The sequence below is a fragment of the Proteiniphilum saccharofermentans genome, assembly GCF_900095135.1.
GTDB classification, from domain to species: domain Bacteria; phylum Bacteroidota; class Bacteroidia; order Bacteroidales; family Dysgonomonadaceae; genus Proteiniphilum; species Proteiniphilum saccharofermentans.
This window is the reverse complement of the sequence record NZ_LT605205.1, coordinates 980,413-1,095,755: the sequence shown is the minus strand read 5'-3', so window position 1 is coordinate 1,095,755 and position 115,343 is coordinate 980,413. Positions and strand designations below refer to the sequence as shown.

At 45.5% G+C, this 115,343-nt stretch carries 106 protein-coding genes and 2 pseudogenes (1 of these 108 running past the window's edge); 39 read left to right on the top strand and 69 right to left on the bottom strand.

The genetic code is table 11. The features are described 5' to 3' along the window. The 9 genes and pseudogenes from araA to PSM36_RS04390 all read left to right on the top strand — a co-directional run. Window positions 1-204, top strand: the end of a protein-coding gene (araA, locus tag PSM36_RS04430; RefSeq protein ID WP_019537837.1) for an L-arabinose isomerase. 1,299 nt of this gene lie to the left of the window's left edge; 204 of the gene's 1,503 nt are visible here — the last part of the coding sequence; the start codon falls outside the window, past its left edge; its stop codon occupies window positions 202-204. A 20-nt stretch (window positions 205-224) separates the two neighbouring features. After that, window positions 225-1,256, top strand: coding sequence for an arabinan endo-1,5-alpha-L-arabinosidase (locus tag PSM36_RS04425; protein WP_076929210.1), 1,032 nt, complete (start codon window positions 225-227; stop codon window positions 1,254-1,256). 88 nt (window positions 1,257-1,344) lie between these two features. Beyond that, window positions 1,345-3,003 carry a ribulokinase gene (locus PSM36_RS04420; RefSeq protein ID WP_076929208.1) on the top strand — a complete coding sequence of 553 codons (1,659 nt, stop codon included), beginning with the start codon at window positions 1,345-1,347 and terminating at the stop codon, window positions 3,001-3,003. Between the two features lie 40 nt (window positions 3,004-3,043). Next, on the top strand, window positions 3,044-4,789 hold the full coding sequence (locus tag PSM36_RS04415; protein ID WP_076929206.1) for a sodium:solute symporter: 1,746 nt from the start codon (window positions 3,044-3,046) through the stop codon (window positions 4,787-4,789). Window positions 4,790-4,941: 152 nt separating this feature from the next. Next, complete coding sequence (locus tag PSM36_RS04410; RefSeq protein ID WP_076929204.1) at window positions 4,942-7,542, top strand: alpha-L-arabinofuranosidase C-terminal domain-containing protein; 2,601 nt, start codon at window positions 4,942-4,944, stop codon at window positions 7,540-7,542. Between the two features lie 373 nt (window positions 7,543-7,915). Beyond that, a pseudogene (locus PSM36_RS04405) lies at window positions 7,916-8,896 on the top strand (glycoside hydrolase family 43 protein); the annotation flags it as partial. Window positions 8,897-9,060: 164 nt separating this feature from the next. Then, on the top strand, window positions 9,061-13,257 hold the full coding sequence (locus tag PSM36_RS17820) for a beta-L-arabinofuranosidase domain-containing protein (RefSeq protein WP_083710924.1): 4,197 nt from the start codon (window positions 9,061-9,063) through the stop codon (window positions 13,255-13,257). A 195-nt stretch (window positions 13,258-13,452) separates the two neighbouring features. Next, window positions 13,453-15,798 carry a beta-galactosidase gene (locus PSM36_RS04395; RefSeq protein ID WP_076929200.1) on the top strand — a complete coding sequence of 782 codons (2,346 nt, stop codon included), beginning with the start codon at window positions 13,453-13,455 and terminating at the stop codon, window positions 15,796-15,798. A 10-nt stretch (window positions 15,799-15,808) separates the two neighbouring features. Beyond that, window positions 15,809-17,770, top strand: coding sequence for an alpha-L-arabinofuranosidase C-terminal domain-containing protein (locus PSM36_RS04390; RefSeq protein WP_076929197.1), 1,962 nt, complete (start codon window positions 15,809-15,811; stop codon window positions 17,768-17,770). 118 nt (window positions 17,771-17,888) lie between these two features. On the opposite strand, the gene PSM36_RS04385 is transcribed toward PSM36_RS04390, so the two are convergent. The 4 genes from PSM36_RS04385 to PSM36_RS04370 form a co-directional block, all read right to left on the bottom strand. Beyond that, window positions 17,889-19,130 carry an NADP-dependent isocitrate dehydrogenase gene (locus PSM36_RS04385; protein ID WP_076932040.1) on the bottom strand — a complete coding sequence of 414 codons (1,242 nt, stop codon included), beginning with the start codon at window positions 19,128-19,130 and terminating at the stop codon, window positions 17,889-17,891. Between the two features lie 10 nt (window positions 19,131-19,140). Beyond that, window positions 19,141-20,496, bottom strand: a complete 1,356-nt coding sequence (locus PSM36_RS04380) for a citrate synthase (protein ID WP_076929194.1) — start codon at window positions 20,494-20,496, stop codon at window positions 19,141-19,143. Between the two features lie 228 nt (window positions 20,497-20,724). After that, window positions 20,725-21,984 (bottom strand): NADP-dependent isocitrate dehydrogenase, encoded by a 1,260-nt coding sequence (gene icd / locus PSM36_RS04375; protein ID WP_076929192.1) that lies wholly within the window; start codon window positions 21,982-21,984, stop codon window positions 20,725-20,727. A gap of 8 nt (window positions 21,985-21,992) precedes the next feature. Then, window positions 21,993-24,245: an aconitate hydratase gene (locus PSM36_RS04370; protein ID WP_076932039.1), complete on the bottom strand. Its 2,253-nt coding sequence runs from the start codon at window positions 24,243-24,245 to the stop codon at window positions 21,993-21,995. A gap of 323 nt (window positions 24,246-24,568) precedes the next feature. On the opposite strand from PSM36_RS04370, the gene PSM36_RS04365 reads away from it, so the two are divergent. The 12 genes from PSM36_RS04365 to PSM36_RS04310 all read left to right on the top strand — a co-directional run bounded on the left by PSM36_RS04365 (window position 24,569) and on the right by PSM36_RS04310 (window position 35,782). Beyond that, entirely contained in the window at window positions 24,569-24,985 is a 417-nt protein-coding gene (locus PSM36_RS04365; protein WP_076929190.1) for a SoxR reducing system RseC family protein, read from the top strand. Between the two features lie 89 nt (window positions 24,986-25,074). Next, window positions 25,075-25,938, top strand: coding sequence for a Fe-S cluster domain-containing protein (locus PSM36_RS04360; RefSeq protein ID WP_076929188.1), 864 nt, complete (start codon window positions 25,075-25,077; stop codon window positions 25,936-25,938). Window positions 25,939-25,956: 18 nt separating this feature from the next. Further along, window positions 25,957-27,294 carry an electron transport complex subunit RsxC gene (gene rsxC, locus PSM36_RS04355; protein ID WP_076929186.1) on the top strand — a complete coding sequence of 446 codons (1,338 nt, stop codon included), beginning with the start codon at window positions 25,957-25,959 and terminating at the stop codon, window positions 27,292-27,294. A gap of 13 nt (window positions 27,295-27,307) precedes the next feature. Continuing rightward, window positions 27,308-28,273, top strand: a complete 966-nt coding sequence (locus tag PSM36_RS04350) for an RnfABCDGE type electron transport complex subunit D (protein ID WP_076929185.1) — start codon at window positions 27,308-27,310, stop codon at window positions 28,271-28,273. Next, a complete protein-coding gene (locus PSM36_RS04345) occupies window positions 28,266-28,991 on the top strand; it encodes an RnfABCDGE type electron transport complex subunit G (protein WP_076929183.1) in 726 nt (241 codons plus the stop codon). Before PSM36_RS04350 ends, PSM36_RS04345 begins: the two co-directional genes overlap by 8 nt. Beyond that, window positions 28,984-29,580, top strand: a complete 597-nt coding sequence (locus tag PSM36_RS04340; protein WP_076929181.1) for an RnfABCDGE type electron transport complex subunit E — start codon at window positions 28,984-28,986, stop codon at window positions 29,578-29,580. Before PSM36_RS04345 ends, PSM36_RS04340 begins: the two co-directional genes overlap by 8 nt. Window positions 29,581-29,593: 13 nt before the next feature. Further along, window positions 29,594-30,178: an electron transport complex subunit RsxA gene (rsxA, locus tag PSM36_RS04335; RefSeq protein WP_076932038.1), complete on the top strand. Its 585-nt coding sequence runs from the start codon at window positions 29,594-29,596 to the stop codon at window positions 30,176-30,178. Between the two features lie 285 nt (window positions 30,179-30,463). Continuing rightward, window positions 30,464-31,879: a DUF6600 domain-containing protein gene (locus tag PSM36_RS04330; RefSeq protein ID WP_154670960.1), complete on the top strand. Its 1,416-nt coding sequence runs from the start codon at window positions 30,464-30,466 to the stop codon at window positions 31,877-31,879. Between the two features lie 289 nt (window positions 31,880-32,168). Further along, window positions 32,169-33,494: an IS5 family transposase gene (locus PSM36_RS04325; protein ID WP_232001436.1), complete on the top strand. Its 1,326-nt coding sequence runs from the start codon at window positions 32,169-32,171 to the stop codon at window positions 33,492-33,494. 80 nt (window positions 33,495-33,574) lie between these two features. Next, a complete protein-coding gene (locus tag PSM36_RS04320; protein ID WP_076929178.1) occupies window positions 33,575-33,991 on the top strand; it encodes a hypothetical protein in 417 nt (138 codons plus the stop codon). Window positions 33,992-34,155: 164 nt separating this feature from the next. Next, window positions 34,156-34,509: a hypothetical protein gene (locus tag PSM36_RS04315; protein ID WP_076929176.1), complete on the top strand. Its 354-nt coding sequence runs from the start codon at window positions 34,156-34,158 to the stop codon at window positions 34,507-34,509. A gap of 76 nt (window positions 34,510-34,585) precedes the next feature. Then, window positions 34,586-35,782, top strand: a complete 1,197-nt coding sequence (locus PSM36_RS04310) for an IS4 family transposase (protein ID WP_449421186.1) — start codon at window positions 34,586-34,588, stop codon at window positions 35,780-35,782. Between the two features lie 129 nt (window positions 35,783-35,911). Here PSM36_RS04310 and PSM36_RS04305 read toward each other — a convergent pair whose 3' ends face one another. Beyond that, complete coding sequence (locus PSM36_RS04305) at window positions 35,912-36,808, bottom strand: alpha/beta hydrolase (RefSeq protein ID WP_076929172.1); 897 nt, start codon at window positions 36,806-36,808, stop codon at window positions 35,912-35,914. A 142-nt stretch (window positions 36,809-36,950) separates the two neighbouring features. Here PSM36_RS04305 and rlmN point away from each other — a divergent pair, with 142 nt between their 5' ends. From rlmN to pdxA, 3 genes are all read left to right on the top strand, one after another. Beyond that, on the top strand, window positions 36,951-37,976 hold the full coding sequence (rlmN, locus tag PSM36_RS04300) for a 23S rRNA (adenine(2503)-C(2))-methyltransferase RlmN (RefSeq protein ID WP_076929169.1): 1,026 nt from the start codon (window positions 36,951-36,953) through the stop codon (window positions 37,974-37,976). A 313-nt stretch (window positions 37,977-38,289) separates the two neighbouring features. Beyond that, window positions 38,290-39,291, top strand: a complete 1,002-nt coding sequence (locus tag PSM36_RS04295; protein WP_076929167.1) for a DUF4837 family protein — start codon at window positions 38,290-38,292, stop codon at window positions 39,289-39,291. 54 nt (window positions 39,292-39,345) lie between these two features. Then, window positions 39,346-40,443 (top strand): 4-hydroxythreonine-4-phosphate dehydrogenase PdxA, encoded by a 1,098-nt coding sequence (gene pdxA, locus PSM36_RS04290; protein ID WP_076929165.1) that lies wholly within the window; start codon window positions 39,346-39,348, stop codon window positions 40,441-40,443. Between the two features lie 162 nt (window positions 40,444-40,605). Here the strand turns inward: pdxA and ilvC are convergent, their stop codons facing one another. From ilvC to PSM36_RS04245, 9 genes are all read right to left on the bottom strand, one after another. Continuing rightward, window positions 40,606-41,652: a ketol-acid reductoisomerase gene (gene ilvC / locus PSM36_RS04285; protein WP_076929162.1), complete on the bottom strand. Its 1,047-nt coding sequence runs from the start codon at window positions 41,650-41,652 to the stop codon at window positions 40,606-40,608. A 36-nt stretch (window positions 41,653-41,688) separates the two neighbouring features. After that, complete coding sequence (ilvN, locus tag PSM36_RS04280) at window positions 41,689-42,264, bottom strand: acetolactate synthase small subunit (protein ID WP_076929160.1); 576 nt, start codon at window positions 42,262-42,264, stop codon at window positions 41,689-41,691. 43 nt (window positions 42,265-42,307) lie between these two features. After that, window positions 42,308-44,032, bottom strand: coding sequence for a biosynthetic-type acetolactate synthase large subunit (ilvB, locus tag PSM36_RS04275; RefSeq protein ID WP_076929158.1), 1,725 nt, complete (start codon window positions 44,030-44,032; stop codon window positions 42,308-42,310). A 167-nt stretch (window positions 44,033-44,199) separates the two neighbouring features. Continuing rightward, on the bottom strand, window positions 44,200-46,041 hold the full coding sequence (gene ilvD, locus PSM36_RS04270) for a dihydroxy-acid dehydratase (protein WP_076932035.1): 1,842 nt from the start codon (window positions 46,039-46,041) through the stop codon (window positions 44,200-44,202). A 103-nt stretch (window positions 46,042-46,144) separates the two neighbouring features. Then, complete coding sequence (gene leuB / locus PSM36_RS04265; RefSeq protein WP_076929156.1) at window positions 46,145-47,212, bottom strand: 3-isopropylmalate dehydrogenase; 1,068 nt, start codon at window positions 47,210-47,212, stop codon at window positions 46,145-46,147. A gap of 80 nt (window positions 47,213-47,292) precedes the next feature. Beyond that, the gene (locus PSM36_RS04260) at window positions 47,293-48,852 is read right to left on the bottom strand and encodes an alpha-isopropylmalate synthase regulatory domain-containing protein (RefSeq protein WP_076929153.1); all 1,560 of its coding nucleotides are present in this window, start codon (window positions 48,850-48,852) and stop codon (window positions 47,293-47,295) included. Between the two features lie 56 nt (window positions 48,853-48,908). Further along, window positions 48,909-49,508, bottom strand: coding sequence for a 3-isopropylmalate dehydratase small subunit (gene leuD, locus PSM36_RS04255; protein WP_076929150.1), 600 nt, complete (start codon window positions 49,506-49,508; stop codon window positions 48,909-48,911). A 172-nt stretch (window positions 49,509-49,680) separates the two neighbouring features. Next, entirely contained in the window at window positions 49,681-51,063 is a 1,383-nt protein-coding gene (gene leuC / locus PSM36_RS04250; protein ID WP_076929147.1) for a 3-isopropylmalate dehydratase large subunit, read from the bottom strand. A 45-nt stretch (window positions 51,064-51,108) separates the two neighbouring features. After that, window positions 51,109-52,596: a 2-isopropylmalate synthase gene (locus tag PSM36_RS04245; RefSeq protein WP_076929143.1), complete on the bottom strand. Its 1,488-nt coding sequence runs from the start codon at window positions 52,594-52,596 to the stop codon at window positions 51,109-51,111. A gap of 668 nt (window positions 52,597-53,264) precedes the next feature. On the opposite strand from PSM36_RS04245, the gene PSM36_RS04240 reads away from it, so the two are divergent. Both PSM36_RS04240 and PSM36_RS04235 read left to right on the top strand, forming a co-directional pair. Further along, window positions 53,265-54,242, top strand: coding sequence for an aminodeoxychorismate synthase component I (locus PSM36_RS04240; RefSeq protein ID WP_232001515.1), 978 nt, complete (start codon window positions 53,265-53,267; stop codon window positions 54,240-54,242). Window positions 54,243-54,263: 21 nt separating this feature from the next. Beyond that, the gene (locus PSM36_RS04235; protein ID WP_076929139.1) at window positions 54,264-54,848 is read left to right on the top strand and encodes an aminotransferase class IV; all 585 of its coding nucleotides are present in this window, start codon (window positions 54,264-54,266) and stop codon (window positions 54,846-54,848) included. A 109-nt stretch (window positions 54,849-54,957) separates the two neighbouring features. Here PSM36_RS04235 and nqrF read toward each other — a convergent pair whose 3' ends face one another. The 10 genes from nqrF to PSM36_RS04185 all read right to left on the bottom strand — a co-directional run bounded on the left by nqrF (window position 54,958) and on the right by PSM36_RS04185 (window position 65,879). Next, window positions 54,958-56,232, bottom strand: coding sequence for an NADH:ubiquinone reductase (Na(+)-transporting) subunit F (gene nqrF / locus PSM36_RS04230; RefSeq protein WP_076929136.1), 1,275 nt, complete (start codon window positions 56,230-56,232; stop codon window positions 54,958-54,960). A 35-nt stretch (window positions 56,233-56,267) separates the two neighbouring features. Then, complete coding sequence (nqrE, locus tag PSM36_RS04225; RefSeq protein WP_076929133.1) at window positions 56,268-56,882, bottom strand: NADH:ubiquinone reductase (Na(+)-transporting) subunit E; 615 nt, start codon at window positions 56,880-56,882, stop codon at window positions 56,268-56,270. A 149-nt stretch (window positions 56,883-57,031) separates the two neighbouring features. Beyond that, on the bottom strand, window positions 57,032-57,664 hold the full coding sequence (locus PSM36_RS04220) for an NADH:ubiquinone reductase (Na(+)-transporting) subunit D (RefSeq protein ID WP_076929131.1): 633 nt from the start codon (window positions 57,662-57,664) through the stop codon (window positions 57,032-57,034). A gap of 43 nt (window positions 57,665-57,707) precedes the next feature. Then, window positions 57,708-58,421 carry an NADH:ubiquinone reductase (Na(+)-transporting) subunit C gene (gene nqrC / locus PSM36_RS04215; RefSeq protein WP_076929129.1) on the bottom strand — a complete coding sequence of 238 codons (714 nt, stop codon included), beginning with the start codon at window positions 58,419-58,421 and terminating at the stop codon, window positions 57,708-57,710. Window positions 58,422-58,431: 10 nt separating this feature from the next. Beyond that, the gene (locus PSM36_RS04210) at window positions 58,432-59,643 is read right to left on the bottom strand and encodes an NADH:ubiquinone reductase (Na(+)-transporting) subunit B (RefSeq protein ID WP_076929127.1); all 1,212 of its coding nucleotides are present in this window, start codon (window positions 59,641-59,643) and stop codon (window positions 58,432-58,434) included. A gap of 43 nt (window positions 59,644-59,686) precedes the next feature. Then, window positions 59,687-61,033, bottom strand: a complete 1,347-nt coding sequence (locus PSM36_RS04205) for a Na(+)-translocating NADH-quinone reductase subunit A (protein ID WP_076929125.1) — start codon at window positions 61,031-61,033, stop codon at window positions 59,687-59,689. A 295-nt stretch (window positions 61,034-61,328) separates the two neighbouring features. Further along, on the bottom strand, window positions 61,329-62,087 hold the full coding sequence (locus tag PSM36_RS04200; protein WP_076929123.1) for a zinc ribbon domain-containing protein: 759 nt from the start codon (window positions 62,085-62,087) through the stop codon (window positions 61,329-61,331). Between the two features lie 185 nt (window positions 62,088-62,272). After that, window positions 62,273-63,367, bottom strand: coding sequence for a Nif3-like dinuclear metal center hexameric protein (locus PSM36_RS04195; protein ID WP_076929121.1), 1,095 nt, complete (start codon window positions 63,365-63,367; stop codon window positions 62,273-62,275). Between the two features lie 74 nt (window positions 63,368-63,441). After that, the gene (locus PSM36_RS04190; RefSeq protein ID WP_394333046.1) at window positions 63,442-64,239 is read right to left on the bottom strand and encodes a DUF5040 domain-containing protein; all 798 of its coding nucleotides are present in this window, start codon (window positions 64,237-64,239) and stop codon (window positions 63,442-63,444) included. 362 nt (window positions 64,240-64,601) lie between these two features. Next, window positions 64,602-65,879 (bottom strand): NAD(P)/FAD-dependent oxidoreductase, encoded by a 1,278-nt coding sequence (locus tag PSM36_RS04185; protein ID WP_076929118.1) that lies wholly within the window; start codon window positions 65,877-65,879, stop codon window positions 64,602-64,604. 281 nt (window positions 65,880-66,160) lie between these two features. Between PSM36_RS04185 and PSM36_RS04180 the strand changes: the two genes are divergently transcribed. Beyond that, the gene (locus PSM36_RS04180) at window positions 66,161-68,821 is read left to right on the top strand and encodes a glycosyl hydrolase 2 galactose-binding domain-containing protein (RefSeq protein WP_076929116.1); all 2,661 of its coding nucleotides are present in this window, start codon (window positions 66,161-66,163) and stop codon (window positions 68,819-68,821) included. Between the two features lie 315 nt (window positions 68,822-69,136). Here the strand turns inward: PSM36_RS04180 and rplQ are convergent. The 38 genes and pseudogenes from rplQ to PSM36_RS03990 form a co-directional block, all read right to left on the bottom strand. Next, window positions 69,137-69,631, bottom strand: a pseudogene (gene rplQ / locus PSM36_RS04175) (50S ribosomal protein L17); the annotation flags it as partial. A gap of 8 nt (window positions 69,632-69,639) precedes the next feature. Then, a complete protein-coding gene (locus PSM36_RS04170) occupies window positions 69,640-70,641 on the bottom strand; it encodes a DNA-directed RNA polymerase subunit alpha (RefSeq protein WP_076929112.1) in 1,002 nt (333 codons plus the stop codon). A gap of 4 nt (window positions 70,642-70,645) precedes the next feature. Then, complete coding sequence (gene rpsD / locus PSM36_RS04165) at window positions 70,646-71,254, bottom strand: 30S ribosomal protein S4 (protein WP_076929110.1); 609 nt, start codon at window positions 71,252-71,254, stop codon at window positions 70,646-70,648. A gap of 121 nt (window positions 71,255-71,375) precedes the next feature. After that, complete coding sequence (rpsK, locus tag PSM36_RS04160; RefSeq protein WP_076929109.1) at window positions 71,376-71,765, bottom strand: 30S ribosomal protein S11; 390 nt, start codon at window positions 71,763-71,765, stop codon at window positions 71,376-71,378. Between the two features lie 12 nt (window positions 71,766-71,777). Next, window positions 71,778-72,158 carry a 30S ribosomal protein S13 gene (gene rpsM, locus PSM36_RS04155; protein ID WP_076929108.1) on the bottom strand — a complete coding sequence of 127 codons (381 nt, stop codon included), beginning with the start codon at window positions 72,156-72,158 and terminating at the stop codon, window positions 71,778-71,780. A gap of 34 nt (window positions 72,159-72,192) precedes the next feature. After that, window positions 72,193-72,309: a type B 50S ribosomal protein L36 gene (gene ykgO, locus PSM36_RS04150; protein ID WP_076929107.1), complete on the bottom strand. Its 117-nt coding sequence runs from the start codon at window positions 72,307-72,309 to the stop codon at window positions 72,193-72,195. A gap of 268 nt (window positions 72,310-72,577) precedes the next feature. Continuing rightward, window positions 72,578-72,796, bottom strand: coding sequence for a translation initiation factor IF-1 (infA, locus tag PSM36_RS04145; protein WP_019541318.1), 219 nt, complete (start codon window positions 72,794-72,796; stop codon window positions 72,578-72,580). Window positions 72,797-72,812: 16 nt separating this feature from the next. Then, the gene (gene map / locus PSM36_RS04140; RefSeq protein ID WP_076932033.1) at window positions 72,813-73,580 is read right to left on the bottom strand and encodes a type I methionyl aminopeptidase; all 768 of its coding nucleotides are present in this window, start codon (window positions 73,578-73,580) and stop codon (window positions 72,813-72,815) included. A gap of 33 nt (window positions 73,581-73,613) precedes the next feature. Continuing rightward, window positions 73,614-74,936, bottom strand: coding sequence for a preprotein translocase subunit SecY (gene secY / locus PSM36_RS04135; protein WP_076929104.1), 1,323 nt, complete (start codon window positions 74,934-74,936; stop codon window positions 73,614-73,616). Between the two features lie 4 nt (window positions 74,937-74,940). Then, a complete protein-coding gene (gene rplO / locus PSM36_RS04130; protein WP_076929102.1) occupies window positions 74,941-75,387 on the bottom strand; it encodes a 50S ribosomal protein L15 in 447 nt (148 codons plus the stop codon). A 56-nt stretch (window positions 75,388-75,443) separates the two neighbouring features. Continuing rightward, window positions 75,444-75,623, bottom strand: coding sequence for a 50S ribosomal protein L30 (gene rpmD / locus PSM36_RS04125; protein ID WP_076929100.1), 180 nt, complete (start codon window positions 75,621-75,623; stop codon window positions 75,444-75,446). Between the two features lie 12 nt (window positions 75,624-75,635). Beyond that, the gene (gene rpsE / locus PSM36_RS04120) at window positions 75,636-76,154 is read right to left on the bottom strand and encodes a 30S ribosomal protein S5 (protein WP_019541323.1); all 519 of its coding nucleotides are present in this window, start codon (window positions 76,152-76,154) and stop codon (window positions 75,636-75,638) included. A gap of 5 nt (window positions 76,155-76,159) precedes the next feature. Beyond that, the gene (gene rplR, locus PSM36_RS04115) at window positions 76,160-76,504 is read right to left on the bottom strand and encodes a 50S ribosomal protein L18 (protein WP_076929097.1); all 345 of its coding nucleotides are present in this window, start codon (window positions 76,502-76,504) and stop codon (window positions 76,160-76,162) included. A gap of 19 nt (window positions 76,505-76,523) precedes the next feature. Continuing rightward, complete coding sequence (rplF, locus tag PSM36_RS04110; protein WP_076929095.1) at window positions 76,524-77,078, bottom strand: 50S ribosomal protein L6; 555 nt, start codon at window positions 77,076-77,078, stop codon at window positions 76,524-76,526. 17 nt (window positions 77,079-77,095) lie between these two features. Then, complete coding sequence (gene rpsH, locus PSM36_RS04105) at window positions 77,096-77,491, bottom strand: 30S ribosomal protein S8 (RefSeq protein WP_026327665.1); 396 nt, start codon at window positions 77,489-77,491, stop codon at window positions 77,096-77,098. 141 nt (window positions 77,492-77,632) lie between these two features. Continuing rightward, on the bottom strand, window positions 77,633-77,902 hold the full coding sequence (rpsN, locus tag PSM36_RS04100) for a 30S ribosomal protein S14 (protein ID WP_019541327.1): 270 nt from the start codon (window positions 77,900-77,902) through the stop codon (window positions 77,633-77,635). A gap of 160 nt (window positions 77,903-78,062) precedes the next feature. Continuing rightward, on the bottom strand, window positions 78,063-78,632 hold the full coding sequence (gene rplE, locus PSM36_RS04095) for a 50S ribosomal protein L5 (RefSeq protein WP_076929092.1): 570 nt from the start codon (window positions 78,630-78,632) through the stop codon (window positions 78,063-78,065). Continuing rightward, window positions 78,629-78,949 (bottom strand): 50S ribosomal protein L24, encoded by a 321-nt coding sequence (gene rplX / locus PSM36_RS04090; protein ID WP_076929090.1) that lies wholly within the window; start codon window positions 78,947-78,949, stop codon window positions 78,629-78,631. Before rplX ends, rplE begins: the two co-directional genes overlap by 4 nt. 21 nt (window positions 78,950-78,970) lie before the next feature. Beyond that, the gene (gene rplN / locus PSM36_RS04085; protein WP_019541330.1) at window positions 78,971-79,336 is read right to left on the bottom strand and encodes a 50S ribosomal protein L14; all 366 of its coding nucleotides are present in this window, start codon (window positions 79,334-79,336) and stop codon (window positions 78,971-78,973) included. A 1-nt stretch (window position 79,337) separates the two neighbouring features. Beyond that, complete coding sequence (gene rpsQ / locus PSM36_RS04080; RefSeq protein WP_019541331.1) at window positions 79,338-79,595, bottom strand: 30S ribosomal protein S17; 258 nt, start codon at window positions 79,593-79,595, stop codon at window positions 79,338-79,340. An 8-nt stretch (window positions 79,596-79,603) separates the two neighbouring features. Next, window positions 79,604-79,807: a 50S ribosomal protein L29 gene (gene rpmC / locus PSM36_RS04075; RefSeq protein ID WP_076929088.1), complete on the bottom strand. Its 204-nt coding sequence runs from the start codon at window positions 79,805-79,807 to the stop codon at window positions 79,604-79,606. A 6-nt stretch (window positions 79,808-79,813) separates the two neighbouring features. Next, complete coding sequence (gene rplP, locus PSM36_RS04070) at window positions 79,814-80,245, bottom strand: 50S ribosomal protein L16 (protein ID WP_076929086.1); 432 nt, start codon at window positions 80,243-80,245, stop codon at window positions 79,814-79,816. An 11-nt stretch (window positions 80,246-80,256) separates the two neighbouring features. After that, window positions 80,257-81,012, bottom strand: a complete 756-nt coding sequence (gene rpsC, locus PSM36_RS04065; protein ID WP_076929084.1) for a 30S ribosomal protein S3 — start codon at window positions 81,010-81,012, stop codon at window positions 80,257-80,259. A 4-nt stretch (window positions 81,013-81,016) separates the two neighbouring features. Continuing rightward, window positions 81,017-81,430 carry a 50S ribosomal protein L22 gene (gene rplV, locus PSM36_RS04060; RefSeq protein WP_076929081.1) on the bottom strand — a complete coding sequence of 138 codons (414 nt, stop codon included), beginning with the start codon at window positions 81,428-81,430 and terminating at the stop codon, window positions 81,017-81,019. Window positions 81,431-81,468: 38 nt separating this feature from the next. Beyond that, window positions 81,469-81,738: a 30S ribosomal protein S19 gene (gene rpsS, locus PSM36_RS04055; RefSeq protein ID WP_019541336.1), complete on the bottom strand. Its 270-nt coding sequence runs from the start codon at window positions 81,736-81,738 to the stop codon at window positions 81,469-81,471. A gap of 22 nt (window positions 81,739-81,760) precedes the next feature. Next, on the bottom strand, window positions 81,761-82,588 hold the full coding sequence (rplB, locus tag PSM36_RS04050; RefSeq protein ID WP_076929079.1) for a 50S ribosomal protein L2: 828 nt from the start codon (window positions 82,586-82,588) through the stop codon (window positions 81,761-81,763). 5 nt (window positions 82,589-82,593) lie between these two features. Beyond that, a complete protein-coding gene (rplW, locus tag PSM36_RS04045) occupies window positions 82,594-82,887 on the bottom strand; it encodes a 50S ribosomal protein L23 (RefSeq protein ID WP_076929077.1) in 294 nt (97 codons plus the stop codon). A gap of 11 nt (window positions 82,888-82,898) precedes the next feature. Then, complete coding sequence (gene rplD / locus PSM36_RS04040) at window positions 82,899-83,528, bottom strand: 50S ribosomal protein L4 (protein WP_076929075.1); 630 nt, start codon at window positions 83,526-83,528, stop codon at window positions 82,899-82,901. A gap of 1 nt (window position 83,529) precedes the next feature. Then, a complete protein-coding gene (rplC, locus tag PSM36_RS04035; protein WP_019541340.1) occupies window positions 83,530-84,147 on the bottom strand; it encodes a 50S ribosomal protein L3 in 618 nt (205 codons plus the stop codon). A 121-nt stretch (window positions 84,148-84,268) separates the two neighbouring features. After that, a complete protein-coding gene (gene rpsJ, locus PSM36_RS04030) occupies window positions 84,269-84,574 on the bottom strand; it encodes a 30S ribosomal protein S10 (RefSeq protein WP_019541341.1) in 306 nt (101 codons plus the stop codon). Window positions 84,575-84,676: 102 nt separating this feature from the next. Next, the gene (fusA, locus tag PSM36_RS04025; protein ID WP_076929073.1) at window positions 84,677-86,806 is read right to left on the bottom strand and encodes an elongation factor G; all 2,130 of its coding nucleotides are present in this window, start codon (window positions 86,804-86,806) and stop codon (window positions 84,677-84,679) included. Between the two features lie 21 nt (window positions 86,807-86,827). Continuing rightward, window positions 86,828-87,304, bottom strand: coding sequence for a 30S ribosomal protein S7 (gene rpsG, locus PSM36_RS04020; RefSeq protein WP_076929070.1), 477 nt, complete (start codon window positions 87,302-87,304; stop codon window positions 86,828-86,830). A gap of 127 nt (window positions 87,305-87,431) precedes the next feature. Then, on the bottom strand, window positions 87,432-87,839 hold the full coding sequence (gene rpsL, locus PSM36_RS04015; RefSeq protein ID WP_019541344.1) for a 30S ribosomal protein S12: 408 nt from the start codon (window positions 87,837-87,839) through the stop codon (window positions 87,432-87,434). 375 nt (window positions 87,840-88,214) lie between these two features. Then, a complete protein-coding gene (locus PSM36_RS04010) occupies window positions 88,215-88,709 on the bottom strand; it encodes a DUF4252 domain-containing protein (protein WP_083710921.1) in 495 nt (164 codons plus the stop codon). 95 nt (window positions 88,710-88,804) lie between these two features. Beyond that, window positions 88,805-89,344 carry a hypothetical protein gene (locus tag PSM36_RS04005; protein ID WP_154670958.1) on the bottom strand — a complete coding sequence of 180 codons (540 nt, stop codon included), beginning with the start codon at window positions 89,342-89,344 and terminating at the stop codon, window positions 88,805-88,807. Window positions 89,345-89,351: 7 nt separating this feature from the next. Continuing rightward, entirely contained in the window at window positions 89,352-89,867 is a 516-nt protein-coding gene (locus PSM36_RS04000; RefSeq protein ID WP_076929063.1) for an RNA polymerase sigma factor, read from the bottom strand. Window positions 89,868-89,922: 55 nt separating this feature from the next. Further along, window positions 89,923-91,002 carry an NUDIX hydrolase gene (locus tag PSM36_RS03995; protein ID WP_076929060.1) on the bottom strand — a complete coding sequence of 360 codons (1,080 nt, stop codon included), beginning with the start codon at window positions 91,000-91,002 and terminating at the stop codon, window positions 89,923-89,925. A 138-nt stretch (window positions 91,003-91,140) separates the two neighbouring features. Beyond that, window positions 91,141-93,318 (bottom strand): S9 family peptidase, encoded by a 2,178-nt coding sequence (locus PSM36_RS03990; RefSeq protein ID WP_076929058.1) that lies wholly within the window; start codon window positions 93,316-93,318, stop codon window positions 91,141-91,143. A 318-nt stretch (window positions 93,319-93,636) separates the two neighbouring features. On the opposite strand from PSM36_RS03990, the gene PSM36_RS03980 reads away from it, so the two are divergent. Further along, on the top strand, window positions 93,637-95,652 hold the full coding sequence (locus PSM36_RS03980; protein ID WP_076929054.1) for an OPT family oligopeptide transporter: 2,016 nt from the start codon (window positions 93,637-93,639) through the stop codon (window positions 95,650-95,652). A 117-nt stretch (window positions 95,653-95,769) separates the two neighbouring features. After that, on the top strand, window positions 95,770-97,989 hold the full coding sequence (locus PSM36_RS03975) for a GH92 family glycosyl hydrolase (protein WP_083710920.1): 2,220 nt from the start codon (window positions 95,770-95,772) through the stop codon (window positions 97,987-97,989). Between the two features lie 66 nt (window positions 97,990-98,055). Here PSM36_RS03975 and PSM36_RS03970 read toward each other — a convergent pair whose 3' ends face one another. Further along, window positions 98,056-98,463 carry a Fur family transcriptional regulator gene (locus PSM36_RS03970; RefSeq protein ID WP_076929052.1) on the bottom strand — a complete coding sequence of 136 codons (408 nt, stop codon included), beginning with the start codon at window positions 98,461-98,463 and terminating at the stop codon, window positions 98,056-98,058. A gap of 155 nt (window positions 98,464-98,618) precedes the next feature. On the opposite strand from PSM36_RS03970, the gene PSM36_RS03965 reads away from it, so the two are divergent. The 3 genes from PSM36_RS03965 (at window position 98,619) to PSM36_RS03955 (ending at window position 102,108) form a co-directional block, all read left to right on the top strand. Next, on the top strand, window positions 98,619-100,829 hold the full coding sequence (locus tag PSM36_RS03965; protein WP_083711130.1) for a TonB-dependent receptor: 2,211 nt from the start codon (window positions 98,619-98,621) through the stop codon (window positions 100,827-100,829). 180 nt (window positions 100,830-101,009) lie between these two features. Further along, complete coding sequence (locus PSM36_RS03960) at window positions 101,010-101,495, top strand: DUF4625 domain-containing protein (RefSeq protein WP_076929050.1); 486 nt, start codon at window positions 101,010-101,012, stop codon at window positions 101,493-101,495. Window positions 101,496-101,634: 139 nt separating this feature from the next. Beyond that, window positions 101,635-102,108 carry a DUF4625 domain-containing protein gene (locus tag PSM36_RS03955; RefSeq protein WP_076929048.1) on the top strand — a complete coding sequence of 158 codons (474 nt, stop codon included), beginning with the start codon at window positions 101,635-101,637 and terminating at the stop codon, window positions 102,106-102,108. Between the two features lie 36 nt (window positions 102,109-102,144). On the opposite strand, the gene PSM36_RS03950 is transcribed toward PSM36_RS03955, so the two are convergent. The 3 genes from PSM36_RS03950 to PSM36_RS03940 form a co-directional block, all read right to left on the bottom strand. Further along, complete coding sequence (locus PSM36_RS03950) at window positions 102,145-102,444, bottom strand: chaperone modulator CbpM (protein WP_076929045.1); 300 nt, start codon at window positions 102,442-102,444, stop codon at window positions 102,145-102,147. Further along, complete coding sequence (locus tag PSM36_RS03945; protein WP_076929043.1) at window positions 102,441-103,373, bottom strand: DnaJ C-terminal domain-containing protein; 933 nt, start codon at window positions 103,371-103,373, stop codon at window positions 102,441-102,443. Before PSM36_RS03945 ends, PSM36_RS03950 begins: the two co-directional genes overlap by 4 nt. A gap of 99 nt (window positions 103,374-103,472) precedes the next feature. Beyond that, window positions 103,473-104,117, bottom strand: a complete 645-nt coding sequence (locus PSM36_RS03940; protein WP_197684917.1) for a type 1 glutamine amidotransferase domain-containing protein — start codon at window positions 104,115-104,117, stop codon at window positions 103,473-103,475. A gap of 199 nt (window positions 104,118-104,316) precedes the next feature. Between PSM36_RS03940 and PSM36_RS03935 the strand changes: the two genes are divergently transcribed. Then, on the top strand, window positions 104,317-104,874 hold the full coding sequence (locus PSM36_RS03935) for a sugar O-acetyltransferase (protein WP_076929041.1): 558 nt from the start codon (window positions 104,317-104,319) through the stop codon (window positions 104,872-104,874). Window positions 104,875-104,903: 29 nt separating this feature from the next. Here the strand turns inward: PSM36_RS03935 and PSM36_RS03930 are convergent, their stop codons facing one another. Beyond that, complete coding sequence (locus PSM36_RS03930; protein WP_076929039.1) at window positions 104,904-106,196, bottom strand: ABC transporter permease; 1,293 nt, start codon at window positions 106,194-106,196, stop codon at window positions 104,904-104,906. Between the two features lie 297 nt (window positions 106,197-106,493). Further along, window positions 106,494-108,455: a site-specific DNA-methyltransferase gene (locus PSM36_RS03925; RefSeq protein ID WP_197684916.1), complete on the bottom strand. Its 1,962-nt coding sequence runs from the start codon at window positions 108,453-108,455 to the stop codon at window positions 106,494-106,496. A gap of 106 nt (window positions 108,456-108,561) precedes the next feature. Between PSM36_RS03925 and PSM36_RS03920 the strand changes: the two genes are divergently transcribed. The 6 genes from PSM36_RS03920 to PSM36_RS03895 all read left to right on the top strand — a co-directional run bounded on the left by PSM36_RS03920 (window position 108,562) and on the right by PSM36_RS03895 (window position 114,329). Then, window positions 108,562-108,978: a DUF6146 family protein gene (locus PSM36_RS03920; RefSeq protein ID WP_044060180.1), complete on the top strand. Its 417-nt coding sequence runs from the start codon at window positions 108,562-108,564 to the stop codon at window positions 108,976-108,978. Window positions 108,979-109,025: 47 nt separating this feature from the next. Beyond that, window positions 109,026-110,978 carry a gamma-glutamyltransferase family protein gene (locus tag PSM36_RS03915; protein WP_076929037.1) on the top strand — a complete coding sequence of 651 codons (1,953 nt, stop codon included), beginning with the start codon at window positions 109,026-109,028 and terminating at the stop codon, window positions 110,976-110,978. A gap of 84 nt (window positions 110,979-111,062) precedes the next feature. Next, on the top strand, window positions 111,063-111,710 hold the full coding sequence (locus PSM36_RS03910; RefSeq protein ID WP_076929035.1) for a Vat family streptogramin A O-acetyltransferase: 648 nt from the start codon (window positions 111,063-111,065) through the stop codon (window positions 111,708-111,710). A gap of 218 nt (window positions 111,711-111,928) precedes the next feature. Beyond that, on the top strand, window positions 111,929-112,339 hold the full coding sequence (locus PSM36_RS03905) for an Rrf2 family transcriptional regulator (RefSeq protein WP_076929032.1): 411 nt from the start codon (window positions 111,929-111,931) through the stop codon (window positions 112,337-112,339). 137 nt (window positions 112,340-112,476) lie between these two features. After that, a complete protein-coding gene (locus tag PSM36_RS03900; RefSeq protein ID WP_076929706.1) occupies window positions 112,477-113,430 on the top strand; it encodes an IS1595 family transposase in 954 nt (317 codons plus the stop codon). A 50-nt stretch (window positions 113,431-113,480) separates the two neighbouring features. Then, window positions 113,481-114,329, top strand: a complete 849-nt coding sequence (locus PSM36_RS03895) for an SDR family oxidoreductase (RefSeq protein WP_076929030.1) — start codon at window positions 113,481-113,483, stop codon at window positions 114,327-114,329. A gap of 9 nt (window positions 114,330-114,338) precedes the next feature. Here the strand turns inward: PSM36_RS03895 and PSM36_RS03890 are convergent, their stop codons facing one another. Further along, window positions 114,339-115,283, bottom strand: a complete 945-nt coding sequence (locus PSM36_RS03890) for a DMT family transporter (protein ID WP_076929027.1) — start codon at window positions 115,281-115,283, stop codon at window positions 114,339-114,341. Window positions 115,284-115,343: the final 60 nt, after the last annotated feature.

Below are 115,343 nucleotides of genomic sequence, written 5' to 3'. Positions count from 1 at the left end.
GTCGGAGCCGGTGCATGGATATTGGCCGGAGGAACGCATCACACCAGTTTCTCTTTTTCAGTGACCACCGAAATGCTGGAAGATTATGCCGAAATAGCCGGTATCGAGCTGGTTACTATCGATAAAGATACAACTATCAACAACTTCAAGTTCGAACTTAAAGTCAATGAAGTTTACTATTTATTGAATAAAGCGCTGCAGTAAAAATAATTAATTTCCAATCTATGGAGAGAAATACCTTCTTTCTTCCATTTGTATTTTTCCTCTTTGTTTTTTTACCGCAGGGTAAAGCTGCAGACCAATTACCGGAAAGGATCGGAGTACATGACCCGGTAATGGCCAAACAAGACGATACCTACTACCTCTTCACTACAGGTAGGGGTATCGCTGTCTGGTCATCGACCGACATGAAAACATGGAAACGGGAGAAACCGGTATTTGCAGAAGCACCTCAGTGGGCTGTCGATGCTGTACCTACTTACCGGGGACATACCTGGGCACCGGATATCAGCTACCATAACGGATTGTATTATCTCTACTATTCGGTATCAGCCTTTGGGAAAAATACATCCTGCATGGGCGTGGTGACCAACAAGACGCTTCATCCCGATGATCCCGATTTTGAGTGGGTAGATCACGGAGCCGTTATCTGCTCTACGCCCGATGTCGATAATTGGAATGCAATCGATCCCAATCTTATTTTTGATGAAAACGGAGTTCCTTACCTGTTTTTCGGTTCGTTCTGGGATGGACTGCAGATGGTCAGGCTTACCGATGACCTCAAATCCTGCTATTCGGGTGAAGAGCCGGTTACCATTGCCTCACGCAAAAAAGAGAGACGACAGGAGAATCCGCCGGCAATCGATAACAATCCGGTGGATGCCGGAGGAAATGCGATAGAAGCTCCTTTTGTTTTCAGGAAAGACAACCACTACTATCTGTTTGCATCCATAGACTATTGTTGTAAGGGAGTGGAAAGTACCTACAAGATGATATACGGAAGGTCAGACAAGATCGATGGGCCCTATTATGACAAAGAGGGAAAAGATCTCCTTTTTGGTGGGGGGACAATCCTGATGGAAGGGGATGAAAACTGGCATGGTGTGGGACATAATGCGGTCGTCAGTTTCGACGGTGAAGATTATCTTGTATTCCATGGATACGATGCTAACGACGAAGGGCGGTCCAAACTGCGTATTTTCCGGCTCTCATGGGATCAGAGCCAGTGGCCCGGCGTAGAAGAGGCCATCTACTAAAATGGGTTGCTAAACCGGCCCCTAATTCAACACTTCAGTAGTGAATAAATCAGACAAAACAAACTAAAAATAAAAAGGATAAGAAGAGATGAGTAAATACGTCATAGGATTAGATTACGGCACGGACTCATGTCGTGCCATCATTGCCGATGCCTTGAGCGGTAAGGAAATATCTACCGCGGTGAAATATTATCCGCGTTGGAAACAGGGGAAGTATTGTGATCCCAAGACCAACCGTTACCGTCAGCATCCGCTTGATTATATAGAAGTACTGGAAGGATGCATCCGGGAAGCATTGTCAAAAGCTCCTGCGGGCATTGCCGAAAATGTGACAGGTATGGCATTCGATACTACAGGATCGACACCCGTGCTGATCGACGAAAAAGGTGTTCCTCTGGCTTTACGGCCTGAGTTCGCCGAAAACCCCAATGCGATGTTCGTTCTCTGGAAAGACCATACCTCCATAAAAGAGGCGGCCGAAGTAAACGAACTGGCAAAGAAATGGGAAATTGATTATACCGCCTATGAAGGAGGTATTTATTCCTCCGAATGGGTATGGGCCAAGATGCTGCATATTCTGCGTGAAGATGAGCAGATAAGGAAAGCGGCTTATTCATGGGCTGAACACTGTGACTGGATGCCTGCGCTGATCACCGGGAACTCCAAACCGGAAACGATGCCGAGAAGCCGTTGCGCTGCAGGACATAAAGCGATGTGGCATGCTTCGTGGGACGGACTGCCTTCCGAAGAGTTCCTGACGGCGCTGGATCCGCTGCTTGCCGGCTTCCGTTCACGTTTGTATCAAGAGACCTACCCTAGCAATGTAAAAGTGGGGTACCTGACTTCCGAGTGGGCCGAACGGCTGGGATTGACTACCAACGTGGCCGTGGCCGTGGGAGCGTTCGACTGCCACATGGGTGCTGTAGGAGCACAGATCAAGCCGGGAGATTTCGTACGTGTGATCGGTACGTCTACCTGCGATATCATGGCGGTGCCTTATGAGGAAATCGGCGACAAATTGATCCCGGGTATCTGCGGACAAGTAGACGGATCGGTGATCCCCGGAATGGTCGGGCTGGAGGCCGGACAATCGGGCTTCGGAGATATTTATGCCTGGTTCAAACAGGTATTGGAATGGCCACTCAAACAGCTCGTCACCAAATCGAATCTGCTGGATATGGAAACAAAAGAAAAACTGATTACAGAAATTACAGATGCGATCATCCCCGAACTGACTAAGGAAGCTGAAAAAGTGCCGGTGGGCGAAAGCACCCTTATCGCTACCGACTGGATGAACGGACGCCGTACACCTGATGCCAATCAACTGTTGACAGGTTCTATTTGTGGATTGACGTTGGGAAGCACCGCACCCCTGATCTTCAGGGCACTGGTAGAAGCAACTGCTTACGGTTCCAAAGCGATCGTCGATCGTTTTCTGGAAAATGGTGTCGAGATCAAAGAAGTGATCGGTATAGGCGGTATCTCTTTAAAATCTCCTTTTGTGATGCAGACATTATCCGATGTGTTGGGTATGCCGATCAAAGTGGCAAAGACCGAGCAGGCATGCGCCTTCGGAGCCGCCATGTTCGCAGCCGTTGCAGCAGGTGTATATGAGAAAGTGGAGGATGCCCAGGATGCGATGGGACAGGGATTTGCTTTCGAATACCATCCGAACGGTGAAAATCACGCCATATATATGGAGTTGTATAAGAAATACCAACAAATCGGCAAGTTCACTGAAAACTAACTGTTTCGTCAATCGAATATATACTTTTAAAAAACATCTTATGAATTGGAATTCACATGAATTTATTTGGCTGGATTGGGCAATTATCATTATTGGAATTTTAGCGGTAACATGGGCTGTATGGCGTTCTATACAGAAAGATAAACGTTCGCAACAAGGTCCTGACAGTGAAGATTACCTGTTTGGTAAAGGTGAGCCATGGTATATTATTGGTGCGGCTATCTTTGCCGCCAATATCGGTTCGGAACACCTGGTAGGCCTTGCCGGTACCGGTGCAAAGGCAGGAGTCGGTATGGCACACTGGGAAATGCAGGGATGGATGATACTCATCTTAGGGTGGCTTTTTGTACCCTTCTATCAACTGTTGAATATTAAGATGGGAAAGATCATCACAATGCCCGATTTCCTTAAATACCGCTACACACCTACAACCGGTTCGTGGCTCTCTATCATTACACTTATAGCCTATGTGCTGACAAAAGTGAGTGTCACGGCATTCACCGGTGGTATCTTTATGCAAAGCCTTCTTGGCTTGCCTTTCTGGTTCGGGGCTATCGGCCTGATCGTTTTAACAGGGATCTTTACCGTCCTGGGTGGGATGAAAGGGGTGATGACGCTGTCGGCAATTCAAACACCTATACTGATCCTCGGTTCGTTCCTTGTGTTGTTCCTCGGATTGTCGGCACTTGGAGGCGGCAATATTGCTGAAGGTTGGACTGCAATGATTGAACATGCCAAAACGCTGAACGTAGGAGAAGATGGCGTCGCATACGGTACCAACCGTATGTTCCATTTCAATACAGGCGACCCGTTATATGATGATTATCCCGGTTTTTGGGTATTTATCGGGGCATCGATCATCGGTTTTTGGTATTGGTGTACTGACCAGCACATCGTTCAACGTGTCCTTGGACAACGTAAGGGCGAACCTGCTGACGTAGTGATGAAACGTGCACGCAGAGGAACCATTGCTGCGGGTTATTTCAAATTGTTGCCTGTATTTATGTTTTTGATACCGGGGATGGTAGCCGCTGCATTGGCAGCACGTCCCGATAGCGGTTTCTCGTTAAGCGACCCTGATACCGCTTTTGGTTCCATGGTCAAGTTTGTATTGCCGGCCGGTGTAAAAGGGATTGTTACCATAGGCTTTATATCTGCGTTGGTTGCCTCTTTGGCGGCTTTCTTCAATTCTTGTGCCACGCTGTTTACAGAAGACTTTTACAAACCGATGTTCAAAAATAAAAGCGAAGCTACCTACGTTCTGGTAGGCCGCATCGCCACAGTCGTGGTTGTGATACTGGGTATTGTATGGATACCTATCATGATGAGTCTCGGCAGCCTTTACGATTATCTGCAAGGTATTCAGTCGCTCCTCGCTCCCGCAATGGTGGCTGTATTTGCGTTGGGTATATTTTCCAAGAGAATTACACCAAAAGCCGGAGAGGCAGGGATGATCGTAGGCTTTATTATCGGAATGGTACGCCTGCTGACCAATATTTTTACCAATACAGGGAAAGATGTGATGACAGGCTGGTTTTGGGAAAATACCACATGGTTCTGGCAGACCAACTGGCTTATCTTCGAGGTATGGCTGCTCGTATTTATCATGGGGATGATGGTTGTAGTATCATTTTTCACCCCGAAACCAACTGCTAAGCAAATTGAAGCGATCACTTTCACAGGCGATTACAAAGCACTTATCAGAAAAAGCTGGAATAAGTGGGATGTGATTGCTTCCCTTGGGGTAGTGGCTCTTTGTGCGTTATTTTATATTTATTTCTGGTAAAAACTCTTTTATCGACAAGCGGATATCCTATCCGGATTCCGCTTGTTTTTTCCACTTAACTTCGCATGTGAATCTGGAACCCGTTTTAGTTGTATACATTCTCAATTTACATGCGAAAGCTGAATCAAATTATTTATAAAAACCGTTCTGTAATGATAGTAATCGAGAAAAAAAGTAAAGCTTTAAAGATATTTTTTTCCCTGAGCATATTGCTATTCAATATTCTCTTTTTAAGAGCCAATGAACCCGATTCAGCATATATTTTTGCTTATGGTGATGAGAACGGAGGGGGATTGTATTTCGCATGGAGTATCGATCAGGATAACTGGCATACTATCGGCAACAAATACCCCTTTCTGAGATCTGACTACGGCAGATGGGGTTCTCAGAAAAGGATGTACGACCCGTTCCTGTTTCAGGCATCTGATGGGCAATGGCACTCCGTCTGGAGTCTGAATGATACGGATGGAGCCGTCGCTCATGCCGCCTCTTCCGATCTGGTATATTGGAAACCACAATCTTATCCGGTATTGATGCCCCATGGGAACTGCCTGAGACCTGAAATTTCCTGCGATGTGCAAAGAAAAGAATTTCATATTCTCTGGCATAGCGATAAACCCGAACAAGGACTGTTTCACAGTTTTACCGGCGATTTCAAGCATTACTCGCCCGCTGCAAGAAATGACCAATTCGAAAGTGCCAGAAGGGATGTTTCCATCGCAGGCAGGCAACAGACCGGCACGCTCCATCACGTTTCATGGGCGGTGATCGACAGACTTATCCGGGCGCAGAGGCTGTCTGCTTATAAGCAGATTTTAAATGAGGAAAGAGTAGAGATGGATCCCGGTCAGTTCAAGGAACCTGTCACTATTTCTATTTCACCGGATATCCGGAAAAAGAAATCGATCAGCGATTTATTGATCGGTATCTTTTATGAGGATATCAACTATGCTGCCGACGGAGGATTGTATGCCGAATTGGTGCAAAACCGCGGCTTCGAATATGCCTTGAGTGATAAGGAAGGCCGGGATAAGAACTGGAATAACCGTACTGCCTGGTCGGTAATCAATACCGACACTTTTTTAATCGATACGGCCTCCCCTATTCATGCCAACAATAAACATTATGCCGTTTTACAGATTGAGAAAACAGGAGTTGCACTCGTCAATGAAGGATTTAACGGTATTCCGGTGAAAGCAGGTGAAAAATATGATCTCTCCCTGTTTGCCCGTAGTCCTGAGAAAACAAGAGGCCGGATTTTAGTGCGGCTCACCGGAAAAAACGGTGAAATATACGGAGAAACTACTACACGTACAATCAGTACCGACTGGAAGAAACTGGAAGCTGTTATTACGGCAACCCGCACTGCCAACGACGCCCGTATTGAAGTGATACCGCAACAAACGGGCCGGGTAGACCTGGATATGGTCTCCCTTTTCCCACAGAAAACGTTCAAAGGACGCGAAAACGGATTAAGAGCCGACCTGGCGCAAGCGCTGGCCGACCTGAAACCCCGCTTCATGCGTTTTCCGGGCGGGTGTGTAGCTCATGGCGACGGGATCGGAAATATCTATCGCTGGGAGAACACCATCGGGCCGCTTGAAGCACGAAAACCGCAACGCAATCTTTGGGGGTATCATCAGTCGTTCGGACTGGGTTATTTTGAATATTTCCAGTTCTGTGAAGATATTGGTGCCGAACCTATCCCTGTTGTGGCGGCAGGTGTTCCCTGCCAGAACTCTGCACACCATGGATGTGTGATCGGTGGACAGCAAGGTGGTATCCCCATGGAAGAGATGGATGAATATATTCAATCCGTTTTGAATCTGATTGAATATGCCAACGGAGATGCAAAATCCGAATGGGGTAGAAAAAGAGCGGAAGCCGGCCATCCGAAGCCTTTCAACCTGAAGTATATCGGAGTCGGTAATGAAGACCTGATCTCCGATATTTTTGTGGAAAGGTTTACGATGATATATAATGCCATTAAGGCTAAGTATCCTGAAATAACGGTGATCGGAACGGCCGGTCCTTTCAGCGAAGGGTCTGATTATGTGGAAGGTTGGAATCTGGCAACCGAACTGGGGCTTGCCCTGGTCGACGAACATTATTACCAGCCGCCCGGATGGTATCTCAACAATCAGGATTATTACGACCGGTACGACCGCTCAAAAGCCAAAGTATACCTGGGTGAATACGCAGCACATGTTCCCGGACGCCATAACAATCTCGAAACGGCGCTCTGCGAAGCATTGCACCTGGTCAATATCGAACGGAACGGCGATATTGTGGAGATGACGTCTTATGCTCCATTACTGGCAAAAGAAGGATTTACGCAATGGAACCCCGATCTCATCTATTTCAACAACACGGAGGTGAAACCGACCGTCGGTTATTATGTGCAGAAATTGTTCGGACACCATTCCGGAAATGAATACATTTCCAGCAATATCGTTCGTTCGGATAACCGGGAAGATATCAGAAAACGAGTTGCGTCCTCTTTTGTAATAGATACCCAGACCAATGACCTGATCATTAAACTGGTGAATTTATTGCCTGTCCCCGTTTCTTCTTCGATTGACCTGTCGGACATAAAGATAGCCGACAGCCAGTCAGACTTAACAGTAATGAAAGGTAAACCGGACGATAAAACTGTCAGACCCGAAGAATCAAAACTGACCGTTTCCGGGCAACTCGAATATGAATTGCCGGCTTATTCTTTTTCGATTATTCGTGTAAAGACGAATATATAGATTATTCAAGTTCCGCATGTGATTTTGAACTGTATGCAACTAAAGCGGAGACCTTGAGATATTTTGTGGGAACCCATAGCTCGTGATGAGCGTAAAAAGTGAGAGCTATAATGGGTCACAAAATATCGACAGACGGTAGCTTCAGTTGCAATAGTACGACTTACAAAACATAAAAGATTATTAAACTGAGATTTTATTCTTGCAGAAAAGAGGATAAATCTTTCAATGACTAATTTATTACTCATATCTGCAAGATTTTCCTATGGTCTCCGCCCGCAATTAATTATAATTTTGTAATATGGATAAACAAAAACTAACATTACTGCTCTCTTTCGTATGTTTACTCGCAACATCGGCTTCCTGTAAATCCGGGCCAAAGGAAAAAGAGATGGCTGCCTACCTGCTTGTCTATTTCACCGATCCTACCCACAGCCTTTTTATGGCATTAAGTCCCGACGGGTACACATTTACGGATGTGAATAACGGCCAGCCGGTGATTGGAGGCGACACTATCGCTACACAAAAGGGCATTCGCGATCCGCATATCACACGCGGCCCCGATGGTGCATTTTACCTGGCAATGACCGACCTGCATATCTTCGGGCAACGTGAAGGCTATCGTACCACACAATGGGAACGTGACGGGGATATCCACGGATGGGGCAATAACCGCGGTTTTGTACTGATGAAATCGTATGACCTGATCAACTGGACGCGGAGCAGTGTATTGGTAGAGGAGCAGTTCCCGCATCTTAACGTTTCCTGCGCATGGGCGCCGCAAACCATCTACGACGAGGCGAAAGGGAAGATGATGCTTTATTTTACCATGCGGCTCGATGGTGGTAAGACAAAAATGTATTATGCTTATACCGATGATGATTTTACAAAACTCGTTTCGGAACCAAAGTTGATTTTCGAGTATCCCGACCCAGAGATCCAGGTGCTGGATGCCGATATAACACCCTTGCCTGACGGACGGTTCGTCATGACCTATGTCGCACAGGACGGACCCGCGGGAATTAAGATGGCCGTTTCGGATAAAATCAACAGTGGTTACGTGTATCAGCCGGAACAGATCGATTTTGAACCAGCCTCCTGCGAGGCTCCGAATGTATGGAAACGTATCGGCGAAGATAAATGGGTGTTGATGTATGATATATTCAGCATCAACCCGCATAATTTCGGTTTTGCCGAAACATCCGACTTTGTAAATTTTACTCACTTGGGACATTTTAATGAAGGGCAAATGAAAACGACCAACTTCAGTTCGCCCAAGCATGGGGCAGTGATCCAGGTCTCCAAAGAGGAAGCGCAAAGGCTGGCCGCCCATTGGGATTTGCAAATAGAGTTTTGATAAAAATATTAATTTAAGTTTCGCAAGTCGTATGATTGCAACTAAAGCTTCCGTCTGACGATATTTTGTGACCCATTACAGTTCTTGTTCACTCGCTTTAGTTACATACATTTCAAATTTAAATGCAAAACTTGAGATATTAACTATAACAATAGAAAAACAGGATGAATAGAAAAAAGCTCAACTGGATACTACTTTGTTTTATCTGCTTCTCTTTTGCGAATGCTCAGGTAAATCCGCAGATAGAATATTTCAGGTTACAGGATGTAAGACTTTTGGAAAGTCCTTTCAGGCAAGCAGAAGAATTAAACAAGCAATACTTGCTGGAGATGGATGCCGACCGTCTCCTTGCACCTTTTCAGAGGGAGGCTGGCCTGCCCCGAAAAGCCGATAGCTATACCAACTGGGAAAATACCGGACTCGACGGACATATCGGAGGGCATTACCTCTCGGGACTGTCATTGATGTATGCATCTACCGGAGACGAACAGGTCAAAAGCAGGTTGGATTACATGATCGCTGAACTAAAACGGTGCCAGGACGCCAACGGTAACGGATATATCGGTGGTGTACCCGGTGGAAAAGCTATATGGGAAGAAGTCGCTTCCGGAAATATCCGCGCCGGCGGTTTCGACCTGAACGGTAAATGGGTGCCGCTATACAATATCCACAAGACCTACGCCGGATTGAGGGATGCATGGCTGATCGCCGGAAATGAAGAGGCAAAGGAGATGCTGATAAAAATGACTGATTGGGCAATCAAACTTGTTTCCAACTTATCGGAAGAGCAATTACAGGATATGCTTCGCAGCGAACACGGCGGATTGAATGAAACCTTTGCCGATGTAGCAGCCATCACCGGTGATAAAAAATACCTCGAACTGGCACATAAATTCTCCCATCAATTGATATTGGACCCTTTGATTCATCATCAGGACAAACTGACCGGGATGCACGCCAATACCCAGATACCAAAGGTATTGGGGTTCAAGCGTATTGCAGACCTCGAAGGCAACGAATCGTGGGAAGAGGCAGCCCGTTTCTTCTGGGAAACGGTGGTGGAAAACCGGTCGGTATCGATCGGGGGAAACAGCGTTTCCGAACATTTCAACCCGGTGGACGATTTTTCACGGATGATCAGCAGCATAGAAGGCCCCGAGACCTGCAACACCTATAACATGTTGCGGTTGACTAAAATGTTGTATCAGACCTCGAAAGATAAGAAATATGTAGACTATTACGAACGTGCTCTTTACAATCATATCCTCTCTACCCAACATCCACATACGGGCGGTTATGTCTATTTCACGCAGATGCGTCCCGGACATTACAGAGTCTATTCGCAACCGCATACCAGTATGTGGTGCTGCGTGGGATCGGGGATGGAAAATCACTCGAAATATGGTGAGATGATCTACGCTCGTGCGGACAACGAGCTATATGTCAATCTTTTTATTCCATCCTCATTACAGTGGAAACAACAGGATACGGAGATCATTCAGGAAAATAACTTTCCCTATGAAGCCTCTACGCAGATTACCGTGAATCCCCGCAAACAGAAGCAGTTTACACTGTTATTGCGTTATCCTGAATGGGTAAATGAAGGAACTGTAAAAATTAAAGTGAACGGGAAATCATATCCCGTAGAGAATAAAAACGGATATATTCCTGTCGACAGAAAATGGAAAAAAGGCGATAAAGTGGTGATGGAGATGCCGATGACGCTGAAAGCTGAACAACTACCGGACGGATCCGGCTACTATTCGTTCCTGTATGGTCCGATAGTACTTGCTGCAAAAACCGGCACTGAAGACCTGGCAGGTTTGTTTGCCGATGACAGCAGAGGCGGGCATATCGCACACGGAAAACAAATTCCGATGAAAAATATGCCACTGTTAGTGGGAGAGCCCGATAAGTTGACCTCTTACCTCTCTCCTGTGCCCGGTAAGCCGCTGACCTTCCATCTGAGTAACCTTTACCCGGAAAAGTATGCAGAGGGTATGGAGCTGGTTCCCTTCTTCAGCCTGCATGAGTCCCGCTATATCATGTACTGGCCGCAGGCGACCGAAGAAGAAGCAGATAATATCCGGCTTGAGCAGGAAAAGCAGGAAGCCGAACGATTGAAACTGGATGCAGTAACGATAGACAGAGTAGTATGCGGGGAACAGCAACCCGAATCGGATCATTTTATCGCATCTGAGAATTCTGGAGCGGGCGTTTTTGAAGATATCCGCTGGCGTGAAGCAAACGGATGGTTCAGTTATAAACTAAAAAACAACGATCGGAAAGCCCGTCACCTCTATGTGGCATATTTCGACAAGGATCGATCCCGTAATTTTGAGATACTTGTCAATGATGTACGGGTAAAAGGTTTTTCATTAACGGGAAATAAGGGAGATGAGGTACAGAAGCTGATTATTCCCATTCCGGAGAGTATTTCCCAAAGTGAGACCCTTACGGTAAAATTCCTGGCAATGCCGGGAAGCATGACCGGAAAGATAGCAGAGGTCCGTGCACTCTCTCAATCTGTCGGAGAGCCTGAATATGTTGCCTACCTGTTTGCCTATTTTACCGGTAACAAGGTGGAAGAAGAAGCGGTGAGGTATGCCATCAGCAGCAACGGCTATAACTATTATACGCTGAACAACAACCAGCCGGTGATCGACTCGAAAAAGATCAGTTCGACCGGAGGCGTGCGTGATCCCCATATCCTGCGGGGAGAAGATGGTAAGACCTTTTATATGGTGCTGACCGATATGACTTCATCCACAGGGTGGGACTCCAATCGTGCGATGGTATTACTTAAGTCGTCCGATCTGGTCAACTGGACATCAAGCATCATCAATATCCAGCAGAAATATGAAGGACAGGGAGACCTGAAACGGGTATGGGCGCCGCAAACCATCTACGATCCGGAAGCCGGGAAATACATGGTATACTGGTCGATGAAACACGGTGACGGAACTGATATCATTTACTATGCCTATGCCAATGACGATTTCACGGACCTGGAGGGAGAACCCCGGCCGCTGTTCCTGCCTGAAAACGGAAAATCATGTATCGATGGGGATATCGTGCTGAAAGACGGACTGTTCTATATGTTCTATAAGACCGAGGGGCATGGCAATGGCATCAAGCTGGCGACTACCCGTTCACTTACCTCCGGGCAATGGACAGAATATGAAGATTACAAGCAGCAGACGCCGGAAGCGGTGGAAGGATCGAGCGTATTCAAACTGATCGGTTCCGACAAATACATATTGATGTACGACGTCTATATGAAAGGAGCTTATCAGTTCACTGAGAGTACCGACCTGATGAATTTCCGGGTGATCGACCATGAGATTTCCATGGATTTCCATCCCCGGCATGGATCCATTATTCCTATCACACAAAAAGAGCTGGATGCCCTGATCGCAAAATGGGGTAAACCTGAAAAATTCTCTGTAAATATCCCCAACCCTGTACTGAAAGGATTTTTTGCCGACCCGTATGCCCTTTATTCCAACAAAACGAACAAATACTACATCTATCCCACAAGCGATGGGTATAACGGGTGGTCAGGTACCTATTTTAAAACCTTCTCGTCGGAAAACCTTTCCGAATGGAAAGACGAAGGCATCATCCTTGATCTGAAAAAAGATGTCTCCTGGGCCGACAGGAACGCCTGGGCACCCTGCGCCATCGAAAAAAAGACGAAAGATGGATATAAGTATTATTACTATTTTACGGCAGCACAGAAAATAGGTGTAGCGGTCGCCAATGATCCCGCCGGTCCGTTTGTCGATTCCGGTAAACCACTGATCGACTTCAAACCCGAAGGTGTGAGAGGTGGACAGGAAATCGATCCTGATGTATTCTGTGATCCTGTAACAGGCAAAAATTATCTTTATTGGGGCAACGGCTATATGGCCGTGGCGGAACTGAATGACGATATGGTATCCATTAAAAGGAACACCATCAAAGTGATGACGCCCGACAATACATTCCGTGAAGCGATCCATCTCTTTTACCGCAACGGCATCTATTATTTCCTCTGGTCGGAAGATGATACCCGAAGTGAGAATTACAGGGTACGCTATGCTACCTCAAAATCTCCATTGGGGCCACTTACCATTCCTGAGAATAACCTGATCCTGTCGAAGTCCCCTGACGAAGGGATTTGGGGTACAGGTCATAATTCAACATTAAAAATAAAAGATAAGGACGAATGGTATATTGTGTATCACCGCTTTTTCCGTCCCGAAGGAATCAAGTGGGGCGATGCTGCCGGTTATCACCGTGAAGTATGTATCGACCGCATGGAATTCAACGAGGATGGGAGTATTAAACCGGTAGTGCCGACCGCAGTTGATAATTGACAATGGACAATGGAAAATTGAAAGTTGAAAGTTGAAAGTTGAAAATTAAGAAGTTGGAAAGTTAAGAAGAGAAGGAATAATGGAAAATCGATAATTGGTAATTGCTTATTGGACCTGTTGGTAATTTCCCAAATCCCAAATCTAAAACAGTCTTGGTTCTTGGTTCTTGAATCTTGGTTCTAAATATTTAAACAAATGAATAAATTTATCTCACTAATTCTCATCGGCCTCCTGGCCATATTGACAAGCAGTTGTAATAACAACGCGAAGGGAACGTTCGAAGTAGGGCAGAATACCTTCCTCCTGAATGGTGAACCTTTCGTGGTGAAAGCGGCAGAACTCCATTATCCGCGTATTCCGCGGGAATATTGGGAACACCGTATTCAAATGACCAAAGCGTTAGGAATGAATACGATTTGCCTTTATATTTTCTGGAATATCCATGAACCGGAAGAAGGACAATTCGATTTCACCGGAAATAACGACGTGGCCGCCTTCTGCCGGTTGGCCCGGAAGCACGGAATGCATGTGATCGTCCGTCCGGGACCCTATGTCTGCGCCGAATGGGAGATGGGGGGATTACCCTGGTGGTTATTGAAGAAAAGCGATATCAAGCTTCGGGACAACGATCCCTATTTTCTCGAACGCACCCGGCTGTTTATGAACGAGGTGAGCAAACAGCTCGCAGACCTGCAAATCACAAGAGGTGGTAATATCATCATGTTCCAGGTGGAAAACGAGTACGGTGCATACGGCACCAATAAGGAGTATGTAGCCAATATCCGCGATATTGTAAGAGATGCAGGATTGGATGAAGTGCCTCTTTTTCAGTGTGACTGGAACTCCAACTTCGAGAACAATGCACTCGACGACCTGTTATGGACGATCAATTTCGGTACCGGAGCAAATATAGAAGACCAGTTCCGCCGCCTGAAAGAACTGCGTCCCGAAAGTCCGCTGATGTGCAGCGAATTCTGGTCGGGCTGGTTCGACCACTGGGGTGCCAAGCACGAAACACGCAGTGCGGAAGCGCTGGTAGCGGGATTGAAGGAGATGCTGGATCAGAATATTTCGTTCAGCCTATATATGACGCACGGTGGGACAAGTTTCGGACACTGGGGTGGAGCCAATTTCCCCAATTTTTCGCCTACTACCACCTCTTACGACTATGATGCTCCCATCAACGAATATGGCAGGGCAACAGAGAAATATTACCAGGTACGCAGACTGCTGGAACAATATCTTCCCGAAGGAGAACAGTTGCCTCCCGTTCCGGATTCGATACCCACTATTTCGATCCCTGAATTTGAATTGAATGAAAATGCAGTGCTATTCGACAATCTCCCGGAACCGGTACGCAGTGAAGAGGTAAAATCGATGGAATATTTCGAGCAGGGATGGGGAAGTATACTTTACCGCACCAAACTGAAAGAATCGGCGGCACGTCAGACACTGGTGATCACGGAAGCCAATGACTGGACACAGGTATTTATAAACGGTGAACGGATAGCTGCTCTCAGCCGCCTGAAAGGAGAAGGTAGTGCCGTACTGCCACCCGTAAAGGAAGGTGATGTACTGGATATTCTTGTGGAAGCGATGGGACGTATGAATTTCGGTAAGGGGATATACGACTGGAAAGGAATTACCGAAAAGGTGGAACTTGTTACTGAGGACGGAACAACCGAACTGAAGGGCTGGGAAGTATACAATATCCCGGTAGATTATGCATTTGCAAAAAATAAAACTTATCGTGAAGAGGCCAACACTGCCGGGCATCCCGCCTATTACCGGGGCACCTTTACGCTGGATGAAACCGGCGACACCTTCCTCGATATGAGGAATTGGAGTAAAGGAATGGTCTGGGTGAACGGTTATGCTATCGGACGTTACTGGCATATCGGTCCCCAGCAAGCGTTATATGTGCCGGGATGCTGGCTGAAGAAGGGTAAGAACGAAGTGATCGTGCTGGATATGGCTTCTCCAGAGAAGCCAGCACTGAACGGATTACGTGAACCTATTCTCGATCAGCTTTCACTGCAAGGTTCTGCCTATGCGCACCGGAAAGCGGGAGAAGAGTTGAATCTCAGCGGCGAGCAGGCCTACTATACCGGATCGTTTAAACCGGGGAACGGGTGGCAGCATGTGAAATTCGGGAAACAGCAGATCCGTTATTTCTGCCTTGAATCACTCAATTCACACGAAGGAGACAATTATGCCGCCATCGCGGAACTGGAATTGCTGGGAGAAGACGGAAAACCCGTTTCACGTCAACACTGGAAAGTGGTGTATGCAGATAGTGAGGAGACCAACAGCGCCAATAATATTGCCTCCAATGTATTCGACCTGCAGGAATCGACCTTCTGGCATACCGATTATTCTACCCTTAATCCCGGCCATCCGCACCATATCGTCATCGATCTGGGTGAAGATAAAGTCATCAGCGGATTTTCATACCTGCCACGTCCCGAATCGGGAAAACCGGGTATGATTAAAGATTACAGGGTATATATAAAGAAAACACCTTTTAAATTAACTCAATAACATATTGAATATGAAGAAATATTTTTTAATCATTCTTTTATCGTGCATATACATTAGTAGTATATCCGCACAACAAACCTACGAATTGGTTGTCAATGCCAGGAAACCGGGAGCAGAAATACAGCCCACCATGTACGGGTTGTTCTTCGAGGATATCAATTTCGGAGCCGATGGTGGTTTGTACGCCGAGCTGGTCAAAAACCGCTCTTTCGAATTTCCACAATCGTTGATGGGTTGGAACAGTTTCGGCAAAGTGGAAGTACGCAACGACGGCGCTCCCTTTGAGCGCAATCCTCACTATGTACGCCTGAACAACGCAGGACACGGGCATAAGCATACCGGACTGGAAAACGAGGGTTTCCGTGGGATTGGTGTGAAGAAAGATGCCACATACCGTTTTTCGGTCTGGGCACGATCCGGTAGTGCTGCCGGACAAAAGATCAGGATCGAATTGATCGACGCCAATAACGATCCTTTTGAACGAAAAGAACTGGCAATCGATTCTAAGGAATGGAAGAAATACGAAATTGTTCTTATCTCTCCAAAAGAGGAGCCAAAAGCTTCACTGCGTATATTCCTTACATCGGAAGGGCCGGTGGATCTGGAACATATTTCCCTTTTTCCCACCGATACATGGAAAGGCAGGGAGAATGGTTTGCGCAAGGATCTGGTGGAAGCGCTCAATGAACTCAATCCCGGTTTGTTTCGTTTCCCTGGTGGATGTATTGTGGAGGGAACCGACCTGGAAACGCGCTACGACTGGAAAAAATCTGTCGGACCGGTGGAAAACCGTCCGTTGAACGAAAACCGCTGGCACTACACGTTTGCCCACCGGTTATTCCCGGATTATTTCCAGACCTACGGAATGGGATTTTATGAACTGTTCCTGCTTTCCGAAGATATGGGTGCTGAACCGCTGCCCGTAGTGAACGTGGGATTATCCTGCCAGTACCAGAACGAAGGGGAACATTGCCATGTACCGGTAGGAGAACTGCAGGATTATATCCAGGATGCGTTAGACCTTATTGAGTTTGCCAATGGTTCTACTTCGACTACCTGGGGTAAAGTCAGGGCGGAAATGGGACATCCCGAACCGTTTAACCTGAAGTTTATCGGTATCGGTAATGAACAATGGGGACCTGAATACCCTGCCCGACTGGAAAAATTTATCGAAGCTATCCGTGCACAATATCCCGAAATAAAGATCATCGGAAGCTCCGGGCCACAAGCCGAAGGTGAGGATTTCGATTATCTGTGGCCGGAGATGAAACGGTTGAAAGTAGACCTGGTGGATGAACATTATTACCGTTCGCCGGAATGGTTTCTGAAACAAGCCGCACGTTACGATTCCTATGACCGTAAAGGGCCAAAAGTATTCGCGGGTGAGTATGCCTGCCATCCTCAGAACAGAAAGAACAATTTTGAATCGGCATTGTGCGAATCTGCATTTATGACGGGACTGGAACGGAATGCCGACATTGTCCACATGGCGACTTATGCCCCTCTGCTGGCACATGTGGATGCATGGCAGTGGCGTCCCGACCTGATCTGGTTCGATAACCTGCGTTGTGTGCGTACGCCCAATTATTATGTACAGAAGCTATACGCACACCATGCGGGTACCAATGTATTACCGCTTACATGGAATAAGAAAGCCCTTACAGGACAAGACGGATTGTATGCCTCTGCCGTGATCGATACCAATAAGAAAGAAATCATCGTGAAGTTAAGCAACGTATCGGAAGAAAACAAAGAGATACGGATCAGCTTAGAGGGTTTAAGCCGGAAAATGAAGATACAACCGGAAGCACAGGCGATCCTGTTGAAGGGGGAAGCGGACAAAGAAAATACGCTGGACAATCCTGATGCCATTGTACCTGTCGACTCTTCCGTTTCTGTCAACGGAACGGTATTGCAAACGACAGCAGAAGCCGGTTCATTCAATGTGTATAGGATTGCCTATACAGACTAGACTAACAGGTGTATGAAAAACTGCAGGGGCGACCGTTTTGATCGCTCCTGCTTTTTATCTTATTATATAATCATCAAATCGATAAATTATCACATCAAGAAACACCCTTTCCACTTTTTCACCTTTCCACCTTTTCACCTTCCCACTTCTTTTCCAGATTCCGCTTCAACGCCTGCAGGAACTCCTGCGTAGTGAGATATGTATCACGTGATGCATCGTTCCCGTAGACGAGGAGTGCCAGGTCTTTGGTCATCTCCCCACCTTCCACAGTCTCGATACATACCTGTTCCAGTTTTTCGCAGAAATCGATAAGCGGTTGATTGCCGTCGAGCCGTCCCCGGTGCGCTAATCCACGTGTCCAGGCAAAAATAGAAGCAATAGGATTGGTACTGGTCTCCTTACCCTGCTGATGCTGGCGATAGTGCCGCGTCACCGTACCATGTGCCGCTTCGGCTTCCACCGTTTTACCGTCGGGTGTCACCAATACGGAGGACATCATCCCCAGCGAACCGAAACCCTGCGCTACCGTATCGGATTGCACATCTCCGTCGTAGTTCTTACATGCCCATACAAATCCCCCGCTCCACTTCATGGCCGCAGCCACCATATCATCGATCAACCGATGTTCATAAGTGATACCGGCCTTCTCAAATTCGGCTTTGAATTCATTCTCATACACCTCCTGAAAAATATCCTTAAATCTACCATCATAGGCTTTCAGGATAGTATTCTTGGTAGACATGTAGAGCGGATATTTTTTGGTCAGCGCCATCTGGAAGGACGAACGGGCAAATCCGTAGATAGACTCGTCGGTATTGTACATCGCCATAGCTACCCCGTCACCCTTGAAATCATACACTTCCCAGCTTTGTGTTTCACCCTCTTCGTTGGTGAACGTAAGGCGGAGCGTGCCTTTCCCCCTGATAACCTTATCCGTGGCACGGTACTGGTCACCAAAGGCATGACGGCCTATGATGATCGGCTCAGTCCATCCCTGTACATAACGGGGGATATTGCTACAGATGATCGGCTCGCGGAATACAGTTCCTCCCACAATATTACGGATGGTCCCGTTGGGCGATTTCCACATCTGCTTCAGTCCGAATTCCTTCACACGCGCCTCGTCGGGCGTGATGGTGGCGCACTTGATGCCTACATTGTATTTTTTGATGGCCTCGGCAGCCTCTACCGTCACCTGGTCATCCGTAGCATCGCGATGCTGTATGCCGAGGTCGAAATATTTAATCTCCAGATCGAGATAGGGTAAGATCAGTTGTTCTTTGATAAATGACCAGATGATACGGGTCATCTCATCGCCGTCCAACTCAACAATTGGATTATTTACTTTTATTTTTTGCATGGAATGGGGGTTATCGTTCATTCATCGGGATAAAGGATTGTCTCTCACGCACGTTTTTGTATGCCGGACGGATCAGGCGTTTGCTGGTGAAATTCATCTCCTCGATCCGGTGAGCCGACCAACCCACGATACGTGCCATGGCAAAAAGCGGCGTAAACACCTCCGGGGGTAATCCGAGAGCATCGTACACAAATCCCGAATAGAAGTCCACGTTGATACATGTCCGGGCCTTGGCCGTACTCTTCTTGAAGCCAAGAAATACCTCTACGGCACGTTCTTCTATCAACTCCATAAAGGCGAACTCCTCTTCACGCCCTTTTTCCTTAGCCAGATCACGCGCCATCTCTTTCAATAGTATAGCACGCGGGTCACTGATCGTATAGACGGCATGGCCGATACCATAGATAAGACCGGTACGGTCGTATGCCTCTTTATTCAATATTTTTGTCAGATAGTCGTCTATCTGTGACTGGCTTGTCCAGTCATTTACATTTTGCTTCATGTCTTCCAGCATGCCCTGCACCTTGATGTTGGCTCCTCCATGGAGCGGCCCTTTCAATGAACCAATCCCTGCGGCAATGGCAGAATAGGTATCCGTTTCGGTCGAGCTGGTGACACGTACCGAGAAAGTGGAGTTATTTCCTCCCCCATGTTCCGCATGAAGTAGCAGCGCCAGGTCAAGAATTTTCACATCAAGTTCCGTATAACTGTCACGCCCCTTCATCATATACAAGAAGTTCTCAGCTACCGAACGGTCTTCATAAGGATGACGGATATGCAGGGAACGTCCCATTTGGTCATGCCGAAGCACCTGGTATGCATAGGCGATAATGGTAGGGAATTTGGCAATCAGGTTAATTGACTGGTTGATAAGATTTTCAGGAGAGATATCATCCGGATTTTCATCATAGGTATAAAGTTCCAGCACGCTCCTGGCCAGGATATTCATAATATTCCCACCTTTCAAAGCCATAATATTCATCGTCGCCCTGTGATTCAATGGCATCGTCCGGGCAATCAGGTGTTCTACAGCTTTGAGTTCTTCACTGTTGGGCAGTCGACCCGAAAGAAGCAAAAAAGTGGTTTCCTCAAATCCCAAACGATTTTCCTGTTGTATCCCTTTCACCAACTCTTCCACATCCATTCCCCGATAAAAAAGCTTACCGGGAACAGGGCTCAAGGTGCCGTCAGGCTGACGTTCATAACCCACTACATCTCCTACACGTGTAAGTCCGGCGAGTACTCCTGAGTGATCTTCATTGCGAAGGCCGCGCTTCACACCCATCTTAGTAAAAAGGTCTTTGTCGATATTGCTTGTGAAGGCAACGGAGTCCGACAATGTTTTTCTCAATTGTTCATTATCCATAGTGACATATTTTGTTTAATTATATTGCTTACGTTCAATTACATTTCACTATTTGAGCATATACTCTTTAATTTCTAATTCTCGCTATTGCATAATCTAAACAAGTTTAGTCTCTACTCATTTAGCTCACCTAGCTTTAGGAAATAGTTTTCAAAGGATGATAAAGCTGAAGCGCTCCTGTCTTTTTAACACTCTTTTGACCGGCTTTGTTTACAAGAGTAAACATTTTTATAAATTTTCAATCACTTTGCGGGAGAATTCAGAAGTTGACAAAGGTTTTCCGTTTTCCATAAACCGCGCCAGGTCAGAGGTTCCGTAACCATTTTCAAAAAGAGTCTCCAAAGCGGAAGTAATCAGATCGCCCGCCTCCTGCCATCCCATATATTCCAGCATCATTACTGCCGACAACAACATGGAACAGGGATTTGCCTTGTCTTTCCCTACAATATCAGGTGCGGTGCCATGTGTCGCCTCAAAAATAGCATGCCCTGTATGGTAGTTGATATTGGCGCCCGGGGCAATGCCGATACCACCCACCATGGCCGCCAACTGATCGGAAATATAATCTCCGTTCAGGTTAAGCGTCGCAATCACCGAATACTCTTCAGGTTTGAGAAGGGTATTCTGTAAAAAAGCATCAGCTATTACATCCTTGATAAAGACCTTTCCGGATTCAATGGCATGATTATAAACTTCCACCGCCTTCTCCAAACCCTGTTCTGCTTTTATTTTATTGAAAATATGCTCTGTAAAGGTCTGATCGGGAAATTCACGTTCGGCAAGGGCATAACCCCATTTCTTAAAGCCACCTTCGGTAAATTTCATGATATTCCCTTTGTGCACCAGGGTCACTGAAGGTAACCGGTGTTTCAGCGCATACTCGATGGCAGCCCTCACTAACCGTTCCGTCCCCTCCACAGAGACCGGTTTTACTCCCAACGAAGTAGTTTCAGGAAAACGGATCTTTCCTACTCCCATTTCTTCCTGCAGGAATTTCAATACCTTTTCCAGTTCCGGTGTACCGGCAGCCCATTCGATCCCGGCATAAATATCTTCCGTATTTTCACGGAAAATAGTAACATGTACCTTCTCCGGATGCAACAACGGTGTGGACACCCCTTTAAACCATCGCACGGGCCGGAGGCATACATAAAGATCCAACTCCTGACGTAGTGCCACATTGAGGGAGCGTATCCCCTCACCTACCGGTGTAGTGAGCGGACCCTTTATCCCTACCAGGCAACTACGGAATGCATCCATGGTTTCATCCGGCAGCCAGCTTCCCACTTTATTGAAAGCTTTTTCGCCGGCCAGGACTTCCTTCCATTCAATTTTTCGCTTTCCCTGGAATACCTTGTCGACAGCATTGTCAACAATCCTCTGCACATGGAGTGAAATCTCTTTTCCTATCCCATCCCCTTCAATAAAGGGGATGACCGGATGATCCGGTACGATAAGTTGACCGTTTTGACGCGTTATATATTGCATATTTTCATTTATTTCATAGCATTCAGTGCACTCCCTGCCTTAAACCACTCAATTTGCTGTTCATTATAGGTATGGGCCACCTCAAAACTCTCTTTCGTTCCATCGGCATGAAGCAATTCCACGGTCAGGTTTTTACCGGGAGTAAACTCTTTTAATCCTTTCACGCTGATCTTGTCCCTCTCCCGAACCCTATCATAGTCTTCTTTATTAACAAAAGTAAGCGCCAACATGCCCTGTTTCTTCAGGTTGGTCTCATGAATACGGGCAAACGATTTGACCAGTATCACCTTCACATTGAGATGGCGCGGTTCCATGGCAGCATGCTCACGACTAGAGCCTTCCCCGTAGTTCTCTTCCGCCACAACTACAGAACCGACTCCTTCGGATTTGAATTTCCGGGCTAACGCCGGTACAGGGGAATATTCCATGGTTCCGGGGTCAAGTACCGAGTTGGTACTATCATTAAAAGCGTTCACCGCTCCAATCAGCATATTATCCGAGATATTATCGAGGTGTCCACGGAAACGGAGCCATGGTCCGGCCATGGAAATATGATCGGTAGTGCATTTTCCTTTTACTTTGATAAGCAACGGTAATCCGATATAGTCCCCACCGTTCCATGCAGGAAAAGGTTCCAGTTTTTGCAAGCGGTTCGAATTGGGATCAATCGAGACCTGCACGCTGCTTCCATCTTCCGATGGTGCCAGGTATCCCGCATCTTTCACATCATATCCTGCGGGCGGCATTTCAAAACCGGTCGGTTCGGCCAGTTTCACCCACTCCCCCCTTTCATTCTGAAGGGTGTCGGTCAGCGGATTGAAACAGAGGTCTCCGGCAATGGTCAATGCAGCCACTAATTCGGGAGACGTTACAAATGCATGGGTATTGGGATTACCGTCGTTCCGTTTCGCGAAATTACGGTTAAACGAAGTTACGATAGAATTGGGACGGTCTTTTACCTCATCTTCTCGTTTCCACTGTCCGATACAGGGACCGCAGGCGTTGGCAATAATGGTGGCACCTGCTTCTTCAAACACCTCTAAAACGCCATCGCGCTCAGCAGTGTAACGAACCAGTTCCGAGCCGGGATTGATCAGGAACTGTGCTCTGACAGGCACACTTTCATCACGCGCCTGCTTGACTATCGAAACCGCACGGGTGAGGTCTTCATACGATGAGTTGGTACATGAACCTATCAATCCTACTTCCATTTTCTGCGGATAGTTATTCTCTTTCACTGCCTTGCCGAATTCAGAAATGGTATATGCCGCATCAGGCGTAAATGGCCCATTGATATGGGGCTCGAGCGTTGAAAGGTTTATTTCGATCAATTGGTCATAATATTTTACAGGGTCGGCAACTACCTCCGGATCCGGTTGAAGGTGTTCCATGATCCTACGGGCTTCGTCGGCCACCTCTTTCCTTCCGGTACTTTCAAGATAGGCTGCCGATTTTTCGTCGAACGGGAAGATAGAAGTGGTCGCTCCCACTTCGGCACCCATATTACAAATAGTCCCCTTTCCCGTGGCGGAGAGCGATGCTGCTCCTTCGCCGAAATATTCGATAATGGCATTGGTTCCTCCTTTCACGGTGAGAATGCCTGCTACTTTCAATATCACATCTTTCGGTGCGGTCCAACCCGATAACTTCCCTGTCAGTTTCACACCGATCAGTTTCGGCATTTTCAACTCCCACGGCAAGCCAGCCATCACATCCACTGCATCGGCACCGCCTACGCCAATGGCTATCATGCCCAACCCGCCTGCATTAGGGGTATGCGAGTCGGTACCCACCATCATTCCACCCGGGAAAGCATAGTTTTCGAGTACCACCTGGTGGATAATCCCTGCACCGGGTTTCCAGAAGCCAATTCCGTATTTGTTGGAGACATCGCGAAGGAACTCATATACCTCCTTGTTAGTCATATTGGCTGTCTCCAAGTCGGTTTCAGCATTCTTATATGCCTGTATCAAATGGTCACAGTGTACAGTGGAAGGAACCGCTACATTGGTACGTCCGGAATTCATCAACTGAAGCAGTGCCATCTGTGCGGTAGCATCCTGCATAGCCACACGGTCAGGGGCAAAATCCACATAATCACCGGCACGCTGATAATTTTTTACCGGAACACCGGGCCAGAGATGGGAAAAAAGGATTTTTTCAGTTAAAGTCAAAGGCCGTTGTAAAATATCTTTTGCCTGTTTGATCTTCTCAGGAAGATGTTCGTAGACCTTTCGGATCATGTCAATGTCAAAAACCATAAAGATAGAGTAATTAAATACATTATTTTTAAAATTCAATAAAAGCAAGATTAGCTATTTTGCACCGCTATTCAACTTTTTAACAAATACCCTTCTCTAAATGTTCGGCTAATTTAGAGAAACTTATCGCGGCTACCTCATAAATAAAATCTATATTTAAAACGGAGGTATCAGAATGAAAAATTGAATATCGAATACTTTGGTCGTTTAATAACATATAAGTCATGAGTAAGTTCAAAAAAACTTTTACTTATCTCGAAAATAATCTTAACTTTGTCCTCTAATTTGGATGTAAGGGATAAGGATCATTTTACCATTGTTTCATGATCGAACACGAAGGAATTATTGAGAAAATCAACGACAATCAAGTGACCGTACGTATCCTGCAACAATCGGCCTGCAGTGCGTGTCATGCCAAGGGTGTATGCATGGCCGCCGACTCGAAAGAGAAGCTGGTTGAAGTAGTCGACTTTTCCGGCCGGTTTCGTGAAAACGAACGGGTCATTATCGAGGGAAAAGAGTCAATGGGATACAAGGCTGTTTTCTGGGCATTTGTTCTTCCGCTGGTTATACTCATCTTAACGCTTATCCTCACCCTATCATTATGGAACTTTAGTGAAACAGAAGCAGCGATTAGCGCCATGACCGCTCTTATTCCCTATTACCTGATCCTTTATTTTCTGAGAAAAAAAATGGCAAATTCGTTTCAATTCAACATAAAGAAAATGAATAGTGAATAGTGAAAAATTAGATTGTTCATGTGAGACACCGGATATCTTAATTAAACTTTTCACTTTTAATTTTTAATTCTTAGTTTTTAGTTTAAAATATGAGTGTATTACTTACTGCTGTAGTAACTTTGGGTGTAATCGGCGCCGGTAGTGCCGCCATATTATACCTGATAGGGCAAAAATTCAAGGTAGAAGAAGATCCTCGCATACAGGAGGTTCAGGATGCCCTACCCGCTGCCAATTGTGGAGGTTGCGGATTTCCCGGATGTGCATCATTCGCATCTGCCTGTGTAAAAGCCGAAACCCTGGACGGCCTCAACTGTCCCGTAGGAGGCCAACCCACTATGGACAAAGTAGCCCAGATCCTAGGGCAAACCGCCCCGGTGGCTGTAAAAAAGATAGCCGTGGTACGTTGTAGCGGTAGTTGCGACCAACGTCCACGCACCAACCTCTACGATGGAGTCTCTAACTGTACTATTGCCGCAGCACTTTACGGTGGCGACACCGGATGTTCTTTCGGCTGTCTGGGCCTGGGAGACTGCGAGGAGTCATGTACATTCGATGCCATACACATCAATCCGGAGACCATGCTCCCCGAAGTGGTGGAAGACAAATGTACCGCCTGTGGTGCTTGCGTAAAAGCCTGTCCGAAAGATATCATCGAACTACGTAAACAGGGGCCTAAATCAAGAAGGATCTATGTCAGCTGCGTGAATGAGGAAAAAGGAGGTGTAGCCCGCAAGTCGTGCGAAGTAGCATGCATCGGGTGTAGCAAATGCCAACAGGTTTGTCCTTTCGAGGCTATCACCATTACAAACAACCTGGCTTATATCATTGACGATAAATGCCGGCTCTGCCGCAAGTGCGTACCGGTTTGTCCAACCAATTCCATCCTGGAGTTGAATTTCCCGCCAAGGAAAGACAAATCACCCAAAGAAGAAGCAGCTACAGTTGACGCATAAGATTTAAGTATATTATATATGTTAAAAACTTTCAGAATTGGCGGTATTCACCCGAAAGAGCAGAAAGTCTCTGCCGGAAACGCAATACAACCCATTGCTATTCCCAATCAGGTGATTATTCCGCTGGGCCAGCACATCGGCGCTCCCTGCCAACCTGTGGTAAAAAAAGGCGATACCGTGAAGGTGGGGACTCTTATCGGCAAGATTGTAGGGTTCGTTTCAGCCAATATCCACTCATCCGTATCGGGTACCGTGTTAAAACTCGACAAAGCGATCGATGCAAGCGGGTACAGGCGCGATGCCATATTCATCAAAGTAGAAGGTGATGAGTGGGAAGAATCGATCGACCGCTCATCGGACCTGAAAAAAGAGTGCAACCTCTCATCCAGGGAGATCCTCGACAAGATTGCCGCTGCCGGCATTGTCGGTATGGGTGGCGCAACCTTTCCCACTCACGTAAAGTTAACCCCTCCACCGGGATCGAAACCCGAAATACTGATCATCAACGGAGTGGAGTGCGAACCATGGCTCACCTCCGACCATCGTGTGATGATGGAGAAAACGGAAGAGATCATGGTGGGGATCACTATCGTGATGAAAGCATTGAACGTGGACAAGGCCATCATAGGTATTGAAAACAATAAGAAAGACGCTATCGAAAAATTCGGGAAATGTGCAGAGGCATATCCCGGTATCAGTGTGGAAGCGCTGAAGGTACAGTATCCGCAGGGAGGTGAAAAGCAACTGATCGACGCACTGATCGGACGACAGGTTCCAAGCGGTGCCCTACCTATTTCAGTGGGTGCGGTAGTACAAAACGTAGGAACTGTTTTGGCTATCTATGAGGCGGTACAGAAAAACAAGCCTTTGATTGAACGGGTGGTAACCGTCACCGGAAAAGATATAAAACAACCATGCAATATCCTCTCACGTGTGGGTATCCCGGTAGCTAACCTGATCAATGCAGCCGGCGGATTACCGGAAACCACCGGCAAGATCGTCAGTGGCGGTCCTATGATGGGGAAAGCACTGGCGAGCACAGATGTGCCGGTAACCAAGGGAACTTCGGGTATATTGGTCATTCCTACACTGGAGGCCAAGCGGAAGGCGATGAAGGATTGTATCCGTTGTGCCAAATGTGTGAGTGTATGCCCCATGGGATTAAACCCTACCCTGCTGATGAACCTGACAGAGTTCGAGGTATGGGACGGAGCGGAGAAACACCGTATCACCGATTGCATTGAATGCGGCTCGTGCAGTTACACCTGTCCCGCAGACCGCCCGCTGCTTGATTATATCAGGTTGGGTAAAGGCAGAGTAAACACAATCATCAGGAATAGAAAAACTAACGCTTAGAGTAACTTTAGATATGGAGAACAAACTGGTTGTTTCCCCTTCACCTCATATACACAGCGGGGACACGATTGAAAAAAACATGTACGGGGTGCTTATCGCACTTGTTCCGGCGTTCCTGGTCGCTTTGTACGTCTTCCGGCTCGATGCACTGATCATTACCGCTTTGGCGGTACTGTTTTGCGTGGGATTTGAATATCTCATCGTAAAGTATATTATGAAAAAAACGCCCACCGTGCTCGATGGCTCGGCTATCATCACAGGTGTGCTGCTGGCATTCAACGTACCATCTAATCTGCCAATATGGATACTGGCATTGGGATGCCTGTTCGCCATCGGCGTGGTTAAGCTCTCTTTTGGTGGACTGGGTAATAATATCTTTAACCCCGCCATCGCGGGACGTATATTCCTGTTGATTTCGTTCCCGGCACAGATGACCGTCTGGCCGGCACCCGATATTGCCGGTACAGTCGATGCCGTCACTTCGGCGACCGTATTGGGCAATCTAAAGTCGAATCCGGAACTGCTACCATCTTTACAAACGATGTTTTTTGGTACCGAAGCCGGCTCCATCGGTGAGATGAGTGCCCTGGCACTGCTTCTCGGCTTAGGCTGGTTGCTCTGGAAGAAGGTCATCACATGGCATATCCCGGTCTCTATTATGGCTACAGTAGCCATTTTTACCGGGATAATCTATATTTTTAATCCCATCCCGCTCTACAACCCCCTGATCCACCTCTTTTCGGGAGGATTGATGCTGGGTGCGGTCTTCATGGCGACCGACTATGTAACGTCGCCGATGACCAGAAAAGGAATGCTTATTTACGGTGCCGGCATCGGCTTTATCACCGTCGCCATACGACTTTGGGGGGCCTATCCGGAAGGGGTTTCATTCGCAATCCTGCTGATGAATGCCTTTACACCGCTGATCAACAATTACACAATGCCAAAACGATTCGGGGAGGTAGTGAAACATGGCTAAATTAGAATCAACATTTAAAAATATGTTCCTGTCGCTGTCGCTGATATGTCTTACGGTGGCCGTACTACTGGCACAGGTGAACAAAATGACGGCAAAACCGATCGCAGACGCCAAAGCGATGAAATTGCAGAACGCCATCAGCGAAGTAGTCCCTGAATTCGATAACGACCCGACCGCAGAAGCATTTGTGATGCCGGCCGGGCAAGGTGACTCGCTGCTGGTTTATCCCGCAAAGAAAGGGGACGAGATCGTAGGATACGCACTGAACAGTTTTTCCAACAATGGGTTCAGCGGAAACATACAAATCATGGTAGGTTTCGATATGGAACACAGGATCGTGAATTACTCTGTACTGCAACATGCCGAGACACCGGGACTGGGTTCGAAGATGTCAGAGTGGTTCAGGGATGCAGCCAAACCGTCGCAGTCGATCATCGGACGAGACCTGTCAAAAGGAGCCCTGGCCGTCTCGAATGACGGAGGAGATGTGGATGCCATTACCGCATCGACCATCACCTCGAGGGCATTTCTCGAAGCGATCAACAGAGCTTACGCCGCCTACTCGGGAAATATGGATGCGACAAGCGGAGCTACCCAATCCGAAAGCGACACTACCGGAACCACCCAATCAGGCAGCGTAACAAACGGTTCCGGGGAAACAAATGACAATGATGAACAGGATATAACATCACAGGAGGGAGGAAACGACAATGAATGACAACCTGAAAGTGCTGATCAACGGCATTATTAAAGAAAACCCCATTTTCGTGTTGCTGCTGGGGATGTGCCCTACCCTGGCAACCACCAGTTCCGCCATCAACGGGATGAGTATGGGACTGGCGACCATGTTCGTGCTGGTCTGTTCCAACGCAGCAATCTCAATGCTGAAAAACGTGATCCCCGATATGGTACGTATCCCTGCCTATATCGTAGTGATCGCCACTTTCGTAACGATCATTGAGATGTTGATGAATGCCTATGTACCGGCATTGGCCGATAGTTTGGGAATATTTATCCCGCTGATTGTGGTGAACTGTATCGTACTGGGACGTGCAGAGTCGTTTGCTTCAAAGAACGGTGTACTCCCTTCTGTCTTCGATGGTATTGGTATCGGCCTGGGATTTACTTTCGCACTCACCCTGTTGGGTGCTGTACGTGAATTACTGGGTACCGGAAAAATTTTCTCACTGAATATCTATCCCGAGCAGTTCGGATCATTGATATTTGTATTGGCTCCAGGAGCTTTCATCGTGTTAGGATTCCTGATCGCCATTTTTAATAAGCTTCAAAAGAAAGAATCCAACTAATCCCTGAATGATTATGGAAATTATAGGAATCATTATTGTTGCCATATTTGTCAACAACGTCGTACTGGCCCAGTTCCTGGGTATCTGCCCGTTTCTGGGTGTATCAAAGAAAGTGGATACTGCCATCGGTATGGGATTGGCTGTCACCTTTGTAATGACCATTGCTACCATCGTCACATTTCTTCTTCAAAAGGGGATTCTCGAAGCATTCGGACTGGAATACCTGCAGACCATTACCTTTATCCTGGTAATCGCAGCATTGGTGCAGATGGTGGAGATTATCCTTAAAAAAATATCTCCCTCTCTTTACCAGGCGTTGGGCGTATTTCTGCCGCTTATCACTACTAACTGTGCCATCCTGGGGGTTGCCATCCTAGTTACACAGAAAAATTACAATCTGTTGGAGTCGGTTATTTACGCAATTGCCACATCCATTGGCTTCGCACTGGCATTGATCATTTTTTCCGGAATTCGTGAACAACTGGCACTCACAAAAGTACCCAAGGCAATGAAAGGGATTCCCCTCGCACTGATTACCGCCGGTATCATGGCCATGGCGTTTATGGGATTCTCCGGCATCGACCAGGTATTTAAGTAGTGAAAGTGAAAAGTGAAGAGTGAAGAGTGAAGAGTAAAAAATGGGGAAGGTAGTGAAAATTCACTGAATCATGAATTATAAATCGACGTAGTCAATTAACAATCGGTGTAAGCCAAATTGTGAAATTGTGGAATGAAACAATGTTCGGTGAAGCCAAAACGACTCCCGTTAAATCTTGAATATTGAATTTTGAATTTTGAATCTTGAATTGTTAAACCATTCCGTAAAAAGGATGTCATACTGCTAAAGAAAGAAATGAAGTTACACCCTTTAATAACTACGGATATGAAAGCTTTAAGACATCCCCTCATCCTCGCGGTAATCGCACTGGCAGTATGGTCATGCGGAACCTCTCAGAATTATGTCTATTCACAGGGATACGACGAGTATTATTACGAAGAGGGATATTATGATGACGGCTATCAAGGAGGTGGTATATCGTTCAACGTATTCTACAACGAATTGAGACCCCACGGTCGATGGATCAACGACCGTAACTACGGCCGCATCTGGATACCCAATGTAGGAAGGGACTTTCATCCGTATGCTACCAACGGCTACTGGGTGATGACCGATTACGGAAATACTTGGGTATCGAGTTTCTCATGGGGATGGGCTCCTTTCCATTACGGGCGATGGTATTATGACGATTTCTACGGTTGGGCATGGGTTCCCGGCTACGAATGGGCACCTGCCTGGGTGACATGGAGAAGCGGCGGCGGTTATTACGGATGGGCGCCAATGGGTCCCGGAATCAATATCCATATCCATGTGAATGCACCCAACAATTACTGGACTTTCCTACCCTCCCGGTACATGTATAATCGCAGTATGCACAGGTATTATAACAGGTACAGCCCTACTATCTACAACAGGACTACTATCATCAACAATACTTACATATATAACGATAACCGCTACTACAGCGGGCCAAGCGCCAGGGACTACGAACGTGAAACAGGTAGAAAAGCCACGGTACGCCGACTTGAAAGCAACAACAACCGTTCCGGCAGGGCAACAAGAGTTAGTGGTAATTCGGTAAGTGTGTATCGCCCCGATGCAAACAGCGGCAGAACCACAAACACGAGATCTTCTGTAAGTGGCAGGAGTACTGACAGAAATACTACCACTGGCAGCGGAACCGTCAGAAGCAGCAACAGCAATACAAGGGTCACCGAAGGAACAACTTCACGGAGCGGAACATCCACGAATCGTAGCTCTACAGTAAGGTCATCGGAGAGTTCTACAAGAAACAGCTCACCCAACACCCGGAGCAGCACTGTTACACCGGAACGTTCCACCAGAAGCAATAGCGGTACAACGGTCAGATCGCAAAATCCATCCGGCAGCAATGACAGAAGTACCACTGTTAGATCTCAGGAGAATTCTTCCGGCAGGAACAACAGCAGTTCGGTAACCAATACGCGAAGCAACTCATCCAACAGTCGGAATACCACAGTTACACCGCAAAGTTCCACCAGAAGTAATAGCAATACTACTGTAAGGTCAGAAAATTCTTCGGGTAATAGAAACGCTACTACGACACGCTCGAATTCAAGTTCCACAGGGAGCAACAACCAAAGTTCTACGGTAAGATCCAGCTCCAGTTCGTCAAGTAGAAACAGCAGTGCTACAAGCACTTCATCAACAAGGAGCAGCAGTGAAAGCAACAGATCCGGCAGATCTTCCGGACGGAGGTGAGATGCAGAAAATAGTAGCAAACCTATCTTAAAGAATAATATAACAGAATAAAAAAATTTATTGGATCCTTTTTCAACTAAAAAATCCCGATTATTTTAAATAAATAATTGGGATTTTTATATCCTTTGAAACCAAATTTGATAATTATTACTTCTGTTGGAACAATCTGTTTTTATTTAGTCGATCCTTAAAATAGGCATAATTATCTGATGAGCAGCAAAATAACGTTAGTATTTCTTGTGTGTTTTTGCCGTTTTTTGTATCTTTACGGTATGAAACCCTGCAAATTATGATAGGAAAATTACCGGAAAAAGGACAGCGCGATTTATTCCGTCCTATGCTGAAAGACTTTATCGACAGCAAGCACGAACTTGTTTTGCTTGCAGACAAAATAGATTGGGAATACTTCGAAAACGAGTTTTCCCCGCTGTATTCAGAAAAAGGGGCTCCAAGCGTTCCCATTCGTCTGATGGTGGGTTGTTTGATGCTGAAGCATCTGTACAATCTCGGCGATGAACGTATACCCGAGTTTTGGGTTCGAGACGTTTACTTCCAGTATTTTTGTGGCGGAGAATTTTTCGAACACAAGTTTCCTTTCGATCCGAGTGATTTTGTTCACTTCCGTAATCGTGTGGGAAAAGAAGGCATAGGCAAAATATTCGCCTACAGCGTGCATCTTCACGGAAAAGAAGTACCCAGGCAATCCAAGTTTGTTCTTTCGGACACCACAGTCCAGGAAAACAACACCACTTTTCCCACCGATGCCAAATTGTGTAAAAAGGTTATCGACAAATGCAATAAAATAGCCGAAGAATCGGGTATTAAGCAGCGTCAGCGTTATACACGGGAGAGCAAGCAGTTGGTTCGCGACACTTACAACGGCAAGCATCCCAAGCGGGCAAAAAAAGCCGGAAAAGCAAAGCGACGGTTGAAAACCATAGCAGGGGCCTTGTTGCGAGAACTTGAACGCAAAATGAGCGATGAGCAAAAAGCGCTTTACCGGAAAGAGCTGTCGCTTTACAAGCGTGTTATCAATCAACAGAAAGATGACAAAGACAAGATTTACAGCCTTCACAAGCCTTTTACACGCTGTATCCCCAAGGGCAAAACGCACAAACAATATGAGTTCGGCAATAAGGTCGGACTGATAACTACGGGAAAAAGAGGTCGAAAAGTTATCACGGCGATAAAAGCTTTTTTGGATACGCCTTATGACGGAGACACCATCGATCCTTTATTGGAACAAATGCAGCAGAACAAGCTGAAACTACCCCAAGAGCTGGCATACGATCGTGGCGGGAAAGGCAGAAAGCAGATTAAGGGAGTAACCATCATTACCCCCGACAAACCCAAAGCATCGGATACGGTTTATCAAAAACGGTGCAAACGCAACAAATGTAGAGCCAGAGCAGCCATCGAACCCATTATCGGACATCTGAAAAAAGACTTTCGTATGGAACAAAACTACTTGTGGGGCGAAAAAGGCATACAAATCAATGCTTTTATGGCTGCAACGGCTTGGAACTTGAAGAAAATGATGGAAAAACTCGTAAGAGAGTTTTTGGATTTTGTTCTCAGAATATTTTTCAAGCAGAGATTACAACTTGCGACCTGATAAAAGTGATTTATTAAGGAGAGACTAAATACGTACGATACATAGGAACGGACGAAAGTTTTTCAACCATCAGCGAAATTATGTTTTATGATAAAAACGGATTGGAAGTGGAAGGAAAAGTAATAGGATCGGAAGGGAGTTATAAAGATCTTGGAAATGTAAAGGAAAAGGCATTTGACAAGGATATTTTAACTGCATTCGACGGACATACTTCCAGTGGCTCCTGGATTGGATTAGAATTTCCAGAACCCAAAGAAATAGATATGATCAGATTTATACCCAGAAATGATGGAAATTGCATTGAGATTGGACACAGATATGAGTTAGTTTTCTGGAACAATAAAGGTTGGAAATCTTTGGGAGAACAGATAGCCACGAATGACTCTTTAATTTACCATAATTGCCCGACGAACGCATTGTTCTTACTTAAAAATCATACACGAGGACAGGAAGAAAGGATATTCACGTATGAAAACGAAGAACAGGTTTGGTGGTAATTTAGATCAATCAGCCTATAGAAAGAAGTTTTCATCGGGCATATTTGCCTCGCACTTCTGGTAGCCACAGGCTACCGAGTGAGTAGAAGGACGAAAAGTGATTCCGGATTTTCGGATTTGGCATTAATGAATGTGGAGACATAAACAAAAAACAATAGTAATCCATGAAACTGACAGGACTTATCACAATAATCATAAAGTTAATTACCAGTGTAATGTTTGTACATACATGTATGTTAATATCTTGTCACGAAGTGAATGATACTAAACTGGAAAAGGTTCTCAGATTGGCCGGCAAAAATAAAACTGAATTAGAGAAGGCACTCGAACATTTTAAGAATGATCCGCAAAAACTAAAAGCAGCCGAATTTCTTATAGTGAATATGCCCGGCTCTTTTGCACAAAGTGAAGAAATCATTGATATATGCGCCCCTTTTTATTACGATTACGATTCATTAGCCCGGGAATATGGGTATAAAATGAATCACTGGTGTCCAAAGAAATTTTCTCAGACATGATTTAAATTAGTTTATATTAATGCATTACACGAATAAATATTTTCCGGGATTTGATTTTATACTTTTGCAAATAGTATTGCAAGAGATAGAAATCATGAATCAGGGAAAGACCGTATTCGCTCAGATAATGTCGCTCATACCGAGATATGAGTTTGATAAATGCGTAAAGAGATACAATGGCAACCGACATGCCATCGAGTTCAAATGCAGAGACCAGTTCATGGTGATGAGTTTTGCCCAGTTCACCGGTCAGGATAGCCTGCGCAGCATTGATGCAACGCTGGTTGCCCTGTCCTCCAAGTTGTACACTTCCGGAATCAAATATATCCAACGCTCGACTTTGGCACATATTAATGGAACCAAGGATTGGCGGATCTATCACGACTTCGGTCAGATACTGATTGCACAAGCGAGACACCTGTACCGCAAAGAGCCTTCCAGACTCGACGTGGACGGAATCGTCTATGCTTTCGACAGCAGTACTATGAAACTTTGCCTGCAACTCTGTCCATGGGCAAGGCTTCATCATGATAAAGGTGGTGTAAAAATGCATACCCTGCTGGATTTGAGAGGATCGATTCCCACATTTGTTTATCTGACGGAGGCTGCAGTCCATGACTCCAAAGCCATGAGCCTGGTGCCCGTGGAGCCTGGTAATTATTACCTCATGGACAATGGATATGTGGATTTCAAGCAGTTGTTCCTCCACTTTGATCGCCAGCGGGCTTTCTTCGTCACCAGGGCCAAGGACAACATGAAGTATGAGGTGATAGAAGAGCATCCGGTTGATAAAAGCACTGGAGTTGTTAGCGATTCCACTATCAGGCTTACGGGACTGAAAACCTCCCGATGGTATCCGGATACACTCCGTATGGTTGTGTATGAGGATTATGCCACGGGAAATGTCTATCGGTTCCTGACCAATGACTTCACACATTCTTACCTGACCATTGCTGAACTTTATAGGGAACGTTGGCAAGTGGAGTGTTTCTTCAAATGGATCAAACAACATCTGAACATCAAGGCGTTCTACGGAACCAGCCAGAATACGGTATACTCGCAGATATGGATTGCCATCTGCGATTACCTGCTGCTTGCCATTGCCAGAAAGATGTTTCATATTGATCAGGAACTTTATATTTTATCGTCAGTCGTCGGCAAAGTACTCTTTGAGAGGAAGCCTTTAGGCGAACTGTTTATTAAACCTAAACGTCCTATGAATGATTCCGATTCAAATCAACTGAACCTATGGGGTAATTTCTTTGGACAGTAGTGATTTTATTCTGCAAATATAGATACTTTGATCAGGTTTTAAACTTTTAATTTTCATCCGTCCAGCGGATAGACCGTACCTATAACAGGCAGGTTTTCCATCCTCTGCGGCGGGCAGATTCTTCGTTTTTCACTTTCCACTCTTCACTTTCCCTGTCATTCCGATATCCCGCAGCCAGGAAAGGACGCGGTGAGGCCATTCATTGACCGTGTGGCCGGTATTGCGTAATCCATAACCATGACCACCGGAGGGATACAGATGCATTGCTGCCGGCACATTTGCCTGTTTCAGTGCATAATAATAAAACAAACTGCTGTCGATATAGCTCTTGTCGTCCTGAGTCTGGATAAGGATGGTGGGAGGTGTGCCAGCATTTACTTTCAGTTCGGGAGTAATCGAGAAATTCTCTCCCGATAAATACGCCGGATAGATAAGGATACAGAAATCGGGACGAAGGTTCGCCTCATCAAAAGCATCGGTCTTCGGATAGGTACGTTCTCCATACGCCGTACTGGCCATGGCTGCGAGATGTGCTCCGGCGGAGAACCCCATCACTCCGATCCTATCCGGGTCGATATTCCATTCATTTGCATGGGAACGTGTATAAGCAATGGCACGTTGCAGATCCTGCAATGGCGCTGTATGCTTTTCCAATCCTTCACGACGCGGCACACGGTATTTCACCAATACACAGTTGACGCCGAAACTGTTGAAACGTTTACAAATCTCAGACCCTTCGAGGTTATATGCCAGGATATTGTAACCGCCCCCCGGATTCACAATGATAGTGGCACCGGTATTATTGCCGGCAGGTGCAGGATAAAAGGTGAGCGTCGGTTCACTCACATTACTGATACGGAGTACAGGGCATCCGGCGACCTTGTTGCCACCCAGGTCATCTACCTGTTTCATCTTCCGGGATTCGCCCGGTGCTCCGTCGGGAAATAACAGTACCGGATTATGTTGTGCCATAAGGGTTATCGTCATTGCTGAAAAGAAAAAAAGTGAGAATATAGTCCGTTTCATTGTCTTTTTACATGATTTTGTTTCATGGCAAAGATAAGGATTTTTCAAATCCGAAGATGAAACAGATTCATTTTATATTACTATGATAGAAGAAAAACGGTCGGTTGGTGCTATCTTTGCACTCTAATTATAATTGCAGCAAATGGATCAAAAACAATATCTTCTGGGGATGACGCTTACCGAAATTACCGAAAGCGTTACTGAACTGGGATTGCCCAAATTCACCGGCAAGCAGATTGCCGACTGGATCTATGTGAAACGGGTGAAGCGCATCGATGAGATGACCAACATTTCATTAAAAAACCGGCAACTTCTCTCGGAGAAATTCGATATAGGAAGGTCAGAACCGTTAGATATACAGACATCAGTAGACGGCACACGGAAGATGCTGTTCAGGACATACAGCGGGAAATTTATCGAGACAGTGACTATCCCCGAAGAGGACCGCCTCACCATCTGCGTCTCCTCACAGGTGGGATGCAGGATGAACTGCGACTTCTGCATGACGGGTAAACAGGGATTCCATGACAACCTCACTGCTACGGAAATACTGAACCAGGTCTACTCGGTACCCGGCTCAGAAGAGATCACCAACCTGGTATTTATGGGAATGGGTGAACCATTGGATAATTACAAAAACGTGAAGAAGGCGTCGGAACTGCTTCAGGTTGAATATGGACTGGGTTGGAGTCCCAGGCGGATCACACTCTCCACCATCGGGTTGACATCAAACCTGAAACGGTTTCTCGATGAAAGCAAATGCCATCTGGCGGTCAGCCTTCACAACCCGATCCCGGAAGAGCGGCTTGCCATTATGCCGATTGAGAAATCGGCACCTTCGGCTTCAGTGATCGATATGTTGAGGGAATACGACTGGAGCCATCAGCGCAGACTTTCGTTCGAATACATCATGTTCGACGGAGTAAACGACTCGCTGCTCTACGCGCGCGAACTGGTCAAACTGCTCGCCGGACTGGATTGCCGCATCAACCTGATCCGTTTCCATGTGATCCCGATGAGTAACCTCAAACCCTCCACCAACGAGAATATGGTCAAATTCCGCGATTTCCTTACCGCCAAAGGGTTTATCTGCACCATCCGTGCTTCGCGGGGAGAGGATATCTTCGCCGCCTGTGGCATGCTGTCGACGGCGAAGCTGGTAAAGTAGATATTACGGATTATTACCTGATTTCCGGACTCTGAACACGCGAATAGCAACAAGGGTATTGTAATCAATGATTGTTCATACCGATTCCTGAAAACCATGTTTCTCCCGGTATGTTTAACGATTATTTTAACCTTTCCGGTTTTATTTCACACAAATAATCGTATATTTGTTTATTAAAACAGGCCGGTTCAATGTTTAGAGCCGTTGAGTTCTTTTGACTGACGGCCCGTTCAGCCTGATTTTGATTATTGGGTTTAATATGGAGGTTCCTAAAGTTAAAAACGAAATATAAACCTTTTAAAACTACGTCGATATGAAGAAGCAATATGCCGTATTACTGCCAGTTATTCTTGCCCTGCTAACGCTGTTTACATCGTGTGATGGCAGTGGGAGTTTTTTCTCCGCTTCGGGAACAACCAATGAAGTGATTGTAATAATGGACGAGAATGCTTGGGAAGGTCCTGCAGGAAGGTCTCTTTTCGGCGTACTTAATTCTAACGTAAAGGCACTACCCCAGCCCGAGCCTAACTTCCGGATACTGCAACTTACCCCGGAAAATTTCACCAGTACTTTTAAGGTAGCCCGGAACGTGATTATTCCCGAAATATCGGACATATACAGTTACCCCAAACTCACGGCAGATCTCGACAAATACGCCATGGGACAGGTCATCATGAATATCCATGCTCCCGATACGGCCAGTTTTGTGGAGTTCGTGACTGAAAACAGGGAGAGCATCGTAGATTATTTCATCACCAAGGAGTTGGAACGGAATGCCAACTATCTGAAAAACCAGATAAAAGAGCCGGTATCACGGGTAAAGCAGATTTTTGGTATTAATATGCATTTTCCAAAGGGATTGCCCAACATTACAGAACATGAGAACTTTTATTGGGCTACCAACAATGCTGCACGCGGTCGTCAGGATATCGTAATATACCAGTTTCCCTATACCTCAGAGACCGTTTTCGAGAAGGATTCCCTCATCAGTATCCGCAACAGGGTATTGGGTGAATATATAAAAGGGTCATTCGACTCCCAAATGGCTACAGCTACCGTCTACTCTCCCGATTACCGAAAAATGGAGACGGACGGCCTCTTTAGGGCCGAATTGCGTGGCCTGTGGGAAATGACCACCGATATGATGGGCGGACCGTTTGTAATGCATGCGTTTGTAAACGAGAATACCGGCATGGTGGTGGTCGCCGAGGTATTTGTATATGCCCCGGAAATGAATAAACGGAATCTGCTTCGTAATCTGGAATCCGCATTATACACCATCAGTATTCCAAAAGATGAGAAGAAGGAGTCTTAATAAATTATTATATAGATTTTTAATCACACATAAGTTATTAATTAACACATATACATGTCAGAATTAATCAAGGTGGGCATCACCCATGGCGACGTGAACGGCGTAGGATATGAGATCCTGCTGAAGGCTTTCTCGGATGCCAGAATACTCGAGTTGTTCCACCCGATCGTATACGGATCATCCAAATCGGCGTCCTATCACCGAAAGGTGCTGAACAGTGACGCAATGAATTTTCATATTATCTCCAAGGTTGAAGAATCGCATGAAGGGAAGGTCAATCTGGTCAATTGTGTCAAGGAGGAGATTAAGATAGAGTTGGGATCGGCAAGCAACGAAGCCGGAGAGTCAGCTTATACGGCATTGGATATTGCATGCCACGATCTGGCCCATGGCAAGATCGACCTGCTGGTCACTCTTCCCATCAATAAAGACACGATCCAGAACGATCATTTCCAATTTCCCGGGCATACCGAGTTCCTGGAGGAGCGGTTTGCCTCGGACGGAGAAAAAGCGCTGATGATCATGGCCACGGAAACCATGCGTGTAGCGCTGGTCACTGCCCATGTCCCTCTCTCTAAAGTTTCGACGAAACTCTCCAAAGAATTGATCATGGAGAAACTGAAAACGCTCAACCATTCGTTGAAGCGTGACTTCAGGGTAGAGAATCCCCGCATTGCCGTACTGGGATTGAACCCCCATGCCGGCGAAAACGGGTTATTGGGGAAAGAGGAAGAAGAGATTATTGCACCCGCGGTGAAAGAGGCGCAGGATGAATGGATCCTCTGTGCCGGTCCTTTTGCTGCCGACGGTTTTTTCGGATCAGGGCGCTTCAAGGAGTTCGATGCCATACTGGCGATGTACCACGACCAGGGATTGATCCCTTTCAAGACCCTTGCTATGGATTCGGGAGTCAATTTTACGGCCGGACTCCCTATCGTCCGCACTTCACCCGACCATGGTACCGCTTACGATATCGCGGGAAAGAACCTGGCTTCCGATGAATCGTTCCGTCAGGCTATCTATATGGGGATCGATATTTTCAGGAACCGGCTGGCTTATGATGAAGCCCGTAAGAACCCCCTTAAAAAGATGTTCTTCGATCGCGGTAAGGACGATGAAAAACTCGATCTGACCGGTGAGGAAGAGATATAAGAAAATTCAAGATTCAAGATTCAGGATTTGAGGTTGAAATTTCAGGCTGAGTTTGGAATTTCAAGATTCAACAATTTCACAATTCAACGATTTTGATAATAAAAAAAGAGCCCGACGAAATGCCAGGCTCTTTTTATCTACTGCTAATCAGTTTTGCAGTAATCAATTATTCTCCGGACGCAGCTTTCTCACGACAGCTCCGGTCTGCCACATTTCACTTTCGCGAAGGGCTTTCAATTCCTCTTCCAGTTTTTCCCGGTAGTCGGCCTGAGAATTGCTGTCGATAGAACGTTGTGCTTCATTGCCGCAGGCGACTTCTTTATAGAGCTTTTCGAATACCGGCTTGGTAGCATCATGGAACGGCCCCATCCAGTCGAGAGCGCCACGTTGCGCAGTAGTAGAACAGTTGGCATACATCCAGTCCATCCCTTTCTCGGCAAATAACGGCATCAACGACTGGGTTAGCTCTTCTACAGTTTCATTAAATGCCTCAGAGGGTGTGTGTCCGTTTTCACGCAACACTTCATATTGTGCCAGCAACAATCCCTGAATAGCCCCCATCAGCGTACCACGCTCGCCCGTCAGGTCGGAATATACTTCGCGTTTGAAATCAGTTTCAAACAGGTAACCTGAACCAACGCCAATACCGAGTGCGACAGCACGGTCGTGTGCCTTTCCGGTAGCGTCCTGATAAACGGCATAGCTGGAGTTCAACCCCCGTCCTTCCAGAAACATCTTACGGAGGCTCGTACCCGACCCTTTGGGAGCAACCAGGATCACATCCACATCGGCAGGAGGAACAATCCCGGTACGGTCTTTATAGGTAATACCGAAGCCGTGTGAGAAATAGAGTGCCTTGCCGGGAGTCAGATGTTTCTTCACTGTGTCCCATAAGGTAATTTGTGCCGCATCAGACAGCAGGTATTGAATAATAGTCCCCCGTTCACATGCTTCTTCAATTTCGAAAAGCGTCTCGCCCGGCACCCAGCCGTCGGCTACCGCCTTATCCCAGGTTTTACTCTCTTTCCGTTGTCCTATGATCACATTAAAACCGTTATCACGCAGGTTGAGGGATTGTCCGGGACCTTGCACGCCGTAACCAATCACCGCGATTGTTTCATCTTTCAATACCTCCCGAGCTTTTTCAAGGGGAAATTCCTCGCGAGTAACTACATTTTCCTCAACCCCGCCAAAATTCATTTTTGCCATTTGTTTAAATTTTTATTATTTTTCTGTTTATTGATTTTATATTGCACTTTCCGGATTGACAATGACGATCCTTTGCTGTTCCCATTTGGCCAGCATATCACTCAAACGTTCTACTTTCGATTTGGTGATAGCAATCCTTCCCGAACGAACGAACTGCAACACACCGATGGTATCGGCCAGTTCCTCGAAGAGTCCCTGGGTCTCTTCGTAATGTCCTGCCTTCAGGAATACCACGCAGTCTTTGTTGACCTCCAGAACCCGGATATTATACTTTCTCACCAGATATTCTATGGAACCGTGCTCCATCACTTTCTCTGTGGAGAGCTTATAAAGCGCCAATTCCTGATGGACCAGGTCCTCGTTTGTATTGAAATAGGCCTTCAGGATATCTACCCGCTTGTCGATCAACCGTACCAGTTTTTTCATCACCTCTTCGCTGTCGGAAAAAGTGGTAATGGTGAATTTATGTATCCCGCGGATTGCAGAAGGAGAGACAGACAATGTCTCGATATTGAGTTGCCTTCGGGTAAAGATCGTCGTGATTTGATTGAGCACACCTACCGTATTTTCGGAGAAAATAGTGATGGTATATAATGTTTTATTCCCGTCCATTTTAGTTTTCCACTTTTAATTTTTCATTTTTTCATTTTTCACATTACAAAGAGTTTCCATTTCCAAGAAGAATATTGGTAATAGTCCCTCCTGCAGGCACCATCGGGTAAACCATCCCTTTGGTTTCCACCAACACTTCAAGCAGGTATGCCCCTTTATGTTGGAGCATCTCCTGTATAGCGGCATCGAGTTCTGCGCGCTGTGTCACTTTCCGTCCCTTGATATTGTATGCATCAGCAATCTTGATAAAATCAGGATTTTTAAGGTGTGTTTCCGAATAGCGTTCGTCAAAAAAGAGTTCCTGCCACTGACGTACCATCCCCAGATAATTATTGTTCAGGAGAATGATCTTCACATCTATACCATACTCCATAATGGTGCCAAATTCCTGGATCGTCATCTGCAGTCCCCCGTCACCCACGAAGATGCAAACCGTTCTGTCGGGTGCGCCATATTTGGCACCGATACCGGCGGGCAGGCCGAATCCCATCGTACCCAATCCGCCCGATGTAACCATACTGCGCGATTGATTGTACTTGAAATAACGGGTAGCCATCATCTGGTGTTGTCCCACATCGGTCACGCAAATTGCCTTGTTTTGTGTGGCTTCGGTGATTTTATTCACTACTTCGCCCATCTTTATCTCTCCTCCATTTTCAGGATAGAGTTCATTTTTTATGATGCAATCGTATTCCTTCTGTGCATAGGGTTTGAACTCTTCCAACCATTCGGGATGAGACTTTTTCTCCATCAGGGCAGTTACCATCGGCAGTGTTTGTTTGGCATCGCCCAATACTTTCACGGTAGTCTTCACGTTCTTGTCCATTTCGGCAAGGTCTATATCGAAATGGATCACCTTAGCCTGTTTTGCATAGGTCTTCAGGTCACCGGTCACACGGTCGTCAAAACGCATCCCGATAGCGATCAACACATCACATTCATTCGTCTTGATATTGGTTGCCACGTTCCCGTGCATACCCAGCATACCTTGATTAAGAGGATGACCGGAAGGTATAGCCGACAATCCCAGGATAGTCGACCCGAAAGGAATCCCTCCTTTTTCCAGGAAGTCGCATAACTCCTGCTCGGCATTGCCGAGGATTACTCCCTGCCCAACCAGTGCAAACGGCTTTTTGGCACTATTGATGAGATCGGCTGCCATCCTTATCTTCTCCTCTTCCACTTCGGGCAGAGGATGATAACTCCTTAAGAAGGTCGTCTTTTGGTAGGAATAGTCACATTTAAGCACTTGTGCATCTTTTGCAATGTCCAATACCACAGGGCCGGGCCGGCCGCTTGAAGCAATATAGAATGCCCTTGAGACTGCCCATGCGATATCCTCAGCGCGGCGCACCTGATAAGCCCATTTGGTGATGGGTTGGGTAACGCCGATCACATCGGCTTCCTGAAAAGCGTCAGATCCCAACAAGGTGGAATTGACCTGCCCCGAGATCACCACTAACGGCGTACTGTCCATCATTGCATCGGTGATGCCGGTGATCGCATTAGTTGCCCCGGGGCCTGATGTGACAAGAGCCACCCCTACCTTTTCCGAAACCCTTGCATATCCCTGTGCTGCATGGAGCGCACCCTGTTCATGACGCACCAGTATGTGCCTGATCTTATCTTTATGATCGTACAAGGCATCGAATACAGGCATGATAGCCCCACCCGGATAGCCGAATATGGTATCTACCCCTTCGGCGATCAGTGAGCGAATAAGTATCTCACTACCCGGAATGTTTTCCGTTTGATTATCTCTGTTCATACACTCTTCTCTTTAAACTTGAACCTAAAATTGTATTTCTTGTTTCACTAATTTAAGTTTCGTAAGTCGTATAGTTGCAACTAAAACCTCCGACTGACGATATTTTCTGACCTACAAAATATTTAGAGGCCTCATCTTCAGCTGCAAATATAATTGCAAAAGTTACATTAAATGATCCTGACCGCTCCGAGGTCGGCCGAACTCACAAAAGCGGCATATGCTTTCAATGCTTTTGAAATCACTCTATCGCGTTGAGGCTTAAAAGCATTTTCACCTTTAGCTTCTTCTTCTCTTCTTCTTTCCTGAAGCTCTGCTTCAGAAATCTTTAAGTTGATGGAACGGGCAGGAATATCTATCTCGATGATGTCTCCGTCGCGTACTAGTCCGACAGCGCCACCTGCGGCCGCTTCAGGAGAGATATGCCCGATGGAGAGGCCCGAAGTACCACCCGAAAAACGCCCGTCGGTAATCAATGCACATTCAGTTCCGAGGTGTCTTGCTTTGATATAGGATGTAGGATAAAGCATCTCCTGCATACCGGGGCCACCTTTCGGGCCTTCATAGACAATCACCACCACATCGCCGGCCTGTACCTCTCCGTTAAGGATGCCGGTGCAGGCATCATCCTGCGAATGGAATACTTTGGCAGTACCGCTGAATTTCCAGATGCTTTCATCCACACCGGCAGTCTTCACCACACACCCTTTTTCAGCGATATTCCCTTTCAGGATGGCCAATCCCCCGTCTTTGGTATAAGCATGCCCCACACTACGGATACAGCCGTTCTCCCTATCGGTATCCAGCTCCTTGAATTGTGCATTCTGTGAAGCCATCACGATATTGTACCGGTTACCCGGAGCAGAAGAATAGATCCTCCGGGCCTCTTCACCCGGATTTCCGTTGGTAATATCATATTCTTTCAATGCCTCAGCCAGAGTACGTCCATCGGCACGATGCACCGAAGTATTGACCAGTCCGGCTTTTGCCAGTTCATTCAGTATCCCCATGATACCACCGGCACGGTTCACATCCTGGATATGGTATTTTTTCGAGTTGGGTGCTACCTTACAAATGCATGGTACACGGCGAGAGAGGGCGTCGATATCATCGAGTGAGAAGTCGATCTCCCCCTCGTGGGCTATGGCCAGCGTATGGAGAATGGTGTTGGTAGAACCACCCATAGCGATATCGAGCGTCATGGCGTTGAGGAAAGATTCACGTGTGGCAATATTCCTCGGCAACACCGTATCGTCACCCTCAGAGTAGTACCTGTAAGCATTCTCCACGATCTGGCGTGCAGCGTCGATAAACAGTTGCTTGCGGTTGACATGCGTTGCCAGGATGGTTCCGTTACCGGGAAGCGCCAATCCGATTGCCTCATTGAGGCAGTTCATGGAGTTAGCAGTGAACATTCCGGAACAGGATCCACAGGTAGGACAAGCCAGTTGTTCGAGTTGGGCTATCCGTTCATCGGAAACCGACTCGTCGGCCGATTCGATCATGGCGTCAATTAGGTCGATCTGCTCATCACCGATCTTCCCTGCTTCCATCGGCCCACCCGATACAAAGATTGTTGGTATATTCAGCCGCATGGCAGCGATCAGCATTCCCGGAGTGATCTTGTCGCAGTTACTGATGCAGATCATGGCATCTGCCTTGTGGGCATTGACCATATACTCTACCGAGTCGGCGATCAGGTCGCGCGACGGAAGGGAGTATAACATACCGTCGTGTCCCATGGCGATACCGTCATCCACGGCGATGGTATTGAACTCTGCAGCAAAACAACCCAATTTCTCGATCTCCGCCTTTACCATCTGTCCTATCCCGTGCAAGTGCGTATGGCCCGGAACGAACTGCGTAAAGGAATTGACGATAGCGATAATCGGTTTCCCCATCTGTTCGCGTGTCATGCCATTGGCATGCCAAAGCGCACGCGCACCGGCCATAAGGCGTCCCTGTGTACTAGTCGCGCTGCGCAAATCGCTTTTATTTATATTTTTATTCATTTCAAATTCAAAATTCAAGATTCAAAATTCAAGATTCAAGATTGGGGGCATATTCCTCCCAATCTCATACCTTTCCACTTCTCCACTCCAATCTCCCATCTTCTCAACCTCTCACAAACCGTTCGATCCACTCTCCTACGTCTGAGGTACTGTATGCTTTTCCACCATCGGCAATATCTTCGGTAACAACTCCCGTTTCAAGGCTTGCGTTGACTGCCTTACGGATAAGCGCACCTTCCTCCATCAGGTTGAAACCATATTCAAACATCAGTGCTGCAGATAAAATCATGGCCAAGGGGTTGGCAATATTCTTACCGGTCGCCTGCGGATAGGATCCATGGATCGGCTCGAAAAGCGATGTATGTAAGCCGACGGATGCCGAAGGGAGTAATCCCAATGAACCGGTAATCACGGATGCCTCATCAGTAAGGATATCACCAAAAAGATTTTCGGTCACCATCACATCGAAGCTTTTAGGCCATTGGATAATACGCATGGCAGCATTGTCCACGAAGAGGAAATCGGTTTCAATATCAGGATATTGGGGTGCAATCTCCTGTGCAATCTGACGCCATAGTCGTGAAGTAGCAATTACGTTTGCCTTATCTACTACGGTCAGTTTTTTGCGTCGCTGACCGGCAAATTTATAGGCTAGGTGTAACACCCGCTCTATCTCTTCGCGGGTATAAACACAAGTATCATAAGCTGTATTGCCATCTTCACTGCGACCCTGGGGGCGACCGAAATACATACCGCCCGTAAGTTCACGGATACAGACAAAATCAGCACCATCTACCAGGTCGGCACGCAAGGGTGACTTATGGACCAGTGAAGGAAAAGTCATTACCGGGCGGATATTCCCATAGAGCCCCAACTGTTTGCGCATGCGAAGTAATCCTTGCTCTGGACGTACTTTGGCATTGGGATCATTATCATATTTGGGGTCACCAATAGCGCCAAAAAGCACTGCATCACTCTGCATACAGAGTTCATGCGTTTCGGCAGGATAAGGATCACCGGTTGCGTCAATAGCACAGGCGCCTACAATGGCCTCTTTGTATGTCAAAGTATGACCGAATTTTTCACAAACTGCCGAAGTAATATTCAGCGCCTGTTTCATAATCTCCGGGCCTATTCCGTCGCCCGGCAGTACAGCTATTTTTAATTGCATTTTATTTAAATTACAAATTACTAATTACCAATTAGGTGAAGAGTTAAGAAGTTCTCAATCTCATTCAATCATCACATCAATCAGGGTAATCTCATATAATTCATATTGGGAATATTCCCGCTTTCTATCATATTCAACATTTTCATTGTCGCCTTGATAGCTGCCACCGTCTGGTCGATATCCAACGCACGGGTTTTGAACACCTTGTCCTGGAATTTCCAGGTGATTACAGTCTGCACATATGCGTTCGTTTTCCCTCCCGGGGGGATTACCACGACATAGTCAATCAGTTCGGGGGCAGGTTTATCGAGTTTTTTGTATATCTTATACATTGCTTTTGAAAAAGCATGATATTGTCCGTCTCCCGCTGCGGTCTCCTGATATATTTCACCTTTTATCGATATCTTCACAGTGGCGGTTGGTCTCAATCCGTCTGTCAGTGTGAGCGAATAGTTGAGCATCTTGATATCCTGATTTTCGACACCGTTCTTCAGCACATCGGAAACGATATAAGGCAATTCATCGAGGTTCACGATCTCTTTCCGGTCACCCAGTTCAATGATACGTGCCGTCACTTTACGTGTCGCCTCATCATCGAGTTCGATACCCAATGCTTCCAGGTTTTTAATGATATTGGACCGGCCTGCATTTTTTCCCAGTGCATATTCACGGAAACGGCCAAACCGTTCGGGCATCAGGTCATTGAAATAGAGGTTTTTCTTTTTGTCGCCGTCAGCATGGACACCCGCCACCTGAGTAAATACATTATCACCTATAACCGGCTTATTATTCGGGATACGTACGCCGGAGTAGCTCTCCACTACCTTACTTACACTATAGAGCTTCGATTCATCTACATTAGTAGATAATCCCATGTGATCATGAATAAGTGCTACCACACTGGTAATCGGCGCATTGCCGGCCCGTTCTCCCAATCCGTTCACAGTGACATGCACCCCTTTCACACCGGCTTTGATGGCTTCGTAAACATTAGCCACAGCCAGATCGTAATCGTTATGCGCATGAAAATCGAAATGAAGTTTTGGATAACGAGCAATCATTTCCGAGCAGAATAGATGAGTCTCATCGGGATTGAGTACTCCCAGCGTATCCGGCAGCATAAAACGGGTCACTGCTTCATCTTTCAATCCGTCCATCATCCGGAACACATACTCTTTTGAGTCGCGCATCCCATTCGACCAATCTTCAAGATAAAGGTTGACTGTCAACCCCATCCGTTGTGCATGGACGATAGTATTCTTTACATCAGCCAAGTGTTCTTGCTGCGATTTACACAACTGATAGGTACAGTGTTTCAAAGAACCTTTGCAGAGCAAGTTCACCACCTTGCACCCGGCATTCACGATCCATTCAAGGGAAGTGGTGCCATCTACAAATCCCAGCACCTCGAGCCGGTCGATATAACCATGGGTATGCGCCCACTGCGCCATTTTTTTCACGGACTGGAATTCCCCTTCGGAGACCCGCGCAGAAGCGATCTCCACCCGGTCGACCTTCAGCTCTTCGAGCAAAAGGCGCACCACGCTCACCTTTTCTTGTGCCGCAAACGACACGCCGGAGGTCTGCTCACCATCCCGGAGCGTGGTATCCATGATTTCTATTTTTCTTGCTTCTCCCAAAACAACCTTTGTTTAATGACTAATTACCAATTCGTCTTGAATCTTAAATCTGGAATCTATTCGTACGCAAAGGCACGATTTCTCTCATATTCCTCAATCTTATCCCTATTGGAAAGGAGAAAGTCGATATCATCCAAACCTTTCAACAGGCACTCTTTCTTGTAAGGATTGATCTCGAACGATTCAACCGTGCCGGTTTCGTTATTTGAAATGGTTTGCTCTTCCAGATTGACTGTCACCGTTGCCTGCGGATTGTTATTTACAGATTTAAACAGTTCACTCAGGAACTTTTCGCTCACGACTACCGGCAGGATGCCGTTGTTAAGGGCGTTGTTACGGAAAATATCGGCGAAGAAGCTCGATACGACCACCTTAAACCCGTAACCACCGATTGCCCAGGCCGCATGCTCGCGGCTACTGCCACTACCGAAATTTTTTCCGGCTACCAATACTTCTCCCGAATAAGTCGGGTTATTCAGTACAAAATCCGATTTGGGATTTCCATCCTTGTCATAACGCCAGTCGGCAAACAGGTTATCACCGAATCCTTCACGCGTAGTTGCTTTCAGGAAGCGCGCGGGGATGATCTGGTCAGTATCCACATTCTCAATAGGAAGTGGCACATATGTTGATGTTATTGTTTTAAACTTTTCCATTATTTTTTCAAAATTCAAGATTCAAAATTCAAAATTTAAGATTCAAAATTCAAGATTCAAGATTTTGAACTCCGAATTCTGAATTCTCATTAGCTTATTAATCTCATCCCGACATATCGGGATCTTCGCTACGCTTCGATTGGCACTATATGTCCCGACTTGTCGGGATTAGTTACGGTTGCGTTATTTTCCCATTAACTGCTGCTGCTGCAGCCACTAACGGACCGGCGAGGATCGTTCTTGCTCCGGGTCCCTGTCTTCCTTCAAAATTCCGGTTAGAAGTGGAAACTGCATATTTCCCTGCCGGGACTTTATCATCGTTCATCGCCAGACAGGCTGAACAACCCGGCTGACGCAATTCAAAACCGGCCTCTTCCAGTATCTTGTCGAGTCCTTCTGCTTCAATCTGTTTACGCACCTGCCAACTGCCGGGTACTAACCATGCCGTTACATTATTGGCCTTCTTTTTACCTTTCACGTAACTGGTAAATACCCTGAAATCTTCGATACGACCGTTGGTACAACTCCCCAGAAAGACATAATCGATCTGTTTCCCTTCTAATTTTTCTCCGGGAGAGAATCCCATATAATTTAACGATTTTTCGAATGATATCTTCCCGGCCTCGTCTATTTCATCCAGGCGGGGGATAGTGCCGTCTATAGGCATTCCCATACCAGGGTTGGTTCCATAAGTAATCATCGGACGGATCTTGCCCACATCGAAAGTCACCTCTTTGTCAAAGGCGGCACCATCATCGCTTTTCAGTGTTTTCCAATAAGCCACTGCTTTTTCCCATTTTTCACCTTTGGGAGCAAATTCACGTCCCTTGATATAGTTAAAGGTAGTTTCATCGGGAGCCACTAATCCTCCACGTGCACCCATTTCAATACTGAGGTTGCAAAGAGTCATCCGCTCTTCCATAGTGAGATTGCGTACCGCTTCACCGGCATATTCCACAAAATAGCCGGTAGCGCCCCCGGTAGTCAACTGGGAAATCATATAAAGTGCCATATCTTTTGCACTTACATTTTTACCCAACTTTCCTTCAAAATTGATCCGCATGGTTTTGGGGCGTGTCTGCAGGATACACTGCGACGCCAACACCATTTCCACCTCACTGGTACCGATACCAAAGGCAATGGCACCAAAAGCACCATGGGTAGAAGTATGGCTATCGCCACATACGATGGTCATACCGGGCTGGGTATAACCATTCTCCGGCCCGATTACATGTACGATCCCATTCTTAGGGTTATTTAATCCATAATAAGTCAATCCAAAATCCGATGCATTTTTAGCCAATGTTTCCACCTGAAAACGGGAAATAGAATCACGAATAGGCTTGTTCTGCCACATCGTGGGAATATTATGGTCGGCCGTCAACGTAGTCTGCTTTGGACGGAACACCGTCAACCCACGTGCCCTAAGGCCAGCAAAGGCCTGGGGGCTGGTCACTTCGTGACACAAATGCCTGTCGATGTATAATTGGGTGGGACCATCTTTCACGGTCGTCACCACATGCGCATCCCATATCTTATCAAAAAGAGTCTTCATATATTTTAATTACAAATTACTAATTACAAATTACACCTTCCCACTTCATTCAACGAACTTATTCACAGCGTCAATAAATGCCTCTACAGATGCTGCGACGATATCGGTATTGGCCGAGAAACCGTAATAAACAATATCGTTGTGCTCCACCTGCATGTGGACCTTACCTATGTCATCACTACCATGGTCGATTGCCTGAATAAGGAATTCCCGAATTTTCACCTTCCTGCGGATAATGTTCTTCACCGCACGAATAGCTGCATCTACCGGGCCATTACCACTTGCTGTCGCTTCGAAGCGTTCTCCGGCAATATTCAGGGCTATGCTGGCTACATCGCGCACACCGATACCACACAATACCTGGAGGTATTCTACTTTAATCCTGTCCAAACGTGCATCTTTACCCACCAACATCAGTATATCATCGTCATTGATATTTTTTTTCTTGTCGGCCATTTCAAGGAACTTCTGATATATCTCATCCAATTCCTGGGGTTCGAGTTTCACGCCCAGGCTCGACAGGCGGTTTTTGAGTGCCGCACGTCCACTACGGGCAGTCAGCACGATAGCATTATCATCGATTCCTACATCTTTGGGATTGATGATTTCGTAAGTTTCAACATTCTTGAGGACACCATCCTGGTGGATTCCGGAAGAATGTGCAAAAGCATTCCTTCCCACAATCGCCTTATTGGGTTGTACCGGCATATTCATCAGGCTCGATACCATCCGGCTGGCAGAATAAATATGTTGTGTATTGATATTGGTCTCGAATCCGCGGTCTTTGTGGCTCTTGAATGCCATCACCACTTCTTCGAGCGATGTATTTCCGGCACGTTCACCGATACCGTTGACGGTTACTTCCACCTGACGGGCCCCGTTGAGCACACCCGAAATGGTGTTGGCAGTAGCCATTCCCAAATCCTGATGGCAGTGGGTGGAGAGGATGGCATCTTTCAGGTCTACGTTATCTATAAGATACTTTATTTTTGCTCCGTATTCGTCGGGGAAGCAATAGCCGGTCGTGTCGGGTATATTCACTACGGTAGCCCCTGCATTGACTACAGCTTGTACCACCCGGGCAAGGTATTCATTGTCGGTGCGTCCTGCATCTTCTGCGTAGAATTCCACGTCATCCACGAAACGACGGGCATATTTCACCGCCTTTACGGCCCGTTCGATGATCTCCTCACGGTTGGAGTTGAACTTGTATTTAATATGTGAGTCGGATGTGCCGATACCGGTGTGGATCCGTTTCCTCTTGGCATACTTCAACGCCTCGGCAGCCACCTCAATATCCTTTTCAACAGCACGGGTTAGTGCACAGATAGTCGGCCAGGTGACCGCTTTTGAGATTTCGACTACCGAATTGAAGTCGCCCGGACTTGATACGGGAAAACCGGCTTCTATTACATCCACCCCCAACAACTCAAGAGCTTGTGCAACCTGGATCTTCTCAATGGTGTTCAACTGACAACCGGGAACCTGTTCGCCATCTCTTAATGTTGTATCAAATACATAAATACGTTCCATTATTATTCACCTTTTTATTAGCTTTATAAAAAAGGATAACCTTTCTCACTCGGTGAGAAAGGTTATCCCTATATTTTTTACCTAATGTAAATCACAGATATGCCAGTCTCACCCTCCGAATTTTTCCAGAAGTAGAATAGAAATGACTAGAATATCGACCTGATAATACATACGACAAATTGAAATTTTTCCTGTTTAATGGGTGCAAAGTAAACGCAAAAATCCATACAAACAAAATATTTTCACAATTTTCTTCAAAAAAATTTCATTTTATTCTTTATTTGAGCCAATAATCTCCGAATTGAAACATTATACTACTCAAATAAGTCAAAAAATCAGTATATTATCGTTGATCCTGTTATCCGGTGGATTCGCACAACAAAATAGGACTACACCTCACATCATTCATCACACAAAACATCTATCAGTTGCGAATTGTTCATGTTTGTAGAATATAGGATGCTTTCACTATCACTATATTTATAGAATATAAGATGCGCCTCAGGTAAGCTCAAACAAGTTTGGCTTACCATTCGGCTTTCGATTTTATCAGACTATTTCTCGCTATGGCAAAGTTCAAACAAGTTTGCTCTTTACTCATTTAGCTTAACGAAATAGTTCACTATATTTGCATCATGTTTTTCGACAGTAATGAAATAAAGGAGAAAATGAACGAAGCGGGAAAAGCGAGAAAGCCGTTTCTGTTTGCAGTAGATTTTGAGATGCGGGAGGGATTTTTTGTTGCCGATCCGTTGTCGCAACAAGAGATCCTTTTCGACATCAAAGGCATGTCCAACACCTTCCCTCACGGGCTTTCCGGGACACCCAAGTCATTCTCTTTTCTTTCTCATCAGACAGACAGCTATTTATTTGAGGCCGATCCTGAAGATTACGTCACCTATCTACAGCGTTTTAATGTGGTGATGGACGGGTTGAAACGAGGTGACTCCTACCTTGTCAATCTCACTATAAAAACTCCATTGAGGTGTTCTCTCTCATTTGAAGAAATTTTTCTCTCCAGCAGGGCGACCTATAAGCTCTGCCTGCCAGGCAAATGGGTATGCTTCTCTCCGGAGTGTTTTGTACGGATAGAGCAGGGAAAAATATTCACTTTCCCGATGAAAGGAACTATCGACGGACGTCTGCCTTATGCGCGGGATATCGTGTTAAATGACCGGAAAGAGACGGCGGAACATAATACTATCGTGGATCTGCTTCGTAACGACTTGAGCCGGATAGCTACCTCTGTAAAAGTAAACCGTTTCAGATACATAGATGCATTGGAGACAAACAGGGGATCCATATTACAGGTAAGTTCCGAGATCGAGGGAACTCTGGCGGAAGGGTATCTCGATATCCTGGGAACACTTTTCTTCGAATTATTGCCGGCCGGTTCCGTATCGGGAGCGCCCAAGGAGGCTACGCTTCGCATCATCAAGGAGGCTGAAAAGGAAGCACGCGGCTTCTACACCGGTGTAGCCGGTTATTTCGATGGTAAAAAACTAGAATCGTTTGTATTGATCCGATTCATTGAACAATGCGGTTCACAACTCTTTTTCCGCAGCGGCGGCGGCATTACCGCCAATAGCAGTAGCAGGAAAGAGTACGAGGAAGCAATCCGGAAAATATATCTGCCATTACATTAGTCATTCTAAATTTCGACTGATATGTTTTTAGAAACCATTTGCATACTTCACGGAGAGATTCAAAACATGCAGTGCCATGAAGAACGGATGCAACAGACAGCCGCCCATTTTGGATTCAACGCGCCCAAGTTGCCCGATCTACCAACACTTCTTCCGGATAAACTACAGGATACTAAAGTAAAATGCCGGATCATTTATCACAAGGCTATCCAAGAGGTATCATTTGAATCCTATCTTCTCAATAAGATAACCTCGTTGAAGTTGATAGAGGCGTCGGTCGATTACTCATTTAAATTTGCCGACAGGAGGCAGCTAAATGCCCTGTTGGCGCAAAAAGGCGACTGTGATGGGATCCTTATCACCCGGAACGGTCTTATTACAGATACCTCTTACAGCAATGTAGTATTCAGCAAGGGGGAGCAGTATTTTACACCGGAGAGTCCGCTGTTAAATGGCACCAAGCGGCAAAAACTCCTTCGCGAAGGGGTCATCGCAGAGAGAATTATCCACCGCAATACTCTCCCGGAATATGATTGCATCTACCTTATCAATGCCATGTTGGATATAGATGATGGAATATCCCTCCCGGTATGCAATATTGTATGATTAGATATAGTTCTATATAATACAACACATCTCCTTATTCCAAAAGAAACGGCATCCCCTACTACAGAGAATGCCGTCAAATATATAGATTGTTTATTTCCTTCCGTAATTATCCGAAGTCGTCGAACATGATCATCTCGGGCGGAACACCCAGGCTGTCGAGCATACGCTGTACTGCGTTTGCCATTGGGCCGGGACCACACATGTAGTATTCGATATCTTCGGGAGCATCGTGGTCTTTCAGATAAGTATCGTGGATCACCTGATGTACAAATCCCGGCGTGTACTTCACACCTGCTGCGTCGGCTGCCGGATCGGGCCTGTCGAGTGCCAGATGGAACGAGAAGTTGGGGAATTCCCTTTCGAGTTCATAGAAATCTTCCAGATAGAATGCCTCGATCAGTGCCCTTGCACCGTAGAAGTAAGACATTTTCCGGTCGGTAATTTTTAACGTCTTGGTCAGGTGCATGATCTGCGAACGCAGTGGAGCCATACCGGCGCCACCACCTACCCAAAGCATCTCACGTTTACTATCGAGGATCGGGTGGAAATCTCCGTATGGACCCGACATCATCACCTTATCACCCGGTTTCAGGTTAAAGATATAAGATGACACGATACCCGGATTGACATTCATCCATGCACCCTTCTCCCTGTCGAACGGCGGAGTTGCCACACGTACGTTGAGAGTAATGATATTACCTTCTGCGGGATAATTGGCCATGGAATAAGCGCGTACAGTGTCTTCTTCGTTCTTAGCCACTAGTTCCCACATATTATTTCTATCCCACTCACTCTTGTACTCTTCATCGATAATGAAGTCTGAGTACCTTATCTGGTCATATTTAGGAACCCTGATCTGGCTGTATGAACCCGGTTTGAAATCGAGTTTCTCCCCTTCGGGCAATTTCACCACAAATTCCTTGATGAACGAAGCCACGTTATGGTTAGAGATCACCTCACATTCCCACTCTTTGATACCGAATACCTCTTCCGGCACAATGATGGTCATATCTTCCTTCACTTTTACCTGACAACTCAAACGCCAATCGTTCAACTGTTCCTTGCGACTGAAATGTCCTTTTTCGGTAGGCAGGATCTCACCACCACCTTCTACTACCCGGCACCGGCACTGGGCACAAGTCCCTCCACCTCCACAGGCAGAAGAAAGGTATATATTCTGTGACTGCAACGTATTCAACAGGGTACCTCCCATCGGCACGTCCAGTTCTTTTTCATCGTTCACGGTGATCTTCACGTTACCGGAAGGCATCAACTTTGCTTTGGCTACCAGAATAATCACCACAAGCACCAAAATGATCAGCAGGAATACAATGACACTCGCCCATATCGTCAACCCACCCACGCTCAATAATACACTCATATTTTAATAAATAATTTGTTATTGTCTATTGTCGATTAAATGTCGATTCCGGAAAAACTCATGAATCCGATGGCCATCAACGCCGTAATAATAAAGGTGATACCTAATCCTTTCAATGGTTTTGGCACATGTGAATATTCCAGTTTTTCCCTGATGGCTGCCAGTCCCACGATGGCCAGTAACCAGCCGATCCCTGAACCGAATCCGTAGGCAGTGGCCATCCCGACATTAGCGAACTCACGCTGTTGCATAAACAATGATCCTCCGAGGATCGCGCAGTTCACTGCGATAAGCGGCAGGAAGATACCCAATGAACTATAGAGGGAGGGGCTGAAACGTTCGATAACCATCTCCACCAACTGCACGAAAGAGGCGATGACAGCAATGAAGATAAGGAGGCTGAAGACACTCAGGTCGACTTCAGCATACTCTTCTCCCAGCCATTGCAGGGCACCTGCTTTCAGCACATAGTTTTCCAGCATATAGTTGATGGGCAGGGTGAGTACGAGCACGAAAGTCACCGCAATACCTAACCCCAATGCTGTTTTCACGTTTTTCGATACGGCCAGGAACGAACACATCCCCAGGAAGTAGGCGAAAATCATGTTGTCGACAAATATCGATCGTACAATCAAACTAATTGCATCCATAATATATTCTATAAATTAAAAGTTAAAAGTGAAAAATGAAAAAATGATTTTTCAATTAAATTGTAAGATATTGGATTGTGAGTTCCAATTCTTCACTTTTAATTCTTCATTATTCATTCTTAATTCTTCATTATTAATCAATTCTTCACTTAATTCGTCTCTTCCTGTAGTTCTTTCACCCTCGACCGTTGTATCCATATGATACAAGCCACCAGCAATATCGCCATGGGTGCGAGCATCATCAAACCATTATTTTCATAACCGGCATCGTAAAGCGCCTGCGGTACTACCTGATAACCTAACAATGTTCCGGAGCCTAACAGTTCACGGAAAAATCCAACTACTACCAGTATCCATCCATACCCTAATCCATTTCCGATACCATCCAGGAAAGAGGGCCAGGGGCCGTTACCCAGTGCAAATGCTTCGAGGCGTCCCATCAGGATACAGTTCGTCACGATCAACCCGACGAATACCGAGAGTTGCTTGTTTACATCATAGGCAAACGCTTTCAACACTTCGCTCACGATAGTTACGAGTGAAGCCACCACCACAAGCTGCACAATAATACGAATGCGGTTGGGAATGCTTTTACGCAATAGGGAAATGATCACATTGGCAAAAGCTGTCACCAAAACCACGGCAACCGCCATCACGATGGAAGGTTCGAGTTTGGATGTGACCGCCAGTGCAGAACAGATACCCAATACCTGTACGATAACAGGGTTATTTTTATTCAGCGGCCCCAATAAAACCGCTTTTGTCTTACTTGATAATGCCATTTTCTTTCACTGTTATATTTTCACTAACGAAATTGTCCCACTGTCATTGATTGGCAGTGTGTAAGTTCATTAAAAAATTCTTATATCTACCGACACTGTTGAGCAACATGTTGTCCACTCCTTTACTGGTGATAGTCCCTCCGGAAATACCGTCCACATAGTCTCTCCTAGTATTGGTCTGTCCCGGTTTTACCACAGCCACTGAGGTGAACTCATCATTTCTGAATAGGTTCTTTTCCCGGAATTGGTTTCTGAAGGGGGCAGTCTCTATTTCTGCTCCCAATCCAGGAGTTTCTCCGGCGTGACCGAATTCCGCACCGTAAATAGCACTCCCGTCGGATTCAATAGCCAGGTATCCCCAAATGGGACCCCAAAGTCCGGTGCCGCTCATAGGTATAATATATTTGGTAGAACCGTCGACTTCGGCCTCATATACGGGCAATCCAGCTGCCTGCGGATCACCCAGTTCGGTTGAAAAGGCCGGATCGTTAGGAGTAATCCCTTCGGTACCTTCTACCGTCATCCCTTCATCATTGATAAGATAGGCATTCTTTATCAACTCGGTATATTTTGCCTGGGCCTCGGCCGCACTTACATCTAAGTTGAGAGAACGCAATATCTGCTGCATCTTGTCGGTATTTTCGTTGGCAATCTGCCGTTCGTTCAATACCTGGTGAGTGAAAGCCAATCCGAGTGCCACCACTATCACCATTACCGATGCATATATGATCGTATATCCACTACTTTCCCTGTTCATATCTTTATTATTATTTATTTGCTATTGCTGCCCGTTTTATACGACGTTTAATATTGGCATCAACCACATAAAAATCGATAAGCGGAGCAAACGCGTTCATGAAGAGGATAGCCAACATCATTCCTTCAGGGTATCCCGGGTTGAACACACGAATGGCTACCGCGATCAGTCCAATAAGGAAACCATAAATCCATTTTCCTTTTTCAGTTCTTGCCGAGGTTACCGGATCCGTAGCCATAAATACCGCTCCAAAAGCGAATCCGCCTAACAGGAAGTGGTAATGTACGGGCATCTCCATAATGGGATTCTGGGCAAAGGCATTGACCAGTAAAACCGCGACCAATCCTCCGATAAATACCGAAAGCATGGTTTTCCAGCTGCCCACTCCGGTTGCAATCAGGATTACAGCTCCCAGCAAGATAGCAAAGGTAGAAACCTCACCCATCGACCCCGGAATGAATCCGAGAAACATATCACTGATGGAGAGGGGTTGTCCGGTAATACCGTGAAAAGTAAATTCAGAGAATCCACCGACCTCGGTAGTAGCGATCTGTCCCAACGGGGTAGCACCCGAATAACCATCTATCACCGTTCCTTTCCCCATTCCGAAAGTATCGGCGGTGCGTACCCATACCTGGTCGCCCGACATCTTTGAAGGATAGGAGAAGAAGAGGAATGCACGCGTAATCAACGCCACATTAAAAATATTATATCCGGTACCACCGAACACCTCTTTGGCAAATATCACGGCAAAGGCAGTAGCTACAGCCACCATCCACAACGGAGTATCCACAGGCACGATCATCGGGATAAGCATCCCGGAAACCAGGAATCCTTCGGCCACTTCCTCCTTTTTTATCTGTGCCATGGCAAACTCAATACCGAGGCCCACTACATAAGAAACCACAATATGCGGCAGCATCGCCAGGAGCCCATAGAAAAATTTAGTAAGGAATGTCACCTCCTGGCCAACTGCCAGATAATGCTGTAATCCCACGTTATACATACCGACCAGCAGCGCGGGGACCAGTGCGAGGATCACAATGATCATCGTACGTTTGGAATCGCGCGCATCATGGATATGCACACCCGATTTCGATGTCGTGTTGGGCACGAAAAGAAACGTCTCAAACGCATCGTATGTAGAATAGAGCCAATGCAGTTTCCCGCCTTCCTCGAAATTCGGTTTGATCTTATCAAGATACTTTCTTAACGCTTTCAAAGTTCTATTATTTATAAGTTATATATACTATTGTGAACGATGTTCACTCCATCTCCTTGCGCAACAGGTCCAGGCCTGTACGCACTATACGTTGCAGTTCCAGCTTGGATGTATCGACAAACTCACACAGGGCAAAATCTTCAGGAGCCACCTCATATATTCCCAATTGCTCCATCTTGTCGATGTTGAACGCAATAATGGATTTGATGAGTTGCTCGGGGAAGATATCCATTGGGAATACCTTATCATATTCGTTGGAAACAATGATAGCTCTCGGGCCGCCCAACAGACGGGCATCGAGACGGTATTTCTTGTTGTAAGTGGGATACGTACATCCGGCACTGTAACGTTTGGGCGACAGCGATGCCCATCCAAAAGCCTCATGTACATCATCGCCTTCGGGAATAACAGTTACCTGTGTATCATAAGCACGAAGTACGCCATCCGCATTAATTTTGCGTCCTGTAAGGGGGTTTCCACTGATATATCTCAGGGAGATGCCTTCTGTTACATTCCCTTTGAAAATAGAATTCAACTGTGTACCGACCACCATCCGGTAATAACCGGTCTGTTTCACTTCCGATCCGGTAAGCGCTACCGTACGGGTAAGATCCACGATCCCCTGGTTGAAGAGGCGGCCGATCAGCGCCACATCGGGTGCGCTAAGGGTCCATACGGTCTCGCCCCTGTTCACCGGTTTGATATGGTTGATCTGTACGCCCACATTCCCCGTAGGGTGCGGCCCGTCAAATTCGGTAATCACCACATTTTTGGCTTCACGTAACCCTCCATTGGTTGTTTTGGGGCTGACAGAGAGATAGACCTTCCCCGCAGTCAATTTTGCCAGGGCATCGAATCCTGCCTGCAGGTCAGCCTCCAGTCCATTCAATATAAAATCGGCAGACGGTGCCAATGGAGCCGTATCGAAACCAGTTACAAATATGTCGCGCGGTTCTTTGCCGGGTACCGCCACCACATCGTAGGGACGTTGCTTGATCACGAACCAGATACCGGCATCAAGGATCGATTTCTTCACCTCTTCGGCAGAGAGCGAAGCCACCGTTTTCTTGCCGAAATCTTCGTATTGAGTAGTGCTATCGGCTTTCACCTCAATATAAAGGATACGCCGCTTCTCACCGCGTTCAATGGCTGTTACCACGCCGCTGACAGGTGACGCGAAGAACATTTCGGGATGATTTTTATCAAAGAACAGGGGTGTTCCGGCCTTCACGGCATCATCTACTTTGACGGCCAATTTGGGAGTAATGCCATGAAAATCTTCCGGGCAAATCCTCACATATTCACTCGTCACCCTGCCTCTTAGTGTTTCTTCAGCCTCACCGAGCAGCGGAATTCGTAAGCCTTTCTTAATTTTTATTCGATTAGCCATATAGTATTGTATAAATAACCTTGCCTGTTATCTTTTTGAACTATTTCGTCAAGCAATACGCACCGAAAACAAGCTTGCTTGAATTATGTCATTGCCAGAAATAGCCTAAGTTGCTGATATCCAATGATAAATCAATGGGTTATAATAAGCTGTGTATAATGGCAGGAGAAGTGCCTCCTTCCGGGACGCAAAGATACATTTTTTCCCTTCAAAAAAAGAAAAATTAAAAGAAATTGGAGAAAAAATTCTCCAATTAACTTTTAAGATGCTTTCGGGCACTCCTTTTTCCTATTTATCAAGCACCCGCCATCTCGGGGTCGATCATAATACGCCCGCAATATTCACACACGATGATCTTCTTACCCAATTTGATATCCATCTGTTTCTGAGGCGGTATCTTGTTAAAGCATCCACCACAAGCACCACGTTGGATAGGCACCACTCCCAGACCGTTGCGGGCATTTTTGCGGATCCTTTTGAAAGCGGTCAAAAGACGGGGTTCAATCGTTGCCTCGGTCTTCTTTGCCTTCTCGCGGATTTTTTCTTCCTGCGCCTTGGTTTCCGACACAATATCGTCCAACTCCTGTTTTTTATGCTCCAGATCCGATGTCTTGTCTTTCAGCAGTTCATTGGCAGCTTCAATCTGTTCTTTGATAGAGGCAGCTTCCTGGGCATACTCCCGGATATGTTTCTCGGAAAGCTCTATCTCAAGCGTCTCGAACTCTATCTCTTTGGAAAGATGGTCATACTCCTTACTGTTGCGTACGTTCTCAAGCTGCTTGTTATATTTTTCAATCTTTGCTTTGCTGGTCTCAATCTTACCCTTTTGTAATTTCGTGTTCTCGTCCAGTTGTTTGAGCTCCAGTTCGAAATTGTTAATACGGGTACCCAGACCCGCGATCTCATCGTCGAGGTCGGCCACCTCAAGGGGTAATTCCCCACGCAGGGTCTTGATCCGGTCGATTTCGGAGAGATAAGATTGTAATTTGTACAGGGATTTCAGTTTATCTTCTACCGAGACTTCCTGTTCAGTACTTTTTTTTCTTGTTGCCATAATTCATATTTGTTTATTAATATTCATTCAATCAAGTTTTGCAAATCGTGTGGATGTAATTAAATCGTACACCAAAGACTCACAATAATAACATTATAAATCAAAAAATGCAGTAATCAAACGATGATCAATCGTTTCATTACCACATTTCCCTGTAGTTGCGGGAACAAGTCGGACCGCTTTTTTTACAGATATTTCACCGGGTTCGAGTCGAACGCCGATTTATGTAGTACAAAGGTAGGAAATTTTCTCGAAATAAGATCGAAAAAAATCTCTTTTGTGCAGATTTCCGACTCATAATGGCCGACTACGGCGAGGAGTATACGTCCTTCCACATCGAAAAAGTCATTGTATTTTGCTTCACCGGTGATAAAGGCATCGGCTCCATAAGCGATAGCCCTGGGGATAAGGAATGCGCCGGCACCGCCACAGAGCGCCACGTCACGGATTTCCCTTCCTTGCATTTTTGAGTGTTGTATAGTGGGCAAATTAAAGATATCCTTCAATAAATATAAGAATTCCTGCTCCGGCATCGGTTCCGGCAGTACTCCCACAACACCGCTGCCGTGTTGCGGCCAGTCGTTGGTTATGGGATAGAAGTCAAACACCGGTTCCTCATAGGGATGTACTGCCAGTAGCGCCCGGAGGACCTCTTCCTTCTTCATGACAGGAATCACGGTTTCTATCCGCACCTCCGGTTCGAAATGGAGCCGGTCGATCTCCCCTATATGTGGGTTGGCACCTTCTTTTGCCCGGAATGTGCCTTCTCCCGAGAGGTTATAACTGCAACTGTCGTAATTCCCTATATGTCCTGCCCCGGCATTGAACAAGGCATTCCTGACACTCTCGGCATGCTGGAGCGGCACGGTGGTGACAAACTTCAACAACGCATTTTCGAGGGGTTGCAGTATCTTCACGTTCTGCAATTCCAGCATCTCCGCCAATTTGTAGTTGACACCACCCCGGGCATTATCCAGATTGGTATGCGCCGCATAAAGCGCGATATCGTGCCGGATAGCCTGCAGCATACAGCGCTCCACGTAATTCTTTCCGGTAAGCGACTTGAACGGCCGGAATGCGAGCGGATGGTGCGAGATAATAAGGTTGCATCCAAGGGAGATGGCCTCATCGATCACGTCCTCGGTCACATCAATACATAACAGGATACCGGTTACTTCACGGTTCGCATCGCCTATCTGCAATCCGCTATTGTCATAGCCCTCCTGCAGGGGTAATGGAGCCACCTGCTCAATCGTCTGGATAATCTCTTTTATTCGCATAAATAAAATTACTAATTACTAATTACCAATGACAAATTATTGGGTAGTTTCACTGATAATGCACTGTTAATCGTTTATGGAAATATTTTCCGCATCGTATCGGCAAAGATAGCTCCCATACGCCGTTGGATATAACTATCCCGGCCGTTTTCGGGGTGCCACCCGAACTTCTCGCCGGCGATCTGCTGGTTATCGCCCGTAAAGAGCAGGCTGGTCTGCTCTTTGGTCACGGGATGCACACTGTTCTTGGAGAAACCGATATACTTGTCGAACTCCACCACCGGGAATCCCCACTTCTCCGCCAACTTGCGTATGGAGGTATTGTAGGTCACCCGTCCGTCGTGCCAGTCGGTGCAGAGCACTATCACTGCCGGTTTCCCCATACGGGTATTATAGTATCTGGATTTTTCGTCGAATTTCAAGTTGTAGCACTCCGTGAGATAACGTTTGATCACATAATCGAATGCGGCGGCGTAGTTACTACGGTCGAATGGGATCTCATAATCCGTATACTCCTCCTTCAATGTTGAGGAACCGAACACATCCCTGTCATGCACCTGCATGATTACCAGTGCATCTACCTCTTCCAACTCCTCTTTGGAGTATAGCGTACCTTCCGCCATGCGGTTGGCTGCATCGGCAATCGCTTCCCCTCCTATAGCACGGTTAAGCGGTGTAGCACCGGTCAATTGGCATCCCACTTCGAACCACCCGTTGTTGGGAGATGCAAAAGATGCCCCTGTGAGCAGGAACGTGTACTGGGTTTCACTATTCTCCTGTGCCTGCGCAGGAAAAGTTGTTATAAAAATCGATATTAAAATGAATAATGCCAATGTTTCAATCTGTTTCATATATTCTTCACGTGTTGCCATATCAGTATCTTTAATTATCTAACGCAAATATACAAAAAGAGTTTATTTTTCACAATATCTTGACCGCACCCTGAGCAGCACTTCTGCTGGACATAATCCAGTAATAGCTGCTGATATCGTTATAGGAGCAGGTTACGAATGGAATAGACGAAGAAACCTCCGGAAGTTGTTTGATACTGAGCTATCTTATATCCCTGTATCCCGAAAATAATACGGAGGCATTGAAGCGGTCGAAAGGGAGATGCTGTCGGATAAGCGAATCGGGATTTTTCAACACTTCAAAAAGTCAAGTAGAAGCAAATTTCCTTGACAACAGAAATAGAAATTAATTGAAACAATCGGCCAATTGCCCTATATATAACTTAGTCACTATCCTTCAGAATCAGTCGGAGCGAATTGTTCTTAGTGACATAATTCCATGCCCAGTTAATAAAGACCACCAGTTTATTGCGGACACTCAGGATAAGCATCAAGTGGAGGAACATCCAGACCAGCCAGGCAAACCGCCCTTTGAACTTGACGAAAGGAAGGTCTACCACTGCCTTATTTCTTCCCACGGTAGCCATGGTACCCAGGTTACGGTATTCATAGGATTTCAGGTCTGTTCTGCCCTCTTCGATCTTCTGCAGATTCTTTGCCAGGTTCTTACCCTGCCCGATCGCCACATTGGCTAACTGAGGATGTCCTTTTGGATATTTTTCGGTCTCCATATATGCTACATCGCCAATGGCAAACACATCCTGCAGTCCTTCTACCCTATTGATCCGGTCTACCCTAACCCTGCCGTTCGGTAATACGGAACCTACGGGAATTCCTTCTATGACGTTGCCAGTTACACCTGCCGACCAGATCACATTATTAGTCAGTATAACCTCGCCGTTATTCAAAATAACCTTCTCACCATCATAATCCTTTACAATGGTCCCGGTTTTCACAATTACTCCCATCGACCGGAGATAATCCTCCGAATATTTTTGGGCGAAACTACTCATATTGGAAAGCGTATGAGGACTACCTTCAAGCAAATAGACCTGCACCTTGTCAGAGTCTATATTGGGATAATCTTTCGGCAGGATCTCCTTGGTCATCTCGGCAAAGGCACCCGCCAACTCCACACCGGTGGCTCCTCCTCCCACGATGACAATATTGTACAATCCATCCTTCTTTTCGGCATACAATAGCTTCTCGAAATTATAAAGGATAGCATTCCTTACATTGATTGCCTGGTAGGTCGATTTCAGTACGAGCGAATTCTTCTCTACCTGTCCATTACCGTAGAAATTGGTACGTGTACCGGTAGCAACCACTAAATAGTCGTACGGGAACCTGCCGACAGAGGTATCGACATACTTCTCATCTCCATTCACGGAGTGTACATTAGCAAGACGGATACGGACATCCCTCCTCTTCTGAAATATTTTTCTGATAGGAAACGACACGGTGGAAGGTTCGATCTGCGAGGCAGCTACCTGATAAAATAAGGGAGGAAACTGATGGTGGTTTATCTTATCGATCACAATAATATCGAATACATCCTTTTTCAGATGATTCACAAATTGCAAACCACCAAATCCACAACCTATCACAACAATCTTTTTCATCTCACCCTCCTTCCTTACGGTACTTACCGTAACGTCCATCTTGAATTTCTTACTATAATTTACCGGGATTCTCTTCTTTATCGGGAATTTTCCCGGTTACAATCCCTGATATAAACATCCGGCAGCTCGAAAAGTTGAACGGCATGACAGATAAAATCGAAGTACTAAACATATATTCAGATTATATATTTATCTTTGAAGCGTACAACCATTCCCGGTACCGGAAAAGGTATCAATTATCCAAGTTTCGCGTGTAAACAATGGGTTGTATACTTATCACTTACGAATACCTGTACGGAAATTAAAAATAGATAAATAGTATGAAAAACAAGTACACTACCCTATTTTGGTTAATTTTATTTTTGTGGACTGGATTTACCGGTCCGGTTCATTCACAGGAACACATATCAATCCGCATTCCCGGAAATGGAGAGAAAACAGTGCTCAACACCGGCTGGTATGCAAGGCGTGCCAATGAGGTTACAAGTGACGGGAATCAATTGAGTATATCTGCTTTTAACTCCGACGGCTGGATGAAGGCCACCGTGCCGGGAACCGTACTTACCACCATGCTCAATAATAACCTGTTTCCTGCTCCCGAATTCAGCATGAATAACGAGCTGATTCCCGACATATATGAAACAGGAAATGATTTTTACACCTTCTGGTTTGTCCGTCCTTTCCAAATTGAAAACTTACCGGCGGAGAGGCAGGTGTGGCTGAACTTTCGGGGAATCAATTATAAGGCCGATATCTTCCTGAATGGAAAGCGCATCAATCCGGATACCCACGAGGGAATGTTTTTACGTAAAAGTTATCATATCACATCTTACCTCAGGGAATCGGGAACAAACCTGCTGGCAGTTATCGTATACCCACCGGATTATCCGGGCAATCCGAATGGAGGACAGGGAGGCGACGGGCAAATAGCGAAGAACGTCACCATGCAGTTCACCCCCGGCTGGGATTGGATACAGCCTGTGCGCGATCGGAATACAGGGATATGGGACGAAGTATCGATTACAACCACAGGAAGTGTAAAAGTATCACATCCTTATGTTGTTACCAAAGTACCCGGAACACGCATACCGTCAGAAAACCAGAAAGAGGCACTGGTCAGAGTAACCGTAGAACTGGAGAACAGTTCCGACCAAACACAATCAGGTTCGGTGGTTTGCGAAACAGACGGTAAATACATTACCCAAACAGTCTCGTTATCTCCACGGGAACACCAAACGGTGACATTTGAAGAGATAACAATAAAGAATCCCCGTCTATGGTGGCCCAACGGAATTGGAAGGCAAGAGCTGTATGACATGCATATCTCTTTTCACCAAGACGATGAAATCAGTGACAGCCATTCACTGCGTTACGGGATCAGGGAGATCACTTCCGAGAAAGACCCCGCCACGGGAGGACGTAAATTCTATGTGAACGGACAACCCATCTACATGACGGGTGGCAATTATATAACTTCGGATTGGTTGCTGCGGCTGTCGCCGGAGAGATACAGGGCAGAGGTACGGTTTCATGCGGAAATGAACGTGAGGATGATCCGCGTATGGGGTGGCGCACTGCTGGAGCGCCCCGAATTCTATGAAGCCTGCGACGAGTACGGAATACTGGTCTTCCAGGACCTATGGGGAACCGGTGACTGCAATGGAGCCTGGGAAGATCCCATGAAGAAAGATTCACGTGAACGGCGGTGGGAGTACCCCGATAACCATAGCTTGTTCCTTCAATCGGTGGAAGATCAGGTAAAAATGATCCGGAATCATCCCAGCCTCTGTTTGTGGTGCGGTGGCAATGAATGGCCATTGGCCAAAGATATCGACGAAACGCTTAAGAACACTCTTTTCCACCGATTGGATCCAGAAAGGCTATATATAAGTTTTTCTACCGATACGCTGTTTACCCGCAATACGATTGGAGGTGTAGGTGATGGACCGTACGGGATACAGGAACCGGAATGGTTTTTCTCATTCCGCTCCACGCCTTTTAATCCCGAAGCAGGATCCGTAGGTTCACCCGAAGTGGAAAGTATGCGAGAAATGATGACGGAGAAAGAACTGGCCGGTTTTCCCCGTCCGGAACGGCGTACCCATACTACATGGCGGTATCATAAAGACCTCGGCTACAGGGATCATCTGGAAAGATACGGTGATGTGACCGATATAGAGACCTACTCCAAATACGCCCAGATTGTAAATTATGACCAGTACAGAAGTTTTATGGAAGGTTGGGCGTCTCATATGTGGGAATGGTACACGGGTATCCTGATCTGGAAAACACAGAATCCCTGGACGTCGTTGCGGGGACAAATGTATGATTGGTTCCTAGATGTAAATGCCTCTCTTTACGGCACGAAAAAAGGGTGCGAGCCGCTTCATCCACAATATAACATCGTCAGTAAACAAGTAGAACTGGTCAATACAGCCTTGGGCACCCATCAGATATCTGTGAAAGCCGGCTTATATAAGCCTGACGGAAGTATCATCTGGGAAAAAGAAGAAGCGACCACCATTCATGCCAATAGTGTACACCGGATGTTCAGCATCCCTCCACCGGAAGAGCATGAAGGTGTTTATTTTCTTAAGCTGGAACTGGAAGAAAACGGCCGACCGGTCACCGATAATATTTACTGGTTGTGCACCCGCCCGAAAGATTACAGGGGGCTTGCTGATTTACCTCAGGCAAAACCGGAAGTAAAAACGACTTTACAAAGGGAGGGAGATCTATATACCGGAACAATATCTCTTGCAGCAGACAACCATATATCCTTCTTTAACCGCGTAAAGGTGTTCGATAAAAACAGCGGTAAGCGTATCCTGCCCGTACACTATTCGGATAATTATATTACTTTGATGCCGGGGGATAAAAAAGAGATCCAGGTCGAATTCTCATCGCTGTTACCCAGGGACCGGATAGAGATAGTAATTGACAGTTGGACGTCAGAACGGTTAACGTGCCCAATTCAATAGCATTAGTTTCCTATGCGATAAAAAAGCGAAAAAGCGCTACAAATCACTTGCGGCGCTTTTCTTTAATGTTTAACATTTTAAAAATCACAGCTTCACTGCAAATACATTATCGACTGAGTCTTTTAGGTCTCCGTCTTCATGACGATGTACCCACAGTGTTTATTGTGAAGAAGGCAAGGCTTTTTATTTGCCTTCCTCAGACTTTTCAGTCGTATCGTCGGCAGGCGTTTCTGTCGCCTCCTGTTCATTGACAACCTCTTCCGTTTTCTCTTCGGCAGGTTGTGTAGAAACTTCTTCCTTCACGCTTTCTTCGGCTTCCTTCACCTCTTCTTTGGCTTTCTTTGCCTTAGGTGCATCGCCAGCAGCGGCAGCTACAGGAACATCAGATGCTTTCCTGCGTGAACGGCGGGTTCTTCCTTTCTTGGCAGCTTTACCGTCGCTCAACATGTTTTCATTGAAATCAACCAGTTCGATGAAGCACATGGAAGCGTTATCACCCAAACGGAATCCGGTCTTGATGATACGGGTATATCCTCCGGGGCGGTCTCCCACTTTCTGCGATACGGCCTGGAACAATTCCGTGACGGCAACTTTATTTTGCAGCTTGCTGAAAACTTCGCGGCGCGAATGGGTAGTATCCTCTTTACTTTTGGTAATAAGGGGTTCTACGTATTTTCTCAATTCTTTGGCTTTGGGAACCGTAGTAAAGATGCGCTTGTGCATGATGAGCGAGCTGGCCATATTGGATAACATGGCCGAACGATGCGCAGTTTTACGTCCCAAATGATTATTTTTCTTATTATGTCTCATTGCAGTTTTTAGTCTTTATCTAATTTGTACTTCGATATATCCATGCCGAACGTAAGCTTCAGGCTGCTGAGCAATTCTTCAAGCTCGGTCAGCGATTTCTTTCCGAAGTTACGGAACTTAAGCAGGTCGTTCTTGTTGTGTGAAACCAGTTGCCCAAGCGTTTCAACGTCGGCAGCTTTCAGACAATTCAATGCCCTTACCGACAGGTTGAGGTCAGACAATTTACGTTTCAGGAGCTGGCGCATATGGAGTACTTCTTCATCAAACTCCTCGATACTTTCGGCATCGGATGTTTCCAGCATGATCTTGTTTTCATCGGAAAACAATACAAAGTGCTGGATCAATATCTTGGCCGCTTCTTTCAACGCCTCTTTCGGTTGGATGGATCCATCGGTCTTAATCTCAATGGTGAGTTTCTCGTAGTCCGTTTTCTGTTCGATACGGTAATCTTCTACTTCAAAACTTACGTTACGGATCGGAGTGTAAATAGAGTCGATCACAAGGGTTTGCACATCGTCAGACGCAACCAGGTCACGGTTTTCGTCGGCAGGCACATAACCGCGTCCTTTATTGATAGTCAATTCGAGACGCAGATCTGCTTTTTTGTTCATGTGGCAGATCTCCAGTTCGGGATTCAGTACTTCGAAACCGGTCAGCAGTTTACCAATATCTCCGGCTTTAAACACTTCCGTTCCCGAAATAGCGATGCTTACTTTTTCCGTCTCAAACTCTTCCACTATCCTTTTGAACCTTACTTTTTTCAGATTAAGGATAATACCTGTTACATCTTCTATCACGCCGGGAATGGTCGCAAATTCATGATCCACGCCCTCAATTTTCACCGATGTAATAGCGAATCCTTCCAGCGACGAAAGCAGGATGCGGCGCAGGGCGTTGCCTATGGTGATGCCGTATCCCGGTTCCAGCGGACGGAATTCAAATTTACCGGAGAACGCGTCCTCCTGTAACATGATTACCTTATCGGGTTTTTGGAATGCTAATATTGCCATGAAATTATTGTTTAGAATATAATTCTACGATGAGTTGTTCTTTGATGTTTTCCGGAATGTCGGCTCTCTCAGGCACATGCAGTACTTTACCGCTCAATGTGGCTTTGTCCCATTCCAGCCAGGGATATTTGCTGTGATTGAATCCTGCCAGTGCATTGGCCACGATCAACAGCGATTTCGATTTTTCCCTAACACCTACTACATCACCGGGTTTCACTGTATAAGAGGGAATATTTACGATTTTCCCGTTCACTACAATATGACGGTGTGATACCAACTGGCGTGCTCCTGCTCTCGTAGGAGAGATACCCAGGCGGTACACGATATTATCCAAGCGCGATTCTAATAATTGCAACAATACCTCACCGGTAACTCCCCGGCTACGTACTGCCTTCTCGAATGTAAGGCGGAACTGTTTTTCCAGTACGCCATAGGTATATTTTGCACGTTGTTTCTCACGCAACTGGATGCCATATTCAGAGGTTTTTCTCCTGCGTGAATTTCCATGCTGTCCCGGGGGGTAGTTCTTTTTGGAGAGAACTTTATCGGGACCGAAAATGGGTTCGCCGAATTTACGGGCGATTTTTGATTTTGGACCGGTATATCTAGCCATTTTACAAATTAAACTTTTAAAAACTGAAGCCTAAACTGTGCAGCCGCGATTACAGAGAAGTTGTGGTGTAATCAAATCACAGCTCAAGTCTCAAGTAAATGAAACTTAAATTATTAATTGATTATACTTTTCTTGCTTTCGGCGGACGGCATCCGTTATGCGGAAGTGGAGTCACATCCACAATCTCAGTCACTTCGATACCTGAGCCATGAATAGTCCTGATGGCCGATTCACGTCCGTTACCCGGACCTTTCACATAGGCTTTCACTTTGCGCAACCCCAGGTCGTATGCTACCTTGGAGCAATCTTGTGCAACCATCTGAGCCGCATAGGGAGTATTCTTTTTAGAGCTTCTGAAACCCATTTTTCCGGCAGATGACCAACTGATCACCTCACCGTTTTCATTGGTCAATGAAACAATGATATTGTTGAATGATGATGAGATATGCGCTTGTCCGACCGCGCTCACTTTCACATTTCTTTTTTTTGCTGCAACTGTTCTCTTTGCCATGTTACCTATCTGTTATTTAGTAGCTTTTTTCTTGTTAGCAACGGTTTTCTTTCTTCCCTTACGTGTACGGGCGTTATTCTTGGTACTTTGTCCGCGTACGGGTAAACCGATACGGTGGCGGATACCGCGATAGCAACCAATATCCATCAGTCGTTTGATATTCAGTTGCACCTCGGAACGAAGATCTCCCTCTACTTTGAATTCAGTAGAAATGATCTCACGGATACGGGCTGCCTGATCATCAGTCCAGTCTTTCACTTTGATGTTCTTGTCAACTTCTGCTTTTTCCAGAATAGTGTTAGCTGCGCTGCGGCCGATGCCGTAGATATATGTGAGCGCTACTTCACCCCTTTTATTTTGCGGCAGATCGACACCTACAATTCTTATTGCCATATATTATTTCTAGTTTTTTTGATTACGATCCTATTTATCCCTGACGTTGTTTGAACTTGGGATTTTTCTTATTGATAATATACAAACGACCTTTTCTTCTCACTATCTTGCAGTCGGCCGTACGTTTCTTTAATGATGCTCTTACCTTCATACGATTAAATCTGTTTTATATTTCAGATCTTTCTGACTCCCGAACGGCACCTATGCCTAATCGTGACTACAAAGATCAGAAAATTATCTATATTTTTATTCTTTTTTTACACTGTTTCAGGATTCAAGGGAGAAATTACGTATTTTTCACTATAATACGCACCTTTTTATTTTCTCACCTTTTCACTTCGTAGATTTTCTGTCGTCTCTCGACATAACACAAGTAAACTTGGCTCTGCCCTCGTTCCTAAGAAAATTCACCTTTCCACCTATTTATACCTGAACGAAATCCTTCCTTTCGAAAGATCGTAAGGGGACATTTCCACTCTCACCCTGTCTCCCGGCAGTATACGTATATAGTGCATCCGCATCTTGCCGGAGATATGGGCGGTTATTTCATGTCCGTTTTCCAGTTCTACACGGAACATCGCATTCGATAATGCTTCGATAATTGTTCCGTCCTGTTCTATCGCTGCTTGTTTAGCCATGAATGAATACTCCGTTTTAATTATTTTCCTGAATAAATTCAAATGTCGATAAGATATCGGCTTTACCGTTACGGATAGCAACAGTATGTTCGAAATGGGCCGATGGCTTACGGTCTTTAGTGCGTACCGTCCATCCGTCATTTTCAAAAACCACTTTCTTGCCACCCATATTGATCATCGGTTCGATAGCAATACACATCCCGTTCCTGATGAGCGGGCCAATTCCACGCCGTCCGTAGTTAGGGACTTCCGGCGCTTCATGCATCTCCCTACCGATCCCATGACCGACCAGCTCGCGCACCACGGAATAACCGTGTTTTTCGCACCAGGTCTGGACAGCCGAACCAATATCCCCGATTCTATTTCCTTCCTTTGCCTGCTCAATACCCTTGTAGAGCGATTCTTTTGTTATACGGAGAAGCTTTTTCACTTCTTCGCTCACCTCACCCACACAGAAAGTATAGGCCGAATCCCCACAAAAACCACGCAATTTGGTACCGCAATCGATCGATATGATATCTCCCTCCTGCAACGGCTTGTTATTGGGAATTCCATGCACCACATTCTCATTTACGGAGGTACAGAGTGAATTGGGAAACCCCCCATAACCCAGAAAGGTTGGAACAGCGCCATGATCCCTGATGAATTCCTCCCCGATGCGGTCGAGTTCCAGCGTGGTGATCCCTGGCCGGATATGCTTCGACAACTCTCCCAGAGTCATGCCCACCAGCCGGTTCGCTTCACGCATAAATTCGATCTCTTCGTCGGTCTTCAATATGATCACTCTACTGTTCATCTATTCAGGTAAATCTTGATCTTAGTAAGCAGCTATTGATCCTGTCCGCCCTTTAATTTTGGCTCCCGATTTCAGGAAACCATCATAATGGCGCATCAAGAGGTGACTTTCGATCTGTTGTAATGTATCGAGTACCACACCCACGAGGATCAGCAGAGATGTACCTCCGAAGAACTGGGCAAACTGGGAGTTGATCCCCATTAACCCGGCAAAAGCAGGTAAAATGGCGACTATGGCCAGGAAAAACGATCCGGGCAGTGTAATTCTCGACATGATTGTGTCGATATATTCAGCCGTTCTTTTTCCCGGTTTCACTCCCGGTATAAAACCATTGTTACGTTTCAGGTCTTCCGCCATCTGTACCGGATTCACCGTAATTGCCGTATAGAAATAGGTGAAAGCGATGATCAGCATTGCAAAGATGAAGTTATACCAGAAACTGGTGAAATCCATCAGCGAAGCCAGGAATCCGCTCCCTTCACGTGCAGTGAACTGCGCAAGGGTAATGGGGATAAACATGATCGCCTGGGCGAAAATGATAGGCATTACGTTTGCTGCATTTACTTTCAGTGGGATATATTGCCTTACGCCTCCATATTGCCTGTTACCCACAACACGTTTTGCATATTGTACGGGGACTTTCCTGACACCCTGTACCAGCATAATAGCAGCGGCAGTAACGGCAACGAGGAACAACAATTCGAGCAAGAGCAGGATCAATCCTCCCGGGGCATCGATCAACCGGTCATATTCTGCCACCAGTGAATGGGGCAAACGGGCGATGATACCGATAAGGATGATAAACGAGATACCGTTTCCTACTCCTTTGTCGGTGATACGTTCTCCCAGCCATAACACAAACATGCTACCACCGGCAAGAACGATGGTGGAAGGTAATACCCAATCCCAAAAACCACCGGGAATAGCGCTGCCTACGGCTCCGTAGAGGTAGGCCGGCCCCTGCACGAGCAGGATAAGCACGGTGAGGTAACGGGTATATTGGTTTATTTTCGTACGTCCGCTTTCACCTTCACGCTGCATTTTCTGGAAAGCAGGTACGGCAATGCCCAACAACTGCATCACAATAGATGCAGAGATATAGGGCATGATACCCAATGCAAAAATAGATGCGTTGGCAAAGGCTCCTCCGGAGAACATGTCGAGAAGGCTCAACAGCCCTGTGCTGGCATTGGCTTGTAATGCCACGAGTTGTTCCGGGTTGATTCCGGGCAGCACGACGAACGAGCCGAACCGGTAGATGGCGACAAAACCTATGGTGATAATAAGCCTTTTTCTAAGGTCTTCTATCTTCCATATATTCTTTATTGTTTGTACGAATCCCATTTCATTAGAGTTTTACTGCGGTTCCACCTGCTGAAGTAATGGCTTCCTCGGCTGTTTTGGAAAAGGCGTGTGCCGATACTTCCAGTTTGGCTGACAAGGTGCCTCTGCCGAGAATTTTCACTGAATGTTTACGGGAAATAAGCCCGGCTTCCATCAACACTTCAGGATTGATTTGGGTGAGTTTCTTAGCCTCAGCCAGTTCCTGCAATGTCTCCAGATTGATGGCTTTGTATTCAACTCTTTTCAGGGGTTTGAATCCGAATTTGGGTAAGCGACGCTGTAAAGGCATCTGTCCCCCTTCGAAACCGACTTTCTTTGAATAACCCGATCTTGATTTCTGCCCTTTATGTCCTTTGGTAGAAGTTCCTCCTTTTCCCGATCCGGAGCCGCGGCCAATCCGTTTGCGGGTTTTGGTAGCACCTTCAGCCGGTTTTAAATTCGATAAATCCATTGTATATTGTCTTAAAAAATTACTAATTATTAATTACCAATTACCAATTGCCATTGTCAATTGTCAATTATCGTAACCAGGTGCTGTACTTTGCGCACAAGTCCCCTGATAGAAGGAGTATCTTCATGCTCCACTACACGTTGCATTTTGGTAAGTCCCAGAGCGTCCAACGTTTTTTTCTGATCTTTAGGAGCTCCGATTCTGCTCTTTGTCTGTTTAATTTTTATTGTAGCCATTTCAGATCGTTTTTATCCGTTAAACACTTTCTCCAAACTTACTCCCCTGTTCTGGGCCACCGTGATGGGATCTCTCAACTCGGTCAACGCAGCGATAGTCGCTTTCACGAGGTTGTGCGGATTGGATGATCCTTTCGATTTAGCCAATACGTCGGTGATACCTACACTCTCAAGCACGGCACGCATGGCACCCCCTGCCTTTACTCCGGTACCGGTAACAGCCGGTTTCAGGAAGACTTCCGCGCCTCCGTAACGCGCAATCTGTTCATGTGGTATAGTTCCTTTATACACCGGAACCTTGATCAGGTTTTTCTTGGCAGCTTCCACACCTTTGGCGATGGCCGTAGTTACTTCACCTGCTTTACCCAGACCCCAGCCAATGATGCCGTCTTCGTTTCCTACAACTACCATCGCGGCAAATGTGAACGTACGTCCACCTTTTGTTACTTTGGTGGTACGGTTGATCGCCACTAAACGGTCTTTCAGTTCAATATCGTTGGTCGATTTTACTTTATTTATTACTCCTGCCATGATCGTTAAAATTTAAGTCCGCCTTTACGGGCTGCATCTGCCAATTCTTTAATACGTCCGTGATAGAGGTAACCGTTCCTGTCGAAAGTTACCTGCTCAACTCCGGCTTCCCTCGCATTCTGGGCAATCAGTTCACCCACTTTGGCTGCAATCTCTTTCTTGGGAAGTTTTTCTTCCATTTTCAGAGAAGAGGCTGAAGCCAAGGTCTTTCCGGTGGTATCATCGATCACCTGGGCATAGATCTGTTTATTGCTTCTGAATACCGAGAGGCGGGGTCTCTCGGGAGTTCCGTGTACTTTACCCCGTACACGGGTCTTTATCTTTAATCTTCTTTCGTTCTTTGTCAACATAGTGAATTCAGTTTACATGTTATTTAGATGCCGTCTTACCTGACTTACGACGTACCTGTTCACCCACAAAACGAACACCCTTACCTTTATAAGGTTCCGGTTTCCGGAATGAACGGATCTTGGCACATACCTGGCCCAGTAATTGTTTATCACAGGATTCCAGTATAATAAGCGGATTCTTGTTCCTTTCCATTTTGGTTTCCACCTTGATTTCATTGGGCAGTTGCAGGAAGATACTGTGTGTATATCCCAATGATAACTCCAGTACCTGGCCGTTGTTGGATACACGATAACCAACACCCACGAGTTCCAGTTCCTTACGGAAACCTTCCGAAACACCAATCACCATGTTATTCAATAAAGAGCGGTAAAGACCATGCAATGAGCGGCTTTCTTTCTCGTCGTCAGGACGTTCAATAGTCAGCACACCATCATTCAATTCGATCTTCATGTTCCCACTCACAGGCTGACTCAGTTCCCCTTTCGGGCCTTTCAGCGTAATCACATTATCATCTCCAATTGTCACTGCAACTCCTGCAGGAACCGTGATGGGTAATTTTCCTATTCTAGACATACTCTCTCTCCTTCAAATTAATAAACGAAACATAAAACTTCTCCGCCCACTTTCTGTTCGCGGGCTTCTTTATCGGTCATCACTCCATTTGAAGTTGACAGTATGGCGATACCCAAACCGTTGAGCACACGCGGCATATCCTTATATCCGACGTATTTACGCAAACCGGGAGTTGAAACGCGTTCAAGTTTCTTGATTGCATTCACCTTGTTTACCGGATCGTATTTCAAAGCAATCATGATGCTGCCTTGGGGGCCGTCCTCTACGAACTTATAGTTCAGTATGTACCCCTTTTCGAAAAGTATCTTGGTGATATCTTTCTTTAAATTTGATGCGGGTATTTCCACCACTCTGTGCTTTGCCATGATGGCATTTCTTAGCCGCGTCAAATAATCTGCTATTGGATCTGTCATATATAAAAAATTTAAATTGATCCCGACTGCCGGGACAATATTTAGTTATTCGCTTCGCTTAATTACCAATTATCAATTACTAATTACCAATTGAACCGTTATTAGTATCATTGGCACATTAGTATCATTGGTACATTAACCTTACCAGCTTGCTTTCTTTACCCCTGGTATCAAACCTTTGGATGCCATTTCGCGGAACTGGATACGTGAGATGCCAAACTGGCGCATATATCCTTTAGGGCGGCCGGTGAGTTTGCAACGGTTGTGCAAACGTACCGGTGAGGCATTCTTAGGTATGGATTGAAGCGCTTCGTAATTACCTTCTGCCAGATATTTCTCTCTTTTTTCGGCATAACGGGCAACCATCTTGGCTCTCTTCACCTCGCGGGCTTTCATTGATTCTTTTGCCATTATCTACTGATTTTTTTCAATTTCATTTAGTCAATCACTCGCTATGGCATAGTTCAAGTAAATTTAGTTGTTTTCTGCACTCGACATAGTCAAAACTTGTTTTGCCTCTGTGCTCGCTTATCGAAAACATTCAAGTAAACTTGCCCTATGCTCATTTAGCTTATTGCGATTTTTGTGCATTTTTAAACGGTAATCCGAATTCTCTCAGAAGGGCGTATCCCTCTTCGTCGGTAGCAGCAGTGGTAACGAATGTAATATTCATCCCCAGTAAACGGCTAATATTGTCGATATTGATTTCCGGAAAGATGATCTGCTCCTGGATACCCAACGTATAATTACCTCTTCCGTCGAGTTTGGCGTCAATCCCTTTGAAGTCACGGATACGGGGCAATGCCACGCGCACCAGTCTTTCGAGGAATTCGTACATCTTATCGTGACGCAGTGTTACCCGCACGCCGATAGGCATTTTTTTACGCAACTTGAAATTCGAGATGTCTTTACGGGACACTGTAGCTACCGCCTTCTGGCCGGTAATGGCAGTCAGTTCGTTGATAGCCGTTTCGATGATCTTCTTGTCGGCCACTGCGATTCCCAATCCCTGGTTGATTACGATCTTCTCCAGTCTGGGAGCCTGCATCACGGTGGTGTAGTTGAATTCTTTCACCAGCGCAGGGACAATACGCTCTTTATAATCTTTCTTTAAGCTTACTTCGTATGTTGTAGTACTCATTTAATCTCCTCCCCAGATTTTTTAGCGTAACGAACCAATTTGCCTTTACTGTTTTCTTTCCGTCCAACGCGGGTAGGTTTACCGGTTTTAGGATCTACCGGGTTCAGGTTTGAGATGTGCACTGAGGCCTCTTTCTTCTCAATCCCTCCGTTCGGATTCTGGGCGTTGGGTTTGGTATGTTTCGATACCATGTTTACTCCCTCTACCACGGCGCGGTTCTTTTTTACCAAAACCTCAAGCACGCGGCCGGTCTTTCCTTTGTCTTCGCCGGAATTGACGTAAACCGTATCGCCTTTCTTTATATGTAATTTACTCATTGCCTGTGATTGATTAATAGATTATAATACTTCGGGAGCCAAGGAAACGATCTTCATGTTCGTCGCACGCAACTCACGGGCAACCGGACCGAAAATACGGCTGGCCCTCAACTCTCCTGCATTGTTCAAAAGAACGCAGGCATTGTCGTCGAAACGGATATATGAACCGTCGGCACGACGGATCTCCTTTTTCGTACGGACGATGATCGCTTTTGATACAGCGCCTTTCTTAATATCACTCGAAGGGATTGTGCTCTTGATAGCTACAACAATCACATCCCCTACCGATGCATAACGTCTTCCGGTACCACCCAGAACACGGATACAGAGCGCTTCTTTGGCTCCACTGTTGTCGGTTACTGTTAATCTTGATTCTTGTTGTATCATCTTACTTGGCCCTTTCCATTACTTCAACCACTCTCCATCTCTTCGTTTTGCTCAAAGGACGGGTTTCCATTATACGCACCGTATCACCGATGTTACAGTCGTTCTTCTCATCATGGGCGTGAAATTTCTTCGTTTTATTAACGAACTTCCCATATATAGGGTGTTTCTCTTTCCATTTTACAGCAACAGTGACGGTTTTATCCATCTTATTACTGAAAACGACCCCGATTCTTTCTTTCCTTAAATTTCTCGTTTCCATTCTGTCATTTATTGATCATTTTTCAACTCTCTTGCACGCAACTCGGTATGGATACGGGCAATGTTTCTGCGCTTCTCCTTTAATGAGCCTGAATTGTCGAGAGGAGTAATGGTGTGGTTGATACGCAACTGTGTGAGCGCGATCACTTCAGCATCCAATCTTTCTTTCAGGTCTTTATCGGATAATTCTTTTAATTCTTCTAGTTTCTTCATCTCGCCTTACGATTTTTGCTCATAATTATAATCTCTTCTCACCACAAATTTAGTGGTAACCGGCAATTTCTGAGCCGCTAAACGCAAAGCCTCCTTTGCCACATCGAAAGGTACACCTTCTATCTCAAAGAGGATTCTTCCGGGAGTAACAGGTGCCACGTATCCTTCAGGATTACCTTTACCTTTACCCATACGTACTTCAGCAGGCTTTTTAGTGATAGGCTTATCGGGGAAAATACGTACCCAAACCTGTCCCTGACGCTGCATATAGCGTGTTACGGCGATACGCGCAGCTTCAATCTGGCGTCCGGTAATCCATTTAGATTGCAGTGATTTTATCCCGAAAGAGCCAAACGCCAGCTGGTTGCCCCGTCCGGCATTGCCCTTCATACGGCCTTTCTGCTGTCTTCTGAATTTTGTTTTCTTTGGCTGTAACATATTTTCTTCAATTAAGCATTGTTTTTATTTCTTCTGCGTCTACCGCCTCTGCCGCCTCCTTCGGGACGGTTGCCGCCACGGTTGCCACCGCTATTGGCCCGGTTTTCCTTGGAAGTGGCAAAAGAAGGTGCCAGGTCTTTCTTACCATACACCTCACCACGGCAAATCCATACTTTAACACCGATCAGACCCACTTTGGTAAGTGCTTCCGCCTGTGCGTAATCAATGTCGGCACGGAAAGTATGGAGAGGAGTTCTTCCTTCCTTGTACATTTCCGAACGAGCCATTTCAGCACCGTTCAAACGACCCGACACCTGGATTTTGATCCCTTCTGCCCCCATCCGCATGGTGGAAGCGATGGCCATCTTCACGGCACGGCGATACGCGATCTTACCTTCGATCTGGCGCGCTACGTTATTGGCAACGATTACGGCGTCGAGTTCGGGTTTCTTGATCTCAAATATATTGATCTGGATATCTTTATCGGTGATCTTCATCAATTCTTCCTTCAATTTGTCGACCTCCTGGCCACCTTTACCGATAATGATACCGGGGCGGGCCGTACAAATTGTGATCGTCACGAGTTTCAATGTCCTCTCAATCACGATGCGGGATACACTTGCTTTGGCAAGACGGGCATTCAAATATTTGCGGATCTTGCTGTCTTCCAGCAAAATGTCGCCATAATTATTTCCGCCGTACCAGTTAGAGTCCCATCCCTTGATGATCCCTAAACGATTTGCTATCGGATTTACTTTTTGTCCCATCTTCTTAGTTTTGTTCTTGTTCTTCTTTTTTGAATGTATCTACCACGATCGTCACGTGATTGGAGCGTTTGCGGATCCTGTATCCGCGTCCCTGCGGTGCAGGACGGAGACGTTTCAACGTAGCACCTTCATCCACGGATATGGTCTTAATATACAATTCGCCGGTTTCGGCTTTACGTTCGTTCTTCTGTTCCCAGTTAGCGATGGCCGAGAGCAACAGTTTCTCAACCTTGCCCGACGCTTCCTTGTTGGAGAATTTCAAAACGCCCAATGCTTTAAACACTTCCATGCCGCGCACCATATCTGCTACATAACGCATTTTACGGGGCGAACTGGGAACGTTTTTCAACACCGCGAAAGAAACCTCTTTACGCTCTTGTTTTCTTTGTTCGGCTGATATTCTTTTTCTAGCACTCATCTCTTTTTCTGTTTTTTATTTCGTTAAGCGCCCTGATCTTATTTCTTGCGGTTGCCTGCATGGCCGCGGAATGTGCGGGTCACGGCAAATTCGCCAAGCTTATGTCCCACCATGTTTTCCGTGATATATACAGGAATGAATTTATTCCCGTTGTGTACGGCAATGGTGTGTCCCACAAAATCAGGTGATATCATCGAAGCGCGCGCCCAGGTCTTGATCACGGTTTTCTTGCCGCTCTCATTCATGGCGTTCACTTTTTTCTCTAATTTCAGATTGATATACGGACCCTTCTTTAATGATCTGCTCATAGTTGTTTATTAATTAATCAGATTACTTCTTTTTTCTTCTCTCTACGATGTATTTCGAAGAATGTTTTTTAGGCGCTCTTGTTTTCAAGCCCTTTGCGTATAAGCCTTTGGCTGATCTGGGATGGCCTCCCGACGCGCGACCTTCTCCACCACCCATCGGGTGATCGACCGGGTTTTTCACCACACCACGGGTGCGGGGACGACGTCCGAGCCAACGAGAACGGCCGGCTTTACCTGATTGTTCCAGAGCATGGTCCGAATTACCAACACTTCCAATAGTAGCTTTACATGCCGACAAAATTTTGCGAACTTCACCGGAAGGCATCTTGATAATCGCGTATTTATCTTCGCGGGATACCAATTGCGCAAATGTTCCGGCAGAGCGTGCCATCTTTGCCCCTTGTCCCGGACGCAATTCAATGTTATGAATTACCGTACCGATGGGAATAACCGACAAGGGGAGTGCATTTCCAACTTCAGGAGCCGCTGTGGGCCCCGACATCACTGAGGTTCCTACTTCAAGGCCGTTGGGCGCGAGGATGTACGTTTTTACCCCATCGGCATAATACAGCAACGCGATGCGTGCCGAACGGTTGGGATCGTACTCTATGCTTTTTACTACGGCCGGGATACCATCTTTTGTTCTCTTGAAATCGATAACCCTGAAACGTCTCTTGTGTCCGCCACCAATATAACCAACGGTCATCTTACCCTGGTTGTTGCGGCCGCCCGACGCTCTCTTACCAACTACAAGAGATTTCTCCGGTACACTTGCAGTGATCTTTTCAAATGAACCGATAATCTTGTGTCTTTGCCCCGGTGTTGTGGGCTTTAATTTACGTATTGCCATTACTTTTAGATATTGCTGAATAAATCGATTGTTTCACCTTTCTTCAAGGTGACGATTGCTTTCTTGTATGAAGAGGTACGTCCCTGCACAACGCCCGATTTTGTATACCGGCTTCTCAGCTTACCATCATACTTCATCGTATTCACGCTTTCCACATGTACGTTATAAAGCGCTTCAACGGCATTTTTAATTTCAACCTTATTAGCAGAAGGCTCCACAATAAAACCGTAACGGTTCTCGAATTTATCCGTTAATGCGGTTTGTTTCTCTGTGAATATGGGTTTTACTATTACACTCATTTCTATTCTCCTTATGCTTTAAACAGGTTATCAATTACAGCTACCGATGATTCCATCATCACCAGACTGGCGCAATCCATAATTTTGTATGTATTTATGTCAGAAGCTGTTACCACATTGATACCGCCCAAATTTCGGGCCGACAAATATACGTTTTTATTTTGATTCGGCAAAATGAAAAGTAGCTTTTTATCAGCGAGTTGCAGATTCTTTGTCAACTCCACGAACTGCTTGGTCTTAGGGGTATCAAAAGTGAAATCTTCCACCACTACGATGGCGTTGTTTTTCGCCTTCAGTGAGAGGGCCGATTTACGTGCCAATGCTTTCACCTTTTTATTTACCTTGAAGCTGTAATCACGCGGTTTGGGGCCAAATACACGGCCTCCACCTACCAGCACGGGCGATTTGATATCACCGCGACGGGCACCACCGCTACCTTTCTGACGGATCAGCTTGCGCGTACTTCCTGCAATTTCACTTCTCTCTTTCGATTTGTGCGTACCTTGACGCCGGTTGGCCATATATTGCTTTACATCCAACCAGATAACATGGTCATTGGGTTCAATCCCGAAAATGGAATCGTCGAGTGTCACCTTCTTGTCTGTTACCTCTCCTTTGATATTATATACGCTTAATTCCATTTTATTTCTCTATTGCTACGATTGAACCTTTACTTCCCGGAATAGAACCTTTTATAAGCAAAAGATTGTGTTCGGGAATTACTTTGATCACCTGCAGGTTCTGAACGGTTACCCGCTCGTTACCCATCTGTCCGGCCATACGGGTTCCCTTGAATACTTTCGCGGGATAGGAACATGCCCCGATTGACCCGGGAGCACGCAACCTGTTGTGCTGACCATGTGTCGACTGGCCGACACCGCCAAATCCATGGCGTTTTACCACACCCTGGAATCCTTTTCCTTTCGATTTCCCGATCACGTCTACATAGACGGTATCATTGAAAAGATCTACTTTGATCTCGGATCCGGCTTTGTACTCGTTTCCAAAACCTTTGAACTCGGCCAAGTGTCTCTTGGGGCTAACTCCGGCTTTCTTAAAATGCCCTTTCTCAGCGTTGGGGGTATGCTTGTCTTTCTTGTCTTCAAACCCGAGCTGAATAGCATCGTAACCGTCTTTTTCAACGGTCTTCACCTGAGTCACCACGCAAGGACCTGCTTCGATAACAGTGCATGGGATATTTTTCCCCTCGGCACTGAAAACGGATGTCATTCCGATTTTTCTTCCTAATAATCCTGGCATTTCTCTCTTGTTTTAATTTAGATTCAAGAACCAAGATGCAAGATTCAAGACTAGATTCAAGACTTTTTTGTCTTGACCCTTCTGTCTTGGCTCTTGGTTCTTTTGTCTTGTGTCTATTTTATCATACTTTGATTTCTACTTCCACACCACTGGGCAATTCAAGCTTCATCAGGGCGTCTACGGTTTTGGCCGTAGAGCTGTAAATATCGATGAGTCTCTTGAAAGAGGCCAGTTCGAACTGCTCGCGCGATTTCTTGTTGACGAACGTGGAGCGGTTCACGGTAAAAATACGTTTGTGCGTCGGCAACGGAATTGGACCACTTACCACTGCACCCGTAGCTTTTACGGTTTTTACGATCTTCTCGGCAGACTTGTCCACCAGGCTGTAATCGTAAGACTTCAGTTTAATTCTGATTTTTTGGCTCATAAAATATTTCAATGAATTTAGACATTTTCTCGCAACGGTATAATATAAGCAAGCTTATCTTCTACTCGTATTGCTTACCGAAAATGCGGCGTAAAATGTTTATTACTTGATCAAATCTACACGGCCTTTCACTTCCGTCAATACCTGTCTTGCAATGGAAGAAGAAACCTCTTCAAAGTGCGAGAACGACATAGTGGATGTGGCGCGTCCCGAGGTGATGGTACGCAAAGAGGTTACGTAACCGAACATTTCAGACAGCGGCGTTTTGGCTTTCACCACACGTGCCCCGGAACGGTTCGATTCCATCCCTTCCACTTGTCCGCGACGCTTGTTCAGGTCGGAAATCACATCACCCATGCTTTCTTCGGGGGTCACCACCTCTACCTTCATAATCGGTTCAAGCAATACCGGACCTGCTTTTTCAGCTGCAGATTTGAAAGCCTGTATAGCACAGATCTCAAACGAGAGCTGGTCGGAGTCTACCGGGTGATATGAACCGTCGATTACTGTCACTTTCAGTTTATCCAACGCGTAACCGGCAAGTACGCCGTTTTTCATTGCACGCTGGAATCCTTTCTGGATAGAGGGGATATATTCTTTTGGAATGTTACCACCCTTCACTTCATCTACAAACTGCAATTCGCCTTCGAAATCCTTGTCGGCCGGTTCAACACGCACGATCATATCGGCATACTTACCACGACCACCAGTCTGTTTCTTATAGGTCTCACGTAATTCAACGGGTTTGGTGATAGCTTCCTTGTAAGATACCTGCGGACGACCCTGGTTGGCTTCTACCTTGAACTCCCGTTTCAAACGGTCGATAATGATCTCAAGGTGAAGCTCACCCATACCTGAGATCACAGTCTGTCCCGTATCTTCATCAGTTTTCACAGTAAAGGTAGGATCTTCTTCCGCCAGCTTAGCCAGCCCGGTGGAAAGTTTGTCCAAATCCTTCTGCGTTTTGGGTTCTACCGCGATGCCGATCACCGGATCCGGGAAATCGATCGCTTCCAGGATAATGGGATGATTTTCGTCGCAAAGGGTATCTCCCGTACGGATATCTTTAAAACCTACACCGGCACCGATATCTCCGGTTCCGATAAAATCTTTAGGATTCTGTTTGTTGGAATGCATCTGGAAGAGACGTGAGATACGCTCTTTCTTGCCGGAACGGGTGTTGTACACATATGAACCGGCATCGAGTTCTCCCGAATAGACACGGAAGAAGCAGAGACGACCCACATAGGGGTCTGTGGCAATCTTGAATGCCAAAGCACACATCGGTTCCGACGGGTCGGGATGGCGTACCAGTTCTTTGTCCGGATCTCTCGGATCGGTACCGGCAATAGCCTCTGTATCGATCGGGCTGGGCAGGTAAGCACATACTGCGTCAAGCAGTGTCTGTACCCCTTTGTTTTTAAAAGATGATCCGCAAATCATAGGATTGATCTGCATTGCCAGCGTACCTTTACGGATGGCTGCCCTGATCTCATCTTCTGTAATAGTGGAAGGATCGTCGAAGTATTTCTCCATCAACTGGTCATCGCACTCTGCAATGGTTTCAAGCATCTTCTCGCGCCATTCGTTGGCTTCATCCAGCAAATCGGCGGGAATATCCACTACATCGTAGTCGGCTCCCATAGTTTCATCGTGCCAGTAGAGCGCTTTCATGGTGACCAGGTCAACCACTCCCTTGAAAGTCTCTTCCGCTCCAATAGGTATCTGGATGGGACATGCCGTAGCGCCCAACATCTCTTTTACCTGACGTACCACGTCAAAGAAATTAGCGCCCGAACGGTCCATCTTGTTGACGTAACCTACACGGGGCACCTTATATTTGTCTGCCTGACGCCATACGGTCTCCGACTGCGGCTCCACGCCGCCTACGGCGCAAAACGCAGCAACCGCTCCGTCGAGTACACGTAACGACCGTTCTACCTCTACGGTGAAGTCAACGTGTCCCGGGGTGTCAATCAGATTGATTTTATATGTTTTGTCATCATATTTCCAGCTCGTGGTGGTAGCAGCGGAAGTAATGGTGATACCACGCTCCTGCTCCTGTTCCATCCAGTCCATGGTCGCAGCGCCGTCATGTACCTCCCCGATCTTATGCGTCAATCCCGTATAAAACAGGATACGCTCGGAGGTGGTAGTCTTGCCGGCATCGATATGAGCCATGATACCAATGTTACGAGTGAATTGTAATGCTTCTTTTGAACCCTTAGCCATCTTTTTTACCTTCTATCTAAATTAAAATCTGAAATGGGCAAAAGCACGGTTCGCCTCTGCCATTCTGTGCATATCTTCTTTACGTTTGTAAGCACCACCCTGGTTGTTGTAAGCATCTACAATTTCGGCAGCTAACTTATCAGCCATCGTCTTCCCCCCTCTTTTGCGAGCATAAAGAATGAGGTTTTTCATTGAAACGGATTCTTTTCTATCCGGCCTGATTTCAGTAGGAACCTGGAATGTAGCTCCGCCCACACGGCGAGACTTTACTTCCACTTGGGGGGTTATATTATCGAGCGCGGCTTTCCAAATCTCGAGAGCCGATTTTTCTTCGTTAGGCAATTTAGCCTTTACTGTATCCAATGCGGAATAGAAAATATCATAGGAGATACTTTTCTTACCGTCATACATAAGGTGGTTAACAAACTTTGTCACCCTTATATCACCATAAACAGGATCAGGAAGAACCTGTCTTTTTTTAGGTTTAGTTTTTCTCATTGCTTAAAAAATTTGTGTTGTTTGGTTGCCTTTGCAAAGTCTTCAACAAACTCCTCCGAATTTATTTACTCAACCCTTCATAAAATAGCGTATCCCAAAAATTCAACAGCGATTCGACATTTTTTAATTATTTTTTCTTACCTGCTACAGCCGGTTTAGCGCCCGGTTTAGGCCGTTTAGCCCCGTACTTCGATCTTCTTTGGGTACGACCGTTTACGCCGGCAGTATCCAAAGTACCACGCACAATGTGATAACGCACACCTGGAAGGTCTTTCACACGTCCTCCACGCACCAGCACGATAGAGTGCTCTTGCAGGTTGTGTCCTTCTCCCGGGATGTATGCATTCACTTCCTTCGAGTTGGTCAAACGTACACGAGCCACCTTTCTCATTGCCGAGTTTGGTTTTTTCGGAGTAGTGGTATACACTCTCACACAAACACCACGACGCTGCGGACAAGAGTCCAGAGCAGGCGATTTGCTTTTCTCCGTAAGTGTGGTACGTCCTTTTCTTACTAATTGTTGAATTGTAGGCATCTTCTGCTTTCTTTTTTCTATTTCAGTTTTTTAATAATTAACTGTCTCACTTGCCTTTCACGTTATGGCATAATATTAATACCTTGATTATCATCCAATAACCATTCCTTTCACATGAAAAACGGCACAAAATTACAAATAATCAATCAGATGTGCAAGTGTTTCTTTAAGTTTTTGAAAAAAATCAGTTCACCTGCAAACTGCAAACAGGGAAATATAGCAACAGGCAGCTAAACTCACGCTCGGCTGCCTGCTCATCGTTTAAATATAAAAAAGAAAAAAGTTATTTTAAAAAGACCATTAATGTATGTTTAAAAATCAGAAACACTATTTTTTGAGACATTATACTATTGGCTGATTAGTAGCCAATCATCGTCAGGGAAATTGTTGCCCGTTCCGTAGTGATCCCGACAATTTGGATATGGAATTGAAATCGATCTTTCCCGAAACAGTAATGATGGATAATTTCCCGTCATTATCGAGGGCGATGAGTATAAGATCCTGCCTTTCCTCTCCCTGCCTCTTTACCCAAACAGAGATCTTAGATCCCATTTCGCTTACAGAGACGGCCTCGTCATAATCATAGAATGACTCCTTGATCAGTTCATTTGCTTTTTTAAAATAATATTTAGAGTCCTCTACATTGTCGGAGTTTATCATACGAATGCTATTCAACTCTTTGAATGTATTCTTCAATTCCTCATCATCGGTATTAGCAGCCATCTTATCAAGCATTGTCCTACCGATGTTTATATTGCTTAGCGGCCTCTCGTCTTCAGCACATCTTTCCATAAATACCGACACAAAATTATCGGCGAAGAGGGCTCCCGGAAGAAGGAAGGAAAACATTATTCCTAATATTATTCTCATATTATTACCTTATTCTGACAAATTACTAATGACTAATGACAAATTACCACTGACTAATTACCAATTTTATTCTTTATTCTTAACTTTCCAGTTCTTCACTCTTCGCTCTCCACACTATCTATTTCAACCGGATTGTCTTTGTTTAATGAGTCGATGGCAATCCAATCAATATCCAGATCATCGATAAATTGGATGGTTTCCACCGAGGCCGTTTCACTTTTACGCAGTGCATGCGACAATTTCTCAAGTGCGTAAGCAGCATGTTGCATGGCAGCATTGGGGTCTTCGAATGTTTCCACAAACTGCGGGCGGTTATCCTGCTTGGAGATGAAGTAGAAACTTACACCCATCCCTACCACAAGTAAAACGGAGACCGCTATACGCAACAAAGGCCTAAAAATACGAATAGTGATATAGCGCTCTTTCCCTTCCCCTTCCACCCCGAAGGCATTCTGCAGCCTTTCGCTGAAACCGTCGCTCAGCGAAATGGACTGCTCATCCTTTATATAAGAAAAGAGAGGGACGTATTGCCGGAGTTCTTCAGGCACACTGTTGCCCGAGAAAAACGTTTGCAGTTCCTTCTCTTCCTGTACTGATGTTTCACAGTTCCAGTATTTTTCTAATAGACTATTCATCTTTTCACTATTCATCTTTATGATATACCGATAATATTTCTTTCATTTTTTGTCTTGCCCTGTGAAGGCTTATTTTCACCAGATCTTCACTGATAGCAAGCGCTTCAGCTATCTCCCGGTAACTCATCCCTTCGATCTCCCTAAGAGTGAAAACCAACCGTTGATTTTCCGAAAGCATTCCAATGCTCTGGTCAATGGCCGAGCGTTGTTCCTTTCTCTCCATTTCTGTATGCGGAGAACGATTGTCAACAAAAAAGAGATTCTCTTTTTCGGGATCGATCACTCCGGTTTTTCGGACAGCCATGGAAGCCAACCTATCCAGTGCCGTATTCTTGGTAACCCTGAAACAGTAAGCTTCGAGATTCTCTATATAATTCCATTCATCCCTCTTACTCCAGAGTTTCAGGAGCACATCCTGCAGGATATCCTCAGCCTCAGCCTGTTCTCTTACAATGCCGTATGCTAGCCTGAAGAGTTTGTCTTTCAGGGGGAGGATGACGGTATGGAAAGAATCAATGTTCATTGTATAATGACGGGCGAACCACCAAAAAGTTACAGGAGATTTGAAAAATTTATGCCTATTTGCTATTATTCAGGAATTGGTGTGCCAGCAAGACCGTGTTTTTCAGGTATTCATATTCCAATTCGAAGCACTCGGAGAAAATTTCGGTTCCCATATTATCTTCAATCTGTGAAGCTGTCCATAATTTTCCTCCTTGCAAATGCAGGCTGTTGAAAACCGCTTCATCTTCAATAACGGACACATAGAGAAATACCAGGCGTTTGGTTATTTCATTTTCAAATGTATATTTCAACAAAAAACGCAGAGGAATATCGTTACCCCCGCATTCTTTTCTGATACTATTCCGCAAAGTTTCATCCACTTTGTCGTTGAATTGCATATATTTCTCAAACGGATAATCCAGCTTTCCGGGATTCAACAGTCGGTCCTGATCCCGCGCCTGCAGGTAAATTCTTCCTTTGTAGATCAACGCCAGGCGAACCACCGGATGCATGAACTTATTCTTCAGGTTTTTGGTGATCGACTTCGCCACTTTCCCCGTCACATCTCCCTTTTCCGTCACCACGGGCAACCACTCTTCCTGAAACAATTTCTTATCAAGGATGTATAACCGGGCTGTTTCCATAATCATGATCACCAGCATGATAATCTGACACAATACCACCATGGCTGCACTACTCACAAAGCGCAGCTCTGCAGCATCGAAGAGGTAAAAAGCCAATACAAGAAGAAGATGGATCGATAATCCGTATTGCGTCTGAAAGGATACTCTCAGTGACTCTTTCAGATAATTCTTCAACATTATGTTACGCCCCTTTGCCACCCGGGTAATAATCTTCCCTCTCGAAAGGCGCATAATGATAAGGGATATCACAAAAATGATCTCCACAATGGCGAACCGGTTAAAGGGAGGCAATTTCGGGAAGACGGTAAAAGAGAATAATAATGCAACTGCAAATGTAATAATGGAAATATCATAGATAAGGCGGCTATACTTTTTTACTGCAATATATCCCGTTACAGACAATGCCAATGCAATTCCGGTAGCGATGCGGGAATCCACATACAATATCAGAATTGAAAAAATAAACATCGACATAAGTCCTAATGCCGGATTCCTTAATACTCTTTGCATAACCTTATTTCGCACACACACTATCTGAACGCACCCAATAATAACAACAAAACGGCCTTTTTGTTTAGACATAAAAAACGTTGCCGGACAGTTATAAACCATCCGGCAACAAATCCCTGAATAATTAACAAGAGATAGTTACTTCAAATTCTGTTTGAAATAACCGATCACCTTTTCATAAAGGTATTTCCTTGTATTTTCGCCTCTGATAGAATGATCTTTATCCGGAAAGAAAAACATGTCGAAATGTTTACCGGCCTCAATCAATGCACGCGAATATTCCACAGAGTTCTGAAAATGGACGTTATCATCAGCCGTACCGTGTACCAGCAAGAGATTACCTTCCAACCGGCCTGCAAGTGCAATAGGCGATCCATTATCGTATCCTTGTTTATTCTGCTGCGGCGTACGCATAAATCGCTCGGTGTAGATAGTATCATAGAAACGATAGTCGGTTACCGGCGCTATGGCCACTCCCGCTTTAAAGGTTCCGTTTCCACGACTCATACTCATCAGCACGGTGTATCCCCCGTAGCTCCATCCCCAAATACCAATACCCTTTGCATCGATATAAGGCAATGAGGCAAGGTAACGCGCAGCGGCAATCTGGTCGTCCGACTCTTTAATCCCCAAATTCATATAGGTACCCTTACGAAACTCTTCACCCCGTGCGCCTGTTCCCCTACCATCTACGCAAGCCACTATAATGCCTTCATTCAGCAATGCATAATACCAATCGGCACTATACCGGTCTAAGACTTGTTGCGAATTGGGGCCGCTGTACTGGATCATCACCACAGGATATTTTCGGGTAGGATCAAAATTATAGGGTTTCAATATCCATCCGTTCAGACGTGTTATACCATCGGCAGCCGTCACAGTAACATATTCTCTTTTGGGAAACTGAGCGGCCGCCACTTTGGCCCGGACTGACTGGTTATCTTCCAGAATGCGCAATTGCTTTCCATTTGCATCGTGCAAGGTAATCACAGTGGGGGTTTCAGCGTCTGACCAGCGATTTACAAAATACTTGCCCTGTCCGCTGAAAGAGGCGCTGTTATATCCCCCCTGCTGCGACAATTTTTGGGGTTGCCCCTTGTTAATGTTCACCTTATATATATTGCGCCTTATGGGCGACTCATCGGCAGCTTCATAGAAGACCGTTTCCGTTTGCCCGTCCACGGCCAAAAGCGCTGTCACGTCGTAGTTACCGGTAGTAAGTTGTTTTTGCAGCGTACCTGAAAGACCGTAAATATAAATATGGCTATAACCATCTTTTTCTGATACGTAAATAAAACGGTCTTTTAAGAAATGGATCGAATTGAGCCATTCAGAATCGATATAATATTTATTCTCTTCCCTCAACACCAATTTTGAAACCGTGGAACGGGGGCTTGTAAAATACATGTCGAACCGGTTCTGGTCCCTGTTCAGTGTCATCACCGCCAATTGATCGGGATCGTGTGTGAACTTGATACGTGCTATATAACCATTTTCCTCCAGCGGCACATCCAAAGTGCGTGTGGTACGTGCCGCAATATCGAACACACGGCATTCCACAGTGGAATTACTCTCCCCCGCCTTGGGATATTTAAACCGATAAAAATCGGGATACAACTGCTTATTAAAAGTCTGGAAAGAAAATTCTTTCACAGCTGACTCGTCGGTGCGCACAAAAGCCAACAGATTGTTATCAGGCGAAAACTCCATCAGCCGGGTTATCCCGAACTCTTCCTCATATACCCAATCGGTCGCCCCGTTGATTACTTTGTTCCATTCACCATCTTTTGTCACTTGCGATTCGGTATCAAAGTCGAACTTTGTCAGCCATATATTATTTTCTATCACGTAGGCAACCATTTTTCCATCAGGAGAAAAAGTAGGGATCATCTGTTTCGAGGGATGTTCCGAGAGCTTCCTCACCATGTTGCGACGTACGTCATGATAATAGTAATTGGCACGGAAGGAGTGGCGATAGACCTGTTCCCTGTCGCGGTATACCAGTACCCGGTTCTCATCGGGACTTACCAAAAATCCCTGAAAACTGTCGAAGGTGCAGTTTCGAGCCGTACGTGTGTTAAACAGGGTATCCACCGCTTCACCGGTGGCATATGCATATTTGATCACTGCCGTCTGCTGTGGGTCAGCCTGGTAATAATACATTCCATCTTCCGACGATACCATCGGCCTTATACCACGGGGAAGGAATTCATTTCCCAACAGGTTTTCCAATGTAAAGTGCTGCGCAGATACCGTCACAACACTTGTCATCACAATAATTATTGTTAGTATAACCTTACAAAGAATTTTTTTCATCGATCTTGTCTTATAATTTAGAAATACAAATATAATCCATTTTAGAATATGGGATGTTGGATTTGAGGATTGATGATTATATTCAATTTCGACAAAGTTACGAAAATAGGGGCTCCTTTCACATATTTTTTTGTATTTTCGGCAAAAAATTCGGCAACAGTATTTGACTACGTCGATTTTGGCTCCGCCAAACGTTGTTTCAATTCATCATCAAATTATTGGATCGTTAAGTCATCCAATCAATTAAATCTCATTGCCACTACTTGTCCCGGTTTATCGGGATTGGCTGGCATATTGGCACACTAGCACATTAAATATATGGAATCAGAAGAAAAGAAAATTACAGAATTGCCCGAGAATGCATATCGGGAATTAAAACCGGGCGAAGAGTACAAGCCGGTACTTCCCTCTGACAGGCCGGTGACGGAAGTAACTCCATGGTCAATAGGGATGGGATTATTAATGGCAGTCATCTTTTCGGCTGCAGCAGCCTATTCAGGTTTGAAAATCGGCCAGGTTTTCGAGGCTGCCATCCCCATCTCCATCATTGCCGTAGGAGCATCAGCGGCATTCCGCCGAAAGAATGCGTTGGGACAGAATGTCATTATCCAGTCTATTGGGGCATCGTCGGGAGTGATTGTCGCCGGAGCGGTCTTCACTATTCCGGGGCTTTATATCCTGCAAGCCAAATATCCCGACATTCAGATCAACTTCTGGCAGATCTTTTTTTCATCGCTATTGGGAGGATTCCTGGGAATTCTCTTCCTTATCCCTTTCCGTAAGTATTTCGTAAAAGATATGCACGGGAAATTACCATTTCCTGAAGCTACGGCAACCACCGAGATACTGATGACCGGGGAAAAAGGTGGAAACAAAGCAAAATTATTGATCACCAGTGGACTTATCGGGGGATTATTCGATTTCTGTTTCTCTGCTTTCCGCCTTTGGAGTGAAGAGATTACCACACGTATTATCCCGGCCGGAGCCATGATGGCCGAAAAGTTCAAAATGGTGCTTAAATTCAACGTGAGCGCCCTCATTTTCAGTTTCGGATATCTGGTAGGATTACGTTTCGCGCTGATCATCGTTGTAGGTTCACTACTTTCCTGGCTGGTACTGATCCCGCTGGTAAATGAGATCGGTGCGTTGACGGCAGCCATGAGTGGTGGTGTCAATCCGTTTGCCGCCCTGTCGGCTGAAGCAATATTTGCAGAATATGTACGTCCGATCGGTATCGGTGCCATTGCAATGGCAGGGATCATCGGGATCATCAAATCGGCCGGTGTGATCGGCAGCGCTTTTAAACTGGCAGTCGGTAAGAAAGTGGCCACTGGTGCTGTGGGAACGGATATAAAGCGTACAAACCGGGACCTGAAGATGTCATTCGTGATGTTATTCCTGTTCCTCACGCTTATCGCCGTATTTATCTTTCTGCTCATCGGAGTAAAGATTACACTTATACAGGCCATTGTAGCCCTGATTGCCATCACCGTTATCTCATTCCTGTTCACCACCGTGGCTGCCAATGCCATTGCCATTGTGGGGACTAACCCTGTATCAGGAATGACGCTGATGACGTTGATCCTCTCATCGGTAATCCTTGTTGCCGTAGGCCTGGAAGGCTGGCAGGGAATGGTGAGCGGGCTGATCATTGGTGGCATTGTCTGTACTGCACTTTCTATGGCCGGGGGTTTTGTCACCGACCTGAAGATCGGTTACTGGATTGGGACTACCCCTGCAAAACAGGAATCGTACAAATTTCTCGGAACGCTTGTTTCTGCCGCCACTGTAGGTGCAGTAATCTTTATCCTGAATGAAGCATACGGCTTCGTAGCCACTCCTGAGCATCCGAACCCTATGGTAGCCCCGCAGGCCAATGCCATGGCTGCCATCATAGAACCGCTGATGACAGGAAGTGGTGTGAGTTGGATATTACTAGGTATCGGCGCAGTGATCGCGATCCTTGTGAACTGGCTTGGTGTATCGCCCCTGGCATTTGCACTCGGCATGTTTATCCCCCTCCAGTTGAATACTCCACTTATCGTAGGAGGACTGCTAAACCACTGGATCAATAAAAAAGGTGCCGACAAACAGTTGACCAATGCACGCCATCAGCGTGCTATCCTGATATCTTCCGGATTCATCGCGGGTGCCGCTCTCTTTGGAGTATTAGGTGCACTCATCATATTCCTGACAGGGGATGGTGAAGCTCTTAATTCCAATCTATGGAGTAATCCTCACGGTACCGGTGCACAAATCGTGGCACTCATTGCTTTCATCGGACTGGTCGGCTATTTTGTTTGGGAAGCCAGACGCGCAAAAAGAGAGGATTAATTGATCCCGACAAGTCGGGACAAGTAGTGATGATTTAATGATGTGCCAATCCCGATAAACCGGGACAAGTAATTGATAATTGGTAATTAGTATTTGGTAATTGAAATTAATAGACAGATGACAAAAATTTTCCAACAAATAAAACCCATTTTATTTGGGTTACTTGCCCTTCCGGTCGTTTCCTGTACGCAGACACAGCAAAGCGACACTGAAAAAGATTTTACTCAATATGTAAACCCCTTTATAGGAACAGCCTTCACGGGACATACTTTCCCCGGCGCCACCTATCCGTTAGGTATGATGCAGCCGGGCCCGGAAACGGGTAATTTCTCATGGGAATACTGCTCCGGCTATTTCTATGACGATGAGCGCATCAACGGCTTTTCGCAGAACAGGCTGAACGGTACGGGGTGTGTCGATCTGGGCGACCTGCTGATGCAACCTTTCTCCGGTGAGAAACGCGACGACCTGAGCAGTAGTTTCGACAAGGCTACGGAAAAAGCCTCTCCCGGTTACTATGCGGTGGAGCTGGCCGATAACGAAGTAGGTGTGGAAATCACTACCGCCCCGCATGTGGCATTCCACCGCTACACTTTCGCCAAGGACAAACCGGCGAATTTGCTGGCCGACTTTCAAAGCGGGCTGGTATGGACGCAAGATAAACTCTTCACCCACGTACTCGATAATGAGGTCACTTTCGAGAACGACCGCCTTATTACCGGCTATACCCGCCGCACCGAATGGGTGGAACGCACTTACTATTTCGCTATCGAGTTCGACAAACCGATCCTCTCTTCGGAACAGCTCGAATCACGGGATCCACGGGAGAAGGCACCCCGCTATATCCTTACCTTCGACATGCAGGACGATCCTACCCTGCAAATGAAGATCGCCATGTCCACCACAAGCGTTGAGGGTGCAAAGAAAAACCTTGCGGCAGAAGTAAGCGGATGGGATTTCGACGAAGTGCACCGGGACGCCAAAAAGGCCTGGAACAGCTATCTTTCACGGGTGGAGATAGAGGGGACGGAAGACGACAAGGTCAATTTCTACACTTCACTCTACCACCTCTATATCCAACCCAATAATATAGCCGATGTGGATGGCTGCTACGTGGGGCCTAACCGCGAGATCACACAGTCGCCCACCGGAAAGTTCTATTCCACCCTCTCACAGTGGGATACCTTCCGTGCCGCTTTTCCCATGTACACCATCCTCAGTCCGGAAATCATCGCCGACCTGGTAAATTCTATGGTCGATTACAGCAAACAGAAGGGGCATCTCCCCATCTGGACGCTAATGGGACAGGAGACCTTCACCATGATAGGCAACCACTCCATCCCCATGATCGTGGACGCTTACCTCAAAGGATTCGACGGATTCGACGCTGAGAAAGCCTACCGGGAGATCAAAAGATCGATTACCGAAAGCAGGCATTACAAATCAGGCTGGGAGATATATGATCAATACTGTTACTATCCCTACGACCTTATCAAAGTAGAGTCGGTTTCCCGTACGCTCGAATGCGGATTTGACGACTATGCCGCCGCACAGATGGCTAAAAAGTTAGGAAAGGCGGAAGACTACGAATTCTTTATGAAACGTGCCGGATATTACAGGAACTTATTTGATAACGAAACCAACACTATGCGCCCCAAAGATTCCAAAGGCGAATGGTTGTCTCCTTTCGATCCTTATGAGTTGGCGCACGCCGACTCACAGATCGGGGGTCATTACACGGAAGGCAACGCACTGCAATATACATGGCACGTGATGCAGGATATCCCCGGACTTATAGAACTAATGGGTGGAAAAGAGGCCGCAGGAAAGGTGCTCGACTACCTTTTCAACACCACACAGGAAACCACCGGTACTCTATCCGATGTTACCGGGTTGATCGGCCAGTACGCGCACGGCAACGAACCAAGCCATCACGTGGCTTATATCTATTCATTTCTCGACAGGCCGGAAGAAACTCAGCGGCTGATACGCCAGATTACCACCGATTTCTACCGGAACAAACCGGACGGGTTGATCGGTAACGACGACTGCGGACAGATGTCGGCATGGTATATGTTCTCCGCTATGGGTTTCTACCCCATGGATCCGGTGAGCGGCGAATTAGTTATCGGCGCACCGCAGATTCCCAAAGCTACCATCAATACAGGCAACGGGAAATACTTCACTATGGAGGCGAAAAATCTTTCAGAAGAGAACATGTATGTAGAGAAGATAGAATTGAACGGGCAGCCGTATGATAAGAAATTTATTACGCATGAAGACATCACGAACGGTAGCACGTTAGTGTTTTATATGACAAACAGTCCGAAGAAATAGAAGAGAAAAGGTCTGGAACAGATATTACTAATTAATCAGAGAGGTGTATGATTACCATGTGCCTCTCTATTTTTTCACACAATCGGCACACAATCCTTCCACAACAACAAACACCTCCCTGGAGACAAAGCCTTTCGGTAACTCTGCGTCAAAGTGAGTGACGCCATCCAAACACAACACCTCGTCGCACTTCTCACAATGGAAATGGGAATGGAAATTGTCATCTTCATGATGATGCCTGTTCAGGGCATATTTCACCGTGTTGTCGTTCAACACAATCCGGTGGATAATACCCCGGTCTTCCAACGTCTTCAGGGTGCGGTACAGGGTAACCCTGTCGAACAGGTCAGGATATGACTCTTTCAACTCATTTTCCGACATCGCCACTTCGCTTTTCAGCAGCTCGCCAAGAATATATTTCCTGCAACCGGTATTCTTCAGATCATGGGCATGTAAAATTTCTTCTACGGTCATAATGCAACAATACTTCAAATGATATTCTGCTACGAAAGTACTGTTATTTTAGAAACAAACCATACATTTTATGTAAAAAATATTCAACTGCATCATTGTTGCAATTGAATATTTTGTATATTTGCAGAGTTTTTCAATTTACAAATGACAGACAGATGCAGATTAAATTTTGCTTTTCCATATTAACCCTTGTTTTTTTGTGCGGAAAATCGGCGGCCCAACCGATAGGTTTACAAACGGTTACCGAACCAGACTACTTATCGTGGAATCCGCAGCAACCCGACACAATAGGCAATGTTATTCCGGAAGAGGAGAGAAGCCCTATAGAACTGGATGAAGTGGTCGTACGAGGCGACCGCACAAGAAATATCCAAATGAAGTCGGCACAGAATATTGTTCATGTCGATAAATCCTATATAGAAGATAACTTTTCGGGGAGCCTGATGCAAACCCTCGAAAAAATTCCGGGGATAAGGGCTATGACTATAGGATCCGGCCAGTCCAAACCCGCTATCCGTGGGCTTGGCTTTAACCGGATGATCGTGACAGAGAATGGTATAAAACATGAAGGCCAGCAATGGGGTGAAGACCATGGGCTGGAGATAGACCAGTTTTCGGTCGATGAAGTGGAGATTGTAAAAGGGCCGGGGTCGCTCTTATATGGTTCAGATGCTATTGGCGGAGTAATCCAGTTGCGTAACAACTATATTCCCACAGAAAAGGCAGAGGGCAATATCAACCTATACGGCAGGAACAACAACGAGTCGGCAGGTGTTTCGGGGCAAGTTGGCGGCAAAATCAACAAATGGTACTATAAAATCAATGCTACTTATATGGATTATGCAGATTATAAAGTACCTGCCGACAGCATACAGTATTACTCTTACTATATTCAATTAAAAAAACGTCGTCTACGCAATACCGCCGGAAGAGACCGGAATGCGGGGTTTACATTGGGTTATTTGGGAGAAAATTTCCGGTCCCACCTACTAGTCTCGAACATTAATTCCCGAAGCGGGTTCTTTGCCGATGCACACGGATTGGAAGTGAGGCTATCCGATATAGATTACGACAGGTCTACCAGGGATATAGACCTACCCTATCACTCGGTCAATCATTTCAAGTTAGTCAATAATTTGGCATGGCGCATCGGGAATATTACCTGGGAAGGGAATATCGCGTTTCAGAACAACCTCAGGAAAGAGTTCTCCGAACCGGTATCGCACGGCTATATGCCTGTTCCTCCCGATGCTTTGGAACGTCAATTCGACAAAAACACCTATACCGCATCTACCCTGCTCAGGATGCCGGTGAAGGACCGGTTGAGCTTTCAGGGTGGACTATCCATAGAACATCAGCATAACAAAAGAGGGGGATGGGGTTTTGTAATTCCCGATTTTCGTACTACCAGTATGGGATTCTTTGTTTATGGACGATACCATATCTCTGATAACTTAATTATCAGTTCGGGTGTACGTGCCGACAAAGTAAAAATAGATATCGATAGCTACCGGGACTGGTACCAGACACCGGATGGACAAGGTAACCCGGTATATAAGGAACGGGCTGCCGACCTGCGGAAAAAGTTCGACAGTTTCACCTGGTCTGCCGGATTGAATTACCAACAAGGCGCATGGATGTTAAAAGCCAATATAGGCAAGAGCTTTCGTGCACCGACACCGAAAGAATTGGGTTCAGACGGGGTGAATTACCACATATTCAGGTATGAGAAGGGAAATAACAGCCTGAAAGCGGAAGAGTCGTATCAGGCAGATATGGGTATCAGTTGGCAAAACAACCTGCTAACAGTCCGGTTGGAACCTTTCCTCAACTACTTTCCCAATTATATCTACCTGAATCCCACGCCTGAATATTACGAAGGACTACAAATGTATCATTATGCACAGGCACGAGTGATCCGCTACGGTTTTGAGACAGATGTACAATTACAACTTACCCGGCAGATTACTTTGGGAATACAATCGGAATACTTATATGCGGAACAGCTCTCAGGAGATAAGAAAGGGTATTCCCTTCCTTTTTCGCCTCCCTGGTCAGCCAATTTCAGTATCGGTTACCGGCCCGGCAAAGGATTTCTCGGCACCGACGGTGACATACTGCTGGAATACAAAATAACGGGGACTCAAAACAGGATCGTGCCCCCGGAAGAAAAGACTGAAGGTTACCAACTGCTGAACTTATCATTAGGGCGCAGCTGGCAATTAAACGATAACAACATAAAATTCCGGTTGCAGGTACAAAACCTGCTGGACAAAAGATATTACGACCATACCGGTTTCTACCGGTTGATCGATATACCCGAACCGGGAAGAAATATTTCGGCAATGTTGGGATTTACTTTTTAAAAAAACAGCAACGATGAATAGCCCGGTAAAACTTCGTTTTGCCGGATTGTTAAGCAATCATCATTTATATAAACCATTAAAAAATTATCCGTATGAAACGAGCATTTAATTCATTACACCCGGGAACATGATTGAAAGCGAGTTCCATACACCATAGTGTAAACAAATAAATTAAATCGTATGAAAAGAAAATTATTTTTGGGAGTGATACTCCTTCTCAGTGCCAACGTACTGTTTTTCTCGTCCTGCGAGGATGATAACGATAAGCCTTTGGCGCCTAGCGTCAAGATTACCGAACTGGGGTCGGGGCATGACAGCCCGAACGACAAAATAGGGTATGCTGGTTCAGATATCCATATTAACGCCGAGATCACAGCTGAAGGGTTAATTGAAAGCATCACGCTAGAAGTTCATCAGGAGGACGGAGATTTCGAATTTCACGAAGTATATACTGATGCCAAAGGGCTAAAAAACACCACCCTGCATAAGCACATTGATATCCCTGCCGAAGCACCGGAAGGTGAATATCATCTGCATCTGGTTGTGAGAGACCAGGAGGGACAGACAGGCATGGCAGAATCCGAACTGATTATAAAACCGGCATCCGAAAACGATGACGACGGACACGGCCATGATGACGAGCATGACCACGACCATAATCACTAATAGAGAAATTGAGGGTGTATCACAATATGTGATTTCACCCTCTCTTTAATCCCCTCTGTCCGGAAATAATCTCAAACAACTTATTTTCAGCAATTAAACTCCTATTTTGAGACCACTTTATAATTTAAAAAGAAAATATATGATCCGAAAAGCATTATTTTGTCTGACTGCCCTTTTGTTGCTACTTTCATGCGGTCAGGAAGATGATCACGATATGGAAAAACCGGAGATCGACATGAGCGGGGCATCGGCTTTTCCTTTGACCTGCGATGTAGTATATAGGGGAGAAAGTTTTATATTTAAAGCATTCTTCACCGATAACCGGGAGTTAGGAAATTATAATATTGAAATCCATAACAATTTCGACCATCATTCACACAGCACCGATGATGTGGACTGTGAACCGGATGAAAAGAAAACACCGGTCAATCCGTTTATCTATAATGAGAGTTTCCGAATCCCTGACGGAATGGTCTCCTACCAAGCTGAAAGCAGTATCCATGTTCCCGACGATGTGGATACCGGTGATTATCATTTCATGATACGCCTGACCGACAAATCGGGTTGGCAACAACTGAAAGCCGTAGGGATAAAAGTAAGAGACCGGAACTAATGTCGACGAAAAAAAAAGCGGATTTATCTCCTGTTTTTATTGTTGCAGGGATTTATAAAACCGCAACTCACCGACTAACCGTTCTATCTCCGATTGCAACGATCGCACCCTGTCCAACATATGGCGAAGTGCATCAATCCCTGCCACATTGATATCCATCTCGTAATGCCACCGGATGAATTGTTCCAGGTCGGAAAGGTCGTCGTATTCTATAAACCGGTCGTCGTCCTGATCGATCACATGGATTAATCCCACATCCCGCAGCGACTCAATGAATGATTCTTCTACCTCGTAAATCCTCAGGCATTCGCTGTATAGTAATCTGTTTCCACTCATTGTTTCCTGATTTTTGATAATTGGGTAAATAGTTCTTTCTCCTTATCCGAAAGATGTTCAGGCAGATGCACCTTCAACGTCACGTATAAATCGCCAAACCGTCCCTCTTTCTTATACAGGGGAAACCCTTTGCCTTTCAACCGTAGTTTGGCATTAGGCTGGGTACCGGGTTTAATGGTCATTTTCACCTGCCCGTCGAGCGTATCGATCATTGTTTCGCCCCCAAGCACAGCGGTGTAAAGGTCGATCACAGCATCGGTATACAAATCATCCCCCAGGCGTTTAAAAGCAGGGTCATCCTCAATAATAAAAGTGATATAGAGGTCACCGTTCGGGCCACCGTTCACCCCGGGTTGACCGTATCCGGTCAGCTTGATCTTCTGTCCGTCAGCCACTCCTGCAGGAATGGTAATACGTACATTCTTTCCATTAATCGACAATGCCTGCTGATGCGTTTGCATGGCCTGACGAAGTGTCAGGCGCAATTCCGCCTGATAATCCGCACCTTTGAATTTATTACGGGTGCCGGCACCGCTTTGCCTCCGGCTAAACCCGCTGCCGAACATAGAGTGGAAAAAGTCTGAGAAGTCATCATCCGAAAAATCACCTTCTGTATAGAAAGTCTGTCCACCCTGGCCGCTCCACTGTTGTTGCCTGCTACTTTGCTGCCGATATTGCTGCTGTGCTTTTTCATACTCTTCGCCGTGCTTCCAGTTCTCACCGTACTTATCATATTTGGCGCGTTTCTCCGGATCACTCAGCACTTCATTGGCTTCATTGAGCTCCTGGAACTTCTTCTGTGCCTCCTTGTCGTTCGGGTTCAGGTCGGGATGTAACTTACGCGCCAGCTTGCGGTAAGCTTTCTTGATATCCTCAGCCGATGCATTCCTATCGACTCCCAGCATTTTGTAATAATCAATGTATGGCATTTTTTTCGTGTATTGAAAAACAGCCCTACCCCTAAATCACGGTTTCCCGTGACCGGCATAAAGCTGTTTTTAACTATGCTAAACTAAAATAGGAACAAGTCAGCGAGCCTTCTTGATCGCTTCCTCAATAGCTTTACTGAATACCGGCAGATCGCCTGGTACTCTTGATGTGATCAGGTTACCATCTATTACCAGTGCTTCGTCCACGTAATTCGCACCGACTTCCTCCAATTCACCGCGGATAGATCCCACAGCCGTGGTAGTTACATCCTTAAGCACTCCTGCCCTAGCCAATACTTGCGGGCCGTGACAGATAGCCGCCACCGGCTTCCCTGAATTGAAAAAGTTCTTGGCGAACTCCACTACCGTCGGGTCTTCTCTCAATGCAGCAGGGGCTCTTCCTCCAGGTAGTACCAGCGCGTCAAATTCATCGACGCTCACCTCTCCTACTTTCTTTTGTACAACTATTTCAAAATCGCTGTTATAGGCTTTCACCCGTCCCGTTTCAGGACCTATCACCGTAATATCCATATCTTTATTTTCCAGATAACCGATCGGCATATAAGCCTCGGCATCCTGGAATCCCTCAGTAAGCAATACTGCTACATGGGGGCGATTCACTGCTTGCACATCCGGTACAATCACTTCCGATCGTCTCTCTTCACTGCTACCGCTACCGGTACATCCGGCAGCAAACAATACAATACTCAACATACAAAACGCGTTTAAAATGATTCTCTTCATAATGATCAATATTATGGGTTTGAAATTAAAATTGTCAAATCCATTTATCTTTACATCTACAATCAAACAAATCCAACTACAAGATTAACAACTGTTTTTCTGATATTGTTCACTCTTTTTGAAAGATAGAAGAGATGATCCGGTTTTCCTTCGCTTGGCATATTTTTATATCTTTGTTCTTTATTCTTTACTCTAACTAATGAAATCTGAATTTGAAAAAATGCGCAGTGGAGAGTTGGCCGACTTCTCTGATCCTGAAATACAGGAGAGTTTCAGGCACTCGAGGAAATTGTGCATCAAGCTGCAAACGATGACGATCTTCGATGACGATTACCGGGAAGTGATCAGTCAACTTATACCGGATCTTCCCGCCTCAAGTACGGTCTGTCCGCCTATCCAATGCGATCACGGAAGTTCCTTCATTATAGCGGAAAATGTTTTTATTAACTATAATGCTATGTGTATCGGCGAAGGATATGTTCGTATAGGCAAACATACTTTTATCGGTCCCAATTGCCAGTTCTACACACCCAATCACCCGATGGATCATGTGGCGAGACGGGAAGAGAAAGAGTACGCCTATCCTATTACCATCGGTGAAGACTGCTGGCTGGGTGGCAATGTGACTCTTCTCCCCGGGATAACCATCGGTAACCGATGTATCGTAGCAGCCGGCAGCGTGGTTACCAAAAATGTGCCGGACGACTGTATGGTAGCCGGCAATCCCGCCACCATTAAGAAACGATTGAACCAGTAAAAAGTCATAACGCGTCCGGCTTCACTTTCTTATTCCGATTTCAAACTTTCCACGGGATTCACCTTTATTGTTCGCCACAACTGCCATAGAACAGTTAGAATGGTTATTACAGAAACCAGTAAAAGCGCAAGGAAGAAAGAGCCAATGGAAACATCCACCCGGTAAGCGAACTGTTGCAGCCAACGCTCCATAAGCCACCACGCCAGCGGCACACCAATGGCAAAACCGATGATAATCCAACCAAATATCGGTTTGAGCAGCAACCACAGTATCTGATACGTTTTTGCACCGTTGATCTTCCGTATACCAATTTCTTTAGTCCGCCGACGAACAGCATAGAATGAAATACCAAACAAACCGAAACAGGTAAGTAAAATACTAATCAATGAATACATTTGCAATAAATCTGACATCTCTGTTACTTTACTATTCCGACTTATAAATGTATTATAGACATCGGCATAGGTAAAAAATTCATCGGGATAAGTCTGTTCCCAGAGTTGCCGGATGTTTTTTATTGCTAATCCGTTATCATTTCCGTCTAACCGGATTTGCATAGCTGTAAGCCTATCCTCGAGGGACGAAATCCGCGTCATCTTTACCGCCATCGCTTTCTTTTCGAGTGAATTGAAATAGAAATCTTCTACTACTCCTGCAATCACAGACACTGAATCAAGCGAGTCCATATACCTCCCCAAAGGTTCGCCAATCAACTCTTCGACGGGTTTTTCTACCAGATTGGCAAAAGTCCGGTTCACGAATACCGCCGATCCATACCTTTCGGGTAATGTCTCCCACTCGCTTCCCACGAGCTGCTGAAGTTGCAGGATACGGAACAATCCTTCATCGCCCGACAGTCCGAATACGGTGGTCTGAAACTTCTCGCCGTTTTCCTTTCGCATATCGGCATGCATAATCCATACGTTCATCAGTCGCATATTTCCCAGTGAAATACCCGATACACCCGGCACAGATTGCACTTTTTGTTTAAATAGGCGTAGGTCGGTTTCAGTTGAGGTATTCCATATCTCTATCAGATTCCTGTAACGCTCTCCGGCTTGCTTCACCAAACCCATTTGCCGGTTAGCAGTGATCATTCCCATAATCAATGCCACGCCAATTACAAACTGTGCTGTCACCAGTACTCCTATCCAATGATTCTTCTTATTCACAAACAACTGACGCACATCACCTCCCGATAATCGATTGATCCTATTACTGATAAGCAAAGCAGGAATCACTGTAAGAAGAAGGATAAGCAAAACAAAAAACGGGAAGAACGACGAACTGTAAAAGAAGGAGGGACTAAAGTCTGCCGACACAATTATAATTGTCTATGTTTAATAAATGATTTAATTCGAGAAGATACAAAAGCGATAAAGATAGTTTGTTACATGATCCCGTTTGATGGAACAGTTTATATTATAGTCTTATTTTCAACATAGTATAATAAAAAAATTAAGAGATTATTCATTAAAAAAATTATACTATCATTAAGATCACAAATATATTGATTAAGTTTTTTTCGGACAAAATATGCCAATAAAATTAACTTAAATTAATTCTGAATCTAATTATAAAAACAACCCTTTTTGATACTATATTGGTTATGTTTTTAACTACCCATCGACCGAGCACCTTTGTAAGAACGACGGAATGATAGAGATCATTTCTTTTATTGTCAGATTATCAATATGGGCAAACCTGTTCTCAAAATCACGGGAGTCCTCCCGGTTAACCACATACAGCACTTTAGGTGTCTTAATGCTTTCCAGTTTTTTTAGGAGAAGATCCATTTCATCCAATTCTTTCCTAAAATATATCGCAGTAGTATTTTCATTATTCCCAAACAATTGAAAATAGTTAGTACGCTCTACCTCATCCAGCGTATTTTCTGCCAAAGCCAACAAATATCCGGCTTTCTGTGCCTGATTCACTTTCTCTTCATCCGAAACAGATGAAATATTATTATTCCCGACAAATGAGGTTTTATAATACTTCAAAGAATTACCCAATCCGGGGACTCTTTTCCCTTTTTTTATCACACCGTAAATAGTGTACTTGTTTTTTCTTACCTCTTCTTTTATCTCGTCGTACCGCGATTTATACTCTTCCGAAAAAAAATGGTCTCTGGCAGCACGGATTACACTATTATCCAATAGCAATTTGGTATTTAGCGCAACCTCATATAGTACCTCTTTCTGATTCTTACTCTGCAAATACCCCTGAATGATATTTTTAATCCTGGGGTAGGTCACTTCATCGGCAATATTATTCTCGTTATTGGTACACAATATCACCTGCCGCTGACCCCCATCGATATAATTCTGCTCCATTACGGCGTGTCCCGTAGTACCACTCCCCGCAAAAAAATCCAGAATAACGGCATCCTTATTGCAGGAACCGATCGAAAATATGAATTTCAGGAAATCGACGGGTTTTTTCCCGTTTCTAAACTCGACACCGCCTTCATATCCCACACTATTAAATGCTTCTTCAAAATCCATGTAATTAGGATAAGGCACTTCCTTTACTTCCTTTTTATTCAAAGGGATCCCCTGAAAGTAAGAACTATTTACCTTAGCTGCCGATTCCCGCGTGAGAAAATACCTGTAGCCATACATATCTCCTCCCATATCGGGTACTTTATATAAATAACCAAACAGATGATTCCTTTCTTCCAGGTATTTCATATGGAAACGTCCGGAGCTGTTTCCCTCTTTTAATGAACCCCGGATATTGATTTTCTGGAACTTATCGGCAGAAGGTGTGGATTTGGTTATTCTGTATTCTCCGGGTTTAAATACAGAGACTACTTTTGAACCCAGTGTGATTTGCTCCGGATTATCAATCAATTCTTCTATCGTATATATATATTTCTCAATGGAACTGTTATCCTGAAGTCTTTTTATAGACTTAAACTTCGGGGATTTCCGGTATAGTAACAGTTGTTCGGTGGTTTCATGATAATCTTTATCCCCCTTAAGTATCCTGTCTTCATGCCTTACCTTTACAGTAAAGGTGGTCATGTAATTCGACGCTTGAAAGATGTGATCACACAACAACTTCAATTGCGCATATTCGTCTTCGTTGATCGATATAAATATTACACCGTCAGGTTTTAGCAGATTATAAGCCAATTCCAGGCGCTTATTCATAAACGACAACCAATAGCTATGTCTTAATGGATGATCTTTGGGTACATCGGAACCATCAGGAAACTTATCGAGTATCCTTTTATCCCTGTATCTGAATTCATCTGATCCGGTATTATAAGGAGGGTCTATGTATATAATGTCTATTTTTTCCTTATGGGTATAGTTCAGGCAAGTCAACGCGTGGTAATTATCTCCTTCAATGAGAATATGGGTCGGTTTCTTATCTTTATTTCCAATAGATTTCTCTTTCACCTCCTCTATGACGGGCAATTGATTTTCAGATTCATCATCAAAGGTTTCAGGCACTTCCATCCAGACAAGTCCATATTTGACTGTCTTGGCCCGACTATTAGCTATGGCCAATTGTCGTTTCAATTTTCGTATTTCTGAAACAAGTTCCTGCTCCTTATTCATCTCACTCATATCCATATCCTTACAAAATCCTTACAAAGGAAATCTTTTTCCCTGTTTTTTCACACCTTTTCAAGTGAAATTTGTTATATATATATCAGCATTAAAACCCATGGTTATGAAACAGATATTTTATTTATTCGCAGCTTTGTCATTTATGGTTGCCTGTTCGGGCCCAAAAGGGATTGTAAAGATCGAACCGAACGGAAATGAAGTAGTGCAGGAAGATTCTGTCGAATACGAGTTGATTGTATTCGATACGGGATTCGAAACATGGTATGTGCTTCAGAATTCTCCGGCGAAATACCGTTCACAACAATATTATGAGAACTGGAACCACCAATATGTTTCGGCCTGGAATTATAATGCTACCCAGCCCCGAAGAAGATCATTCTTTCAGCCAATTTACGGGTATGAGCGGGGGGTGGATTATGGTTTTGAACTGAACCATAAATTGTTTTATTATTTTCAGTATGTAGAACATGTTTTGGGAATAGAGATTATGCCAAACGGTCCCAAAGGTTTAACTTTTTAAGGAAAGGGTGGAAGAAAATAGTTACTTTTGTTCAAAAATAGATCATTATGATAAGACGATATTTTTTTACAATAACTGTTTGTGCTGTTTCCTTTTGTGCCGTTCTGGCCCAATCCACACAAAAGCCTCCCTTGCATGGTAAACATTGGATGTCCATCACAGGAAAACCTTTAGCCGCCACAGCAGGATCGATGATTTTTCAGCAGGGAGGTAATGCGGTTGATGCGGCTTGTGCCATGCTGGCCGCCACCTGTACCATGTGGGATGTACTGAGTTGGGGAGGAGAAACCCAGGCACTGATTTATAATCCGATTAACGGTAAGGTTTTGGCAATAAATGCTCTGGGCGTGGCTCCCTCCGGTGCGACTGTTTCCTTTTTCAAGGATAAAGGATATGCTTTCCCTCCCGAATACGGCCCTTTGGCCGCCGTAACCCCGGGAACCCCGGGCGGATTATGTTATATGCTGGCGGAATACGGCACGTTGAGCCTGGAAGAAGTGTTGGCTCCGGCTATGGAGATGGCCAGGGGCTATCCGATAGATGCCCAAACGGCAAACAGTATAGAACGGAACAAGGAGCGCATTAAAGAATGGCCGTATAGTAAAGCCGTTTTTTTGCCCCATGCAGGTGGGCAAAGGGAAGCTCCGGCAGCCGGGGAGATCTTTGTACAGGAAGATCTTTTGCACACATTGGATAAGATGGTGGAAGCGGAACAGGAGGCCATCCGGCAGGGTAAGGACAGGAAAGAGGCGATCAAGGCGGCACAGGATCGTTTTTATAAAGGTGATATTGCCGAGGAATTCGTACGTGGAAGCCGGGAACAAGGCGGATTAATCACGCTTGAAGACCTGGCAGGATGGGAACCGATAGAAGAAGTTCCCCTACATACAACCTACAAAGACATAGAGGTCTATAAATTGCAGGAGTGGACACAGGGGCCCATGTTATTGCAGGCACTTAATATTTTGGAAAACTTCGATCTGCAGGAAATGGGATATAATTCGGCCCGGTATATCCATACGATTTATCAAAGCATGAATCTGGCCTTTGCCGATCGGGATTTTTACTATGGAGACCCTTATTTCTCTCCTGAATCGCCGATCCGGGGGTTACTCAGTAAAGAGTATGCCCGTGCACGATCGAAAGAGATTCGCCAAGATAAAAACGATAACCGGGTCATGCCGGGAAATCCTTACGCTTATGAAGGGAAAAACAATCCGTATGAAGCCTTACTGAAACAACGGAGTCATCTTACAGACACTACAATCATCGATCCGGAAGTAAAAGATTTTGTCCCCAGACATGATGCCGGCAGATACATTGTAGATGATGAACGGTTCTATCATGCGGAGATCTCGTCTGTCAACGGATATCAGGACAGACTTTACCAGGACAGACTTACCCGGGGAACGACCAGCATCGTGGCTGCCGATAAGGAAGGATGGGTGGTGTCGGTAACACCCAGCGGCGGATGGATACCCGCCTGTATAGCAGGACGGACGGGCATAGGTATGAGCCAGCGGATGCAAAGTTTTGTACTGGACTCTATACTGAATCCTTTTAATGTGGTAGAACCCGGTAAACGCCCCAGGGTAACCCTCACCCCTTCCCTGGCATTGAAAGATGGCAGGCCTTTCCTGGCTTTCGCGGTACAGGGAGGGGACACACAGGAACAAAACCTGCTCCAGTTTTTCTTAAATGTCGTCGAATTCGGCATGACTGTGCAACAAGCATCCGAGGCAGCGAACATTAATAGTAATCAACTGTGGCTTTCACTGGGCGGGATCCGATTCGAAGACCGTATGCCCAGACCCGGAAGCATACTGCTTCGCCAGGATACGAAGAAAGAGGTGATCTACGAATTAAAGAAAATGGGATATGAAATACAATTAGGGAATCGCACGAGCGGCCCCATTAATGCCATATTCTTAGACAATGAGCATGGATCCTTTTGGGGAGGGAGCAGTAATCATGGAGAGGACTACGGCATAGGATGGTAATGACTCTACGCTATGCCATTGAAAAAATGCCTACCGGGTTGAGGGCAAGGCGATGGAAAAGTAAACCAGTAGAACAAGCTCATTATGCAAATACCCGATAGCAATCAGATATACCCATTGAAAGATTACAACCGATTGGTTTTTTTAAAGAATATCATTAAATCGCCCAACATTATCGTAGGAGATTATTCGTATTATGATGACCATGAAGATGGGTTGAATTTTGAACAAAATGTCTTATATCATTTTGATTTTCTTGGAGACAAATTAATCATAGGGAAATTCTGCGCTATTGGCTCCAACGTCCAATTTATAATGAATGGAGCGAACCATAAAATGGATGGAATCTCGACATTTCCTTTCAATATTTTCGGTAGAAATTGGAGTGTAATTACACCCACACCGGAACAATTACCTTTCAAGGGGAATACCGTTATAGAAAATGACGTTTGGATTGGGTATAAAGCTACTATCATGCCTGGAGTCAACATCGGGAATGGTGCCATTATAGCTGCACATTCTGTCGTTACGAAAGATGTAGAGCCCTACTCAATTGTTGGAGGAAATCCTGCAAAGTTAATCCGTAAGCGGTTCACTGATGAACAAATAAAGAAATTGTTGGATATAGCATGGTGGAACTGGAATATTGAAAAAATTACTTCTGCACTTCCATTAATTGTTAACGGTGATATCCGTAAACTTGAAGAGTTTTATAAATCTTCAAAAGCATAATAAGGAAACGATAACCGTAAGTCTATCCTGCTTAGAGGAGCCCGTCAAATCGGAAAAACCCGGATCACGCAAGAGTTCGGAAAGAAATATTTCGACTATATGGTATAAAATAATGCAAATCATAACCCTTTACTACCAATCCACTTATCATCTTTTGTAATTTTTTAATTGTAATAATATTTATTACAATTAAAAATATACTTATATTTGCACCCGATATGAATAATACGAGATTTGCCACAGCAATACATATTTTGACCCTTCTGGCAAACGTTCCCGATGAATGGTTAAGTTCCGACTGGATTGCAGGAAGTATCAATATCAATCCTGTCATTGTCCGGAAGGAACTGGGTATATTACAAAATACAGGTCTTGTAATCAGCAGAAAGGGAAAAGAAGGCGGTTCGAAATTGAACAAGCCAAGCCATGAGATTTCATTGGCGGAGATTTACCTCTCTGTGAAGAACTCGGAAGTTTTGGGAAAAAAGAATGTAAGTCCCAACCCTAAATGTCCTATCGGTAAAGATATTAATAAGAACCTGGCGAAGTTGTTTGCAGAAACCGATCAATTGGTGACCGATTCTCTCAGGCATAAAACATTGAAAGATTTTGTAAAACAATTTCACTGATATTTTTTTAATATGATTATCCGCAGTTATTCCTAAAGAATTTAGCGGGAAAAAGTTATAAATAAGTTTCAAAAATGCTTGTGCAATTCACTGATATTCATTATATTTACATCGATAACGATATAAAGATTCAAGCTATGAATATCCTGGATTTTGCTATAAATTACCCCGATGAGGAATCCTGTCGGAAAAAATTCAAAGAACAAAGAGACCAAATGGGAGTAACCTGTCGGCATTGCAATTGTAAAGAACATTATTGGCTGGAAAACAAGCAGGCCTATGAATGCAAGCGTTGTCGCGCACGCCAAACCTTGCGTTCAGGCACCGTCATGCAGCACTCCAACCTGCCTTACCGTTACTGGTTCGTGGCCATGCACCTGCTCACGGCGACCAAGGGCTCCTTTTCCGCGGCGGAGCTGCAGCGCCAGCTGGGGCACAAGCGTTACCAGCCCATATGGGAAATGGTCAATAAACTGCGTGACGTGATGGGCAAACGCGATGATGAGTACACCCTTGAGGGAGCCATCGAGTTGGACGACGCCTTCTTTTCCACCGAAATATCCCTTCAAGAGAGGGACAAACCGTTGAAGCGCGGCCGCGGGAGCCAAAAAAAGACCAAAGTGCTGGTAATGGCTGAAAGCAAAACCGTTGAAAACCCCAAACCGGGTAAGAAACCCAAGAAGGTCAGATACCTGAAGATGAAAGTCATCAACGACTTGAAAGCCGGTACAATTACAAGGAATGTCAAAGAGCACGTTGAAAGCACGGCGGACCTGACCACCGATGACTCAACTTCTTACACTAAATTGAAAGAGCATGTCCATTCACATACGGCATCCGTTATTCCACACGAGGATCTTTCCAATGTGCTGCCCTGGGTCCATACCGCGATCAGCAATGCCAAACGACAGCTCTTGGGCGTGTATTACAAGATAAAACCGGAATACTTGCAATATTATCTCAACCAGTTCTGTTATAAATTCAACAGGCGTTACTTCGGGGAAAACCAGTTTGAAAGACTGTTGATAGCCGCTGTAACGTATGCTCCTGATTTCAAGTCAAGAATTTACAATAGGAACTATTGCGGATAATCATTTTTTTTAATTATAAATGTAACAGTTAATATTACAATTTGGATTTTATGAAAACAGGAATCACAGGAGCTACAGGCCAGTTAGGACGCCTGGTAGTAGAGAATTTGAAGAAAAAAGTGGCTGCGGAAAATCTGGTGGCATTGGTACGCACACCTGAAAAGGCATCGGATCTGGGTATTGAAACCCGTGCATTTGACTACGAAAAACCGGAAAGCTTAGCCGAAGCATTACATGGTATCGACCATTTGTTACTCATATCGAGCAATGAAATCGGAAAGCGCAGACAACAACACGAGAATGTAATAAAAGCCGCGCAACAGGCCGGGGTAAAATGGATTGTCTATACCAGCCTGTTACATGCCGACAGGTCGACTTTGAGCCTGGCGGGAGAGCACAAAGCGACAGAAGACGCATTAAAAGCATCCGGAATCGCCTATACCATTTTACGTAACGGATGGTACACCGAAAACTATACGGGCTCTGTTCCCGGAGCGGTGAAGGCCGGCGTTCTTGTCGGTAGTGCCGGTGAAGGAAAGATATCTTCGGCAACCCGTGAAGATTTCGCTGAGGCAGCAGCAGTCGTAGTGACGAGTGAAAACCAGCAAGGAAAAGTTTACGAATTAGCCGGAGATGACTATTTTACATTAACAGACCTGGCAGCAGAGATTTCCCGTCAGACCGGTAAAGAAATTCCTTATAAGAATCTTCCCGAAACAGAATATGCTGAAATGCTGAAAAGTTTCGGGCTACCGGAAGGAATGGCAAAGGCTATTGCAAGCTTTGATACCGGAGCATCTAAAAACGATCTGTTTGACGACAACAAGCAGCTCTCCAGATTGATCGGCCGTCCGACAACTCCTTTGATTCAATCAGTCAAAGACATATTAGGCCAATAAATAATTTGGTTATGGGCGAAAAGGTTTCTTTCCCGGAATTTTCGGGAACATCTTGCGGAAACGCACCAGATAGGTTTTAACATTACTACCGGCAATGATAAGCGTTACGGCCATAATAATCAATATAATCCCGGAGATGATGCGAAGGGTGAGAGTCTCACCAAATACTACAACCCCGAAAAATACCGCTGTTACAGGTTCAAGTGCGCCAAGTATAGCGGTTGGTGTGGAACCGATATACTGAATAGCGCTGGTGGTGCAAAGAAACGATATAGCTGTCGGGAAAACCGCCAGCGCTATAAGATTAAACCAGAGATACCATTTCTCCGGCATAATCAGGGTTGCCCCGAAATCAACACGTATCAGGAACAGAGAAAGTCCGAACAGCAAAATATAAAAAGTAATTTTGAGGGTAGCGACCTCTTTTAGTATGGGACGGTTCACTCCGACGATATAAATAGCGTATGATAAGGCCGAAGCCATCACCAGCAGGATCCCTGTCATGCTCAAAGTAGAGCCGTCCCCCCCACCCCCTTTAAAGAGCAATGCAATACCACCCAATGCCATCAAAATACACAGTATAGTCAGCAAGGTCATTTTCTCCTTGAAAAAGGCAACCATAATTAACGCTACCATAATGGGGTAAACAAACAACAGGGTCGATGCAATTCCGGCATCCATGAAATTATAACTCTGGAAGAGGGTAAGTGAGGAGAGAGCGACCAGAAGTCCCAAAGCAATTAGCGGTAGAATTTCCTTCTGTTGTATCTTGAAATCACGTCCACGTGCTTTGATCATAATCCCCAAAATAGGAATTGCAAACAGATAGCGGAAAAACAATACAGAATCCGGATCCATTCCTGTCTGATATAGAGGTAATGCGAATAGAGGATTCATTCCGTATGTGGCGGCAGCGATGGCCGCAAGTATATATCCTTTTGCTTTTCCGTTCATAATTTACATTTTCAATAAACGGATGCAAAAGTACAACATTTGGGGATAAAGAAATCCGGA

Coding starts and splice junctions, on each gene's coding strand:
- PSM36_RS04425 (WP_076929210.1), top strand. CDS start 225: ATGGAGAGAAATACCTTCTTTCTTCCATTTGTATTTTTCCTCTTTGTT.
- PSM36_RS04420 (WP_076929208.1), top strand. CDS start 1,345: ATGAGTAAATACGTCATAGGATTAGATTACGGCACGGACTCATGTCGT.
- PSM36_RS04415 (WP_076929206.1), top strand. CDS start 3,044: ATGAATTGGAATTCACATGAATTTATTTGGCTGGATTGGGCAATTATC.
- PSM36_RS04410 (WP_076929204.1), top strand. CDS start 4,942: ATGATAGTAATCGAGAAAAAAAGTAAAGCTTTAAAGATATTTTTTTCC.
- PSM36_RS17820 (WP_083710924.1), top strand. CDS start 9,061: ATGAATAGAAAAAAGCTCAACTGGATACTACTTTGTTTTATCTGCTTC.
- PSM36_RS04395 (WP_076929200.1), top strand. CDS start 13,453: ATGAATAAATTTATCTCACTAATTCTCATCGGCCTCCTGGCCATATTG.
- PSM36_RS04390 (WP_076929197.1), top strand. CDS start 15,809: ATGAAGAAATATTTTTTAATCATTCTTTTATCGTGCATATACATTAGT.
- PSM36_RS04385 (WP_076932040.1), bottom strand. CDS start 19,130: ATGCAAAAAATAAAAGTAAATAATCCAATTGTTGAGTTGGACGGCGAT.
- PSM36_RS04380 (WP_076929194.1), bottom strand. CDS start 20,496: ATGGATAATGAACAATTGAGAAAAACATTGTCGGACTCCGTTGCCTTC.
- icd (WP_076929192.1), bottom strand. CDS start 21,984: ATGCAATATATAACGCGTCAAAACGGTCAACTTATCGTACCGGATCAT.
- PSM36_RS04370 (WP_076932039.1), bottom strand. CDS start 24,245: ATGGTTTTTGACATTGACATGATCCGAAAGGTCTACGAACATCTTCCT.
- PSM36_RS04365 (WP_076929190.1), top strand. CDS start 24,569: ATGATCGAACACGAAGGAATTATTGAGAAAATCAACGACAATCAAGTG.
- PSM36_RS04360 (WP_076929188.1), top strand. CDS start 25,075: ATGAGTGTATTACTTACTGCTGTAGTAACTTTGGGTGTAATCGGCGCC.
- rsxC (WP_076929186.1), top strand. CDS start 25,957: ATGTTAAAAACTTTCAGAATTGGCGGTATTCACCCGAAAGAGCAGAAA.
- PSM36_RS04350 (WP_076929185.1), top strand. CDS start 27,308: ATGGAGAACAAACTGGTTGTTTCCCCTTCACCTCATATACACAGCGGG.
- PSM36_RS04345 (WP_076929183.1), top strand. CDS start 28,266: ATGGCTAAATTAGAATCAACATTTAAAAATATGTTCCTGTCGCTGTCG.
- PSM36_RS04340 (WP_076929181.1), top strand. CDS start 28,984: ATGAATGACAACCTGAAAGTGCTGATCAACGGCATTATTAAAGAAAAC.
- rsxA (WP_076932038.1), top strand. CDS start 29,594: ATGGAAATTATAGGAATCATTATTGTTGCCATATTTGTCAACAACGTC.
- PSM36_RS04330 (WP_154670960.1), top strand. CDS start 30,464: ATGAAAGCTTTAAGACATCCCCTCATCCTCGCGGTAATCGCACTGGCA.
- PSM36_RS04325 (WP_232001436.1), top strand. CDS start 32,169: ATGATAGGAAAATTACCGGAAAAAGGACAGCGCGATTTATTCCGTCCT.
- PSM36_RS04320 (WP_076929178.1), top strand. CDS start 33,575: ATGTTTTATGATAAAAACGGATTGGAAGTGGAAGGAAAAGTAATAGGA.
- PSM36_RS04315 (WP_076929176.1), top strand. CDS start 34,156: ATGAAACTGACAGGACTTATCACAATAATCATAAAGTTAATTACCAGT.
- PSM36_RS04305 (WP_076929172.1), bottom strand. CDS start 36,808: ATGAAACGGACTATATTCTCACTTTTTTTCTTTTCAGCAATGACGATA.
- rlmN (WP_076929169.1), top strand. CDS start 36,951: ATGGATCAAAAACAATATCTTCTGGGGATGACGCTTACCGAAATTACC.
- PSM36_RS04295 (WP_076929167.1), top strand. CDS start 38,290: ATGAAGAAGCAATATGCCGTATTACTGCCAGTTATTCTTGCCCTGCTA.
- pdxA (WP_076929165.1), top strand. CDS start 39,346: ATGTCAGAATTAATCAAGGTGGGCATCACCCATGGCGACGTGAACGGC.
- ilvC (WP_076929162.1), bottom strand. CDS start 41,652: ATGGCAAAAATGAATTTTGGCGGGGTTGAGGAAAATGTAGTTACTCGC.
- ilvN (WP_076929160.1), bottom strand. CDS start 42,264: ATGGACGGGAATAAAACATTATATACCATCACTATTTTCTCCGAAAAT.
- ilvB (WP_076929158.1), bottom strand. CDS start 44,032: ATGAACAGAGATAATCAAACGGAAAACATTCCGGGTAGTGAGATACTT.
- ilvD (WP_076932035.1), bottom strand. CDS start 46,041: ATGAATAAAAATATAAATAAAAGCGATTTGCGCAGCGCGACTAGTACA.
- leuB (WP_076929156.1), bottom strand. CDS start 47,212: ATGCAATTAAAAATAGCTGTACTGCCGGGCGACGGAATAGGCCCGGAG.
- leuD (WP_076929150.1), bottom strand. CDS start 49,508: ATGGAAAAGTTTAAAACAATAACATCAACATATGTGCCACTTCCTATT.
- leuC (WP_076929147.1), bottom strand. CDS start 51,063: ATGAAGACTCTTTTTGATAAGATATGGGATGCGCATGTGGTGACGACC.
- PSM36_RS04245 (WP_076929143.1), bottom strand. CDS start 52,596: ATGGAACGTATTTATGTATTTGATACAACATTAAGAGATGGCGAACAG.
- PSM36_RS04240 (WP_232001515.1), top strand. CDS start 53,265: ATGAACGAAGCGGGAAAAGCGAGAAAGCCGTTTCTGTTTGCAGTAGAT.
- PSM36_RS04235 (WP_076929139.1), top strand. CDS start 54,264: ATGTTTTTAGAAACCATTTGCATACTTCACGGAGAGATTCAAAACATG.
- nqrF (WP_076929136.1), bottom strand. CDS start 56,232: ATGAGTGTATTATTGAGCGTGGGTGGGTTGACGATATGGGCGAGTGTC.
- nqrE (WP_076929133.1), bottom strand. CDS start 56,882: ATGGATGCAATTAGTTTGATTGTACGATCGATATTTGTCGACAACATG.
- PSM36_RS04220 (WP_076929131.1), bottom strand. CDS start 57,664: ATGGCATTATCAAGTAAGACAAAAGCGGTTTTATTGGGGCCGCTGAAT.
- nqrC (WP_076929129.1), bottom strand. CDS start 58,421: ATGAACAGGGAAAGTAGTGGATATACGATCATATATGCATCGGTAATG.
- PSM36_RS04205 (WP_076929125.1), bottom strand. CDS start 61,033: ATGGCTAATCGAATAAAAATTAAGAAAGGCTTACGAATTCCGCTGCTC.
- PSM36_RS04200 (WP_076929123.1), bottom strand. CDS start 62,087: ATGGCAACAAGAAAAAAAAGTACTGAACAGGAAGTCTCGGTAGAAGAT.
- PSM36_RS04195 (WP_076929121.1), bottom strand. CDS start 63,367: ATGCGAATAAAAGAGATTATCCAGACGATTGAGCAGGTGGCTCCATTA.
- PSM36_RS04190 (WP_394333046.1), bottom strand. CDS start 64,239: ATGGCAACACGTGAAGAATATATGAAACAGATTGAAACATTGGCATTA.
- PSM36_RS04185 (WP_076929118.1), bottom strand. CDS start 65,879: ATGGACGTTACGGTAAGTACCGTAAGGAAGGAGGGTGAGATGAAAAAG.
- PSM36_RS04180 (WP_076929116.1), top strand. CDS start 66,161: ATGAAAAACAAGTACACTACCCTATTTTGGTTAATTTTATTTTTGTGG.
- PSM36_RS04170 (WP_076929112.1), bottom strand. CDS start 70,641: ATGGCAATATTAGCATTCCAAAAACCCGATAAGGTAATCATGTTACAG.
- rpsD (WP_076929110.1), bottom strand. CDS start 71,254: ATGGCTAGATATACCGGTCCAAAATCAAAAATCGCCCGTAAATTCGGC.
- rpsK (WP_076929109.1), bottom strand. CDS start 71,765: ATGGCAAAGAGAACAGTTGCAGCAAAAAAAAGAAATGTGAAAGTGAGC.
- rpsM (WP_076929108.1), bottom strand. CDS start 72,158: ATGGCAATAAGAATTGTAGGTGTCGATCTGCCGCAAAATAAAAGGGGT.
- ykgO (WP_076929107.1), bottom strand. CDS start 72,309: ATGAAGGTAAGAGCATCATTAAAGAAACGTACGGCCGACTGCAAGATA.
- infA (WP_019541318.1), bottom strand. CDS start 72,796: ATGGCTAAACAAGCAGCGATAGAACAGGACGGAACAATTATCGAAGCA.
- secY (WP_076929104.1), bottom strand. CDS start 74,936: ATGGGATTCGTACAAACAATAAAGAATATATGGAAGATAGAAGACCTT.
- rplO (WP_076929102.1), bottom strand. CDS start 75,387: ATGGATTTATCGAATTTAAAACCGGCTGAAGGTGCTACCAAAACCCGC.
- rpmD (WP_076929100.1), bottom strand. CDS start 75,623: ATGGCTACAATAAAAATTAAACAGACAAAGAGCAGAATCGGAGCTCCT.
- rpsE (WP_019541323.1), bottom strand. CDS start 76,154: ATGGCAGGAGTAATAAATAAAGTAAAATCGACCAACGATATTGAACTG.
- rplR (WP_076929097.1), bottom strand. CDS start 76,504: ATGTTGACAAAGAACGAAAGAAGATTAAAGATAAAGACCCGTGTACGG.
- rplF (WP_076929095.1), bottom strand. CDS start 77,078: ATGTCTAGAATAGGAAAATTACCCATCACGGTTCCTGCAGGAGTTGCA.
- rpsH (WP_026327665.1), bottom strand. CDS start 77,491: ATGACAGATCCAATAGCAGATTATTTGACGCGGCTAAGAAATGCCATC.
- rpsN (WP_019541327.1), bottom strand. CDS start 77,902: ATGGCAAAAGAATCAATGAAAGCCCGCGAGGTGAAGAGAGCCAAGATG.
- rplE (WP_076929092.1), bottom strand. CDS start 78,632: ATGAGTACTACAACATACGAAGTAAGCTTAAAGAAAGATTATAAAGAG.
- rplX (WP_076929090.1), bottom strand. CDS start 78,949: ATGAGTAAATTACATATAAAGAAAGGCGATACGGTTTACGTCAATTCC.
- rplN (WP_019541330.1), bottom strand. CDS start 79,336: ATGATACAACAAGAATCAAGATTAACAGTAACCGACAACAGTGGAGCC.
- rpsQ (WP_019541331.1), bottom strand. CDS start 79,595: ATGGAAACGAGAAATTTAAGGAAAGAAAGAATCGGGGTCGTTTTCAGT.
- rpmC (WP_076929088.1), bottom strand. CDS start 79,807: ATGAAGAAACTAGAAGAATTAAAAGAATTATCCGATAAAGACCTGAAA.
- rplP (WP_076929086.1), bottom strand. CDS start 80,245: ATGTTACAGCCAAAGAAAACAAAATTCAGAAGACAGCAGAAAGGCCGT.
- rpsC (WP_076929084.1), bottom strand. CDS start 81,012: ATGGGACAAAAAGTAAATCCGATAGCAAATCGTTTAGGGATCATCAAG.
- rplV (WP_076929081.1), bottom strand. CDS start 81,430: ATGAGTGCTAGAAAAAGAATATCAGCCGAACAAAGAAAACAAGAGCGT.
- rpsS (WP_019541336.1), bottom strand. CDS start 81,738: ATGAGCAGATCATTAAAGAAGGGTCCGTATATCAATCTGAAATTAGAG.
- rplB (WP_076929079.1), bottom strand. CDS start 82,588: ATGGCAATACGTAAATTAAAGCCCACAACACCGGGGCAAAGACACAAG.
- rplW (WP_076929077.1), bottom strand. CDS start 82,887: ATGAGTGTAATAGTAAAACCCATATTCACAGAGAAACAAACCGCATTA.
- rplD (WP_076929075.1), bottom strand. CDS start 83,528: ATGGAATTAAGCGTATATAATATCAAAGGAGAGGTAACAGACAAGAAG.
- rplC (WP_019541340.1), bottom strand. CDS start 84,147: ATGCCAGGATTATTAGGAAGAAAAATCGGAATGACATCCGTTTTCAGT.
- rpsJ (WP_019541341.1), bottom strand. CDS start 84,574: ATGAGCCAAAAAATCAGAATTAAACTGAAGTCTTACGATTACAGCCTG.
- fusA (WP_076929073.1), bottom strand. CDS start 86,806: ATGGCTAAGGGTTCAAAAGAAGCATTACAATTCACTCGTAACATTGGT.
- rpsG (WP_076929070.1), bottom strand. CDS start 87,304: ATGAGAAAAACTAAACCTAAAAAAAGACAGGTTCTTCCTGATCCTGTT.
- rpsL (WP_019541344.1), bottom strand. CDS start 87,839: ATGCCTACAATTCAACAATTAGTAAGAAAAGGACGTACCACACTTACG.
- PSM36_RS04010 (WP_083710921.1), bottom strand. CDS start 88,709: ATGAGAATAATATTAGGAATAATGTTTTCCTTCCTTCTTCCGGGAGCC.
- PSM36_RS04005 (WP_154670958.1), bottom strand. CDS start 89,344: ATGAATAGTCTATTAGAAAAATACTGGAACTGTGAAACATCAGTACAG.
- PSM36_RS04000 (WP_076929063.1), bottom strand. CDS start 89,867: ATGAACATTGATTCTTTCCATACCGTCATCCTCCCCCTGAAAGACAAA.
- PSM36_RS03995 (WP_076929060.1), bottom strand. CDS start 91,002: ATGCAAAGAGTATTAAGGAATCCGGCATTAGGACTTATGTCGATGTTT.
- PSM36_RS03990 (WP_076929058.1), bottom strand. CDS start 93,318: ATGAAAAAAATTCTTTGTAAGGTTATACTAACAATAATTATTGTGATG.
- PSM36_RS03980 (WP_076929054.1), top strand. CDS start 93,637: ATGGAATCAGAAGAAAAGAAAATTACAGAATTGCCCGAGAATGCATAT.
- PSM36_RS03975 (WP_083710920.1), top strand. CDS start 95,770: ATGACAAAAATTTTCCAACAAATAAAACCCATTTTATTTGGGTTACTT.
- PSM36_RS03970 (WP_076929052.1), bottom strand. CDS start 98,463: ATGACCGTAGAAGAAATTTTACATGCCCATGATCTGAAGAATACCGGT.
- PSM36_RS03965 (WP_083711130.1), top strand. CDS start 98,619: ATGCAGATTAAATTTTGCTTTTCCATATTAACCCTTGTTTTTTTGTGC.
- PSM36_RS03960 (WP_076929050.1), top strand. CDS start 101,010: ATGAAAAGAAAATTATTTTTGGGAGTGATACTCCTTCTCAGTGCCAAC.
- PSM36_RS03955 (WP_076929048.1), top strand. CDS start 101,635: ATGATCCGAAAAGCATTATTTTGTCTGACTGCCCTTTTGTTGCTACTT.
- PSM36_RS03950 (WP_076929045.1), bottom strand. CDS start 102,444: ATGAGTGGAAACAGATTACTATACAGCGAATGCCTGAGGATTTACGAG.
- PSM36_RS03945 (WP_076929043.1), bottom strand. CDS start 103,373: ATGCCATACATTGATTATTACAAAATGCTGGGAGTCGATAGGAATGCA.
- PSM36_RS03940 (WP_197684917.1), bottom strand. CDS start 104,117: ATGAAGAGAATCATTTTAAACGCGTTTTGTATGTTGAGTATTGTATTG.
- PSM36_RS03935 (WP_076929041.1), top strand. CDS start 104,317: ATGAAATCTGAATTTGAAAAAATGCGCAGTGGAGAGTTGGCCGACTTC.
- PSM36_RS03925 (WP_197684916.1), bottom strand. CDS start 108,455: ATGAGTGAGATGAATAAGGAGCAGGAACTTGTTTCAGAAATACGAAAA.
- PSM36_RS03920 (WP_044060180.1), top strand. CDS start 108,562: ATGAAACAGATATTTTATTTATTCGCAGCTTTGTCATTTATGGTTGCC.
- PSM36_RS03915 (WP_076929037.1), top strand. CDS start 109,026: ATGATAAGACGATATTTTTTTACAATAACTGTTTGTGCTGTTTCCTTT.
- PSM36_RS03910 (WP_076929035.1), top strand. CDS start 111,063: ATGCAAATACCCGATAGCAATCAGATATACCCATTGAAAGATTACAAC.
- PSM36_RS03905 (WP_076929032.1), top strand. CDS start 111,929: ATGAATAATACGAGATTTGCCACAGCAATACATATTTTGACCCTTCTG.
- PSM36_RS03900 (WP_076929706.1), top strand. CDS start 112,477: ATGAATATCCTGGATTTTGCTATAAATTACCCCGATGAGGAATCCTGT.
- PSM36_RS03895 (WP_076929030.1), top strand. CDS start 113,481: ATGAAAACAGGAATCACAGGAGCTACAGGCCAGTTAGGACGCCTGGTA.
- PSM36_RS03890 (WP_076929027.1), bottom strand. CDS start 115,283: ATGAACGGAAAAGCAAAAGGATATATACTTGCGGCCATCGCTGCCGCC.